The sequence below is a fragment of the Bifidobacterium sp. VU/mBH4 (B4) genome, assembly GCF_058199535.1.
In genome coordinates, this window is the sequence record NZ_JBVPQJ010000003.1 from 173014 (window position 1) to 288356 (window position 115343).

Below are 115343 nucleotides of genomic sequence, written 5' to 3' on the forward strand. Positions count from 1 at the left end.
CCTCGGGGGGTCTGGGGATGACGGATTCCAGGATGGCTGTTTCGATGAAGCAGAAGACTGCCTCAGACTGGACGCCCTTGGTGACCACTCCGGCCAACACTTTCCAGAGGGGTGCGGCGGTCAACACCGCGTCTTCCGCCACGGATCCCACGACGGGCCTCACGCTTAGCCTGTCCAAGACGGCGGCGTCCACATGGTCTTGGAAGCTGAACATACCCGCCGGCAGATTCACTGGCTATAACGGGGGCGACGAGACACAGACGTTTGATTTCCGCGTTGAGATGGTTAATCCGATGAACATCCGATCGGGTCCGGCATCCATTGAGCGGAAGGTCGACATTACGCCCACCACACTGTCCCTGGAGCGGTACGATGTCTTCCAGGTGGCGGGCAGGGCCTACAAGTATGTGGACGGGGATACGAAGGTTCCTGAGACCAAGGGGACTGTGGTGCATGTGACCTGGCCTGACGGTGGCGGCACGGATGCTACTGTGGGGGACCAAGGCCTATGGCAGGCGGCTCCTCCTGAGGGGATCAACCAGGGTGAGTTCTCCGCTCAGGTGCTTTCCGATGATGCTGAGGGTGCTGACGCACAGGGCAGGTTCCAGGGAGGGAACCAGTCGGCTTCGGTGTCGCATGCGTTGGAGTTCCGGCCTTCCAATTCGGCTTTGCCTTTGACCGGCGGATGGCCGCTTTCGGTGCTCAGGATCCTACTGCTGTCGTCATTGGGGCTGGTCGGCTTCGTGGCATGTCTGAGGAACAAGCAGGAAAGCGGGCACTGACCTCGGAAGCATAAGCCGGGGTCCGTTCTCATCCTTCCAATTCCATGGAGATGAGGGCGGGCCCTGTTTTTTAATCCCCTGCCGCTGCCGCTGTCAAAGCAACATTTGCTCCTAATTCAAACCGGTCGGAAGAAGAAAATATTTTACTTCTCGCCAGCCGTGTGCCGGGCCTACCAGGGGCAAGACTTGAACAGCCGCAAAACACCCTATCTGAATCCCGGATCACGCCTCTTATCTCAGTACGCTTTTGAGTCGTAATGACAAATGAAGGTGCATTGTTGTGCTCTACATTCAATTGGCTTAATTGGGGATGAGTCAAAAGCAGAGTTGATCTGTTCTGGAGCATGATTTCATTGTGGTTTGGGGGGTATTGTATTGAGGCGTTTGCAAGAACAGAACAACAAGGGTTCACAGCACGTGAGCCGTCCGATCATCGTCGTTCTGGTAACCCTTCTGGCGACACTGGCCATGGTTGTTCCGCTGGGGCTGAGCGCGTTGTCGGCTGGTCAGGCCAATGCCATCGATGGACAGGACGAGACGGCCAGCAGGAAGCCGCTGCTCTATAGGATGTTGGGCTACAACAACAAGATTGATGCCTACCAGGATGAGCTGCGCATGGACTTCATCCTGCGGGTAAAACACAACGAGTTTGACCCTTCCTGCGCCAATAGCACCGGTGGTGCCGATACCAGGGGCAGTTGCAATCTGGCCTTTGCCTATCAGTACAAGGGCTCAGAATATCCAGCATATTATCGCAGGATAAAGTATCTGAACACCATAGCTTCAGCGTCATCCTCGGATCAGCCCTGGTCCGGAGCCTACAAGTGGGCACAAAACCGAGATGAGTACTTCACTGTGCACACGATAATCAATTCCGGTTTGTATGATTATCTGACTGTTTCCATTGAGGGTGATCTGGCGCTTAAGAATTCTGCCGATGCGTCATATTATCAGCCTGGTGGGGCCAACGAGCCGGTGAATATCTACGCGGTTGTTGGACAGCAGAAAGGGGCACTATCCTGCCTTGTTCCTGGTAGTTCATGGAATTGGGTCGCAGGAATCAATGACTGTGCCACTTTTAACCCTGACACCATGATCAATGCGCCGGACAGGGTATCCAACATTACCTCAACTTTAACGGCAGATGGCAAGAACTTCACCCTGTATATGCAGACATGCCAGGGCACGGGTGCTGATCTTCAGTGCAGCGGCCCGGATTCTTGGGTTGGCTGGGATGGCAATCCCTTACTCTATGGAGGCAGTCAGTCCAACTGGGGCATGGTGACCGACTATGGTTTTCCTGACTACAATAGCTTTACTCTTGGGAAAATGCCGGGTTCTGATCCGGGCGTAGCTCCGCCCCGCTCTTTCTTCGCGTACTGGCTGAATGTGCGTGGCAGCACTATCTATAACCCTGATGGCATCTGTTCTGAGACCAATTCCTACTATTACCAGTGGGTGGCTCTGAAGGATGGCCAGTGGGTGCCTGTCGATGAGCTGACCCCTGAGCCGGTCCTGGTGACAGGCCAGCAGCCGTCTCCCAATTCGTTGACTACCACGGTAGGCGCGGAAGTCCAAGCTAGTAGGTATTCGGCTTTCAACTTGCCCAAACAGCCGGATAATCCCAATGAGATGTTTGCCACTGATAAGGATGGCAATCCCATGCCTGCCCAGAAGGCTGATGGCTCCATTAATTTCAAAGAGGCCAAGGCAAAGCAGGGTCTTGACGGCTATTTCAAGATGGTCACCTGGCCTGTCACCACGAACCGGGATGGCAGCGCTTGTACCGTCAGTCCTGAAGTGTACAACCCTGAGCGGAAAGGCCTCGTCGGAATACGTGACGGCATGAACAGCTCGGATATAGAACGAAACCTTTCTGCTGGTTGGACGATTAATAGTGCTTTTTACAAGTATGATGTGCCTCGCCCTAAGGATCCGACGATCACCAACATCCAGAATGATGCAGATGGCAGCTTGGATGCTTCGGGGAGCGTGTATACATCGAAGCTTGATCCGGTGGTCAGTGGCGAGTGCACGCCTTCCAAGGATGCCGCGCATCCCAACAAGGTTGTTCTCTACGGGGAGGATCCCGCCAATCCCATCAGTGACGAGCAGAGCCAGAACGGCGGGGACTTGGTGAAGACCGCGGACACGTGGGGGTTCAAGCTTGGTGAAGTTGAGTGCAAGGTCGATCCCAAGAGCAAGCAGGGAGGGTCCTGGCAGATACAGGACACCAACAAGCAATACCCATCGCCGGACCCAGGCAACAAGTATGACGGGTACAGGCGCTATCACGCCTGGGAGATCGAGTCCACGTCCGGTTTCGGCTTGACCTCGTTCTTCTCGAATATCGGCACGGCTTATTTCGTCTCGGGGGAGAACGTGCCGGATGCTAGCAAGTTCTCGGTGACGGTGCCCCATACGGTCAACGGGAGTCTGCCTGAAGGTTCGGTTGTCGTGTTCAAAGGTGAAGTGTCTCCTGTATATACGGCCTGGTCCTCGGGAAAGCTGGGGATGACGGATTCCAAGATGGCCATTTCCGTAAAGCAGAAGACCGCCTCGGACTGGACCAGTCTGGTGACTACTCCGGCCAACACCTTCCAGAGGAATGCGGCAGCCGGCACCACGTCTTCCGTCTCGGATTCCACGACGGGCCTCACGCTTAGCTTGACCAAGACGGCGGATTCCAATTGGTCGTGGTCGCTGAATATCCCCGCTGACAAGTTCAGCGGCTACAACGGCGGCGATGAGACTCAGATGTATGACTTTCAGGTTGAGATGATCAACCCGATGAACATCCGTTCGGCCCCGGCATCCATCGAGCGGAAAGTTGACATCACACCGACCACGCTGACCTTGGAGCGGTACGATGTCTTCCAAGTAGCGGGCAAGGCCTATAAGTATGTCAATGGCAACACGAGAGTTCCAGAGACCAAGGGGACCGTGGTGCATGTGACTTGGCCTGACAATACTGGCACGGATGTGACTGTTGGGGACCAGGGCTTGTGGCAGGCGACCCCTCCTGAGGGCGTCAACCAGGGGCGGTTCACTGCTCAGGTGCTTTCCGATGATGCCGAGAGCGCTGACCCCAAGGGCGGGTTCCGGGGGCGGTAATCAGTCGGCTCCAGTGTCGCATGCGTTGGAGTTCCGTCCTTCCAACTCGGCTTTGCCCTTGACCGGCGGCTGGCCGCTTTCCGTGCTCAAAATTCTGCTGCTGGTGGTGTTGGGCCTGGTTGGCTTCGTGGCCTGCCTGAGGAACAGGCAGGAAAGCCGGCACTGACCCCGGCAGCATAAGACAGGGCCCGTCCCCACCTGCAAGCAATTTGGCAGATGGGGGCAGGCCCTGTCTTTCATTCCTGTGCCGCTGCTGCTGCCAAGGCAGTATTCGCCCCCAATCCAGACGGCCTGAAAGAAGGCAACATATTGCTTCTCTCCAGCTGGGTGCTGGTCCTGTCGGGTCAAGAACTTGAACGGCCGCAAAACACCCGATTTGAATCCCAGATTTTGCCCTTCATTTCTGTAGCCTTGAAAAGGCAAAGAACAATTTATATGCATTGTTGTGCTCTATGTGCAGTTGCCTTAATTGGGGGTAGGTCAAAAGCAGACTTGATTTGTTCTGGAGCATGATTTCATTGTGGTTTGGGGGGTATTGTATTGAAGCGTTTGCAAGAACGGGGCGCTAAGGGTTCACAAGGTGTGAGCCGTCCGATCATCGCCGTTCTGGTAACCCTTTTGGCGACGCTGGCCATGGTTGTTCCGTTGGGGCTGAGCGCACTTTCGGCCAATCAGGCCAACGCCATTGATGGGCAGGACGAAACGGCCAGCAGAAAGCCCAAACTCTATAGGATGTTGGGCTACAACAACAAGCTTGATTCCTATCAGGATGAGCTGCGCATGGACTTCATCCTGCGGGTAAAACACAACGAGTTTGACCCTTCTTGTGCCGACGCCACTTCTGGTGCCGATACCAAGGGCAATTGCAATCTGGCCTTTGTCTATCAGTACAAGGGGTCAGATGACACTTCCTTTTATCGCAGAATAAAGTATCTGAACACCATAGCCTCAGCGTCATCCTCGGATCAGCCCTGGTCCGGAGCCTACAAGTGGGCGCAAAATAAAGATGAGTATTTCACCGTGCACACGATAATCAATTCTGGTTTATATGATTATCTGACCGTTTCCATTGAAGGTGATCTGGCGCTTAAGAATTCTGCCGATGCGTCATATTATCAGCCTGGTGGGGCCAGCGAGCCGGTGAATATCTACGCGGTTGTTGGCAAACAGGACGACGCACTATCCTGCCTTCGTCCCGGTAGTCCATGGAGCTGGAGCACCGGAATCGATAATTGTCGCAATTTTAACCCTGACACCATGATCAATGCGCCGGACAGGGTATCCAACATTACCTCAGCCTTAACGGCCAACGGCAAGAACTTCACCCTGTATATGCAAGAATGCCTGGGCACGGGTGCTGATCTTCAGTGCAGCGGCCCGTATTCTTGGGTTGGCTGGAACAGCAACCCAAATCTCTACGGAGGCAATCAGGCTAACTGGGGCATGGTAACCGATTACGGTTTTCCTGACTATAAGAGCAATGCTACTGGGCCAATCGCCGGTACTGCTCCGGGCACAGCTCCGGCACGGTCGTTCTTCGTGTACTGGCTCAATGTGCGTGGCAGTACCAAAGCTAACCCTGATGGCATATGTTCTGAGACCAATTCCTACTATTACCAGTGGGTGGCTCTGAAGGATAGCGAGTGGGTGCCTGTCGATGAGCTGACCCCTGAGCCGGTCCTGGTGACAGGCCAGCAGCCGTCCCCCAATACGGCGACTACCACGACCAGCAAGGCGGCCCAAGTCAGTAAGTATTCGGCTTTCAACTTGCCTAAACAGCCGGATAATCCCAATGAGATGTTTGCCACTGACAAGAGCGGCCAGCCTATGCCTGCCCAGAAGGATGATGGCGGGATTGACTTCAAGGAGGCCAAGGAGAAGCAGGATCTTGACGGCTATTTCAAGATGGTCACCTGGCCTGTCACCACGAACCGGGATGGCAGCGCTTGTACCGTCAGCCCTGAAGTGTACAACCCTGATCAGAAGGGCCTCGTCGGAATACGTGACGGCATGAACAGCTCGGATATAGAACGAAATATTTCAGCGGGCTGGACGATCAACAGTGCCTTCTATAAGTATGATGTGCCTCGCCCCGATGATCCAACGATTACGAAGATCGAAAATGACGCCGACAGCGCTTTGGATGCTTCGGGCAGTGTGTATACGTCGAAGCTTGATCCGGTGATCAGTGGTGAGTGCACGCCTTCCAAGGATCCTGCGCGTCCCAACAAGGTTGTTCTCTACGGGGAGGATCCTGCCAATCCGATTGCGGAGGGGCAGGGCACGAATGGCGATGACCTGGTGAAAACCGCGGACACGTGGGGGTTCAGGCTGGGCGAAGTTGAATGCCAGGTCGATCCCAAGAGCAAGCAGGGAGGGTCCTGGCAGATACAGGACACCAACAAGCTGTATTCGTCGCCGGGCCAAGGCAACAAGTACAGCGGCTACAGGCGTTACCATGCCTGGGTGATCGAGTCTATCTCCGGATTCGGTTTGACCTCCTACTTCTCGAACATCGGGACGGCCTATTTCGTTTCGAATGAGAATGTGCCGGATGCGAGCAAACTCTCGGTAACTGTGCCTCATACGGTCAACGGGAGCCTGCCGGCGGATTCCGTCGTTGTGTTCAAGGGTGAAGTGTCTCCTGTATATACTGCCTGGTCCTCAGGAGGGCTGGGGATGACGGATTCGAGCATGGCTGTTTCGATGAAGCAGAAGACCGTCTCGGACTGGACGCCCCTGCTGACCACTCCGGCCAACACCTTCCAGAGGGATGCGGCAGCCGGCACCACGTCTTCCGTCGCGGATTCCACAACGGGCCTTACGCTGGGATTGACCAAGACGGCGGCTTCCACCTGGTCTTGGACGCTGAACATCCCTGCTGACAGGTTCAGCGGCTACGACGGCAGCGACAAGACGCAACTGTATGATTTCCGCATTGAAATGGTCAACCCGACGAACATCCGTTCGGACCCGGCATCCATCGAGCGGAAGGTCGACATGACTCCGACTACGCTGACCATTGACCGCCATGACGTCTTCCAGGTGGCAGGCAAAGCCTATAAGTATGTGGACGGGGACAGGAAGGTTCCCGAGACCAAAGGCACCCTGGTCCATATAACCTGGCCCGGCGGCAGTGGTACGGATGTCGTTGTGGGGGATCAGGGTTCGTGGCAGGCGACCCCGCCTGAGGGCGTCAATCAGGGGCGGTTCTCTGCTCAGGTGCTTTCGGATGATGCCGAGGGCCCTGATGCGCAGGGCCGGTTCCAGGGCGGGAACCAGTCGGCCTCGGTGTCGCACGCGTTGGAGTTCCGTCCTTCCAACTCGGCTTTGCCGCTTACCGGGGGATGGCCGCTTTCCGTGCTCAGGATCCTGCTGCTGATAGCCCTCGGCCTGGTGGGGTTCGTGGCTTGCCTGAGGAACAGGCAGGAAAGCCGGCACTGACCCCGGTCGTATAAGACAGGGACCGCCCCCGCCCCATGAAGTTGAGAGGATGAGTGGGGGCCCTGCCGCTGCCAGTAACCCCTACCCCTAATTCAGACTGTCCTTAGTCAAGATGGTGGACGGTCGCGAAACACCCTATCTGAATCCCAGATCATGCTTTCAGTCTCGGTACTCTTAAAGCATGTAAAGGGGACAAGAAGATGCCATAAGTGAGGATACGGTACTTGTGCTCCAGGGTTTCGTGGCCTGCACCGGGGACCAATCAAGCGTGCAGTCCATCTGATTCTGGAGATGGTTGCATTGAGGTGTGGGGGGTAGCGTGTTGAACCGATTGCAAGAACGGGGCAATAAGGGTCCACGGCATGTGGATCGCCCTATAGTGGCTGTTTTGATAACCCTTTTGGCGACGCTGGCCATGGTTGTTCCGCTAGGGCTGAGCGCCCTGTCGGCCAATCAGGCCAATGCCATCGATGGGCAGGGCGGGACGGCCAGCAGGAAGCCTCTGCTCTATAAGATGTTGGCCTACAATGACAAGATTGATTCATACCAGGATGAGCTGCGCATGGACTTCATACTGCGCGTGAGACATAACGATTTCAATCCGCAATGCGTTCCGATGCGTGATACTTCTCCCTATGATTCAGTAAAGTGCAATCTGTCTTTCGCATATCAATATGAAGGAGCGCAAAGTCCGTCCCACTATACCCGGATTCGGTACCTGAATACTATTTCAACAAATCCCAACGACCCCACTGGCGGTGCTGAGCAATGGGCGGAAAATGAGGAGCAGTTCTTTACGGTTCATAAAGTGATCAACTCTGGTTTATATGATTTCCTGGCTGTATCCATAGAGGGTGATTTGTCCTACATGGATACCTCCTTGGATCCGAAATATTATGTGACTGGCGGTTATCCGGAGCCTTTGAACGTCTTCGCAATTGTTGGTCAACAAAACAATACGCTCTCGTGTGGAGGTTCTCCATGGGACTACACTACGAATGACTGCACATCCTTCGATCCGAGCTCTATCGGCAGCAACGTCCAAGACAGGGTCGCCAATATCACTGCAGACCAGGGTAAGGGCATCAAGCTTTACATGGGCAACTGCCTAGGTAACAGTCCCCACCCTCAGTGCAGCGGACCTGCTTCTTGGGTTGGCTGGAATGGTAATCCCCCTCTTTATGGTGGTCACCAGGCCAATTGGGGCATGGTAACGGATTATGGATTTCCTATAGGAGCCAATCCGGTTCCAGGAGTAGCGCCCCCCAAGTCCTTCTTTGTATACTGGTTCAATTTGCGTGGAAATAACAGCGCTGGTGGAATATGTTCCACGACCAACTCCTATTACTACCAATGGGTGGCGCAGAAGAATAGCCAATGGGTGCCTGTCGATGCGCTGACGCCTAAACCGGTGCTCGTAACTGGTCAGAAGCCAGCAGTAAACGGCTTGACCAATTCCTGGGGTCTTCAATATCAGGTCAATGACAATACGGCTTACAACGTCGATCCGACTGACCCCAAGTATGCGAATACCACCAACGTGCTTTTTGCGACTGATAAGGATGGCCAGCCTATGCCTGCCCAGAAGGCTGATGGCGGGATTGATTTCAAAGAGGCCAAGGAGAAGCAGGATCTTGACGGTTATTTCAAACTAGTTACTTGGCCTGTCACTACTAATGCCGATGGCACCCAGTGCAAGCCGACGGCAAGCACTCCTGAAGTCACCACTAAGATATATGACCCTCAACAGGATAGCCTTGTTGGGATAACAGACGATATGTCTACAGCCCAGAAAAACACGAATCTGGATGCAGGATGGGCTATCGATACTGCCTTCTATAAGTATGATGTGCCTCGTCCCGATGATCCGACCATCACCAACATTCAGAATGACACCGATGGCTCCTTGAATGCCTCAGGAAGCGTCTATACCGGCAAGCTTGATCCGGTGGTCAGCGGTGAGTGCACTCCCTCCAAAGACGACACGCATCCCAACACGGTTACTCTGTTCGGCGAGGATCCCGGCAATCCTTTCAAGGAGGAGCAGGGCAAGAGCAGTGACGACCTGGTGAAAAGCTCGGACTCCTGGGGGTTCAAGCTGGGAGAAACGGTGTGCAAGGTCGATCCTAAGAGCAAGCAGGGAGGGTCCTGGCAGATACAGGACACCAATAAGCAGTATCCATCGCCGGATCCCGGCAACAAGTACAATGGGTACAGGCGCTATCATGCCTGGGTGACCGAGTCCGCCTCCGGGTTCGGCCTGACCTCCTTCTTCTCGAACATAGGAACAGCCTATTTCGTCTCCAACGAGAATGCTCCGGATGGCAAGCTCTCCGTCACAGTGCCCCACACGAAAAACGGGATTCTGCCGGCGAATTCGGTCGTCACCGTCAAAGGCACTGTTTCACCTATATATACAGCCTGGTCCTCGGGAGGGCTGGGGATGACTGATTCCAGGATGGCCATTTCCATGAAACAGAACACTGCCTCGGACTGGACCAGTCTGGTGACCACTCCGGCCAACACCTTCCAGAGGGATGCGGCGGTCAATACCACGTCGCCTTCCGTCGCTGACCCCACATCGGGCTCTGTGCTCAAGGTCGTCAAGACGGCGGCTTCCACCTGGTCCTGGAGCTTGACCATACCTGCTGGCAGATTCACCGGCTACAACGGTGACGATGAGACAGAGAAGTATACTTTCCAGGTTAAGATGATCAACCCTCTGAATGTCCCTTCGGATCCGGTTTCCACCAACCGGACGGTTGATATGACGCCGACCACGCTGAGCTTGGAACGGTACGACGTCTTCCAGGTGGCGGGCAAGGCATATAAGTACGTCAATGGCAACACGAGGGTTCCTGAGACCAAAGGAACAGTGGTTCATGTAACCTGGCCCGGCAACAGCAGTACGGATGTTGTTGTGGGGAACCAGGGTTCATGGCAGGCGACTCCACCTGAGGGCATCAACCAGGGGAAATTCACCGCTCAGGTTGCTTCCGATGACGCTGAAAGCACTGATCCTCAAAGTGGCAACTTCCAGGGAGGAAACGAGTCAGCCGCGGTGTCGCATGCGCTGGAATTCCGGCCCTCCACCTCATCCCTGCCCTTCGCTGGAGGATGGCCGCTTTCCGTGCTCAGGATCCTGCTGATGCTGATACTGGGTCTGGCTGGCTTTGTGGCCTGCCTGAGGAATAGGCAGGAGAGCCGATACTGATTCTCCGGCGGGCATAAGGTAGGGTCTGCTCTCACCTCCATGGAATGAGGAGGATGGGAGCAGGCCCTGCTTGTGTTTCCTGTGCGTGAGATGGGACTCGAGCCCAGACATCTGAAGGGCAGCTGGCGGAAGAGCCGCTTGACAGCGTCGAACTGTCTGCCTTTCCTTGCCAAGGTGACCTCCACCTCCAACCCGGACCAGCCAGATGAAGACCGTAAACGGTTGTGAAATGCCGTTCGTGAAACACCCTATGGGAATCCTGGATAATGCTTGCAATTCCAGTGCTCCTGGAGCATGTATGGAAAAGGCGAAGATGCTATTTATTTATCTCTATGATAGAGTCGAAGCAACTGGGGATAAATTAAAGGCAAAGTAGAGCCGCTCTAGAGCATAATTGTATCTTGATTTGGGGGGATTGTATTGAAGCGACTGCAAGAACGGGGCGCCAAAGGTTCACAGCATGTGAGCCGTCAGATTATCGCCGTTCTGGTAACCCTTCTGGCGACGCTGGCCATGGTTGTCCCGTTGGGGCTGAGCGCGCTTTCGGCCAATCGGGCCAATGCCGTTGATGGACAGGACGAAACAGCCAGTAGAACACCGAAGCTCTATAGGATGATGGCCTTCAACGACAGGATCGATGCCTACCAGGATGAGCTGCGCATGGACTTCATCCTGCGCGTGAAGCACAATGAATTTAAGCCGGATTGTGTCGGTGTTGGTGGGACTGACACCAAAAATCCGTCACAATGCAATTTATCTTTCATATATCAGTTTGTTGGTTCCGAAAACCCTGACTATTACAGGCGCGTGCGGTATATGAACACTATCACCCCGGATGATTATGTAGACAGCAATAAAAATGCCAACGCTTATGATGGTGCCTTAACCTGGGCCAAGAACCAGGATGAGTTCTTCACCGTTCATAAGATCATCAATTCTGGTTTGTACGACTACCTGACCATATCCATTGAGGGTGATATGAACATCAAGGATACGTCTACAGATCCCGCAAAATTCGCGGTCGGCGGTCACCCCGAGCCCTTGAATGTCTTTGCCATCGTTGGTGACCAGAACAAGGCCCTGTCCTGCGGCAATTCTTCCTGGTCCTGGACTACCAATAACTGCACAAGCTTTGATCCGGCTTCCATGAGTGATTTACAGGCTCAGGATAGATATTCAAATATCACAGCGAGCTTGTCCCATGACAAACAGATGAAAGTGTATATGGGTTACTGCTTGGACAGCAAAGAGGATATGAAGTGCAGTGGCCCTTATTCTTGGGTCGGTTGGGACTACAATCCAAATCTCTACCAAAACAATCAGGCTAATTGGGGCATGGTGACGGATTACGGTTTTCCTGATTATAAGAGCAATGTTACTGGGCCAATCGCCGGTACTGCTCCGGGAACAGCTCCGGCACGGTCGTTCTTCGTGTACTGGTTGAATCCGCGTGGCAGTACCAATGATAATCCTGATGGCATATGTTCTGAGACCAATTCGTATTATTACCAGTGGGTGGCTCTGAAGGATAGCGAGTGGGTGCCTGTTGATGAGCTGACCCCTGAGCCGGTTCTGGTGACAGGCCAGCAGCCGTCCCCCAATACGGCGACCACCACGACCAGCAAGGCAGCCCAAGTCAGCAAGTATTCCGCTTTCAACGTGAGTCCAAAGGATCCTCAATATCTCGACAACCCCAACGTGCTTTTTGCCACTGATAAGGATGGCAATCCCATGCCTGCCCAGAAGGCTGATGGCGGGATTGATTTCAAGGAGGCCAAGGAGAAGCAGGATCTTGACGGCTATTTCAAGATGGTCACCTGGCCTGTCACCACGAACCGGGACGGCAGCGCTTGTACCGTCAGCCCTGAAGTATACAACCCCAAGAGCGCTGGTCTTGTAGGGATAAACGACGGTATGTCCACCGTGGAGAAGGATACGAATATCTCTGCGGGGTGGACTATCAATACCGCTTTCTATAAGTATGATGTGCCTCGTCCTGATGATCCTACGATCACCAAGATCGAAAACGATGCTGATGCCGGTTTGGATGCTTCTGGAAGCGTGTATACGACCAAGCTTGAGCCGGTAATCAGTGGTGAGTGCATGCCCTCCAAGGATCCTGCGCGTCCCAACAAGGTCGTTCTCTACGGCGAGGATCCCAATAATCCCATTGTGGAGGGGCAGGGCACGAATGGCGATGACCTGGTGAAAGGGACGGACACGTGGGGGTTCAGGCTTGGCGAGGCTGAGTGCCAGGTCGACACCGGCAGCAAACAAGGGGGTTCCTGGCGGATACAGGACACCAACAAGCTGTATCCGTCGCCGGATTCTGGCAACAAGTACAGCGGCTACAGGCGTTACCATGCCTGGGTGACTGAGTCTGTCTCCGGGTTCGGCCTGACCTCCTACTTCTCGAATATCGGCACGGCCTATTTCGTCTCGGGCGAGGATGTCCCGGATGCCAGCAAGTTCTCGGTCACGGTGCCCCATACCGTCAACGGAAGCCTGCCGGCGGATTCGGTCGTCGAGTTCAAGGGTGAGGCGTCGCCTGTGTATACGGCCTGGTCCTCGGCAGGATTGGGAATGACTGATTCGAGGATGGTCGTTTCGATGAAGCAGAATGCTGCCTCGGGCTGGACCAGTCTGCTGACCACTCCGGCCAACACCTTCCAGAGGGATGCGGCGGTCGGCGCTGTTCCTTCCGTCGCTGACCCCACATCAGGCCTCACGCTGAACCTGACCAAGACGGCGGCTTCCACCTGGTCCTGGTCGCTGAATATCCCTGCTGACAAGTTCACTGGCTATAACGGTGACGATGAAACGCAGACCTATACTTTCCAGGTTGAAATGGTCAACCCGATGAACCTCCGTTCGGGCCCGGCATCCATCGAGCGGAAAATCGACATGACGCCCACAACGCTGACCATTGACCGCCATGACGTCTTCCAGGTGGCCGGCAGGGCCTACAAGTATGTGGACGGGGACAGGAAGATTCCTGAGACCAAGGGGACCATGGTGCATGTGACCTGGCCTGACAACACTGGCACGGATGTGGCTGTGGGGGACCAGGGCATATGGCAGGCGGTTCCTCCTGAGGGGATGAAGCAGGGGGATGTCGCCGTCCAGGTGCTTTCGGATGATGCCGAGGGCCCTGACGCGCAGGGTCGGTTCCAGGGCGGGAACCAGTCGGCCTCGGTGTCGCAGGAGCTGGAGTTCCGGCCTTCGACCTCCTCCCTGCCGCTTACCGGCGGATGGCCGCTTTCCGTGCTCAGGATCCTGTTGCTGATAGCCCTAGGCCTGGTGGGCTTCGTGGCCTGCCTGAGGAACAAGCAGGAAAGCCGACGCTGATCCCCGCAACGTAAGACAGGGCCTGTTCTTGCGGGCCCTGTTCTTAATACCTGTGCGCGAGATGGGACTCGAACCCACACGTCCGAAGACACAGGAACCTAAATCCTGCGCGGCTACCATTACGCCACTCGCGCGTACGACATGCCCTGCCATTGAAAGGGCAGCTGGTGAAAGAGCCACTTGACAGAATCGAACTGTCGACCTTCTCATTACGAGTGAGACGCTCTGCCAACTGAGCTAAAGTGGCCTTCGCCTCCCGTCCGGACCTGCCGGAAGAAGACAACATGTCACATCATACTGGATGCGCACGATAAAAACGCCTTGCACTTCGGGCTGAGGGTGTACAAGCTTCTTGACACAATGGAGGGCATGGATCTCAATGATTTCTATGCCGTCATTCCGGCCGGTGGTGTGGGCACCCGGCTCTGGCCATTGAGCCGCCAGGACCGGCCCAAGTTCCTCTATGATCTGTTGGGATCAGGCAGAACAATGATCCAGGGTACCTTTGACCGGCTGGCCGGCATCTGCGGGGCTGACCATGTGGTCGTCTCCACTGGCCAGCGGCATGTGGATCAGGTGCGTCAGCAGCTTCCTGATCTGGCTGAGGATGCGCTCTTCGCCGAGCCGGTTCCTCGCGATTCCACGGCGGCCATTGCCTTGGCGACTGCTGTGCTGGCTCAGCGGCACGGCGGGGAAATCATCGTGGGCTCCTTCGCCGCCGACCACGTCATCCGAGACGACAAGGCGTTTGCGGCCTCAGTGGGGCAGGCGGTGGCAGCGGCCCGAGCCGGGTATGTGACCACCATCGGCATCGCCGCCTCCCGTCCCTCCACCGCCTTCGGCTACATCCACCAAGGCCCTTCCCTGGCCGATCGCATTCCCGGGGCCCCTGATGCCCGCCTGGTCAGCGAATTCGTCGAGAAACCGGATGCCTCTACGGCACAGGCTTACCTGTCAACAGGAGAGTATCGATGGAATGCCGGCATGTTCGTCATGCAAGCGCAGGTGCTTCTGGACTGCCTGCGTCGTTACAAGCCGGAGCTCCACGCCGCGGTCATGGCCATCGCCCAGGTCTGGGACCAGGGCGAGCAGGCCCGCGGCCAGGCCATGGAGGAGCACTGGCCGGGCATTGAGAAGATTGCCTTTGACTATGCCGTGGCCGAGCCCCTATCGGCGGCTGGCGGCGTGGCGGTTGTTCCCGGGGGTTTCGATTGGGATGACATCGGCGACTTCAATTCGGTGGCGGGCCTGCTGCCATCGTCCAACAGGCGCAACATCAAGATTCTGGGTGATGCAGACCGGGTCATGTATCTGGATTCAGCAGGAGACATGGTCGTGCCAGGCTCGGAACGCACGGTCGCCCTTCTGGGTGTGGATGACATGATCGTCGTCGACACTCCCGACGCGCTCCTGGTGGCCCCCCGGGCCCGCAGTCAGGAAGTCAAGGACATGGTGGCCAAGCTGGCCCAGTACGGCTGTGACGACATACTCTGAGAGTGATTCGGCTGTGCTCAGAAGATTGACTGATTTTGTTGTCTTCTGTCTGCTTTTGTGAGTAGTTTGGGGTACAGAACCGGGTGCTCGGTAGACCGGGCATCACCTCATGAAAGGACCCGAACAACCATGGCCATCAATCCTCCAGTGGACGCTACCAGCACCAAGGCCTGGGCGGCCTTGCACCAGCACTTCGACGACATGCAGCGCCAAGGGATCGATCTGCGCGCATGGTTCGCCAAGGACCCGCAGCGCACCGAAAAGCTCAGCTTCGAGCTGGGTGATCTCTATATTGATCTGTCCAAGAACCTGATTCAGCCCGAGACCCTGTCACTGCTGGCCCAGCTGGGCCGCGAGGTCGGCCTTGAGGAGCGGATCGAGGCCATGTTCAACGGCGAGCACATCAACAACACCGAGGACAGGGCCGTCCTGCACACAGCCCTGCGCCGTCCCGAGGAGGATCGCGGCCGGCTGATCGTGGACGGCCAGGATGTTGTCGGTGACGTCCGCGACACCCTCAAGCGCATCTACGCCTTTGCCGACCAGGTTCGCTCGGGCAGCTGGACCGGTCTGACCGGCAAGCGGATCACCACCGTGGTCAACATCGGCATCGGCGGCTCCGACCTTGGTCCGGTCATGGCCTACGAGGCCTTGAAGCCCTATGCGGATGCCGGCATCAGTGCCCGCTACATCTCCAACATCGACCCCAACGACCTGGCTGAGAAGACGCGCGATCTGGATCCGGAGACCACGCTCTTCATCATCGTCTCCAAGACCTTCACCACCCTGGAGACCCTGACTAACGCCCGCCAGGCCCGCGCCTGGCTCCTGAAGAGCCTGGGGGAGCGTGGCCTGCTGTCCAAGGACGGCGAGGACCTCTCGGCCGAGGCCATCCGTCGGCACTTCATCGCCGTTTCGACTGCCCTGGACAAGGTGCGCGACTTCGGTATCGATCCGGACAACGTCTTCGGCTTCTGGAACTGGGTCGGCGGCCGGTACTCGGTGGATTCCGCCGTGGGCACCTCCCTGGCCATCACCATCGGCCCCGAGCGCTTCGAGGAGTTCCTCAAGGGCTTCAACACTGTCGACCGCTACTTCCGCGCCACCCCCCTGGATCGAAACGTAGTTGCTCTGATGGGCCTGCTCAACGTCTGGTATGTCAACTTCTTCGGCGCCCACTCGCACGCCGTGCTGCCCTATGACCAGTATCTGCACCGCTTCCCGGCCTATCTGCAGCAGCTGACCATGGAGTCCAACGGCAAGTCCGTGCGCTGGGACGGCACGCCGGTGACCAGCCTGACCGGCGAAATCTTCTGGGGGGAGCCCGGCACCAACGGCCAGCACGCCTTCTACCAGTTGATCCACCAGGGCACCCGTCTGATACCCGCCGACTTCATCGCCTTCGCCAACACCCCCAACCCGGCCAAGGACGGCGACCAGGACGTGCACGAGCTCTTCCTGGCCAACTTCCTGGCCCAGACCAAGGCATTGGCCTTCGGCAAGACCGCCGACGAGGTCCGCGCCGAGGGCACTCCGGAGGCCATCGTTCCGGCCCGGGTCTTCACCGGCAACCGGCCCACCACCTCCATCTTCGGCGATGCGCTGACTCCGGCCGCCCTGGGTGAACTGATCGCCCTCTACGAGCACATCACGCTGACCGAGGGCACGGTCTGGGGCATTGATTCCTTCGACCAGTGGGGCGTTGAGCTGGGCAAGAAGCTGGCCCGCGAGATCACCCCGGCCATCTCCCGGGATGACCAGGCGCTGGCCGAGCAGGACCAGTCCACCAAGTCCCTGATCGCCTTCTACAGGGCCCACCGCCGCTGATGTCATGCCGGGCCCCAGTGGGTCCGGTTGGTGGTATATTATTGGACAGTTGTTTGCCGGAAGGGCAGCTGCCGCATGGGCTCCCTTCCTTTCAGGTCCAGCCGGATGCTCCGGCGGATCGGCACCCCCGACGGCAGACCGTCGGGTTCCGTCAGGATCGCCTCCTTTGGTGGTTGCGGTCCATGTCATGGGTCGATGTGCGGCGGCCATGGAGGAACAGCATGAACGCGATTCAGGAATTTGACGCCAGCCACATGAAGCCTGCGGAGCAGATCCCAGACTTCCGCCCCGGCGATACCGTCGAGGTCAACGTCAACATCACTGAGGGCAACAACTCTCGTATCCAGGCTTTCACGGGCGTGGTGATCGCTCGTCAGGGTTCTGGCGTGCGCGAGACCATCCTGGTGCGCAAGGTCAGCTTCGGCGTGGGCGTCGAGCGTCGCTTCCCTCTGCACTCCCCGCAGATTGATTCCATCAAGGTGCTGCGCCACGGCCGTGTCCGCCGTGCCAAGCTCTACTACCTGCGTGGTCTGCACGGCAAGGCCGCCCGCATTGTCGAGCGTCGCGACAACAAGGCCGAGTCCAACAAGTAGGATTCAGCCAGGGCGACCCAGTCCAGGCCTGGCCGCTAACACCCGGGATGTAATGCTCCCGGGTTTTTCCATGCTTGGGTGTGTACGCTATGAGTCATGCGGAATCTGTTTGCGGGCGGGTGCCGGTGGATGACAAGGAGTGGATATGGCCTTTCGGGATGAGGAAGCGTCCTCGTCGGGACTTTGGTATCCGGACGGCAGACAGGCCACCTCAGCCCCGGTGCCGCCCCGCCATGCCTTTGACCGCCCTGGCGGACGCGGCTCTACCAAGGGCAGCCACCCGCGTCTGGGCGAACGCGGTTTCCTGCCCGAGTTTCTGTTCGAGCTGGTTGCCCTCTTGGCTGTCGTCGCCGTCCTGCGCATATTTTTGTTCAGCATCTACGTCATCCCCTCCGGCTCCATGGAGAACACCCTTGGTGTCGGAGACAGAATCCTGACCACCCACCGGCTGACCAGGTCCATGATGGCCCCCCGTCGAGGGGATGTGGTGGTCTTTACTGACCCTGCTAACTGGCTAGGCGAAGAGTCCACTCCGAGCTTCCGCGGCAGTCACCTGGTAAAGCGCCTGATCGGCATGCCCGGCGACACAGTGGCCTGCAAGGGTCATGGCGCCCCAGTCACCGTCAACGGCGTCGCCTTGGATGAGAGCTCCTACCTGCGTCCAGGAGTGGAGCCCAGCTCCTTTGCCTTCAAGATCAAGGTGGACCCTGGGTACGTCTTCGTCATGGGCGACAACCGTTCCAACTCCGCCGATTCCCGTCTGCACAAGGACGACGGCCACAATGGCCTGGTCCCCATGGACAACATCAAGGGCACTGCACTGCTGACCTACTACCCGGTGGGCAGCTGGAAGCTGCTCAACAACCAGCACAAGGTCTTCGACGCTGTGCCCGAGCCGACGCAGGACTGAACCGGCTGTGAGGCGGATTCTGCCGACGCTGACCACCGAGGCTGCCTTGGCTGACCAGGGAGCCGAGTATGTGCTGGGGCTGGATGAGGTCGGCCGCGGAGCCCTGGCGGGTCCGGCCATGGTCGGCGTGGTGGCGGTCTGTTCCGCTGACCTGCCCCATTTGAAGGTTCCTGCCGGGGTGGCGGATTCCAAGATGCTGACCCCTGCGCGTCGACTGGCCATGTACCGTGACCTGGAGGACTGGGCTGCCGGCTGGGCGGTGGGGGCCTGCTCCAATCATGAGATCGATCAGTGGGGCATCGTCCATGCCCTGGGCATCGCCGCCCTGCGTGCACTGGCCGAATTGGAGCATGGGATGGATCTGGGGCCTGACCGTCGCCTGGCTGCCATCCTCGACGGTCCCCATGACTACATCACCCCGGCCGCCGACAGCTTCGATGCCCCCGACCTCCCGATTCTGCCCAAGGTTTCCACCCAGGTCAAGGGTGACGCCCACTGTGCCAGTGTGGCCTGTGCAGCGGTCATCGCCAAGGTCACCCGTGACCAGCTCATGGTTCGCCTGGCCGCCTCCGATCCTGCCCTGGCCCCATACCAGTGGGAGCACAACAAGGGCTATGGGTCGCCTGCGCATCTGGAGGCCATTCGCCGTCTGGGGCCCAGCCGTCTGCACCGGGTCAGCTGGCATTTGCCTTCATCCGATCCCGGCAGGGGCTAATATCGGAACGGTTGACACGGCTATCGTACGGCTATTGGAAGAAGGTCACATGCCCGCAGGCAGCGGGGGCAGGTCACGGTCCAAGCGCCCCTCCATGTTCGAGGTTGCCCGGCTGGCCGGGGTTTCCCACCAGACCGTGTCCAGGGTCATCAATAATTCCAAGGACGTCTCGCCGGCAACGCGGATCAAGGTCCAGCAGGCCATCAGGAAGCTGGGCTACCGACCCAGCAACTCTGCGCGGGCTCTGGCATCCAGCCGTAGCCGGACCATCGGACTGGTGGCCGGCGGTGTCAGTCTCTTCGGGCCTGTTTCGTCAATCACGGCCATCGAGACCGTGGCTCGTTCCCATGGGCTGTTCATGTCGGTCATGATGGTGGACGAGTCAGCCTGCACCCTTGCCGGATTCCAGGAACTCTGCGGCACCTTCCTGGAGCAGAATGTGGATGCCTTCATCTTTTTGACGCCCACTGACACCATGTTCCAGGCCGCCTGCCAGGTTGAAGTGAGCCAGCCTCGGGTCATCGTCACTTCCACTCATGGCATCACCAGCGTCGAAGAGGCTTTGAGCCGCCGACGCGGCGACGGTCAGATAGCCCTGACCGGAATCGACCAGTGGGGTGCCGTGCAGCGCCTGGCCCGGCTGCTGGTCTCTCGGGGCCACAGGCGAGTGCTCTATATGGCCGGACCTGCGCAGTGGCGGGATGCAGCCACCCGACTGGCCTCCTGGAAGGTGGCCTGCGCCCGCTGCCGCATACGAACGGCCGTGGTCCACGCCCGCAGCTGGGAGGCGGGGGAGTCCTACACGCTGATGAACCACCTGATCGATCAGCGGGGCATGAGCGGCACCTCCCTGCCCTCGGCCGTGGTCACCGCCAACGACAACCAGGCCGTGGGCGTGGCCCGGTCCCTGAAGGAGCATGGCATCCGCATTCCCAGTGACATCAGTCTGGTGGGCTTCGACGACGTGCCTACGGTAGACAACATGTTTCCGCCGCTGGCCACGGTCCGTCCCCGCTTTGAGGATCTGGGGGTGGCCACCATGCGGCAGGTCCTGGCCCTGCTTCACCAAGGGCAGCCGGTGGATTTCCCGGTCACCCATCACGGCGTGGGACTGATCCAGGCGGACGTGATTCAGCGTCGGTCCCTGGGCTACGCAATCAAGCGCCTCTGACCACTGTCGGCCCGCATCCCGTGAGCTTGCCTGATGCTCTGGACTCAGTTACAATCGGAACCAGACTATGTGAGCGTTAACATATCAGGCAAAGGAGCAGACATGGTTGTTGGCGAACAAGGCGTCATCGTGAGCGAATTACAAGAGGGCGCGACCAGTCTGGGCATCGAATTCGGCTCCACCCGCATCAAGGCTGTGCTGATCGACCATGACTACCGGACGCTGGCCACCGGGGATGTCGAGTGGGAGAACCGGCTGGAGGACGGCCTCTGGACCTACTCCATGGACCAGATTCATCAGGGTCTGCAGGCGGCCTATGCGGCCATGGCCGAGGATGTCCGTCGTCAGTACGGGGTGACGCTGACCAAGATCGGCGCCATGGGGATCTCGGCCATGATGCACGGCTACCTGGCCTTCGACAAGGATGGTCAGCTGTTGGTGCCTTTCCGCACTTGGCGCAACACCAACACCCGCCAGGCCCATGAGGAGCTGTCGCAGGTCTTCAGGATCAATATTCCCGAGCGCTGGTCCATCGCCCACCTCTACCAGGCCATTCTGAACGGCGAAGAGCATGTGCCCAGGGTGGCCTACATCACCACGCTGGCCGGCTACATGCACTGGAGACTCTCAGGTCGCAAGGTCATCGGCATCGGCGATGCTTCGGGCATGTTCCCCATCGACTCCTCCCGCAAGGAGTTCGACCAGGGCCTGCTGGACATCTTCTCCCGACTGCCCCAGGTCAAGGCCCAGCCCTGGGACATTCACGACCTGCTGCCTGAGCCGTTGACCGCCGGCAGCGATGCGGGCACACTGACTGCAGAAGGCGCCGCCCTGTTGGATCCCAGTGGCCAGCTGCAGCCCGGCGTGCCCATGGCCCCGCCCGAGGGCGACGCGGGAACCGGCATGGTGGCGACCAACGCGGTTCGTCCCCGCACTGGCAACGTGTCTGCGGGCACTTCCATCTTCGCCATGGTGGTGCTGGAGCATCCCCTGCGTGACTTCCACCCCGAGGTGGATCCGGTCACCACACCGGCTGGGGATCCGGCCGGCATGAGCCATGCCAACAACTTCACCTCGGACCTGAATGCCTGGGTGGGGCTGTTCGGGGAATTCGCCAAGGCCGCCGGTCTGGACCTGAAAGGGGATGCGCTCTATGCCACCCTGTTCAACCAGGCCCTTCTGGGAGATAAGGACGCCGGCGGGCTGATCAACTACTGCTTCTATTCCGGGGAGTTCCTGGCTGGCCTGGAGGAGGGCCGTCCCGTCTTTGCCCGTGGCCCCGAGGGGCGGATGACCCTGGCCAACTTCATGCGGGCCCAGCTCTTCTCGGCCTTCTCGCCGGTCACCATCGGCATGGATGTGATGACCCGCCAGGAGCATGTCCAAGTGGACACCATGGTCGGCCACGGCGGCATCTTTGCCACCCCCAAGGTGGCTCAGCGGATCCTGGCCGCCGCCTTCAATGCCCCCATCAAGGTCATGTCCACTGCTGTGGAAGGGGGCGCCTGGGGCATGGCCGTCCTGGCCGACTATCTGGGCCATGCCGACCAGACCCTGGCCGACTACCTGGATGCCAATGTCTTTGCGGGTGTCCAGTCCACGACCGAGCAGCCGGATCCGGCCGATGTGAAGGGCTTCAGAACCTTCTTCGACCGCTTCACCAAGGGCCTGCCCATCGAGCAGGCGGCTGTGAAGACCATCCCCCTGCAGGGATGAGGCCTGGAGCCGAAAAAACGTCAAGCGGCCGGATCAGCGGGATCGGGCCGGGAAAAGGAGTTGCTGATGGTGTCCTTGGCTGATTATTCGCCCGAGGTACGCGACGAGGTGAAACTGGTGCGCGAGCAGGTGGCCACTCTGCATGCGCAGCTGACCAGGTGGAATCTGGTGGTCTGGACGGCGGGCAACGTCTCGCAGCGGCTGCGCTCTGCCGATCTGATGGTCATCAAGCCCTCGGGGGTGCGCTATGAGCACCTGACCCCGGGATCCATGGTGGTCACCGATCTGGATGGCAATGTGGTTGACGGTGCCGAGGCTCCCTCTTCGGACACGCTATCCCACGCCTATATCTACCGGCACATGCCCGAGGTCTACGGCGTGGTCCACACCCATTCCACCTATGCCACCGCCTGGGCGGCCACCGGCAGGGACATTCCCTGCGTGCTGACCATGATGGGCGACGAGTTCGGCGGCCCCGTGCCGGTGGGTCCCTTCGAGCTGATCGGCTCCGAGGCCATCGGCAAGGGCGTGGTTGATACTTTAAAGGATCACCCGGGCTGCCCGGCCGTGCTCATGCGCAACCATGGGCCCTTCACCGTGGGAGCCGATGCCGAGGCTGCCGTCAAGGCGGCGGCCATGACCGAGGAGGTGGCCCACACGGTCTGGGCAGCCGAGCAGATCGGTACGCCCAAGCCCATCGATCCGGCCGACATAGCCAAGCTCAACGATAGGTACCAGCACGTCTACGGCCAGCACTGAGCTGGAAAGCATAAGCAAAGGAGCAAGAAGTATGAGCATGAAAAATCCCTTCGAGGGCAAGGAGCTTTGGTTCGCCGTTGGTTCGCAGGACCTCTACGGCGAGGAGACCCTGCGCCAGGTGGGCGTTCAGGCGGCGGACATCGCCAAGTCCCTCAATGACTCGGGTCGGATTCCGGTCAAGCTGGTTCTGAAGCCCACGCTGAAGGATTCGGATTCCATCCTGAACTTCATGGTCGATGCCTCGTCGAACCCGGCCTGCATCGGCGTGGTGGCCTGGATGCACACCTTCAGCCCGGCCAAGATGTGGATCAGGGGCCTGGAGAAGCTGCGCAAGCCGCTCCTGCAGCTGAACACGCAACACCATGTGGAGATCCCCTGGGACACCATCGACATGGACTTCATGAACCTGAACCAGTCGGCCCATGGCGACCGTGAGTTCGGCTACATCCTGACCAGACTGGGAATCCCGCGCAAGATCGTGGTCGGCCACTACACCGACCCCGAGGTTGCCGACAAGATCGGCGTCTGGGCGCGTGCATGCGCCGGCTGGGATGCCGCCAACAACATGAAGGTCTGCCGCTGGGGCGACAACATGCGCGATGTCGCCGTTACCGAGGGCGACAAGACCGAGGCTGAGCGGGTCTTCGGCGTCTCCGTCAACACCTGGCCGGTCAACGAGCTGGTGGAGCATGTGAACGCCGTCACCGACGACCAGGTCAAGGATCTGATCGAGGACTACAAGCGCAGCTATGAGGTGGCTTCCGAACTTCTGGACTCCCGGTACGATTCCCTGGTGGTGGCCGCACGCGAGGAGCTCGGCATGCGGGCCATGATGGAAGAGGTGGGCGCTACCGCCGCCGTGGACAACTTCCAGGATCTGGGCGGACTGCGTCAGCTACCCGGCGTGGGAGCCCAGCGGCTGATGGCTGACGGATACGGATTCTCGGCAGAGGGCGACTGGAAGACCTCCGTTCTGATCCGGATCGGCAACGTCATGGGCTACGGCCTCAAGGGCGGCTGCTCGCTCATGGAGGACTATTCCTACAACTTCGTGCCCGGCCATGAGGAGATCATGGGCGCCCACATGCTGGAGGTCTCGCCCACGCTGCTGACCGAGGGGCGGCCCCGCCTGGAAATCCACCCCCTGTCCATCGGCGACAGGGAGGATCCGGTTCGTCTGGTCTTCACGGCCACCCCCTGCACCGATGCTGTGGTTGTCTCCCTGGCGGATGTACGCGAACGCTTCCGCCTGGTCATGAATGTGGTGGACGTGGTTGAGCCCGGCGGGTCCCTGGCCAAGCTGCCTGTGGCACGTGCCCTCTGGAAGCCCCGGCCCTCCCTCAAGGTATCGGCTGAGTGCTGGCTGCGCGCCGGCGCAGCCCACCATACCTGCATGACCACCACCGTTGGTCGCGAGGCCTGGGAGGACTTTGCCCGGATGGCCGGCGTGGAGCTCGCCGTCATCGACGAGAACACCGAACCGCGCCGTTTTGAGGCCGATCTGCGTGCAGCCGAGCTCTACCACCGGCTGGACAACCGGCACTGATCGCCTGTCTTAGGACAGATTGCAAGGCCCTGCCACAACACATGTGGTGGGGCTTTTTATATTCGGCTTGTCGGTTTGCGTTGTCCCAATTTTGTCGGTACAGTGATGATTAGGCAATGGGAACAGTGGCATGTCCCAAAGTTGACATATTGCCCACCCCCCTGAGTCGGGGAAGTGATCGGTTGGGGAGGCGAAGATGTGCCTGGCCATCCTGTGCCTATTAACAAAGAAGGGAATGCGTGCATGCACATGCAACGAGATAATGAAGGGATAAGGCTCCCTAAGCTTTTAGGCTTGGCGGTTGCCGGAGCGACGCTCCTGGCGGGCATGGTCGTTTTGCCAGCCACCCAGGCTTCGGCCGCTACTGACTATGGATATAATGCCGAAGATGACTTCAGGCCGGGTCCGCTGCAATCAACAGTGAGTCCTAAGCTGACAGTTACCAAGTACCTGTCGCTGGATCAGGGGTACAGCCCCACGGGTTCTTCTAAGGATGTGGAAAAGTTGAACGCCAATGCCGACTTGGTTCCTGCCAAAGGCATTGCTTTCAATGTAAGGCAAGTCACTCCCAAGGAAGGTAAAACTTTAGCTGACATTGATGCCAAGGATGATGCAACATATACTGTCGAGAAGAACTATATCGGTGTCACTGACGGCCAAGGTGTGATTAACACCTGGTATCCGGCTGACACTGCAACCAACGCTCCAACGGCTGGTATTTCGGATCCATCGAAAGCTGTCAGCTTCCCCGCGGGTGCCAACTATTGGTACGTGCTGGTTGAGAATCGTGAGGAGTCGCCGGCTTTCAAGGCTGACAATCCGAACAAGCTTGATAGCCACAAGTATCAAGATGCAGCACCATCGTTCTTTGGTCTGCCTTATGCGGCTACTTCACTCGATGCAACCGATACTGCAAGCCAGGTTCAAGGATACATTTACCATCTGCACCTGTATCCGAAGAACATGAACATCACGCAGTTCTCCAAGACCGTCCAGTCGGTCAAGGATTCGCAGAATAATGTGAAGCCTCAGCGGACGGCTGTTGCTGGCGATACGATTAGCTATAAGCTGACTCAGAAGCTCTACAACACTGGTGCTAAGACACCAAAAGACGGCAAGCTTGATGTCAGTGAGCTGACTGAAGGCAACACTGATTTGCGTATTGTTGATCGCATGTCCAGCTCCCTGAAGCTGAAGGGCGAATTCAAGGTTGTGCTTCATGCAGATGGAGTTGATGATTTGCCATTGGCTGTAAATACGGATTATACGGAGTCACAGCCAACATCAAATCCGGACGCTTTGTTTGAAGGTAAGAAGATGTTCGCCAATGAAGTCCCGAGCGATAATGTGTCTTATTACCAGTTCGATTTCTTCAAGAGTCTAACCACTATAAAGAAGTTCACTCCAAAGGCTTTCCTGCTTGTCATAACTTATGATGCCACGGTCACTGGAGATGGTGATTCGACTGGCACCGATGGTGTAGCCAACGACGCAGCTTCTGATTTCACCGATAACTTTGACGCAGGTGGTAACCACCAAGATCCAATTCGTGAGCATACGAATGTGATCAATGCTGTTATTGCTTTCGGTGCTGTGCAGAATGAAAAGACAAAGTTTGCAGCTCTGCCCGACACTGAGTTCCGTCTGATCAAGTCTGAAGCTCAGCCGGATGAGTACCTCGCATCTGATGGGAACTTCTATGCCGAAGGTAAGGTGCCAGCTGGTGTTCAGCTCTACAAGGCCACGGCCAACAAGAATGGTTTGGTAGCGTTCGCTGCTTTGCCTGTCTTCGGCTCGGCAGCTCCAACTAAAGACGCCGGCAAGACAGTGCAGGCCGGTGATTGGTTGCTGAAAGAGACCAAGACCCCCAAGGATTGGCGTAACCCTGGCATTCCCTTCCACACAGTAACATTTGGGGATGCCGGTAAGACTGAGGAGCAAGTCGCTCAGGAGTATGGACCTCATGCCACAATTCAGCCTGATTATACAAAGCTTGGGTTTGGAAGGTTCGGAAGGACACCTAAGCAGATCACTGACGGTGGTGGCACAGCGATACAGTTCAATAATGTGCCAGTACAAACTTACTTGGCACATTATGCGACTTCTGATGCTGATGCGCCTCTGGCCCTGCCTCTGACTGGTGGTCGTGGCATCCTGCTGCTGCTGGTTGTCGGTGCCCTGATCATGGGTGGTGCCCTCTACGCCCGCAATCGGCGCAATAACGCCGCCCGGGCCTGATGATCACGGTCACATCAAGAATCATGTGAGGTGACCCGATGGCGGACGGTTCCTCCGTGAATCGTCCGCCATTTTAATACGGAACGTTGAACTTCTGCGGTCCGCACATGTCGGGAAGCTGGTCTGGTTTCTCTGGATCAGCAGAACTGACGCAACCACGTCGTCGAAAGGCGGCCTTGGAAGGGAAGGTTTATGAAGGGAATTGCCTTGCCGAAATGCCTCACCCACCGGGTCCTGCCCTGTCTGATCGCGGCCTTGGCCTGCTTAGGCCTCACCGCTTTCGATATGACGCCGGCGGCAGAGGCGGAGACGGTCAACCCGACCCTGACGGTGCAACTCAAGAGAGGACATTCAGGTCAAGGAGGTCAAAATGACATCCTGCCGAGTGCTCCTGTATCGGCTGGAGCAGGATATGTCTTTCGTGCCCTGAGGCTGGATGCCGGTACTCTAAAGAGCCGGGTAGAGGCACTAGACCATAATCCTGGCGCTGATAAGGCACAAGCGGCCATCAGCAACGAGGTGGCAGCCAACCCGGATGCTTTCAAGGACAAGACGCAACCTGCGGAATACTATGGTGTCTCCGATCAGGAAGGCACCATAACTAACGCATCAGAAGCGAAATCGCAAGGTGTTTGGCTTACAGGAGCACAGCTCGATTCAGATGCACCCAGCCTGACAGGCGGAAGTCCTGCTGTTTTCGACGGCGATTACTTCCATGCCTCGTACTGGCTAGTTACTCTGGTGGCCACACCCAAGAATGCAAAGGTAAAAGCCGACCCTGTGGTCGTGCAGTTGCCGCTTTACCGAGAACAGGGTGAAGTCCACCCGCTTTATGATGTGACCATCAGCCCCAAGCTTGTGGACGTGCCTCAGGTCGTGCCAGTAGTGCGACCAGGACCAGGCAAGCTTGCCGCTACCGGTGTATCCATGGTAGCGCCGGGCGTTCTGCTTATGATCTTGGCCATGATGGGCTTGTACTTGGCGATAGTCGCACGTTCCTGGAACAGGAATGAACGCTAGGTTTTCGCGTGCCCATGTCGGTGTTATGCCATCAAAAGGCATTGTAGGCATCTGTGAGGATGCGTAAGGACCGGCGGTATCATATAGGTGCCGCCGGTCCTTGTATGTCAAAAGCTATCAACTGGACTATTTGAAGTGCAGCACGAGGAAGGCTATAGATGGACCAGAATACTGACTCCGCTACTATGAGCCCAGTTCATGCCATCGGCAACGGTGATGTTGCCTATGAGTCCATTCCGACTGAATCGTCCTCGTCTGACGAGCATGCTGAGCAAGTGAACATGCCGCCTACCTATGCTCCTAGTTCCGATCTGCCGCCTTCCTATCCGCCTTCGGCAACCCCTAAGGATCGCGGAGCTTCGAAATCGGATGATGCAGATGCTATTGCAGCTCCTGTGTCTGTCCCAGGTCAAGCTACAACGTCGGCTCCAATAATTGTCGTTTCAGGCAATCATGCTCAGGACGCAGGCCAACAAGGCGACGTTGGTCAGGCAGCTGCGACTGCATCCAAACAGGCCAAGAACGCTGGCAAGGCTGGCAAGTCAGGGCGGGGGTTCGGCCTTCTGGAGACCTTGGCCTTCCTGATTGGTCTGGCAATCTTCCTCTATCCGCTGTTGGCGGCCTATGTAAACTATTCCAAGGATTCCTCAGCAGTCGACAACTACGATCAAATCGTGGATGCACTCTCGCCCGCGCAGCGCAGAGCCATGTGGCGTGATGCCAAGAAATACGACGAGGAATTAGGCAAGCCGACGCTGAGGGACCCCTTCAAGTACAAGGAAGTCAAGGAACCACTGGGTCGCTACTACAAAATCCTCAATGTAGACGGCAAAGGCATGATGGCCTATGTGGAGATCCCCAAGATCAATGTCAAGCTGCCCGTGCGGCACGGCACCAGTGATGCGGTGCTCAAGGACGGCACGGGACACATCGCTACCACTCACGTGCCTACAGATAACCGAACTATCCACTCCGTTATCACTGGACACACCGGCGAAGTCGGCTACATGTTGTTCGATAACCTGACGCAGCTGCGCAAGGGGGACGTCTTCCAGATACGAGTGCTCAAGCGGCATATGAGCTACAAGGTGGACCAGATTAAGATCATCTTGCCTACCGATGTCAGCGCACTGCAGCCTATCCAGAATTCCAACTATGTGACCCTGCTGACCTGCTATCCCTATGGCGTCAATTCCCACCGGCTGATCGTGCGTGGGCATTATATCGGCGACGACGTGCCTCCCACCCAACCTGAAGGGGCGCCCATTTATATGGTCTGGGTACTTCTGGCCCTGTTCCTGGCCTGCCTGGTGGGTTGGTATCTGCTTTCACGTCGCCGGCGCAACTGCCGTCATGAGCTGGAGCAGATGGAGCATCTGGAATCTCGAGCGACGGGACCGGGGGGCATGGGGGAGCCGCTGGCCACGATCATGGTCAGCCATGAGCAGGAGACCCGTTCAGAAGCCACCCGTCGTCGCCGGCTGATCAAAACCCGACGAATCTGCAGCGCCTTCATGTGGCTGTTGGCTGTGCTCGGCCTGTTCTTCGCCTGGGGCACGGTCGGCATGATGATGAAGATCAGCCTGCTGCCCGTATTCGACCTTGGCTACCACTGGTTCGATACCCACGTGCTGTACTTCTTCAGCATCAGCAAAATATAAGCCGGTGCATGAGCGGGCAGGTTTGACCACATAGGTCTGTTCCGTTGTAACCGGGCTTTTGCCTGGCTCTAAAATGGAGCGAGCACGGCCCGGCAGACGGCTGGGCTACATCCTGGGAAGGTGTGGACCATGACAGCAGTTCCTGACATCCAATTGTCTGACGGCAATCGCATTCCGCAGGTGGGTCTGGGCGTGCTCAGGATCGACGATGATCAAACCGCTGGAGTAGTTCGCTCTGCCTTGGAACTGGGCTATCGCCACATCGATACAGCAGCGGGCTACCGCAACGAAGGAGGCGTCGGTCGTGGCCTTAAAGCCTTCGGCTACCAGAGCGGACCTGAGCGTGCCAACCTGTGGCTGACCACCAAGCTGCGTGATTCTGAACAAGGTTATGACAGTGCCCTGCGGGCCTTCGACCGCCAGCTGGCTCTGTTGGGCACCGACTATGTCGACATGTATATGATCCATTGGCCCACGCCGTTTGATTGGCGGGCCGACCAGGTTTGGCGTGCATTCCATCGGCTGCGCGATGAGGGGCGGGTGCGGACCCTGGGGGTCTGCAACTTCCTGCCAGAGCATCTGGAGAGGTTACACAGGGAGACGGGGGAGTACCCTGCCGTGGATCAGATCGAGCTGCACCCCAGCTGGCAGCAGCGCACGGTAACGGCCTTCTGCAAGGAGCATGGCATCGCCGTCCAAGCATACTCGCCATTGGCACGTGGCGCAGATCTGACAGCCGGAGGCGGAAGGCTGGAGCAAATCGCCCAGGCCCACGGGGTCACGCCGGCCCAGGTGGTGCTGCGCTGGCACATCGAGAACGGGACCATCATCATCCCCAAATCTGTTCACCGGGAAAGGCAGGCGGAGAACCTGGATCTGTTCGGCTTCAGCCTGACCCCTGAGGAGCATGCCGCCATCGATGCCATGGACTCCCCGGTGCGTGCAGGACACGACCCGATGACCTACGCCTACGCTTGACCGCTATGATGGATGATTCATGCAAGCAGTCGACATAGGAGGTATCGGCGGCAGATGAGCGGCCCGAGACGCAGAAGATATCGGTATCGAGGACGCAGCCGGTACGGTTCGGCATGGAGGAATCCCGCACCGGCCCGCTTCCGTCGCGAATCGCTCACGGAACGGGTGCTGATCCTTCTGGTGGTAGCTGTGGTCCTGGGCATCACCATCGGTCTGATATTGCCAAGGGTCAATGGTGGAGTCGGACGGCTGACCGGCCGATATACGGCAACCGGCGATGCGGCCCAGACCCTGCAGAGTCTGACAGTGGACGATCATTCCCGCCCTGGCCGCCAGTACCGGCGTGAGTCCTTCGGCTTCAAGGAGACCGATGAGGACGGCAACGGCTGCAATGTGCGCGAGGATGTGTTGACCCGCGACCTGACTGACCTGCGCACCACTACTCCCGGCGGGTGCAAGGTGGCCAGCGGTCGTCTGCAGGATCCCTATACCGGGCGAACCATCGAATTCGTCAGAGGGCCGAAAACCAGCTCGGCCGTGCAGATCGACCACGTGGTCGCTCTGGAGAATGCCTGGCGGTCAGGAGCCAGCAAGTGGGACACGGCCCGCCGCTATCGGTTTGGCAACGACCCCTACAATCTGCTTGCTGTGGACGGCCCGGCCAACCAGGCCAAGGGGAGCGCCTCGGCCGACTACTGGCTGCCCGAGAACAAGGACTATCAGTGCTCGTATGTGGCCCGTCAGATAGGAGTCAAGGACAAGTACTCCCTGAGTGTCACCAGCTCGGAAAAACAGGTCATGCTGGCCGTTCTGCACACCTGTCCGGGCCAGCCCCTCCCGCAGGATCGCTGATCGCTGGCCTTGGCTGACAGACGGAATTGATTGCCATGTAAGGGTCTATTCGCGTAGGTGCTTGATAGCCTGACTTTCTGCACTGAACTGGACCTCTTAAGGTGTGATAGCATTGTTGCAGTTTGATACACAGTTGTATCAACAGCATAGATTTCGATTTGATCAGGGTCTATGACCGCAACAATCAGCAACAGAGAGGTTGACTATGAATGAGAATATCGGCTCGGATATACCCGGAACCGGAAACCGTATTCGGGATCATACGCTGGCAAAGCACAGATTGACCATTCTGTTTGTCGCCCTAGCGATGATTGTGGGCTTGTCCTTTGGAGCGCCAAAGGCGGTTGCCGCTCAGGGAGCAGGGCAAAAGTCCGATTCTGCAGGCGGAAGCGGGCTGATCGTCAATGACCGTTTTTGGAATGACGTCGATGGTAATCCAATGTATATGCAGGGCGGAGGGATTTTCGATTTCCCGGATCCTGCTACGGGGAAGGTTTCTCATTTTTGGTATGGTGTTCACTTTTCCCAGGCCGAAACTTATCGCCAGGACCCAACCCATGCGCTCACTGGCAATGATTTCATCTCTGTGGATGTCTACAAATCCGCGAATCTGACCGATTGGCAGTATCAAGGCGTGGCGTTGGACAAGGCGCAGGCTGATGCATTCTCCAGTGACTTTGGTGGCCGTCGTGCGGGTTGGGTATGCAGAATGGGAGTTGCTTATGTCCCCGAGTTGCACACTTATGCCATGCTTATCCAGCATGAAATGCCAACGGATGCAACGGGTCGCAATTTCGACAAAAAGGTGATGATCGCTACAGCCGATTCGCCTGCTGGACCGTTCAAAGCCCAGAGGCGTATTGACATGCGCGATTACGGGCTGGGCACCAGCAATACCGGTGATCAGAGTGTCTTCCAGGATGAGGACGGCACAGGTTATCTGATTTATTCCTATGGCCGTGGCCGTGGCAGTGTCTGGGCGGCCAGAATAGGGGCCAAGGGGGGTAAGGTGGATTTGCTTGAACCTACCAAGCTCTACCAGGGCTTCGGGCGTGAAGGCAATGCGCTTTTCAAGTATGCTGGCCGGTATTATCTGGCTGGTTCCGATCTATTCGGGTGGGATGCATCCCGAATTCATTTTCAGGTAGCAGATCATCTGTTTGGTCCCTATCAGCCCGTCAATCAGACGGTGATCATGGATGGCAGCCGAGCGGATTTCGGCCACATCACTCAGACCGGTTTTTACTACACCTTGCACGGCAGCCGAGCAGAGACCGTCATTCACTGCGGCGATCGATGGGCTGACTTTGCGGGTAATGGGCTTGGATACAACCAGTGGAATCCGCTGAGTTTTGATGATTCCGGCACGCCTCGCTTCAATTCCATGAGTCGGTGGAAGCTAGATGCCGATACCGGCCTTTGGTCGGTTGACGATGCCAATGACTATGTGCTCAATGGTTCCTTCGAAGCGGACAGGGTTTCGGTGGGTGAACAGGGGTATCGGGACAAGGACGGCAACGTGATTGCCGATATCGCCGGATGGCGGCGGGTCAATCCAGATGCCGTGAACAATGTAGCCGATGCCTATGGGCGAGTGGGCGACTATGATCTGCGATTCGCCCCTGGACGATCCCGGAGCGCCTCCATTGTCCAGGATTTGGATGAACCAGGGCATGTTCCCCTGCACGCCGGCCGTTTCCTTTTGAAACTCTCCTATGCGAACCCCAAAGGCATGGATCAGGCCAGGATAGCGATTGAATCCGGCGGGAAGACCTCGGAGATTAACCTGGCTGCCTCTACCGGCACAGACTGGAAGCAAGCCTCCTTGCTGGTCGATCTGCCCGGCGGGCAGACCAAGATCACTATTGATGCCTCCGGCAGTTCAGGCCAGACCCTGCATGTTGATGACGTGTCCCTGACAGGTGTGCCTGAAAAGGGAAATGAGACCAATGACCTGGTCGATCATGACGGAAATGGTACGCCGGCAGGCCCTGGAGGGTCCGCGTCCGGTTCTGTGGAGCCAGACAAATCCCTGCCTGTCCGTCCTGTCGCTGGCAGCGGCGGTCTATCCCCCACTCTGGCTGCAACAGGCAGCGCTATCGGCCGCGCTCCAACTCTCGTAGCGAGCTGCCTGGCGGCGGGCATTCCGTTCATGGTCGTGGCCGTCTACGGTCGGCGGCGTCTCATTGAACAGAATTGACAATTCAAAGCTACGGCTTATACTGAATAACACGTTGGTACACAGTTGTATCAACCGTTGGAAGGAGTAGGGCGTCAAAACCTTATCAAGGACGTGGTTTTTACAATTATCGAAAGGTTCATCATGAATTCTGCAAGGAAAATCCTGACCATGGGCGTCACCATGGTCGCCTTGGCCTCGTTCGCTGCCTGTGGAAGCAGTGGGTCTGGATCAACATCGAAGCCAGCGGACACCAGCAAGGCCTCGGGGCGCATAGTCTTTTGGGGCTGGGGCAATGGTATCAAGGAGACCATTGCTGCTTTTGAAAAGGCCAACCCCGGCATCACTGTGAAGTACAACAACACGGGCACTGCCGGTGACACGCAGGTGGCCTTGTCCAATGCAGTCGCTGCAGGCAAGGGCATCCCTGATGTCACCATGCTGGAGGATCCTACCGTCCAGCAGTTTGCGATTGAAGATAACTTGGAAAACCTGTCGGATTACGGGGCTGACAAGTTTGCTGACGACTTCACCCCAGGGCCTTGGAACAAGGTCCAGTACGACGGCAAGCCCTATGCTCTGCCCATTGATGCCGGTCCCGAGGTTTTCTTCTACAACAAGGCGGTCTTCGACAAGGCTGGTATTCCCGAGCCCCCAAAGACCTGGGATGAGTACTACCAGGATGCCAAGAAGATCCGAGCTGTGGGTTCCTACATCACCAACAACGCCGGCGACAAGAACGCCTATCAGCCATTCACCGCACAGGCCTGGCAGGCTGGGGCCCACCCATGGAAGGTCGATGGTGACAAGATCACCATCAACATGACCAAGGATGCCGGCATGAAGCGGTATATCGACTTTCAGCAGAAGCTGATCGACGAAGACCTGCTCGATACCAAGACCGCCAACTGGTCCGATGACTGGAACAGGGCGCTTAACGATGGATCGGTGGCCTCGCTGACCATCGGTGCCTGGATGCCCACCAATTTGGAGTCCGGCGCACCCGACCAGAAGGGCAACTGGAGGGTCGCGCCTCTGCCTCAGTGGAAAGAGGGAGACAGCGTGTCCGCAGAGGACGGCGGTTCGGCTCTTGTTGTGCCCAAGAAAGCCAAGAACAAGGCGGCCGCCTGGAAGTTCGCAGAATACCTGACGCACGGCAAGGGAGCTCAGGTCATGGCCGACCAGGGCAGCTTCCCCTCGCTGAAACGCATCCTGAGCTCTACTGAATTCACCAGCAAGAAGAACGAGTACTTCGGAGGCCAGGAAGTCAACAAGGTTCTGACCGAGGCAGCCAACCTCAAGGTCTCCAAGTTCCAGTATCTGCCCTACAACCCCTTCGCCCAGTCGACCTATGGAGATTCCATCGGCAAGGCCTACATGAAGCAGACCACACTGGAGAAGGCTTTTGAGGACTATCAGCAGAAGCTGGTGGATCATGGCAATCAGCAGGGGTACCAGGTCAATAAGTGAGTGATTGCGGAGGCGGCTGACCATGGCCGTCTCCGGGCAGCGACAGGAAAGAAGGAGAGGCATCATGAGTGAAGTCGAAGGTTCGACTGTGCGGGTTCCGGCCCCCGCGCGGGCTCAAGGCCCTGGCGGAACCAGCGAGAGTCGCACTGGGGAGCGGCCTCACAGGCCCGACTGGCGTGGATGGAAGTTCATGGGACCCTTTGTCCTGGTCTTCGTATTCGTTTTCGTCCTGCCGGTGCTCTATGCCATCTACCTGAGTCTGTATGAGAAGCGCATGATCGGAGGGAACGTCTTTGTGGGTCTGGCCAATTACGCCAGGCTGATCAAGGACGGGCAGTTCTGGTCATCAGTTGGCCGTGTGGCGCTCTTCACTGTGGTTCAGGTGCCGATCATGCTCCTTCTGGCGGCATTGATGGCGCTGGCCCTGGACTCGCTCAAGCTGCACGGCACGCGCTTCTTCAGAATCACCACCTTCTTGCCCTATGCGGTGCCTGCTGTGGTGGCGGCTCTGATGTGGGGGTTCATCTACGGCACCAAGTACGGAATGGTGGGTTCCTTGAATCAATGGCTGGGCACGCATATCGATGTTCTGCAGCCCAGCGTGCTTCTGGCCGCCATCGGCAACATCAATACCTGGGAGTTCACGGGCTACAACATGCTGATTTTCTATTCCTCGCTGTCGACTGTGCCGCACTCGCTCTATGAGGCAGCGGCCATCGACGGGGCCTCGGAGTGGCAGATCGTGCGCAGCATCAAGGTTCCTGAACTCAAGAGCTCCTTGGTCATCACGGTCATCTTCAGCATCATCGGCAGTTTCCAGCTCTTCAATGAGCCCTCGGTGTTGCAGACCATGGTTCCAGGCAATGCGATCACCACCTATTACACCCCCAATATGTATGCCTACAACCTGAGCTTCATGGGCGGTCAGAGCAATTACGCGGCGGCCCTGGCCATCGTCATGGCCATCATTACCATGGTCGCTGCCTACGCCGTCCAGCTCAGGGGAATGAAGGAGCAGATGCAATGAGCACGGTTGATTCGAGGACTGTCGACGGGGCCAAGGCTGAGCGTATGCGTGCTCGGCGCGTCGCACGTGATGAGCGCGCGGAACGTCGAAGGGCAGCTCGAACAGGATTCTCCAATCCGGACAATCCGCGGCGCAGCTGGCTGTTGACCCTGGTTGCGGGAATCTTCGCGCTCTATTGCCTGTTTCCCCTGATCTGGCTGGTCATCAATGCCACAAAGACCCAGTCGGACTTCATTGGCACCTTCGGCTTGGCCTTTGGGCACAAGTTCGCCCTCTGGGACAACCTGCGCGAAGTGTTCACCTATGAGGGCGGGATCTTCGGGCGCTGGCTGCTCAACACCCTGCTTTACGTGGTTGTGGGAGCCGGTGGCGCCACCTTGCTGGCAGTACTGGGTGGATATGCCCTGGCCAAGTTCCGCTTTCCTGGCCGTCGCCTGGTCTTCGCAGTAGTCATCGGAGCCATCAGCGTGCCGGGCATCGCTCTGGCTGTGCCTCAGTTCCTGCTCTTCGCCAAGATCGGACTGACCGATACGCCTTGGGCCATGATCATCCCCAGTCTGATCTCGCCCTTCGGCCTGTACCTGATGTGGATCTTTTCCGACCAGGCAGTGCCTACTGAGCTGCTGGAGGCAGCCCGAGTCGACGGGGCTGGGGAGTTCCGTACTTTCTGGCAGGTCAGCCTGCCTCTGCTGGCCCCCGGCATCGTAACCACGGCGCTTTTCACTATTGTGGCCACTTGGAACAATTACTTCCTGCCCTTGATCATGCTCAAGGATTCCAATTGGTATCCGCTGACAATCGGGCTCAACAATTGGAAGGATCAGGCATCGACAGCTGGTGCCCATGCCATTCAGAACCTGGTGGTGACGGGCAGCCTGGTCACCATCATTCCCATCATCGTCGCCTTCCTGCTGCTGCAGAAATACTGGCAATCCGGCTTGGCTGCTGGTGCTGTCAAGGAATAGCAGAAACACGCAGACGGGATTAGGCATGAGCAAAACGGACCATCATGACCGTCGGCAGCCCCAACCATATAGACCTTACCGATGGCCGAAGGAGCCCAACGGTCATTCGGGAGGAATCTGGTTCGGCGGGGATTACAACCCGGACCAATGGCCAGAGCAGGTATGGACCGAAGATGTTGCGCTGATGAAACGGGCCGGCGTCACCATGGTGACACTGGGCATTTTCTCGTGGGCACGTCTGGAGCCCAGTGACGGAGTCTGGGATTTCGGATGGCTGGATCGGGTGGTGACCTTGCTAGGAGAAGCCGGTATCGCCGTGGACATGGCTTCGGCTACGGCTACGGCCCCATACTGGCTTTACCAGGCACATCCTGAGGTGTTGCCCGTGGAGGCGGATGGAACCCTGGTCCATCCGGGGGCTCGACAATCCTGGAGGCCCACCTCGCCTGTTTTTCGACGCTATGCCCTTCGCCTTTGCAGGGTCATGGGAGAGCACTTCCGCGACAATCCGACTGTGGTTGCCTGGCATGTAGGCAATGAATATGGATGGAACAACGCTGCTGACTACTCGCAGGATGCCTTAAAGGCCTTCCAAGGCTGGTGTCGCCGGCGCTATGGCAGCATCGAGGAGCTGAACCGGGCCTGGGGCAACGATTTCTGGTCCCAGCGTCTGCAGAACTTCGATCAGGTTCCCCTGCCTGAACATGCTGGCGTGCGTGATGCCTTCATCAATCCGGCGCTGCGTCTGGATTTCCGTAGATTCTGCTCAGATGCGCTGATGGATTTTTTCTGTGCAGAACGTGATCAGCTGCAGGAGCTCACCCCTGATAAACCGCTGACTACCAACTTCATGGTCTCGACAGACCAATGCGTCCTTGATTATGAGCGTTGGTCCCGCCAGGTCGATTTCGTGGCAAACGACCACTATTTCGCCCATGGACCTGGACACCTGGATGAGCTGCTCTGCTCGGATTCACTGGTGGATGCCTATGCCCAAGGTCATCCTTGGTGCCTGATGGAGCATTCCACATCAGCCGTCAACTGGCGCAATTTCAACGCCTCCAAGCGTCAAGGCGAACTGATCCGGGACGCTCTGGCCCACGTAGCTATGGGGGCGGATGCAATCAACTTCTTCCAATGGCGGCAGTCCGCCTTCGGTGCAGAGGCCTTCCACTCGGCCATGATCCCCCACGCAGGGCCGGATTCGGCGATTTATGCACAGGTTGCCGATTTGGGAGGCATTTTGCGCGGACTTTCCCGGAGCGGACTGGCCGGGACCCAATTGGAACCCTCGTCCATTGCCCTGCTTTTTGATGCCGACTGCCAGTGGTCTATGGCTGATTCGACTCTGCCCGATTGTTCTGTAGATCATTGGCAGCAGGTTTATACCTGGTATCAGGCTCTGCTTGATGCCGGATACAGGGCGGACGTAATGCCACTGAGAGGGCAATGGGAGCGCTATGACGTGGTGGTGTTGCCGGCTCTGATTCTGCTGGATCAGGAGCAAGCCGACCGTCTGCGCGATTATGTGAGCAGGGGTGGCCGGCTGGTGGTGGACTTCGCCAGTGGCATTATGGACGACCATATGCATGTTGGCTTGGGCGGATATCCTGCGGTTTTGCGTGATTTGACAGGTATCGCTTCCCAGGAGATGATCGCCTTGGGCACGAGTGACCAAGGCGGTGGATCCATCCTGGTATCAGAGGGCATTGAGGGCAATATATGGGTCAACGAGCCCTTGAGCATAGAGGATTCGGTAAGGGTGCTGGCTCGTTACCAAGGACGTCGTTCCTATGACCTCGACATGGCTGGGAAGCCTGCGGTGACCATCCATGGTTACGGTCAGGGCAGCGTTCTCTATCTGGGGACGGGCTTCACCAAGGAATCGCTGGTCTCGGTGATCAATCGGATTGTTCCTCCTGATTTCCTCACTGGCGCAGCAGGGGCAGGGTTGCACAACGGACGTGACGGCGACCCGCGGTTGGTGCACCTGATCAGATCCGGGCCACAGGGCCGTTATCATTTCTATTTCAACCGGGGGTCGACAGTTGTCAGAGATGTGTCCACCATGGGTGAGGCTTTAGTGGTTCAACGAGCAGCCCGGTGCAGTGGGGGTGGTTTATCCGGCAATCGGTACACTATAGGAGTGCATGGTGTGGTGGTCACCCGTCAGTAGATGTGATCGCCATAGTGCCTTGGAGGTTGTCGCATTCTAGGGGGTGTCTATGGCTACGGATGAAGGACGTCCAGGTAAACGGATCACCCTGCGCGAGGTGGCCAGCAAGGCGGGTGTCTCGCTGAAGACCGCATCCAACGTGATCAACGGCAATGGTCGTATGTCCAATGCGACCCGTGCGCGAGTGCAGCAGGTGATCGACGAATCGGGATACAAGGTCAATGCTGCGGCCCGTAATTTGCATCGGAACAAAACCGGTATCATTACGCTGGCTGTGCCTTCGCTGACACCTCCCTATCTGGCCGAATTGGCTAATAGGGTCATCGACAGCGCTCGCCTGCGGGACTATGCAGTGTATGTCAGCACCTATGCCGAGGGGTCTGCCAAGGGAGCGCATGAGATTCTGGCCTCCTTTAACAGCACTATCAGCGACGGCATAATCCTGTCCATGTCGGAGCTTGAGCGGTTCGCCGTGGACGATCTGGATGTGCGCTACCCCCTGGTGTGCGTAGGCGCGCGGACTACCCATGGGGTGGCGGATCATGTCATGGTCGATGATGCCGAGGCAGCTCGGATGGCCGCAGAGTATCTATTTGATCGGTCGGTGCGTTCACTGGCGGTCATCGGCCTGCATGCGCCGCTTGACCAGAATCAATTGGAGGCTGCAATCGAAGGCAATGCCGAGTTAAGGATGAAAGGCGTGCTTAAGGCGGTCCATGCCAGGGGACTGCAGCTGGATGATCGGCTTCTGGGGGTTACCGGTTATGACTGGACCTTGGGCAGTGGGTACCTGACCATGCAGAGGATATTAGAGACAGGGGTGCCCTTCGATGGGGTGGTTGCTCTCAATGATCAGCTGGCTATCGGCGCACTCTCGGCTCTGACTGCTTACGGCAGAGCCGTACCCGACCAGGTTCAGATTATCGGGTTTGACAATATCGAAGAGTCGGCTTATCTGCAGACTCCGCTTACTACCATGGATTCCTGCTTGGGATGGATCTCGCGAACCTGTGTCGACCGCGTCCTGGGACGTATCGGAGGCAGAGCTACGGCTCCCCAGGATCTTGTCATAGGATCGCAGGTCATAGCCCGCAAAACAACTCGGTGATCAGTCCTGGGCCTTGGATTCGGCGGGGGAGGCAGTGACGGCAGGTGTGTCGGTGTGGATGATGTGCATGTGGCGCAAAAGCATGCGGGTCATCTGACGGCCGGAGCCGGCGCCGTTTCCGCGAACGCCGAAGTAGACCAGCAGGACCATGCCCAGGCAGATCAGTGCCGAGATGCGCAGGGCCCACTGCACGCCAAAGATGTTGGCTGCGATCTGCGTGGAGTGACCGCCGCCCATGGCGTTGTGGCGCAGGGTGGTGATGGTCTCCATGAGGATGACCAGGATGGGTGCGCCGACAGCGCCGGCGATCTGCCGGGCCGTGTTGGTGACGGCCGAACCGGCTGAAACGTCCTTGGGAGCCAGGTTGTTCAGGGACCAGGTGGTCAAGGGCATCAGAGTGAAGCCCATGCCGATCTGGCGGATGAACTGGCAGATGGAGACCAGACCGATCCAGGTATTGGCGCCGATCAGGCTCATGGCGATAGTGCCCAGTAGCAGGACCGAGCAGCCTGTCATAGCCACGGGCCGTGCGCCCCAGCGGTCCAGCAGCCGCCCGCCGAAGAACTGGGCGATAGCGGTGCCGATGGCTCCAGGCAGCATGACCAGGCCGCTCATGGTGGCTGAGAAGCCACGATCCGTCTGGATGTACATGGGCAGGATGACGGTGACCGAGCTGAAGGCGAAGAAGGACATGGAGGCGATGATGGTGCCCACGGTGAAGTTCTTGATCCGCAGCACATGCAGGTCCAGCAGGGGCTTGTCGTGGTGGAGCTGGCGCAGAACGAACCAGATGATTCCAATCAGGCCGACCAGCATGAAGGGCCAGGTCATGAAGGAGGTGATGGGGAAGTTCTCGATGTTGGTGAAGCCGAACATAAGGCCGCCGAATCCGAAGATGGACAGAGCCACCGAGAAGAAGTCCGCCTTGACGCTGGTGTCGCGCTGGCCGAAGTTGCGCAGGCCGAAGATGGACAGGAGCAGCGCCACGGCCCCGCAGATGCTCAGTGTCAGGAAGATGGAACGCCAGCCGTTGGCGTCGGTCTGCCAGCCGCCCAGGGTTGGGCCGATGGCCGGGGCCACGCTCATGGCCAGTCCCACAGTGCCCATGGCCATGCCGCGCTTGGACAACGGATAGATGGAGAAGACGGTGATCTGCAGAACGGGCCACATGGTTCCCGTGCCTATGGCTTCCAGGATGCGGCCCAGCAGGACCAGGGCGAAGGTCTGCGACTGCCAGCTCAACAGGGATCCCAGGGTGAAGACGGCCATGGAGGTGATGACGATCTGCCTGGTGGAGAAGCGTTTGGTCAGAAAACCGGTCAACGGCACCATGACGCCCATGACCAGCTGGAATACCGAGGTCAGCCACTGGCCGGTGGTCAGGGTGATGTGGAACTCGTCCACAATGGTGGGCAGGGCCGAAGCCAGCTGCAGCTGGGTGAAGTTGCCCAGGAAGGTGATGACGGTCAGGATGGCCAGCGACAGGAAGGCCTCATGGGTGAGCTTTCCGTTGACGAAGGCTCCATCCTTGCTGAGGGTCCGCCCTTGCTTGGCGAGCTCCTGCTTCCTCATGCACCACCACTTCCTTTGGGTTAGTCCTCACTGCGCATACCGCTCCCTGCGGTGCCGTCCTAGAAAGCAAATCAGGGCATACCGATACCGGTGACACTAAGAAAAGAACAAGAGAGCTAAGCGTCTGACAATGAACTTATGATATACCAGTCTGCGGATTGCGATTGGGTTTTTCCACATGGCTGACGCGGATGTCGCGACCTTTTTCGGCGGTCAGCGTTTCCAGTATGCTGTGTGAGGCGAGCTTCGGTAATGTGAGTACGGGAGGATCCGACACGGGCTGATGAGGACGGACGTTTGAAATGCAACGGCGGTCGAGGTAGGTAGCATGCATGCACATGGTCATGGTCGTGGCAGAGTCCCGGCCCTCCTCATGTCCCTGGCAATGATGATTCCCTTGGCGGCCTGCGGTGACAACGTCCCTGCCGCAAGCAGCGGATCAGGCAATACTGCAGATCAAGCCCTCTTCCAAGGCGAGTTCGCCGGATCTGGTGCATCCTCCCAGCAGAGTGCTGACGAGGCATGGATAGCCGGCTTCCGCAAGCAGCATCCGGGGGCGCGCATCTCCTATGATCCGGCAGGCTCCGGTGCTGGTGTCAACGCCTTCCTGTCAGGTTCGACCATCTGGGCCGGCACCGATGCGCCGTTGACCGCCGATCAGCTTGAGCACTCGCGTCAGGTCTGCGGTTCCGGTACGGCCATTGACCTGCCCGTTTACGCCACTCCAATCGCCGTAGCCTACAATCTTCCTGACCTGTGGCCCAAGGGCTCAGGCGGCCATCTGCGGATGGACCCGGCTCTGATCGCCATGATCTTCTCCGGAAAGGTCACCAATTGGCGGGATCCGCGCATCGCAGCCCTCAACCCGGGGGCTAACCTGCCCGACTTGGACATCACGGTGATTCATCGTTCGGACAAGTCCGGCACCACGAAAAGCTTCCTGTCCTACCTGCACGACACAGCCGGGTCTGCTTGGCCTTATCCAGCGGGCGAGAATTGGCCCAACGACCTGGGGCAGGGTGCCAAGGGCACTGCCGGCGTGGTCATGACCATGAACCAGGCGGAGGGCACCTTTGGCTATGCGGACGCGGCCCAGACCACCGGGCTGGGCACGGTGGCCGTCCAAGTGGGGAAGACCTGGCAGCCGCCTACAGCCAAGACCACAGCCAACCTGCTTGATCTGGCCCAGCGGGATCCCCAGGCCAGCCAGCCCGGACGGGTGGTCCTGGCTGTGGATCATCGCACCAGCCGGGAGCATACCTATCCCATCGTCCTGGTCTCCTACGATGTGGTCTGCACCGCCTATCGACATGATCCGGACGGATCCAAGGCCCGGTTCGCCAAGGCTTGGCTGACCTATCTGCTGAGCGAGCAGGGCCAGCGCATGGCTGCGGCCAATGCGGGCAGCGCCGAGCTGGGGCAGGGGCTGCGCAGCCAGGCCATGGCCTCGGTGAAGACCATCGGGGGGAAGGCATGAGCGAGAAACCGGACGAGACCGCAACCCTGCACCAGGCCAAACGGGTGGATCGAATCTTCAAGGCCTGCGCCATCGGGGCGGGCGTTCTGATCCTGCTGGCTCTGGCTGCGGTCACCCTCTTTCTGATCCTGCGGGCCTTTCCGGCCTTCACCGGGGACCCGGATTCCCGCACCCAGGCCATACGCTCCCTGAGCGGTGGACGGGCAAGCAGCTTTCTGGGCTATGTGGGCCCGCTGGTCTTCGGCACCATTCTGATTGCCGGCCTGGCCCTGCTCTTGGCCTTCCCAGTCTCCCTGGGCATCGCCCTTTTCATCGGCTACTACGCCCCCGCCCGCCTGTCTACGCTGCTCAGCACGGTGATCGACCTGCTGGCCGCTGTGCCCTCGGTGATCTACGGGCTCTGGGGGGCTCTGGTCCTGGTTCCCAATATCACCGGCTTCTGGCGTTGGTTGTCCGTTCATTTGGGATGGATTCCGCTTTTTTCCGGACCCGTTGCAGCCCCGGCCCGGTCCGTGGCCACCGTGGCCCTGGTGTTGGCGGTCATGATCCTGCCCATCATCACCTCGGTCACCCGGGACATTCTGATCCAGGCTCCCCGACTGCAGCAGGAAGCTGCCTTGGCCCTGGGCGCCACCAAGTGGGAGATGATCCGGCTCGCAGTGCTGCCCTTCGGTCGCTCGGGCATCATTTCTGCTTCCATGCTGGGGCTGGGACGCGCCTTGGGCGAGACCATGGCGGTGCTGATGATCCTTTCGCCAGGTTTCAGCTACTCTCTTCGGCTGCTGCAGGCTTCCACCAGCCAGACCATCGCCGCCAACATCGCCGCCCAGTTCCCTGAGGCGGACTCCCAGGGCGTGGCCCTCCTGGTGGCCACCGGTCTGGTCCTCTTCATCATCACCTTTATCGTCAATTATCTGGCGCGCAGGATCACAGCAAAGGCGGGTGCATGATGGCAAGCCGAACTGATCGCGGTCCAGTTATCGATTTTGACCGCTTCAGGCCAACCAGGTCCTCCATCCGGGCGCGCAAGCGCAAGGACCGGCTGATGACCGTCCTGATCGGGGTCTCCTTCCTGGTGGCCCTGATTCCGCTGGTTTCGGTGCTCTGGGTCAGCCTGTCCAAGGGGGTGCGACGGCTGACACCGGACTTTCTCACCCACAACATGAGCGGTGTGGTAGGGGGCAACCCCACGCCGACCGGAGGCTATGGCGGCATCCTGCACGCGGTAATCGGGACCCTGGAGATCACCTTTGGCTCCATGGTCATCTCCATTCCAGTGGGTGTCATGTGCGCGGTCTACCTGGTCGAGTACGCCCACGGAGGCCGCCTGGCCAAGGCCATCAGTCTCATGGTGGACGTGATGAGTGGGATTCCCTCCATCGTGGCCGGCCTCTTCGCCTTCTCCATGTTCGCCTTGGTGGTCGGACCGGGCACAGTCAACGGCCTGGCTGGTTCGGTGGCCCTCTCCCTGCTCATGCTGCCCACGGTGGTCAAGACCTCCGAGGACATGCTGGCCGTGGTACCCAATGACCTGCGTGAGGCGGCCTATGCTCTGGGGGTGACCAAGCAACGGACCATCACCAGCATTGTTCTGCGCACGGCCCTGCCTGGCATCGTCTCGGGCACCATTCTGGCTGTGGCGCGGGTCATCGGTGAGACAGCGCCGCTGCTGATCGCTTCGGGCTTCATCGCTACCACCAACCCCAACCTCTTCTCCGGGAGGATGACCACCCTGCCGGTCTTCGTCTACAACGAGTATTCCCAGGGGCTGGCCGTCTGTGGACCGGGCGCCGACCCGGGATGTCTGACCGATATCCACATGCAGCGGGCTTGGGCTGCGGCCCTGGTGCTGATCCTTATCGTCCTGTTGCTCAACCTGCTGGGGCGGCTGGTCTCGCGCATCTTTGCTGTTGGGCGGACCCGTTGAGCGCCGCCATGAGAGAAACGGAGGCCGGAACATGGGCCAACGCATAGACATCAGCCATCTCAACGTCTACTACGGCGACTTCCTGGCCGTTCAGGACGTGAATATGCAGATCCAGGCCAACAAGGTCACCGCCTTCATCGGTCCCTCCGGCTGTGGCAAGTCCACGGTTCTGCGCACCCTGGACCGCATGCACGAGATCACTCCGGGGGCTCATGTGAGCGGACAGGTGCTGCTGGAGGGTCGAGACCTTTACGGACCGGACATGGACCCGGTCGAGGTGCGGCGGGATGTGGGCATGGTCTTCCAGAGGGCCAACCCCTTCCCGACCATGTCCATCCGGGAGAACGTCCTGGCCGGCATACGGCTCAATAAGAAGCACATTGCCAAGTCGGACGCCGACGACCTGGTGGAGTGGGCCCTGCGTGGGGCCAACCTTTGGAATGAGGTCAAGGACCGCCTGGACAAGCCGGGCATCGGGCTCTCGGGCGGTCAGCAGCAGCGGCTCTGCATCGCCCGTGCCGTGGCCGTCCACCCACAGGTCCTGCTCATGGACGAACCCTGCTCGGCTCTGGACCCCATCTCCACCCTGGCTGTGGAGGATCTGATCAACGAGCTCAAGCGGGACTACACCATCGTCATCGTCACCCATAACATGCAGCAGGCCGCCAGGGTCTCGGACTATACAGCCTTCTTCAATCTCAAGGCCGTGGGTCAGCCCGGCCATCTGGTGGAGATGGACGACACCACCACCATCTTCTCCAACCCGCACGAGCCGGACACCGAGCGCTACATCTCCGGTCGCTTCGGCTGAGACAGAACCGGTCTGCGCCTCCGCCCGTCAGGTATCATGGTTCCGGCATCCACGGAAGGAGCGAGGGCATGGGAGTACTGCTGGAACCGGCCACCCTCTTGGGCATCATCCTGGTGGGCTACCTGTTCAAGCGTTTTGGGCTCTTTCGTCCGCTGGACTACCGGGTGCTGCAGACCGTGGTGTTCGACCTGGTCCTGCCGGGGGCTATCATCTACTCCTTCGCTACCAACCCTCACGATCCTAGCCTGCTGCTGGTCTCGGCCTTCGCCTTTGTGGCCTCGCTGATTCCGCCCCTGGCCATCTTCCTGACCAGCAAGCATCGGCCTACGGCTCAGCGGGCTTTTCTTATGCTCAACGGATCGGGTTTCAACATCGGATGCTTCTGCTTCCCCATGCTTCAGTCACTGCTTGGCACGGCGGCCCTGGTTCCCGCCGCCATGTTCGACATCGGCAACTCGGTCATGGTTTCCGCTGGAACCAATGTCATGACCCAGGGGCTTCTGCATATTCGCCCCGGCCAGTCCCTGGATCCCGATGCAGGAGAGCCGGTCAAGCTGGATGACCCGGATGCACGCAAACTCCATCGCAAGGCGGCAGCCATCTCCATAGCCAAGGGTTTCCTGAGCTCGCCATCCTTCGACACCTACATGGTCATGGTGGGCTTTACGCTGGCCGGGATCTCGCTGCCAGACTGGTCGGCCCAGATCACCCGTCCACTCTCGGCAGCCAACGCCTTCTGCTCCATGCTTATGGTGGGCATGCTCATGGACTTGCCTGGCGGACGGGATGATGTCAAGTCCGTATTGCAGATTCTGGCCTGGCGACTGCCCTTCGGCATCCTGTTCGCGACGGCCGCATGGTATCTGCTGCCCTTCGAACCCTTGATCCGTCAGGCGGTGGCCCTGTGCTGCCTGGCTCCTACAGCGGTTTTCGCCACCATGTTCACCGACAAGGTCCTGGGCAACGCCCGTCTGGCCGGATTCACCCTGGCCCTGACTGCGGTGATCGGTGCGGTACTCATGGTCTTGGCGCATCTGCTGATGGGCGCCCTCTGAGGATTCAGTCCTTCTTCTCGTCCTTCTTGACGTCTGTGCCCTGGTCGCGGCGCGCCTGCTCCTGGCGCAGGGTGCGGCCCTCGCGGGTGCGTTGTTTGTTGACTGTGGCGGCTGCGATCCGCTCAGCGGCGCGTTCATCCTGTCCACGATCGACTTCGCTGTCATGCACGTGCTGATACTGCTTCTGATCGTCCTGGTCCCAGTGATTGTTCCTGGCCATATGCCCCTCCTAAAAAGTGCCGTGCTCGTTAACGCATACCCATGTGGGACGTCTTCAGGGCCGTGCCGGTATGCCGATTATAGGTGGGCGGACAGCTCTGCGGCGGTATTGGAACTCGGGCTATACGCCAAAATGCGTGCGTTTCTCATCCTCTAAGCCCTTATCGGGGTAGGGCTAGAAGCGTCCAGTAGATGCCTGTTCTCCTTAGAAAGCATGAAGGCACCGAATTGCCTGGCCTGGGCGCTACCGGCGCAGGTCGCACCCGGTGGCGGTGTAAGCGGTGCGGGGCCCGATTCCCACGACTAACAATCTGCTCGAATTCTGAAACTCACAACTGCGCGCCTTGTCCAGGAACCACAATGGGCTGAGCCTGGAACACGAAATCAGAGCCATCTGCCAGCGGGGTCATCAACACACCGTCGACCCCCCGAGTGATGCCTGGCTGTCCGCCTACGCTTGCAGTGATCAGAATCTCGAACAGTTGAACGACCTCGCTTGGCAACACAGCCAACAAGATCTGCACCAGGCCACCGCTATCGACTGGAACGAACTGCAAACCCCATCAGCACCGACTAATTTGTAAACATTTTGGCATATGACCCAACAATACGACGCCCCTATATCTTACGATACAGGGGCGAAGAACTTATTGCTTTTATAAATTATCATAGACTTATGGAAGATGCAACTCACTCGATTATGGATCTGGCGATATCAGAGAAGCGCTTGGAACCCTATAAGAAAGAGGCCCGGAAACACCCGGGAGTGGAAGCCGCTGACTTATACCGTTGGAATACCTTATTCTCCGGAGTGGCAGTCACGCAGATCTCCTTTGTCGAGATGAGTGTGCGCAATGCGATGGACAAGGAGCTGATACTTTGGGCTCGTGCTAATGGATATGACGACTGGCTTGGGAAAACGCCGCAGCCCGAATGGTTCGAAGGTCATGAGACTGCCCCTCTGAGCCAGGCGCCACCTCTTATTGAGGAACTACTGGGCGCAGACCAAATAGGGAAGCTGTGGTACTCATGCCGCAGGGTATACCGGATATGGGAAAAGAATTCTAATCACCACAAGCATGGCCAATACCCGAACAGGCATGATGCATTCTCGCATTTGATGTTCGGAGGTTGGCAACGGTTACTTGGACCTACGGATTTCAAGAGCAAAGACCCAACAGTCCTCAAGAGGGCGGCGGCTGCACGGCAGCTCTGGAAAGAGGCTTTGTATAAGGCCTTTCCGGAGATGACCCATAGCAAGGTCAATGATCAGCAACGGGTGAAACTCCTGCTTGATATCGACAGAATTCGCCGCCTGCGCAACAGGGTCTCCCATGGCGAGAACGTCCTAAGTATTCAAACGGACCTGTACCTGGATAAGATGCTCACAGTCCTGTCGGCCATCGACCCCTACATTAGCGACTGGGTCATGGACCAAACAGGCCGCACTTATCGGACAGTGGCCAAACTCAAATATTACCCGGAGCTGCTGCAGTCCTACCAGCAAAACGATCCGCTCCCCTCTAGCCAGGAAATCGTGGCCTACGAGCTGACCTCCAGTGGTTCCAACAGCGGGGAAGAGATTATTGAAGCCCAACTGAAGAACTCACAGAGTCATGGAGGACGCACCTTTATGACCGTCGGGAAACCACCGCTAGAAAAGAACAGGTCCCAGCTCAGGGAAATCCTCCTGGTTGATGCTGGAGGCAAGAAAGCGGCCGTAGGTGAAATCGTCGCCTACGGCTATGGGAACAACGCACAGCCGCCGAAAGGATACGAGCCTCCGGCATACGAGAAGCGGTATCAAAAGCGAAAGGCTTGGTTCGCTGTCAGGAATCTATATGAAGTCGACTGCCAAGGCGGACGGGTCATCGGTTACCAAACCAAAGACGGCCAGAAGGTGCCCGGCTGTTTCACAGGGCAGGTAACAATGAGATATGTCTGCCATGACTAAGAGTCCTAACACTCCTATTCCCAAATCAGACTAACCTCATAGCCTCATATGTTTTATGTATGACTTGATGGAACTACAAGAACGCTGCAGGCACTTTCCCAGAAGGCTCCATAAGTCATCACCCCTTATCTCAGATTTTCAGCCAACTCTAGGATTTCGGCCTTCCAGACTCAACACATCGAAGCCCCCATGCTTCCTCACCCACGGCAACCCCTATTAATTTCCAGTCTCAGATCATGCAAGCTGCTGGTAGTACGGAGATTCCGTTCAGAACGTGAAAGAATCCGTAGGCTTCACGACCACGGGATTCAACTGGAGCAAAGTGCTGTGAATTGTTGGGTCATACCTTGAAGCATGACGATAAAGCACACTCTGCTTAGGTGTTGGCCTTTCGTATATTGCACGATTAGTCCGGGCCATACTGGGTATGGCTTGTGGTCATATATTAAAGGAGTCTGTGAATCACAGATCAGGATACGAGTTAGAACTTCCTGGTTTCGTTGGAAGGATCCGAAGCCGATTTAGATCAAATCATGTACCCGGCAACACGGTCCTTCATCAGCAGCATCATTTCACGAGCCAAGCTGCAACAGTCTGGACAGGCATCGCACAAACTCTGTATTTCATGGAAACAAGGTTGCGCACCATTGAAAACAGAGATGAAAGCTAGAACACTTCTGTCGGGGAAGCTTTTGACATCCCAATAGCTTTCTGATTTCACTAGCACAACACCTAGGCACCACCAGTGACTGGGACGAGTTCCACATATCAGTCAAATACTCTGAAATCGCAGACTAACGGGCACGAGTCTTGGCGTATAACTCTAGAGCTCAATAGGGGGGAGGGACTTGTAACAGAAAAAGCCGAGTGCTCGTGATATTCTTTCCTTGTCTCATCGCCAAATAAGACAATAAGGAATCGAATATGCATAAGCTATTTCGGCTTTCGGATAATAATACCACAGTCTCTACGGAAGTGGTAGCAGGCATCACCACTTTCTTCGCCATGGCTTACATCATCGTGGTGAATCCCTCAGTGCTCTCTACAGCGGGCATGCCTTGGGGAGCCGTTTTTCTCGCCACTCTGATCGCTGCCATCATCGGCACCCTGATCATGGGGCTGGTGGCCAATGTGCCCTACGGCGTGGCGCCAGGAGTCGGGTTGGATGCCTTCTTCACCTTCACCGTGGTCAAGGGGCTGGGCTTCACCTGGCAGCAGACCATGTGCATGGTCTTCCTGTGCGGCCTGATCAACATCCTGGTCACGGCCACCAAGCTGCGCAAAATGATCATCCAGGCCATTCCGCCCCTGCTCCAGCACGCCATCGGCGGCGGCATCGGCGTCTTCATCGCCTATGTGGGTCTGCTCAATGTGGGCATCATCAAGTTCACGCCTGACAAGACCTCGGCGGCCGGCGCCAACCCAGGGCTGACCACCTTCAACACCCCCGGGGTCATCCTCTTCGTCATCGGCTTGTTGCTGACCGTCTTCCTGCTGATCTTCAAGTTCAAGGGCCATCTGGCCTTCATCAACAAGGGCGCCTTCGTCATCGCCATCATCGCGGTCACGCTCCTGGGCATCCCCATGGGGGTCACCAGCATGGCCAAGTCGGTCGATCTGGGCCAGGCCTGGTCGCAGCTGCCGCAGACTTTCCTGGCCATTTTCAGTCCGGAGGGCTTCCCTGCGCTCTTCTCCGACCCGGCCAAGCTGCCAGTGGTTCTGGTGACCATCTTCGCCTTCTCCCTGTCGGACACCTTCGACACCATCGGCACCTTTGTGGGCACCGGCCGGCGCTCAGGCATCTTCTCAGCCGAGGACGAGCAGGCTCTGGAAAACGGCCGCGGCTTCAGCTCCAAGATGGATAAGGCCCTGTTCGCCGATGCTACGGCAACCTCCATCGGCGCTCTCTTCGGCACCTCCAACACCACCACCTACGTGGAGTCCGCAGCGGGCATCGCAGCTGGCGGCCGGACGGGACTGACCTCGGTGGTCATCGCTGCCTGCTTCGCGCTCAGTGCCGTCTTCGCTCCCTTGATCTCGGCTGTGCCTTCGGCGGCCACTGCGCCCGTCCTGGTCATTGTGGGCTGCATGATGATGAGCTCCTTCGCCGAGATTGAGTGGGGCGAGCTGTCTGAGGCCATACCGGCCTTCTTCACGGCCATCTTCATGGGCTTTGCCTACTCCATCTCCTATGGTGTGGCCGCCGGCTTCATCACCTATTGCCTGACCATGGTCTGCAAGCGCAAGGGCAAGGAGGTCCACCCCATCATCTGGGCGGTCTCTGCCCTCTTCATCCTGGACTTTGTGCTCCAGGCTGTGCTCTGAGCTAGTTTTAGAATTACGAGCTCTCCACAAGCAGCATTCTTCAGAACCATTGTTCAGCAGTGCGGTTCGTCGTCATGCTGTTGTCAGGTTGACCTGACTGTTTGAGGGTGCGCAGAGAGCAACAAGGCCCCGCCATGCATCAGTGGCTGGGCCTTATTCGCGTTTGCGGACTGACGATGTAGTCTCTTCGGATCACCGCCTGTTCCGATCGGCTGACTCTCAGCCTTGTACGTCTTGCGGTTTGGCGGCCAGGTCACTGATTGGGATCAGCGATCCGGCCAACATAGCCACTATGATGCTTGTCTCTCCAGTCAAGGGGAGTAAACCTTCTGCGTCGCATCGGCACCCAGCGATCCCTGGCTGTAGTTTGTTATGGCAAGCGAGTGGGTTCTGATCCCAGGATCGTGGTGTTGAAGCACCTCTGGGCAAGAGGCTACGACTGTGACTGATCAGTATCGGCCGAATATGCAAGAATCCCCGACAGGCTAAGGGAGCCCACCGGGGATTGCTTGTTCGGTCCGGAAGAAAAGGGATCAGTACCAGTTGGATGACTGGGATTGGGCCCACGCGCCACAGGGATTCCCGTAACGGCCCTGGATGTAGCCCAGTCCCCAGACGATCTGGGTGTGGGCATCGGTCTGCCAGTTGGGGCCAGCCGAGGCCATCTTGCTGCCGGGCAATGCCTGGGGAATGCCATAGGCGCCTGAGGGATTTGCAGCATTGGTCCGCCAACCGGACTCCTTGTTCCACAGCTGTACCAGGCAGGTGAATTGGTCTTCGCCCCAGCCGCGGGAGGTGACCAGATCATGCGCGATGCTCTGGGCTTCGCCCACAGGGGTCGTGGTGGTAGTCGAACCGGACTGCGCAGGGGCGCCACCGCCAGTGCCCACCAGGATCACCTTGTCCACGGGGACAGTCTTGACGAAGGATGCGAAGATGTTGCTGGTCAGGTGCTTGTTGCCGGCTGCGGTGACCAGGCTGGTGGTCTCCATGACGCCGTTCTGTCCCTCGGTCTTGACCTTGGTGGTGCCTGCAGGCAGGGAGTCGGTCTTCTCCTCGATGGTGTTGAAGGGGATGGGCGATTCATCCGTCTTGACCTGGGCGTTGGCCCGGTCGATGCGGATGACGGTCTTCTCGCTGACCCGGCTGGTCAGTGAGGGGGTGATTTGGTCGCCCGGCTGCAGGGTGATGTCTCCGGCCTCCAGGACCGATTTGACATTGGTGAAGCCGTTGCCCAGCACCACCTTGTTCTTTCCGTTGATCTGCACATTCACGTAGGAGGTATCGGAATTGGCACCGCCCGCACCATTGCGGATAGCCTGTCTGGTGCTCCCACGGGACACTGTGCCCAGATTCTGGGTAGCGGAATAGGAAGTTACGCCTGACTTGGCCGAGCTCTCAGTGGATGTATAGAAGTCGCGCGAGACGAAGCCCGCGCCAATAACCATGCCGAGAACGGTGACACCGGCAGCCAATCGCAGCCACTGACGCTTGGTCAGAGCCTTGACCGCACTCATCCGTCCTCTACGGTGGTTCGCCATTGCTCTCCTCTGTTGAACCGACAGATCCTCAGTGATCAGTCGACTGGTCAGTTCCTATCGACCGCACGCTTCCGGCAGTGCCGAAAGGGTCACTGGACACACACAGCTCTACTTTAGTGCAAACCTGTTGTGGAACCAACTCGACTGACTCAGACCTGTGCCGGGGTTGACAAATCGGCCTTGCGTGCTTGGTCGATCAGGTCATCCAGATCCGAAGACCTGAGCGCGCCGGCCTGCTTGAAGATGATCTGCCCCTGCTTGGTGATCATCAGGGTGGGCACCGCCTGGATGTCGGCGGCCGCGGCCAGATCCTGGTTCTGGTCGATGTCCACCTTGCCGAAGACGATGTCGGTGTTGGCCTGCGAAGCCTTCTCGAAGATGGGGCCGAAGGCCTTGCAGGGTCCGCACCAGGTGGCCCAGAAGTCAATCAGCACCAGATCGTTGTCCTTGATGGTCTGCTCGAAGTTTTCCGAGGTAATAGTCGTGGTGGCCATGATAACGCTCCTTAAAGTAGTTTGACTGTCGCGCGGGAAGCTCCCGTGCTTAGCAACCGCTTTCAATCATCAGCATTCCATCAAGGCTGGAGAAAGCGCCCGAATATGCTCTGGGTGGAGATGTCCGACGGGGTCCCGTGGGCAGTCAAGCCTGGTACGGATAATGGAACCATGCCAGTGCTGAACGACGAGATTCCCGATGATGACGACTTCGATGCCGATCGCGACCGTGGCGCCTTCTCCCACATCACCCCAGAGGACTTCAACCGAGGCTTTTCGGGTTCGAATCCCCCTGGATGGCTGGATCGAGACGCCATCGACCGTGCGCGGCGCTGTCTGCCCATGCCCTATGTGGAGGTAGTGCCGGTTCGCGTGGACGAGATGAGCGCCGTCACCCAGGTGGGTACCCTTCTGCGCGTGGATGATCAGGGCAACATCGAGCGCACTCTGATCACCGGGCGGATTCTCTACCACGAGACCATCAGGGAGGCTCTGGCCAGAAACATCGCCAAGGATCTGGGCCAGCTGGCCCTGCCTGTGCTTCCTGCCAGCCCCCAGCCCTTCACCGTGGCTGAGTTCTTCCCCACGCCGGGGGTCTCGGAGTACTACGATCCGCGCCAGCATGCCATTGCTCTGTGCTATCTGGTGCCGGTGGCCGGGGACTGCAAGCCCCAGGATGAGACCCTGGATGTGGAGTGGATCGATCCCAAGAGCGACATGCTGGAGTCCTTCATAAGCCAGATGCCCGGCGGGCACGGCAGGGTGCTGATGAGCGCCTTGACCTGGGCCGGTGCGCTGTGAATCGCGAATCCTTGGAGGCGAGCATGACCATTGCCAATACCGTATATCGCCATGGGAAGGGATTGCCGCTGGTGCTGGTCCATGCTTTTCCCGTGGACCACCGCATGTGGGATCGCTGTGCGGCCTCGCTGATCGCCCAAGCGGATCGTGCGGGTATGGCCCCCTTCCCCGTCTATGCTCCGGATATGCCCGGGGCAGGCGATTGCCCCCTGCCTGAGCCGGCGTCCTCTGGTCCGGCTGACTCTGATGGCGCCCTGCCTGGCGCCCTGGATGCCATGGCTCAGGCCTTTGTGGACATGATCGCCGCTACGGGGGCGCAGAAGGCCATCTGGGTCGGACTTTCCATGGGAGGCTACCTGGTAGAGGCCGTGGCCAGGCTTTACCCGCAGACGGTGGCCGGGCTGGCCCTGTGCGATACCACCATGATGGCTGACCGTCCGGCCTCCCGGGCCAACCGCCTGCAGATCGCCAGAACCTGCGAGGTGGAGGGGACGCTGGATCCGGTCATGCACTTCGCCAGGCCCCAGGAGGGCGATTCCACGGTCAAGCGCTCGCCCGCCTTCGTGCAGACCATGACCGAATGGATACAGTCCCAGGACCCCCAGGGCATCGCCTGGCGGGAGCGCATGGCTGCAGGCCGCCCGGATCAGAGCGACCTGGCTGGCCGCATCAGAGTGCCCGTGGCCCTGGTGAGCGGTCGCTGCGATCCCTCCAGCCCGCCACGCGCCATGGAGCCTCTGGCTCAGGCCATGCGCCGGGCCGGAACAGACGTGACTTTCACCGCCATCGATGACTGTGGCCACTTCAGCGCCGTCGAGCATCCAGATCAGGTGGCCGCTGCCCTGCTGGACCTGGTTGATCGTGTAAGGAGGCAGGCATGAGTGATCCTGAAACGGTCTTTTCCCCGCTGGCCCTTACCGGGCCCTTGCCCTTCCTGCCCCTGGTTCAGGGGGACGTGGACTATGACACGGCATCGCGGCAACAGCCCGGGCTGCTTGACCGCCTGCTGGACCAGGAGGGCACTGGGGTCATCCTGGTGCGGGGGGAGAAGGTGGCCGTGCCTAGGGGCAAGGGGGCCTTGGCTGGTCGCACCGGTGCCAGCATCCGTCTGGCCACCCTGCCTGCTGCGTACTTGCGGGGTCCGCTGGCAGGCTCGACGGGCCAGTCTGAGCCGCCCTGCTACTACCTGGGGACGGCCGACCATCAGGCCTGGCTGGCTCTGGATCTGGATCTTGCCTGCGCTGGTCGGGCTGTCCAGGACCCCCTTCGTGACCTGGCCCAGGCCGCGGACCAGCGCTTCGATTGGCTCGCCCTGCGCGAGTACGCCCCTCATGGCCGTCCGCGGCAGGTGGGCCTGGCAACCTGCGCAGTCGCTCTGTCCGTGTGGCATGGACGCCAGGCCTTCTGCCCACGCTGCGGCGCTCCGGTCCATCCTTGCCAGGCCGGGTGGGCTCAGATCTGCCAGGGGAGTGCATCAGGAGACAGGCACACGCTCTTTCCCCGCATCGAACCCGCGGTGATCATGGCTGTGGTGGACAGCCGCGATCGGCTTCTGCTCCAGCACAATCGGCAGTGGGCTCCCGATTTTCGTTCAGTCACTGCAGGATTCGTCGAGGCGGGGGAAAATCTGGAGCATGCAGTCCGGCGGGAGACCCTGGAGGAGGTGGGCCTGAACCTGGGGGAGATGCGGTACCTGGGCTCCCAGCCCTGGCCCTTCCCATCCTCCCTGATGGTGGCCTTCAGAGCCAGATCCTTGAATACGGATATCCGGGTGGATGGTCAGGAGACCGATGACGCCAACTGGTTTACGCGGGAGGAATTTGGCGCGGCCCTGGCCTCAGGCCGGTTGCGCATACCCCAGGCAGCCAGCGTAGCCAGGTACATGATTGCACAGTGGTACGGCAGCGAGCTCTGACCCATTTGGCAAGTCCCGTGCTTTCGGACCCGGTCCTGTCGTAAGATATTGCAGGGAACTGTATGCAGCGAAAGGTGTGCTATGGCCATGGAGGGGCAAGAAGAGCCTCGTATCTCGGACGTCGACCAGGCCGAAACTGTGACCATGCCGCCGACGACCGGCGACGGGCCCGACCCTGTGGACCTGTCCGCTGATCAGCAAGCAAATCGGGCACTGGGCTCAGGTCCTGCCCACGAGGCCTCGTCGGGCCGTCATCGGGGGCGTACCATCCTGGCCCTGCTGCTTCTGGCTGTGTTGCTTCTGGTAGGGTGCTGGTTCGGCGCCCGTGCCTTCTTCCGTGATCGGGTGGCCCCCGGCGTCACCTTGGGCGGAAAGATGATGATGGGCCGGACCAGCGACCAAGTCCGTCAGATCGTCGATCAGCAGGTGCGTGACTCCCAGGTGGAACTCAAAGGCGAAGGGGCTTCCGCGCGGGCTGGGCTCAAGGATTTGGGTGTGAGCGTGGATCAGGATGCCACGGTCACAAGGGTCATGACTGCCAAGGGCTCCGCAGGTATTTCCCGGCTCAACCCTTTCCATAGCGAATCTGTACACTTGGTGGCCGAGCAGGACCAACTGGCCATGAATAAGTATCTGACCGAGCACTTCATCGACCGCCAGGACCGTTCCGTTCCCTCTACTATCGTCTTTGATTCCGGCGCCCACGCTTTCAGGGCCCAGGAGGGGCGTGGCGGCAAGGGGCCCGAGCTGGGCCGTGTGCAAAATGCTGTCTCCTCCCTGATAGACAAGCCCGGCAGGCGGCTGGCCGTAGGGTTGGTCTACAAGGACGTGGGCATGCCCATCAGCCTGGATACGGCCAATCAGGTGGCTTCTCAAGCCAATCAACGGCTGGCCAAGGACCTGGTCATCAAGGGGACCGATGACGATGTCATGACTGTTCCGGCAGCCACCGTGGCCACCTGGGTCAAGCCGGTGACAGACCTCGGCAAGGGGACCATGGAGCTGGGCTTCGATCGGCAGGCCATCCAGCAGTATCTGGACCAGGAGCTGGCCCGGCATCTGGATCGGGATATGGTCACCGCCGTCAACGTCAAGAACACCAAGGGCGAAGTGGTAGCCGAGACCACCAAGGGTGTGGACGGGGTTCGGGTTTCGGATGTACCCGCCACAGCTGATCTGGTCGTCAAGGCCCTGGTCCAGGGTGACACGAACCCGGTCCAGGCGCGTGCCGAGGTCACCCCGCATAAAGAGCAGACGCGTGTGGCCCGCTACGACGTGCCTGACGGCGACATCTGGATCCGGGTCAACCTGAGCGATCAGACCGCCACAGCCTACCATGGCACCACCGAGGTCAAAACCTTCCCCATCTGCTCGGGCAGCCCCTACGACGGCGACTGGTCAGATACCGGCACCTTCTTCATCAACGTGCGTTACACAGTCCAGACCATGCGCGGGCCAGGTTACGTCTCGCCCAATGTCCGATGGGTCTCCTACTACAACGGCAGCGAGGGCTTCCACACGGCCGACTGGAACTACGGGGGCATCGCCAAGGGCGACCCCACCCACTACGGTTCCCACGGCTGCATCAATATGTACGAGCAGGATGCCAAGTGGATCTACGACAACGCCCCGGCCGGGACCATGGTCAAGGTGGAGGGTCAGGTTCCGCCGGGTCCGGCCCGGTAGATGCACCTGTCGCGGCAGACGGTCGAGTAGGCTGGAACCATGAGCGATGAACACAGTGATGGAACCTCCCGTTTGGATGTGCCCGACCACCTGCGGTATTCCCAGGATCATGTCTGGATTGATCCCAGTCAGTCTCCTGCGCCCATGGGCGTGACCGAGTATGCGGCAAACCAGTTGGGAGACCTGGTATTTTTGGATCTGCCTGAGACCGGCACCCACGTCGATGCTGGCGACGAGGTCATCGAGCTCGAGTCCTCCAAGGCGGTGGAGCCGGTGGTTTGCCCAGTGGCGGGCACCATCGCCTATGTCAACAGGGCGGCCTCGGACGATCCGGAGGTCATCAATGCCGACCCTTATGGGGAGGGCTGGATAGCCAAGATCGATCTGGAGGACGATGAGCCCGATCTGATGAGCGCCGAGGAGTACGGTCAGCTGCTGAAGAGCCTGAACTGACGGTTCGGATATGACCAGGCGATCCGGCCGTGACGGAGGGCCCCTGCGGGTCCGATCTGTCAGCACCACCTTCGATTCAGCCGCGCCTGGGGAGGACATCGAGAGCAGACCTGCTCCGGTGCGTCTGCTGAGGCATCTGGTAACGGGCGCCTTCGACCTCTGGGTGGGGCTGTCCATCAATATGACCGGCCGCATGGGCTGGTCGGCCGACGTTCAACCCTATGTGGGTTATGGTACCGAGTCATACTCCCGGCTGATTTGTCGCACTATTCTGACCGACGGCCGCAGACGCGAGGATCCGGCCATCCGGGGCATTCGCGGTCTGCTGACCGTACCCGCGCCCCGGACCAGGGTCAGGCTGGCCATCGACAGCACCGCCATCGGGAGGGTCCAGGTGGGCGATTCCTCGGTCTACGATGCCGTCGATCCCAGCCGCAGCCTGAGCGCGGATGCGGTCTTCTCCGACCGATCGGGCTACCTGGATCTGGTGGCCGAGCATCGGCTGACCCCAGGCGTGCACCGGGTCTCCTACCAGGTGCGGGGCCGCAGGCCTGTCGACGCGCCGCTGTACATCGTGCCCAGCCAAACGCCGGTTGGCGTCATATCCGATGTAGATGACACCATCATGATCAGCCAGGTGCCCAATCATTGGAAGGCTGCTTGGAACCTGCTTCTGTCGAATCCGCACCGCAGATCCTCGGTGCCGGGCATGGCCGTGCTCTACAACCGCATCCGCGACCTGGACCCCCGGATGCCCTTTTTCTATCTGTCGGCCTCGCCCTGGAATGTAGAGGGGTCCATACGCGGCTTCATTCGCGACCACGGCTTTCCGGCCGGCCCCCTGCTACTGCGGGACCTGGATCCCAGGCCCAAGACCTTCGTGCCCTCCATCGTGCAGCATAAGATGGAGTTCATCCGCCAGCTCATGGCCGACTTCCCACAGATGCGCTTCGTGCTCATGGGCGATGACGGGCAGAGCGACCCTGCCACCTTCGCCCAGGTGGTGCGTCAATATCCGGACCGGGTCCTGGCCATCGGCATCCGCCAGCTGAGCCCCTCGGAGACCGGGTTGGGGTCCTTGTTCAAGCGCACTGCCACCCAGCCGATGCCGGTGACGCAGGTGCCGGTCTTCTACGGGACCACGGGCGCCAACCTGATGCGAACCCTGCTGCCCTATCTGCGTCGTCGCGCCAGAATATAATCGCCCCATGAGTTTTTCGGCCGTCAATCCCGCGCCTCCTCGTGCACAACGCCGTCCCACTGATCGATGCTTCCATGGGGATCACTTCGAAGATCCCTACGAGTGGATGCGCAACCGGGAGGATCCTGCCACCAAGGCCTATGTGCGCGACCAGAACAGCTACTGCCAGGAACGGCTGGCCGGCCAGAAGGGTCTGCGGGCCACCCTGCTCAAGGAGTTCACCGACCGGGTGCAGCAGACCGACATGTCGGTGCCAACACGGATGCACGGCTACTGGTACTTCTCCCGGACGCTCAAGGGCCAGGAGTACGGGGTGCAGTGCCGTCTGCCGGTGCGCGGCCAGGATGACTGGGATCCTCCAACAGTTCAGGCCTCATCGGCGCCTGGATCCATGCCGGGCGAGGAGGTCATCTTTGATGCCAACGCCGAGGCTGAAGGCCACGACTTTTTCTCCCTGGGTTGTCTGGATCTGAGCGCCGACGGTCGATGGATGCTCTACGGACTGGACACCAGGGGCAACGAGCGCTACGACCTGCGCATCCGGGATCTTTCCCAAGGCCGAGATCTGTCTGATCGGATCGACCAGGTCTCCTCCGGGGCAGTGCTGACCCCCGACGGCCGATGGGTCTTCTACACCGGCCTGGACAAGGCCTGGCGTCCGGACACGGTCTGGCGGCATGAGGTGGGCACTTCGGCCGACCAGGATGTCATGGTCTACCAGGAGGACGATGAGCGCTTCTGGGTGGGGCTGGGCCTGAGCTACGACGAATCCGCCATGCTGATTGCCACCGGGTCCAAGACCACCAGCGAGGTGCTCATGCTGGATCTGAAGGAGCCTCAGGGGGAGTTTGTGCCCTTGATCCCTCGCAAGGAGGGGGTCGAGTACGACATCAGCTTGGCCAGGTTCGAAGATGCCGGTCCGGCAGGGGAGGACCTGCCGGTGGCTGTGGTCTACCACAATGTCAACAACCCCAACTTCGAGGTGGATCTGATCGATCTGCGCAGCCACCGTCCGCCTTTCCGTCTGGGAGAAGGGGTGCGGCTGGCCCAGGGCAGCCCCTACGGCTGCGAGCGCTCCGGAGTCCTGGCCTCCCAGCCGCCCGAAAAGCCCTATCGGGATCCAGGCAATCCCGACATTCTTCAAGGCGCTCGCGGGCTGGGCATCGAGGGGCTGGGCATCCACCGCAGCTTCGTGGTCCTGACCTACCGGGCTGACAGCCTGCCTCATATGGCTGTCATCGCCAAGGATCAGGCACTTGAAGATCTGCGGGCTGGTCGGCCCTGGCGCTTCCATGAGGTCCTGCCCGGCCAGGCCAGGGACGGCATTGACCGCCTTTACAGCATCGGCCCCGCGGACAACCCCTCCTACCAGGCCCCCGGGCTGCGCTACATCCGGGGCAGCTATGGGACCCCGGCCGAGCTGCGCGAGCTGGACCCGGTCCGGGGCGTGGACCGGTTGCTCAAGCGGGCCCGGGTGCTGGGTGATTTCCGGCCTGAGCGCTATGCCGAGCGTCGGGTTCTGGTCCGTGTCAGGGATGGCGCTCTGGTGCCGGTCTCCCTGGTCTGGCGGCGGGGGATGCATCCGGGGCTGGATGCCTGCGGGAGGACCGGGCCCGATGACACGGTCATCCAGGCCCCCGACCATCCCGAGCGCCGTCCCTGGCCAGACCATGATCCGGACAGGTCTGCACCCATGTTCATCACCGGATATGGAGCTTACGAGATCAGCCAGGACCCGGGCTTCTCCACCGGCAGGCTCAGCCTGCTGGACCGAGGCGTGCTCTACGCCGTCCCCCATGTGCGCGGCGGCGGGGAGATGGGCCGCGCCTGGTACGAGCAGGGCCGCCGGCTGCACAAGGTCAACACCTTCCTGGACTTCATCGACGTGACTGCCGCCCTGCAGGCCCAGGGCTGGGCGGATCCACGTCATACGGTGGCCAACGGCGGGTCGGCCGGCGGGCTGTTGATGGGGGCCGTGGCCAACATGGCCCCTCAGCTCTATGCCGGCATCGAGGCGGATGTGCCCTTCGTGGATGCGCTGACCAGCATCCTGGACCCGGACCTGCCGCTGACCGTGACCGAATGGGATGAGTGGGGAGACCCCCTGCATGATCAGCAGGTCTACCGGTATATGCGCTCCTACTCGCCCTACGAGAACGTGCCTGACGCTGATAGCAGGCGCCGGCTCTTCGGCAGCGACCACTTCCCTGCCATCCTGGTGACCACATCCATGAACGACACCCGGGTGCTCTACGTGGAGCCGCTCAAGTGGGTGGCCAGGCTGCAGGAGCCGCAGGTGGGGGCCGATGCGCTGATCAGGATCGAGGTCCAGGCAGGCCACGGAGGCATCAGCGGACGTTACCGGCAGTGGGAGGAGCTGGCCTTCGAGAACGCCTGGTGCCTGTCCATCATGGTCCCTCAAAGCTGCTGAACCTGGCCTGTCCGGGATTCGGTCGGGGTCGGGAAAGGGCCCTGGCAGGCTCGTTATGCTCGGGGTATGACAAATAGCAAGCAGAAAACATATCACATTGCGGTCATTGCCGGTGACGGCATCGGCAAGGAGATCGTTCCCCAGGCTCAGGCTGTTTTGGAGAAGGTGACCCGGGGCAAGGCTGATATCCGCTATGAGGACTTCGACCTGGGCGCTGAGCGCTACCTGCGTGATGGAGCCGTTCTGCCCGACGAGGATCTGGACCGGCTCAAGCAGCAGGATGCCATCCTCCTAGGGGCCATCGGCGACCCCCGGATCAAGGCCGGCATTCTGGAGCGGGGACTGCTGCTGAAAATGCGTTTCGAGCTGGATCAGTATGTCAACCTCCGTCCATCCAAGCTCTACAAGGGCGTAGTGTCGCCCCTGGCCAATCCGGGTGACATCGACTTCGTGGTCGTGCGTGAGGGCACTGAGGGGCTCTACGCCGGGGCCGGCGGCTCCATTCGCCGGGGCACCCCCCAGGAGGTGGCCACCGAGGTCTCCATCAACACGGCCTACGGGGCGGAACGGGTCATCCGCTACGCCTTCCAGCTGGCCATGAAGCGTCGCCGTCGCCTGACTCTGGTTCATAAGAAGAACGTGCTGACCAACGCGGGAGACATGTGGCAGCGGCTGGTTGACCAGGTGGGTCAGGAGTACCCCGATGTGGAGCGCGAGTACCTGCACATCGACGCCTCCACCATATTCCTGGTGACCGAACCCAGCCGCTTCGACGTGATCGTGACCGACAACCTCTTCGGCGACATCCTCACGGACGAAGCGGGGGCTGTGGTAGGAGGCGTGGGCTACTTGGCCTCCGGCTGCATCAACGCCTCAGGCACCTACCCATCCATGTTCGAGCCCATCCACGGGTCCGCCCCCGACATCGCCGGCAAGGGGATCGCCAACCCCACGGCGGCCATCCTCTCGGCCGGGATGCTCCTGGATCATCTGGGCTTCGAGGATGAGGCGGCCAGCATCGAACGGGCCGTGGAGGATGACATCGAACGCTCCGGCTCCACCCAGCGGAGCACGGAGCAGATCGGCAGGGATATCCTAAGCCGTCTGTGATCGGGCCGGATGGCGGCTAGACTGGAGGGCATGACTATGGATGATGCCCCCCAGCCGGACGACCGGCAGTCCAGCGATATGCCGACAGGGAATCCCGGCTTCGGTCCCTCCCCGTTCCCGCAGGTTCCGCCCGAGCATCAGGAACCTGCCGGGGAAGATGCCGCTGCCAGCGCAGCGCAGCCGGGCCAGTCAGGTCCAGATGCAGCCGACGGGCAGCAGCAGGCTTCGGGCTATCCAGCTGGCCATGATGTCGGCGGGGGGAACCAGAGCCCCTATCAGACCGGGCAGTTTCCCGCCAGTCAGTATCCCCATGATGGGTATCCGACAGGGCAGAGGGGCAATGCCGGATACCCGTTTGCCCCTCAGGAGGGCGAACAATATCCTGGGGCGTATCAGGCAGGGCCCTATCGGCCCAGTCAGTATCCGACGGCCGGGTATCCAGCTGGTCAGCAGTATCCGACCGGTCAGCAGTATCCTGCTGGGCAGTATTCCGGTGGCCAGTATCCTGGGGGCCAGAATCCTCCAAGTCCCTATCAACCGGGACCGGGCTATCCCGGCCAGTACCCGTCTGGCCAGTACCCACTGAGTGGATACCCGGGCAATCGATACCCAACAGGACAGTATCCAGGCAATCAGTATCCTGGCGGGCAGTATCCACCGCAGGCTCCTATGCCTTGGCCCTACCCGGGCATGTCCCAGGGCGGGTATCCCGGGGCTATGCCCAGCGGCAGGAGTCCCTATCCAATATCACCCACTCCACACAGCAAGCTGGCTGCCGGACTGCTCAGCATCTTTCTGGGCTGCTTCGGCGTGGGCAACTTCTACCTGGGCAGAACCGGCCGCGGTGTGGCTCAGCTCATGCTCACCCTGATCGGGTTCCTCTTCTTCTTCATTGGGCCGACCATCGCCATAATCTGGGGGCTGATCGAAGGTATCCTGATTCTGTCATCCTCAACCGGCTCCTTCTGGCATCGCGACGCTCGCGGATGGGAGTTGACGGATTGAATCCGGCCCTTCTGCGCGGCGTCGGCAAGCAGATGGGCGGTAAACTTGCGGCCGTAACCCTGGCCTTGGGCCAGGGGCCAGACTCCCATCCAGTCATCACTTCCTGCAGGATTGACGGCGACTTCTTTACGGAGCCGGCCCCGACCGCCTCCCGTGAAGACGAGGAGGATCATAGGCCGGTGTCCCGGCTGGAATCCGCAATTTGTGGTATCCCGCTGCCCTTGGATCCTGGTCTGGCGCTGAAGAGGCTGGACAAGGTCATGGCAGAGGGGGATGGTCAACGGGTAGTCGGCGTGTCCCCATGGACCCTGGTGACCGCACTGGAGCGCGCCCTGCCGGATGGCCTGGTCAGCCACAGGCACGAGGAGCCCGAGCAGACGTCTTTTCAACAGTCGCAGCTGGACGAGGTCGAATGCCGCCGCCGTTGGTCCGGCCTAAAGCTGAATCTGATCAGGGACCGCCCACGGGAGCCCGTCATGCAGATGGCCATGGATCAGGCCCTCAATGATGCCGTGGCCCAAGGCCGGCTGCTGCCCACCCTGCGCATTTGGAATTGGTCGGCGCCGGCAGTGATCCTGGGGCGCTTCCAGTCCCTGAGCCAGGAGGTCCACGCGGATCGGGCGCGCAGTCTGGGCTTTACCCTGGTTCGCCGATGCACCGGCGGTGGCACCATGGTCATTCAGCCCGACCGGGCCATCACCTATTCGCTCTATCTGCCCCTGGACTTCGTCAAGGGGACCGATCTGATCGACTCCTACCGGATCTGCGACTACTGGCTGGTTCGCGGTCTGCGCATGCAGGGGATTCAGGCCGGATGGCAGGGCATGAATGACATCGCCTCCCCGCGGGGCAAGATGGGGGGCGCCGCCCAGCGCAGGCTGCCGGCAGGCTCCCGCGGACCGGGCGGACTGCTCCACCACACCACGCTTTCCTACTCAGTGGATCCTGATCTGATGGCCCAGGTGCTCAAGGTGGATCCGGCGAAATTCCACGACAAGGCCGTGACCTCGGTCAGAAGCCGGGTGGATCCCATCGACAGGCAGACCAGTCTGTCCCGTCGATCCCTGATCGATGCCCTTCTGGACACCCTGCCCTCCCTGGTGTCGGATCTACGCATATCAAGTCCTGCGCCCGAGGTTGAGCAACGGGCCCGCACTCTGGCCCGGCAGCGCTACGGCCGTGGGGAGTGGACCGCCCAGATCGCCTGACCGGCAAGGGGGTTGATGTGTGTGGGTATAATCGTGCTCAGTCGTGTCGAACCCGGCGCGAGGTCATCAACTATGCGTGAGTCGGTGCAGACCCGCCAGACATGGCGAAAAGGAGTGCGGAGTATGGCGGTTCACAAGCCCAACGAGATTCCCGATGACGGGAACGCCCTCAGGCAGACCGCCCTATTCAAACAGGTGCCCAGGCAGGACGCCGACCAGCTTTTGGACACCATGCACGAGTCCACTTATGCCAAGGGGTCCACGGTCTTCCGACAGGGGGACACCGACCATCGGATGTATCTGCTGGAGGAGGGCAGGGTCAAGCTGGTCCGCCAGTCGCCCGACCGCCGCATCCAGCTGCTCAGCATCCATGGGCGCGGGGAGATCCTGGGCGAAATTCCCGTCTTTGACCCCTCCGGCGGGCCGCGTACCGCCTCGGCTGTGGTCATGGTCAACAAGACCAAGGTGGCTGCCTTGGATCACGATGCCCTCTTCGATTGGCTCAACCAGCATCCCAAGGTGGCTGTGGACATGCTTCAGGTGCTGGCCCATCGCCTGCGGACCGACAACGAGCGCATCTCCGACCTGGTCTTCCTGGACGTGCCGGCCCGTCTGGCCAAGACCCTGCTGGATCTGGCCACACGCTTCGGCGAGCCCTTCGAGCAGGGGCTGATGGTTCCCTACGATCTGACCCAGGAGGAGCTGGCCCAGCTGGTCGGAGCCTCACGGGAGACCGTCAACAAGGCCCTGATGGACTTCTCCAACCGGGGATGGATCTCTCGCAAGGGCCGCACCATCATCATTTTCCAGCCCGGACCTTTGATTCGACGCTCACGCATGTGAACGCCGCTGCCCGGTAGAGCCAACGGCCTAGGATGGAGACCATGCCCGAACAAAAGAAATCCATGTCGGTCAGGCGCTTCTTCACGCTGCTGCTGGCTTACCTCATCTTCTGCGTCGCAGGTGGCGTGGTCGTCTCTGGTTTTCTGTTCCCCGCAGTCTTCGGCATCAACGCCGTCTCCAGGAATCTGATGCCTGCCCTGAAGACGGAGAACATCGACTTCAACGTCAACGATCTGCCCCAGCAGTCCCGCCTTTACGCCTCCGACGGGCATACCGTCATCGCCACCTTCTATGCACAAAACCGGATCGTAGTGCCCATCAAGGATGTCTCCGACTACATGCAGAAGGCCGTGGTGGCCCGTGAGGATCGTCGTTTCTTCGAGCATGCAGGCGTGGATACCCAGGGCGTGCTCAGGGCCTTCATCCAGACCTACATCAAGCAGGGCGACACCCAGGGCGGTTCCTCCCTGACCCAGCAGTACGTCAAGAACGTGCTCATGAACCAGGCCGAGGAAAACAACGACCCCATCGCCGAGTACCACGCCCAGGAGGAGACCATAGCCCGCAAGATGCGGGAGATGCTGATAGCGGTGCAGATGGAGAAGAAGTACTCCAAGGCCGAGATTCTTCAAGGGTACTTGAATATCGCCCAGTTCGGAACCAACGTCTACGGGGTTGAGTCGGCGGCCAGGCGCTATTTCAGCAAGTCGGCCAAGGAGCTGGATCCGGGCGAGTCGGCCACCATCGCCGCCGTGACCAAGAATCCCGCACGCTTCGACCCAACTGTCAATATCAAAGCCGCTCAGGAGCAGCGGAACATCGTCCTGGATCTGATGCGGCAGGAGAACTACATCAGCCAGCGCCAGTATGAGGAGAACAAGGCCAAGCCGCTGGATCAGATGCTGCATGTGCAGTCTGCGGACGCCGGCTGCCAGGCGGCCGGGGATGCGGCCTTCTTCTGTGACTACGTGACCAAGCAGATCCTCAACTCCAAGGAGTTCGGCAAGAGCCAGGAGGATCGCAACAAACTCCTCAAGGAGGGCGGCCTGGACATCTACACCACCATGGACGTCAATGCCAACGCCGCAGCCATGAAGGCGGCCCGGGACACCATCCCCGTGGATGACCCGACCGGCTTCGAGGTCACGATGGCGGCCATTCGCCCGGGCACCGGCGAGGTTTTGGGCTTCGGCATCAACCGCATTTACGACGCCACCCAGAACTCCGGCGGCGGCACCCGCACGGCCATCAACTATGCAGTGGATCAGCAGGACGGCGGCGGATGGGGCTTCCCCGTGGGCTCCACTTGGAAACCCATCAATCTGGTGGCCTGGATGAAGGCCGGCAAGTCCATCAATCAGCCTCTGCGCACCTCCACCAGCTATCCGCAGACCGCTTTCGCCTGCAAGACGGCTGACGGCACCCCCTATGGATTCGGCACGGGCAGCTGGCACGTTGAGAACTCGGGCGGCGGCACCACTTCGCCGGAGAGCCCCTTGCAGGGCCTGATTCGCTCGCACAACACCACCCAGGCCTCCATGGCCCAGCAGATCGGCCTGTGCACCATAGCGGATACAGCCAAGGACATGGGCTACCACAATTCGCCCAAGGACCAGATGGACATCCACTCAGACAACAGCTTCCAGCCGCCCATGACCATCGGATCGGTCCAGGCCTCCCCGCTGACCATGGCCAACGTCTACGCCACCATCGCCGCCAAGGGCGTGGCCTGCAGCCCTATCGCCATGACCAAGGTGATCGATAAGAACAAACGGTCCATCAAGGTGCCCAAGGCCAACTGCCATCAGGCCATCGACCCGGGCATCGCCGAGACCACCGCCTATGCCCTCAACCAGGGCGTGGTCCAGCCCGGAGGCGAGGCGGCCGTGACCCAGCTGGACGGGGGCCGCAAGACCTTCGCCAAGACGGGCACCCATGAGGACAAGTACATGCTGACCGGCGGATTCGTGCCCCAGGTGGCCTCCTTCGTCACTGTGGGCAATGCCGAGGGCCAGGTCTCCTTCAATGGCAAGGTCATCAACGGACGGTCCATGGGTACCTGGTACGGCATGTACATCGCCACCCCGGCATGGAAGGAGTTCATGAACACCTACCTGGCAGCTGCCAATATTCAACCGGACAACTCCTATGGCAATCCCGATGCACGCTTCACTGGCGGGGTCCAGCCTCAGCAGCCGGCTCCGATGCAGCAGCGGCAGATGATCCGTGGCGTGGAAGCGCAGGAGCCGGAGGTCGGGGAACTCGCCTCGGAAGCGGCTCAAACGGCGCCCGCGGCTGACTAGCACCTGGCCAGATGACTGCCTAGCGGGCCGCGGCTGGGACCCGAGCGAGGCTGTGCCTACAATGGAGATCATTAGGGATTCGTCGACGGGCGGGACCACGAGGGGTACGGCCGTCCGCCGGGAGAGGCAGGAACAGATGGTCCAGGAATATTCAGAGCTGGATGACAAGGCCCCTCGGGCCGACGGCCGGGTTCATGAGGATCAGGCCATTCCGGGGCCGGTGAGCGGCTCTGGCAGGTTGGATGTGTCCAAACCGATCTGGTCCTTTGAGTCGGATGCCGCCGACGGCAAGAAGAAGACTGGCAAGGCTGCCAAGGGGATCAAATCGTCCAAAAAGGACAAGAAGGCCAAGAAGGCGAAAAGAGTCAACAAGGCCAGGAAACCAAAATCGGGAAGAAGACGGGAGAAGGCCCTGCCTGCGCTCTTCCAGCCCATGGAACTGCGCGACCAGCACATCCGCAATAGGATCTGGATGCCGCCCATGGACACCTATTCGTCCCTGCGGCATGACGGGGTTCCTACCAACTTCCACTATCAGCACTATGTGTCCAGGGCCCTTGGCGGCTTCGGGGTCGTCATCGGGGAGGCCACGGCCGTAAATCCCCAAGGGCGGATCTCTCCCTGCGACGTGGGGCTATGGGACGACGAGCAGACCAGGGCCTGGCAGGGCATAGTCCGGGATGTCAAGGCTGCTGGAGCCGTCCCCATCGTCCAGCTCAACCATTCCGGGCGCAAGGGCTCCTCCGGGTGCTCCTCCATGGGCTATATCAACGCCACCGTGCCTGTGGCCGAAGGAGGCTGGCAGCCCGTAGGCCCCAGCCCCATCGCCTTCGGGAGGATGGCGGTCCCGGTGCAGCTCTCGCGGGCGCAGATAGCCTCCATCGTGGCTGACTTCCGTTCCGCTGCCGTGCGAGCCGTTCAAGCCGGCTTCCTGGGAGTGGAGCTGCATGCTGCCCACGGTTACCTGCTCTCCCAGTTCCTGGATCCCCTGGTCAACCGACGCAGCGACGAGTACGGGGGTGACCTGTCCGGCAGAATGCGTCTGCTGATCCAGGTGACCGATGCCGTGCGCGAGGTCATTCCCTCGGGCATGCCCCTGCTGGTGCGCATGTCCGCCACCGACTGGGCCACTGGCGGTTGGGGTCTGGACGAGACCATCCGCACCGCCAAGGTGCTCAAGCTGCACGGGGTGGATCTGATTGACGTTTCCACCGGGGGGCTGGTGCCAGGCGTGAAGATCCCGGCTGCTCCCAACTACCAGGTGCCCTTCTCCTACCAGGTGCGCAGCCAGGTGCTGATTCCCACCACAGCGGTGGGGCTGATCACCAAGCCCAGGCAGGCTGACCGGATCGTACGCAAGGGTCTGGCCGATGCGGTTGAGATCGGTCGAGCCAGCCTGCGCGACCCCTACTGGCCGCTCAGGGCCGCCTACAAACTGGGGCTGTCCGCTCAGCAGGCACCCTACCCTGAGCCTTACCGGCGCGGGGCCTACGGCATCGCACGCTGAGAGCGGCCATGGACGCTGTTGGTGGCAGAGCAGGAACCATTGTGGTCATGCCCACCTATCAGGAGGCCGACAATATCGGGGTGATCCTTCCGCAGCTGCTGGCCTGTTGTCCGGAAGTCGATGTTCTGGTTGTCGATGACAACTCGCCGGACGGCACCGGTGCCAAGGCCGAGGACATGGCCAAGCGCGACCCTCGCGTGCACGTCATCCATCGGCAGGACCGCCGCGGGTTGGGCCCAGCTTACGTGCAGGGTTTCCGCTGGTCGTTGGGGCATGGCTATGACTTGATCTGCGAGATGGACATGGATGGCTCCCATCGGCCCCAGGATCTGGCCAGGATGCTGGCGGTGGCCCGAGGCAAGGCGCATCCGGATCTGGTCATCGGCTCGCGCCGGGTGCGCGGAGGCCGCACTCAACATTGGCCCTGGTATCGGGACCTGATCTCGCGTCTGGGATCCTGGTATGCTCGCACCGCCCTGGGGTCCTCCGTGCGGGATATGACCGCCGGCCTGCGGGTCTATCGAGCGGACGTGCTGAGGCGGATCGATCTGGGAAGGGTTCGCTCCAGCGGCTACGTCTTTCAGGTGGATATGCTGCGTCGGGTCCAGGCCATGGGCCTGAGCGTCGTCGAAGTGCCTATAGTCTTCGTGGAGCGGGTCCGCGGCAGTTCAAAGATGGATGCCGGGATCGTTCTGGAGGCCATGGTCCAGGTGACCCTGTGGGGACTTGAACGGTTGACCCATCGAAACTGACATTGCATCGCCATCGTGTTCGCTTTCTCGGGCGACCCCGCAGGCCCTTGTGGGCGACTTGAAGACAGAATGTGCCTTGGTTGACAGATTGCCGCAATAGCCGCGGCAGGCCTCTGGCGTATGGAAGAATGGTCGGGGTATCGAAGAAACATCGATTGTTCGCCCCTGTTTTTGGACCGCGACCACAGTCCAATGGCCGGCTTGCCAATTTGGGCGAATGTGTGCGATAATGTTCGAATGATATCGTCACAACGCCAACACCTGATATTGAACCGGTTGCGTACTCGTGGCGCAGTCCGTATCACCGCCCTCTCCAAGGAGTTGGGCGTTTCCGCCATGACCATCCGTCGGGACATTGCCGACCTGGCGGACAAGGGCCTGCTTAAGAGGGTCCACGGAGGGGCCGTCACCACCAGCTCGCTGCTGGCTGAGCCGCTCTTCTCGGTCAAGTCGCAGATGGACATGGGCCTCAAGGACACCATCGCCCGTCACGCCATCGACTATGTCTCCCCGGGCGATGTCATCGCCATCGGCGGCGGGACCACGGCCTATGTCTTCGCCCAGCACCTCCTGGAGAGCCGTCAGTGCGCCGGCGTGACCCTGCTGACCAATTCCATCCCCGTGGCCGAACTGGTGCAGGCCATGGAGAGCAAGGACGTCGAGGTCATCGTCACTGGCGGCGTCATCACCCGGTCCAACTCCCTGGTAGGCCCCATTGCAGACAAGGTCATCGCCTCCCTGCGGGTCAACACGGTCTTTCTGGGGACCCACTCGGTCTCCATACCCCGCGGCTTCCTGATGCCCAACTCCCTGGAGGCGGCCACCGATATGGCGCTCATGGACATCGCCGACCGGACCATCATCCTGACCGATCACACCAAGTGGAGCTGCACCTCCCTGTCCCTGTTCGCCTCCTTCGACCAGGTGGACACCGTCATCACCGACGACCAGCTGGACCAGGAGTCGGCCGAGGCCACCCGCTCCCTGGTCAAGCGGCTGGTGTTGGTGCCGGTCAACCCCGAGGAAGGCCAGGCTCAACCCACCGATGGGTCTGAGGATCAGACTCAATGAACGATCGGTCACACTGGGGTGCGTGGGTTGCCATAGCTGGTTGCCATGGATTGTCAATCATCACGGACGATGAAGGAGCAGCATGAAGTCAGAGCAGTATGTCCCTCAGCGGTATGTTCCCGGCGACTACGCCAGGGAGCACATCCGCATCACCCCCACCAGGCTGGCCGACGGGCGCCGGTTCTTCTACCTGGACGACGATCCTGAGTACGTCTCCGGCCGCAGGACCAGGCGTCTGGACGATCCCCGTCCGCTGACCGACCGGTTCGCCCCCCATCAGGATCAGGAGGGCAGGACGGTGCCCTTCCAGCCGCCGCAGATGCGCCGGGACCCTCTGACCGGCGACTGGATTCCCATGGCCACGGCCCGGATGAACCGGCCCATCACCGCCGGACCGCAGGCCACCGCCAAGGGCAACCCCCTGGCCGCCAGAAAGCCGGGAGACCCCTACCAGGATGGGGAGATCCCCGATGTGGACTACAACGTGGCGGTCTTCGAGAACCGTTTCCCCTCCATGATGCAGGTGCCCAGTACGCAGGCGGCCAACCAGCCCTCCTTGGTGGACGGCAACCCCCTCTGGCCGGTGCGCGAAGCCAATGGGCGCTGCGAGGTGGTCTGCTTCGACCCTGACGAGCACGCGTTGCCTGCCGATCTGCCGGTCTCCCGTCTGCGGACGGTGGTGGAGGCCTGGGCCTTCCGGACTGCTGAGATCTCGGCCATGGAGGGCATCGAACAGATCTTCCCCTTCGAGAACCACGGCCAGGAGATCGGCGTCTCCCTGGCTCACCCCCACGGACAGATCTACTGCTACCCCTTCATCGCCCCCCGGCTGGAGCAGGAGTTGCGGCAGTGCGCCGACTACCGGGAGCGCACCGGCGGCAACCTCCTGGCGGACATCCTCAAGGCCGAGCTGGACTCCGGCCGGCGGGTGGTCTTCCGCAACGCCACTTGGGTGGCCTATGTGCCCGCCGCCGCCCGCTGGCCCCTGGAGGTCCACGTGGCACCCGTCCGCGACGGGATTCTGAGCCTGGACCAGCTGAACGACCAGGAGCGCTGGGACCTGGCCGTCATGTATTCCACCCTGCTCAAGCGGGGCAATGCCTTCTTCGACAAGGGCGACGGCAGGGGGATGGATCTGCCCTACATCGCTGCCTGGCACCAGGCCCCGCTGCACGATCCGCGGCGGGAGGACTACAGACTCAACCTGCAGTTCTTCTCCTTCCGTCGGGCCGTGGACAAAATCAAGTATCTTGCCGGATCCGAGTCAGGCATGGCTGCCTGGGTGTCGGACACCACCCCCGAGCGGATCGCCGACCGTTTCCGCCAACTGGGGCCCCTGGACCTGGAGAATGGAGAGAATCAATGACGACGACAGTGGAATTCATGCAGGCCTGGACCCAGGGCGCCGACGGCCAAGGCGCTACCAAGGCCCGGGAGCTCTTCCAAAAGGTCTATGGGGAGGATCCTCAGGGCGTCTGGAGCGCCCCCGGCCGGGTCAACCTGATCGGCGAACACACGGATTACAACGCCGGGCTCTGCCTGCCCATCGCCCTGCCCACTCGTACCTATGTGGCCGTCAGTCCCAGGACGGACAGCCGGGTCCGTCTGGTCTCCACCATGGATCCGGAGCATCCGGTCCAGGCTGATCTGGATGGTCTTCAGGCTCGGGGAGTGAGAGGCTGGGCAGCCTATCCGGTCGGGGTGGCATGGGCCCTGCAGCGGGACGGCTTCCCTCAGGTTCGAGGGTTCGACCTGGCTCTGGCCTCCTGCGTGCCCGTGGGGTCCGGGTTGAGCTCTTCGGCGGCCATGACCTGTGCTGTGGCACTGGCCCTGGATGACCTGTTCGATCTGGGACTGGGCGGCGACGAGGCTGGCCGGGTCAGGCTGGTCCAGGCTGCCATTGCGTCGGAGAACGATATGGCCGGAGCCTCCACTGGTGGCATGGATCAGAGCGCCTCCATGCGGTGTCGATCCGGTTGCGCCCTGCGGCTGGACTGCCGGCCAGAACTGGATGCCATGAGCAATGTTCGCCAGGTCCCCTTCGACCTGGAGGCTGCGGGGCTAGAGCTGCTGGTCGTCGACACCAGGGCCCAGCACCAGCTCAACGACGGCCAATACGATCAGCGACGGTCCACCTGTGAGCAGGCTGCGCATCTGCTGGGAGTGGCCAACCTGCGCCAGGCGGCAGACCAGGTCAACGGCGCTGCTGATCCCCCATCCGCCCTGGCTGCCCTGCTGGAGCAGCTGCCCGATGAGACCATGCGTCGGCGGGTACGCCACGTGGTCAGCGAGATAGGACGGGTGGACCGCTTTATCGAGGCCTTTGGCAGGCGCGATTACGTCCTGGCCGGCCGCCTGTTCAACGCCTCCCATGACTCCCTGAGGGACGACTACGAGGTCACCTGCCCGGAGCTGGATGAGGCCGTGGATGCGGCACGTCAGGGCGGGGCCTATGGGGCTCGCATGACCGGCGGCGGGTTCGGCGGATCCATCATCGCCCTGGCTGATGCCGGCAAGGGCTCCGATCTTGCCCGTGAGATAGCCGAACGATTCGCCTCCAAGGGATTCAAGGCTCCCAGAGCCCTGATCGCCCTGCCCTCATCGGCGGCCGTGCGCGAAGCCTGAATCGGACTGCAGACTCTTACGACCCCGCTTCTCCCGGCGCTCCTCTAAGCTGGGGGAGCGGGGCCCCGGTTTTCAAGGGGCCGGTCAAGGGTGAGGTGGATGAGGAGGACGGCCATGGACAAGGCGATCATCACGGTGGTGGGCAAGGATGCCATCGGCATCATCGGCAAGGTCTGCACAGACCTCTCCCAGCAGGGTGTCAATGTACTGGACATTTCGCAGACCATTCTGGATGGCTTCTTCACCATGATGATGATCGTGGACTGCACCTCCTGCCGGGATGATTTCGACGCGCTGAGCCAGCGGATGGATTCTTTGGGAGAAGAGATCGGGGTCTCCATCCGTTGCCAGCGCGAGGAGATCTTCACCAGGATGCACCGGGTCTGAGGAGGCGGCCATGATCACACGCGACGAGGTCCTTGAGACCAACGACATGATCGACCGGGAGCGCCTGGACGTGCGCACCATCACCATGGGCATCAGCCTGTTGGACTGCGCCAGCCAGGATGTGGACATGCTCTGCCGGAACATTCATCGCCGGATCGTCTCCCTGGCAGGCGACCTGGTGTCCACAGGGGACGCCATCGCCCGTGAGTACGGCATTCCCATCGTCAACAAGCGCATCACCGTCACCCCCATCTCCCTAGTGGCCGCCGGAGCCTGCCATAGCGTGGAAGACTATGTGGCCGTGGCCAAGGCCCTGGACCGCTCGGCCCAGGAGGTCGGGGTCAACCTGATCGGCGGCTACTCGGCTCTGGTAGGCAAGGGCATGACCCCGGCCGAGCGGCTGCTGATCAAGTCCCTGCCCAGGGCGCTGAGCCAGACGGAACGGGTCTGCGCCAGCGTCAACGTGGGCTCCACCAAAACGGGCATCGATATGGATGCCGTCGCCCTGATGGGTAGGGTCGTCAAGGCCACTGCCGAGAGCACCGCCGACTCGGACAGCTCCGGCTGCACCAAGCTGGTGGTCTTCTGCAACGCTCCGGACGACAACCCCTTCATGGCGGGCGGCTTCCATGGGGTCAGCCAGGGATCGGCCGTCATCAACGTGGGGGTCTCCGGGCCCGGCGTGGTCAAGACCGCCCTGGAATCAGCCAAGGGTGCGGACTTCGGGCAGCTCTGCGAGACCATCAAGCGCACGGCCTTCAAGATCACCCGGGTGGGTCAGCTGGTGGCCCAGGAGGCCAGCCGTCGCCTGGACGTGCCCTTCGGCATCATCGACCTGTCCCTGGCGCCCACCCCGGCTGTCGGAGACTCAGTGGGGGAGGTTCTGCAGACCATGGGTCTGGAGCAGGTAGGCGCCCCCGGTACCACTGCGGCCCTGGCCATCCTCAACGATCAGGTCAAGAAGGGCGGCATCATGGCGTCCAGCTCGGTGGGCGGGCTGTCCGGGGCCTTCATCCCCGTGTCCGAGGACGCCGCCATGATCCAGGCTGCGCAAGAGGGGAGCCTGACCCTGGAGAAGCTTGAGGCCATGACCTGCGTCTGCTCGGTGGGGCTGGACATGATCCCCATCCCAGGGGACACTTCTGCGGAGTCCATCTCCGGCCTGATCGCCGACGAGGCGGCCATCGGCATGATCAATCAGAAGACCACCGCAGTCAGGGTCATTCCTGTCATCGGCAAGCAGGTAGGCGAGTGGGCCGAGTTCGGCGGGCTCATGGGCGGCGGGCCGGTCGTGCCGGTCAATACCCGTTCCTGCGCGGACTTCGTCAATCGAGGCGGACACATCCCAGCGCCCATTCACAGCTTCAAGAACTGAGTGCGCTCGCGGAGTTCAGCGGCCGCCTTGGAATCCCAGCTGCCGCCAGGCCTCGTAGATGGCGATGGAGGCGCAGTTGGTCAGGTTCAGGCTGCGCAGGCTGGGCCGCATGGGCAGCCTGACCTGTTCGGCCACGTGAGGGCCGGCCATGATCTCCATGGGGTCGGGAATGTCGCCCGGTTCGGGGCCGAACAGGAGGATGTCGTCCGGCCGGTAGCTGACCTCGGTGTAGAGCTTGTCGGCGTGGGCGGTAAAGGCGATGATACGGCTGTCGGGCATGGAGCGGACCAGGTCGTCGAAGTCCGGGTGCAGAACCACGTGGGCCATGTCGTGGTAGTCCAAGCCGGCCCGGCGCAGCTTGGTGTCTTTGAGGTTGAAGCCCAAGGGCTCTATCAGGTGCAGGATGGTGCCGGTCACGGCGCACAGGCGGATGGCCGAGCCGGTGTTGCCGGGGATCCGCGGCGAGTAGTAGCACAGGTGGGGCGTGGAGGTCTTGACCCGGCTGGCCTGATCGGCCTTCATCATGGCATCCACCACGGAGATGGGGTTGCCGTGGGCGTCGGTGACCAGCTCATCAGGGCCATAATTCGATTTGCGGTATCCGTACTCGTACATGCTTTCGACGGCCTTTGATTGGTTGCCGGACCGCTCCTGCTCCTGCCTGTTCATGAGGCCAACCTACCGTCGCCAAACGACAGGCCAGGCAGTGACGGTCGGCACCGTCGGGCAGAATACGGCGGTTGAATGAGGCAGGATCCAATGGCGAAGGGCGGTGTGACCATGGAGAAGACGGAAACGGCCTTGGCGGAGACTGAGCCCATCCGCCTGCGGCTGTTCGACTGGTGGAGCCGGTATGCCCGCGACCTGCCCTGGCGCTTTGGACGAACCACGCCTTGGGGGGTCCTGGTCTCCGAGGTCATGAGCCAGCAGACCCAGATGAGTCGGGTGGTGCCCTACTGGACGGCCTGGATGAACGCCTGGCCGGATGCGGCCTCACTGGCCGCCGCCCCCAAGGCTGAAGTCATTACGGCCTGGGGCCGGCTGGGCTACCCGCGCCGAGCCCTGCGCCTGCAGGAGTGCGCGCGGCAGGTGGCGGGCCAATATGCAGACCGGCTGCCTCGGGATTACGACCAGCTGGTGGCCCTGCCCGGCATCGGCGACTATACGGCCAGCGCTGTCATGAGCTTTGCCTACGGCGAGAGAATTGCCGTCATTGATACCAATATCCGCAGGGTGCTCTCCAGGGTCTTTCTGGGGCGTGAATCCACCGGGGGTGCTGCCAACCGAGAAGAGCGCCAGCTGGCCTGGCATGTCCTGCCCGAAGACGAAGATCCAGGGGCTTCCGGTCATCGCGTGACCGGTGATGACCGCTTGGGAACGGCTGATCCGCAGATCCGGTCGGTAGCCTGGCGGGAGCCGCCTTCGGCCCGTTGGAACCAGGCCGTCATGGAGCTGGGCGCCACGGTCTGTGTCGCCCGCAAGCCGGCCTGTGACATCTGCCCTCTGGCCGGTCACTGCCGTTTCCTCAAGGCTGGGCTGCCCGGTCTGGGCGCAGGCAGGACCAGGCCCCGGCAGCGCTTCGCAGGCACCGACCGGCAGATTCGCGGATCCATCCTCCAGGCACTGCGGCAGGCTTCGGGCGCGCCCGTCTTCAGGAAGGATCTGAAATCCCTGTGCGACGACGAAATCCGACTTGATCGGTGCATCGCCTCCCTGGACGAGGACGGCCTTCTGGAGATCGGCCAGGATGGCCGCCTGAGTCTGCCGCAGTGAATGCCGCCCTGACGATTAGACTGGAGAAGTATGGCCAAGCGACGTATGAGCGAGAAGAAGCGGCGGATGTACCGTCGCCGGAGGATTGCGGCCGCCCTGCTGGCGGTGCTCTTCCTGCTGGTCTGCGCTGGCCTGGTCTGGGGCGTGGGGGCCGGCATCCGAGCACTGCGTGGAGGCAGCGGGGCCCAGGGAGCCTCGACCAGTGTCCAGCAGAGCTCAAAGACCAAATCCAAGGACAAAGACAAGCAGAAGAAGGAGTCCGGCAAAAAGCGTTCCACAGGAGCTCCTGACTGCGGCAAGGGGGACCTGGCTCTGGAGCTGGCCGCGCCCGATCCCAGCACTGGGGTCGGCGGATCCATCGACTTTACGGCTACCATTCGTCACAAGGGAACGGGGTCCTGTCTGGTGGACGGCTCCGACGGCGGACGGGTGCTGATCATCACCAGCGGCCAGGAGACCATCTGGCGTTCCGATGCCTGCCCGGTTGGGGCGCGCACTCTGCTCATGGCCACCGGCGACAAGGACGTGCAGACCATCACCTGGAATGCCGACAGCAGCCAGGATAGCTGCCTGCCCGACGATCAGCTGCCTCGGGTCAATGCCGGCTCCTACCAGGCCAAGCTGGTCCTCAAGGCCAATCCCCGGGTGGCTTCCCAGCCTGTGCCGGTCATGGTCCAATAGCAGCTTTCCAAAGACGACACGCCGATTGCATCCATGGTTCTTGTCTGCTATAGTTTTGTTTTTGCATGAGGTGTGTCATATAGCGGGCATGCATCATCGAGGAGGTGCCCGCGAATAGGCATATGGCGGCCATTCGGCATCTCCCTGGGGTAACAGGAATGATCGAGTACGGCGAGCGATAAGGAACGTCCATTTTGGCTGCCAATAAAGCTGTAAGAAGTACCACCACTACGCAGGCACGCGCTGACGAACACGACATCAAACTGCACAAGGCCACTGACCGTGTCAACTTCGGATCCATCCGCGAACCCATCGAGGTGCCCTACCTCCTGGGTGTGCAGACCGACAGCTTCGACTGGCTGGTCGGAAACGACCGCTGGAAGAAGCGGGTCGAGGAGGATCAGGTCAACGGAACCCATACCGTGGCCCCCGTCTCCGGCCTGGATGAGGTTTTCCAGGAGATTTCTCCCATTGAGAACTTTGCCCAGACCATGAGCCTGACCTTCTCGGATCCTTACTTCGAGGAGCCCCGGCACACGGTCCAGGAGTGCAAGGAGAAGGACTACACGTATTCCGCTCCTCTGTACGTGAACGCCGAGTTCGAGAACGGGGACACCGGCGAGATCAAGTCGCAGACCGTCTTCATGGGCGACTTCCCGCTGCAGACCCCCCACGGCACCTTCATCATCGGCGGCTCGGAGCGCGTCATCGTCTCCCAGCTGGTCCGTTCCCCGGGCGTCTACTTCGACCGGACCCAGGACCGCAACTCCGACAAGGAGATCTTCGGGGCCAAGATCATCCCCAGCCGGGGCGCCTGGCTGGAGTTCGAGATCGACAAGCGTGATGTGCTGGGCGTGCGCGTGGACCGCAAGCGCAAGCAGTCCGCCATCGTCTTCCTCATGGCCATCGGCATGACCAAGCCGCAGATCCGCAAGGCCTTCAAGGGCTACCCGCTGGTGCTGGACGCCCTGGAGAAGGAGACCATCGAGACCCAGGACGAGGCCCTGACCGACCTCTACCGCAAGATCCGGCCCGCGGACACCGCCTCGCCCGAGGCCGGCCGCAACCTGCTGGACTCCTTCTACTTCAATACCAAGCGCTACGACCTGGCCCGGGTCGGCCGTTACAAGATCAACCGCAAGCTGGGTCTTGAGGCCGACTTCAACGATCGCAGCCTGCATCCCGAGGACATCATCGCCACCCTGAAGTACCTGGTGACCCTGCATGCCGGCGGGCAGACCTTCCCCGGCCGCCGCAACGGCCAGGACATCGAGCTGCGGGTGGACGTGGACGACATCGACCACTTCGGCAACCGCCGCATCCGCCAGGTGGGCGAGCTGATCCAGAACCAGCTGCGCACCGGCCTGAGCCGTATGGAGCGCGTGGTCCGCGAGAGGATGACCACCCAGGATGCGGAGGCCATCACCCCGCAGTCCCTGATCAACATCCGCCCGGTCAACGCCACCATCAAGGAGTTCTTCGGAACCTCCCAGCTGAGCCAGTTCATGGATCAGAACAACCCGCTGGCCGGCGTGACCAACAAGCGTCGTCTCTCGGCCCTGGGCCCCGGCGGCCTCTCCCGCGACCGCGCCTCCATGGAGGTGCGCGATGTGCACCCCTCCCACTATGGACGCATGTGCCCTATCGAGTCCCCTGAAGGCCCCAACATCGGTCTGATCGGCTCCCTGGCCACCTTCGCCCGGGTCAACCCCTTCGGCTTCATCGAGACCCCCTACCGCAAGGTCATTGATGGCCAGGTGACCGACGACGTGGTCTACATGACCGCCGACCAGGAGTCCGAGCACACCATCGCCCAGGCCAACCAGGAGATCGACGAGACCGGACACTTCGTCGAGGACGAGGCCCTGGTGCGTGACGCCGAGGCCGAGGCCAAGGATGTGCCCGTCTCCCAGGTGGATCTGATGGATGTCTCCCCCCGGCAGATGGTTTCGGTGGGTGCCTCCCTGATCCCCTTCCTGGAGCACGACGAGGGCCACCGAGCACTGATGGGCACCAACATGCAGCGTCAGGCCGTCCCCCTGGTCAAGTCCGAGCGTCCCCTGGTGGGCACCGGCTCCGAGTGGCGGTCCGCCATCGATTCCGGTGACGTCATCCTGGCCGAGAAGCCGGGCGTGGTCACCTACGTCTCCGCCGACATCATCCGTGTCATGAACGACGACGGCACCCAGTCCTCCTACAAGCTGGCCAAGTTCCAGCGGTCCAACCAGACCACCTGCTACAACCAGGTTCCCCTGATCAAGGATGGGGAGCGGGTCGAGGCCGGCACGGTCCTGGCCGATGGCCCCGCCACCCAGAAGGGCGAGATGGCCCTGGGCAAGAACCTCTTGGTGGCCTTCATGCCCTGGAACGGCTACAACTACGAGGACGCCGTCATCATCTCTCAGCGGCTGGTCCAGGACGACACCCTGAGCTCCATCCACATCGAGGAGTACGAGACCGACGCCCGCGAGACCAAGCTGGGCGCCGAGGAGATCACCCGGGACCTGCCCAACGTGGGCGAGGACGCAGTGGCCAACCTGGACGAGCGCGGCATCATCCGCATCGGCGCCGAGGTCGAGGCCGGAGACATCCTGGTCGGCAAGGTCACCCCCAAGGGCGAGACCGAGCTGACCCCCGAGGAGCGACTCCTGCGTGCCATCTTCGGCGAGAAGAGCCGCGAGGTGCGTGACACCAGCCTGCGGGTTCCCCATGGCGAGACCGGCACGGTCATCGAGGTCAAGGAGATCACCCGTGAGGATGCCGAGGAGGACGGCGACGAGCTGCCCAACGGCGTCAACCGGATGATCCGGGTCTACATCGCCCAGCACCGCAAGATCACCCAGGGCGACAAGCTTTCCGGCCGCCACGGCAACAAGGGCGTCATCTCGAGGATCCTGCCCGAGGAGGATATGCCCTTCATGGCCGATGGCACACCCATCGACATCATGCTCAACCCCCTGGGCGTGCCCTCGCGTATGAACCTGGGCCAGGTCCTGGAGCTCCATCTGGGGTGGATCGCCCACTCCGGATGGGACATCAGCCTGGACCCCAACCTGGAGGCCGAGTGGAAGAAGCACATTCCGGCAGGGGCCGAGAAGGCCGAGCCCGGCACCGCCGTGGCCACCCCGGTCTTCGACGGTGTGCGTCAGGATGCCCTGAACGGTCTGCTCAAGACCACCCTGCCCAACCGTGACGGCGAGCGCCTGGTGGGCGACGACGGCAAGGCCGTGCTCTACGACGGCCGCACCGGCGAGCCCTTCACCAAGCCGATCTCCGTGGGCTACATGTACATGCTCAAGCTCCACCACCTGGTGGACGACAAGATCCACGCCCGGTCCACCGGCCCCTACTCCATGATCACCCAGCAGCCCCTGGGCGGCAAGGCCCAGTTCGGCGGCCAGCGCTTCGGCGAGATGGAGGTCTGGGCCCTGGAGGCCTACGGTGCCGCCTACACCCTGCACGAGATGATGACCACCAAGTCCGACGACGTGGATGGCCGTGTGCGGGCCTACGGAGCCATCGTGCGCGGGGAGAACCTGCCGGCAGCAGGCATCCCGGAGTCCTTCAAGGTGCTCCTCAAGGAGATGCAGTCGCTCTCCCTGAACGTGGAGGTGCTCAACGCCGAAGGCAACGTCATCGAGATGAAGGACGAGGACGACGACCCCAGCGCCGCCTCCGACGACCTGGGCTTCAACATCGGCGCCCGCCCGGACGCCGCCGCCAAGGCCGACCAGTCAGCTCCCGAGCCGGAGTACCGCTGAACCACCAGTCACAGGGATGCCCGCCTGACGGGCATCCCGCTAAAAGGCAAACTTCAGAGCAGTTACAAGATCAGAGACAGGACATAGAGTGCTGGACGTCAATGCATTTGACAAACTGAGAATCGGACTGGCCACGGCCGACGACATCCGCGGCTGGAGCTATGGCGAGGTTAAGAAGCCCGAGACCATCAACTACCGTACCTTGAAGCCCGAGAAGGACGGCCTGTTCGGCGAGCAGATCTTCGGACCCACCCGCGACTGGGAGTGCGCCTGCGGCAAGTACAAGCGCGTCCGGTTCAAGGGCATCGTCTGCGAGCGCTGCGGCGTGGAGGTCACCCGCTCCCGCGTCCGCCGCGAGCGCATGGGCCACATCGAGCTGGCCGCCCCCGTCACCCATATCTGGTTCTTCAAGGGTGTGCCCTCCCGGCTGGGATACCTGCTGGACATCGCGCCCAAGGACCTGGAGAAGGTCATCTACTTCGCGGCCTACATGGTCACCAAGGTGGACGAGGAGCAGCGCCACAAGGATCTGCCCGACCTGCAGGACGAGTTCGACAACGAAATCAACCAGCTGGAGAAGAAGCGCGACCTGGAGATCGACAAGCGCGCCAAGAAGCTGGAGGAGGACCTGGCCGAGCTGGAGAAGACCGACGAGGTCAAGGGTTCCATGAAGGCTCGTCTGCGCAACGGGGCCGAGCGGGACATGACCGCCATCCGTAAGCGCTATGACGACCAGATCCAGAGGATCACCGCCGTCTTCGACCGTTTCAAGACCCTGAAGCCCGGCGACATGGAGGGCGACGTGGATCTGTGGCGGGAGATGCAGGACCGCTACGGTGACTACTTCGAGGGCTGCATGGGCGCCGAGGCCATCAAGAAGCGCCTGCAGGACTTCGACCTGGAGGGTGCCGCCAAGGAGCTCCGTCACGAGATCGACACTGGCTCCGGCCAGCGCAAGGCCCGTGCCTTGAAGCGGCTCAAGGTGGTCTCCGCCTTCCTGAACACCGGCAACAAGCCCGAGGCTATGGTCCTGGATGTCGTCCCGGTCATCCCGCCCGACCTGCGCCCCATGGTGCAGCTGGACGGCGGTCGCTTCGCTACCTCCGACCTGAACGACCTCTACCGGCGCGTCATCAACCGCAACAACAGGCTCAAGCGCCTGATCGAGCTGGGTGCCCCCGAGATCATGCTCAACAATGAGAAGCGCATGCTCCAGGAGGCTGTGGACTCCCTCTTCGACAACGGCCGCCGTGGCCGTCCCGTCACCGGAGCCTCCAACCGTCCGCTGAAGTCCCTGGCAGACATGCTCAAGGGCAAGCAGGGCCGCTTCCGTCAGAACCTGCTGGGCAAGCGTGTGGACTACTCCGGCCGTTCCGTGATCGTGGTCGGGCCCTCCCTGCGCATGCACCAGTGCGGCCTGCCCAAGCCCATGGCCCTAGAGCTCTTCAAGCCCTTCGTCATCAAGCGGCTGGTGGACCTCAACTACGCGCAGAACATGAAGAGCGCCAAGCGCCTGGTGGACCGCGGCGATCCCGAGGTCTGGGGCGTGCTGGAGGAGGTCATCTCCGAGCACCCCGTCCTGCTCAACCGTGCGCCTACGCTGCACCGTCTGGGCATCCAGGCCTTCGAGCCCATCCTGGTCGAGGGCAAGGCCATCCATCTGCCCCCGCTGGCCTGCGCAGCCTTCAACGCCGACTTCGACGGCGACCAGATGGCAGTCCACCTGCCCCTGTCGGCCGAGGCCCAGGCTGAGGCCCGTTCGCTCATGCTGGCCTCCGACAACATCCTCAAGCCTGCCGACGGCCACACGGTCACCATGCCCTCCCAGGACATGATTCTGGGTCTGTACTATCTGACCACCGTGGTTGACGGCGCCAAGGGCCAGGGCCGGATCTTCTCCAGCCTGGCCGAGGCACGGATGGCCCTGGACCTGGGCGAGATCGACATGCAGGCCAAGATCCTGCTGCGGGTCCCCGCCGACTTCGTCATGCCCAAGGATTGGGAGCCCGGCGACCTCAAGGTCGTCGACCCCGAGCCCGGCAGCCCCGACGTGGTCAAGGAGGAGGTCTTCAAGGACGGCTCCAGGCTCTTCGCCACCAACTACGGGCGGGTCCTGTTCAACCGGACGCTGCCTGTGGACTACCCCTTCATCAACGAGCAGGTGCCCAAGGGCAAGCTGTCCGGCATCGTGGACGACATCGCCACCCGGTACTCGACCGCCCAGGTCGCGGCCACCCTGGATGCCCTGAAGGATCTGGGCTTCACCCGGGCCCAGTGGTCCGGCGTGACCATGGCCTTCTCCGACATCGTGGTGCCGCCCGAGCGCAGCGAGATCGTCAACGAGTACCAGGGGCAGGCCGCCAAGGTCAACTCCCAGTACGACATGGGTCTGCTGACCGACGAGGAGCGCCGCCAGGAGCTGATCAACCTGTGGACCGAGTGCACCGACAAGGTGGCCGACGCCATGCAGGAGCATTTCACTCCGGACAACAACGTGAACATCATGGTCCAGTCCGGGGCACGAGGCAACTGGATGCAGATCCGCCAGATCGCCGGCATGCGAGGCCTGGTGGCCAACCCCAAGGGCGAGATCATCCCTCGACCCGTCAAGTCCAACTACCACGACGGCCTGTCGGTGCTGGAGTACTTCATCTCCCAGCACGGCGCCCGCAAGGGTCTGGCCGACACCGCACTGCGCACCGCCGAGTCGGGCTACCTGACCCGTCGTCTGGTCGATGTCTCCCAGGACGTGATCGTGCGCGAGGAGGACTGCGGCACCATGCGCGGTCTGACCATGAAGGTGGCCGAGCGCGACGAGCAGGGCAACCTGGTCCTGGTCAAGGCCGCCGACGGCGGACCCTACTCCAGGCTCCTGGCCGCCGACGTGATCGACCCCAAGGACGGCAAGACCGTGCTCTACAAGCGCGGCGACGCCCTGTCCATGGATGTCCTTCGCGACATGGTCGCCCACGGCGTGGAGGAGGTCAAGGCCCGTTCGGTCCTGACCTGCGAGTCCACCCGCGGAGTGTGCGCCAAGTGCTACGGCTGGTCCCTGGCCACCAACAAGCTGGTGGACGTCGGCGAGGCCGTGGGCATTGTGGCCGCCCAGTCCATCGGCGAGCCCGGCACCCAGCTGACGCTGCGTTCCTTCCACTCCGGCGGTGTGGCTTCGGCCTCCGACATCACCCAGGGTCTTCCCCGTGTCACCGAGCTCTTCGAGGCCCGTACCCCCAAGGGCGAGGCTCCCATCGCGGAGTTCCCCGGCACCGTCAAGGTGGAGGACACTGATCGCGGCCGCCAGGTGACCCTGACCCCCGATGACACCTCCGTGGAGGCGCTGACCTACCCGGTCACCCGCCGTGCGCCCATGATGGTCAAGGACGGACAGCACGTCGAGGCCGGCACCCAGCTGATCGAGGGCTCCGTGGATCCCAAGAAGATCCTGCGCATCCTCGGCCCGCGCGCTGCCCAGGTGAACATCGTCAACGAGGTGCATACGGTCTACCGCTCCCAGGGCGTGGACATCCACGACAAGCACATCGAGGTCATCGTCCACCAGATGCTCCGCCGCGTCACGGTCATCGACTCGGGCGACACCGACCTGCTGCCCGGCGAGCTGGTTGACCAGGCCAAGTTCAAGGCCGCCAACATGAAGGCCGTCAAGGCCGGAGGCAAGCCGGCTGCTGGACGCCCCGAGCTCATGGGCATCACCAAGGCCTCCCTGGCCACCGACTCCTGGCTGTCGGCCGCCTCCTTCCAGGAGACGACCCGCGTGCTCACCGAGGCCGCCCTGAACCAGAAGGTCGACGACCTGAAGGGCCTCAAGGAGAACGTGATCATCGGTAAGCTGATCCCTGCCGGCACCGGCCTGGCCAGGTACCGCAACGCCACTGTGGAGCCAGACAAGGCCATCCGCGACACCATCTACCCCAACTTCGGTCTGGGTGGCGGCGACGTGGATCTGAGCGACGCCGACCTGAACGATGTGGACTTCTCCAACATCGACTTCGGGGATCTGAAGCTGGGCGACGACTTCAACCCTGACGACTTCCTCAACGACCAGGGCGGCCAGAGCCATCTGGACACCCCCAACGTGCAGGATCCGCCAGCCGGGGCCGGCGATCAGACGGCTGCCACCACGAACACGGGATCTTCGGATGCCGCCGATGGCAGTGGCTCCGCCCAGAATCCGTCCCAGCAGTCCGGTTCGGCCACCTTCTCCTCCTCGGAGGACCAGCACTCCAACCAGTGAGCGTCTGAACAGCCGGTAGCCGCTGATCCGTCTGGGCCGGGTGACCCGGCCCAGCGGATTCGGCTGCAGGATATGTGAGAACGGATGAGGGCCTGTACGATCTCAGCGATCGCGCAGGCCCTTGTTTTGTTTTTCTTTCGATCCAGGTTGCCGGCAGTCAGTGGCCGATTGGTCAGCGCAGGTGCTTAGGGGAAAGCAGGGTGCGCCAGCGTCGGGTTCGTGGCAGGGATGCCAGGATGGCGGATCGCAGCTTGTCCACCAGCTGCCAGCAGTCTTCGGCCTCCTGCTCATCTGAAGGCTGCCGGTCGAACGAGGCCTGATCGGCCATGTTGCGCAGTCGATCCAGATCCTCGCGCAGTCCGGATGACAAGGACCCCGGGGGGTCGGTCAGCAGGGTCTGGGCGATCAGAGCTGCCTGCTCGCTACGGGTGCCCTCCAGGGGCAGGCCGGCCTGTCTGCCCAGGTTGCCGATCTGTCGCCAGCCGGCGCGGATGCGTGTCTTCGGGTCGCCGGTCGACCGGGCCTGTCTGCGCAGCCGGGCTTTGGCACCCAACAGGAGCAGAACCAGGAGAGCCGGCAGCCAGAGCGGCATGGTCCAGAGCGTCACTCTGGCTATCAGAGGTCCGTACCGCTGCAAGAACGAGGGTGAAGATTGCCGCGATGCTTCCTGTCCGCCGACGGTAGTTCGACCCTGGGTGGTCCGGTCGTCGCGGGGAGGATCGACCAGCGGGGGCGGTGGCTGGCGGACCAGGGTGCGCGGATTGGGTGGCGTAGAGTCCAGGGACCTGTCCGGAGTCTTGGTCTCCGGTGGCGTGGGGTAGAAGGGGACCCATCCTAGACCCTCTAGGTTGACCTCCACCCAGGCCTGGGCATCGCGTCCTGTGAAGTCGATTCTGGTGCTGCCGTCCGCCTGGGTCCTGGTCCGTTCCCTGCTGATGGAGCCGTCACGGTTCTTGGGCATGAATCCCAAGACCACCCGGGATGGCAGACCCATCTGTCGGGCCAGGAGGGCCATGGCTGAGGCGTATTGCTCGCTGTCGCCCACCATGGCCTGGCCCTGCAGGAGTTGATTGATTCGATAGTCGCCGTGGCCGGAGGCCGAGGGGTAATCGCCGGCCAGACCGTGGGAGAACCACCCCTCCCGGTGCAGCCGTTCCTCGATGGCCAGAGCCCTGGCGCCGCCGCGCACCTGCATGGAGGTCATGGAAGCAGCCGCCTTGGGCAGGCTCTCAGGTGCATCCGCCAGGGCAGGCACCTGCGCATCTCCCGGATCGCTGTCAGCTATACGACGGACTGCGGGTCGGCCTTCGGCCAGGCCATGCACCGAATAGCTGGTCCCCTTCTGCAGGGGCTGATCGGTCAGTGCGGTGTCTGTGGCCTTGTTGAAGTAGAGGTCCTTGCGTTGCAGGCTCTGATCCGTATCGATGCCGTCGACTTGTCCGGCGGAGGGCAACCAGGCATGGTCGAACCCCTCCCGGATCAGGAAGGTCGCGGTAAAAGGCTGTCCGGCCTGTCCGCTGTCTTGGGCCTGCTCCTGCTGCCTTTCCGTGCGGATCTTGGCGCCGATGCGCCGGTAGTCGGCTGCTCCTGCGCCCGAGGAGTCGGACAGATTCCAGACCTTGCCGTCATAACGGTCCATGACGGCCATACGGACCGGGGTGCCAGCGGGCAGGTTGCGGACCGTGACCAGGGTATCGTCGCGGTGGCGTTTGATGTACGCCCGGTAGTCGCTCAAGGGGCTGGTGAACTGGTAGGGGTCCATGGGCGGCTGATAGTGGTCACGAATGACCAGCCGGGTCGGGGCGGGCAGCAGTCCAGCGGAGAAAATCAGTCCAGCTGTCAATGTCAAGGCCAGAAGAGTGGATGCGAGCCCTTGCAGACGGAGCAGCCCCAGCCCGCTGGCGCACCAGATCAGCAGGAGCAGCCAGAGGATGCCACCCGTCAATGCCGGGTAGAGGCCCCTGCTGGTGCCTAGGGCTGCTGACACAGCCATGGCGGCCAGGATGGGCAGCGTGGCTGTCAGGACGGCCACGGGGTGCGCGGGCCGTCCCAGGTTGCGACCCAGGCCATGGCGGGCCAGCAGCACGGCCAGATAGCAGGTCCAGAGCATCAGCGTCCACAGGGCCATCAGTCCGCCTGCTTCCTGGCCGAGTGGGGGATCAATGGCTGCCAGGGTCTTGAAAGCGCCGAAGGTGGCGGACCAACCTTGTGCCAGGGTTGCCCAGGTGGGCAGGACATGGGCCAGGGTGGTCCCGTTCAGAGCGAGGATGGGGCCCAGCAGGAACTGGGCTGTGATCAGCAGCAGAGGCTGCAGGAGGGCTGTGGCAATGCCACGGCGGGGGAGCATGGCGATCAACAGTCCGGCCAGACATGCTGCGGCTCCCACTGTCAGCCAGAAGGGCAGGCTGCCATAGACCGGCAGCAGCTGCAGTCCGGCCAGCAGATCGAGTGGAGCCAATGCGGCGACCAGAATCATGGGGGAGCGGCGCCTGGTCGGGTCGACAGTGGACTGCAGACCAGCCCGGTCGATCAGGCGGATAGGCTCCCTCTGGGCTTGGTCCATCCACGATGCTGATGTGCTCATGGCTGGGTCTCCAAGAGGATGGGAAGGTCCTTCCTGTTGCCCAAAACAGCGTTGACCAACCCCGGCTGCGTCTGCAGGCTTGGATTGGCGCCCAAGTCAGCAGCCAGCAGCATGACCGGGGATGCGCTTTGGGCCGATCCGTCCATCAGGGCTGAGGGCTGGCGGTCGCCCAGCGAACCGGTCACCAGGATGGTCAGACTGGTCCGCTCGGGAGCCTCAGCCAGGTCGGGCTTGTCGTAGCTGTCCTGACGGGGGCGGATGGCGCTGCAGGCATCCAGAAAGCTTCGGGGATCCTCCGTAGGCAGGGTGGTTCCATGGGCATCAGGATCGTCCGGTTCTGGGGCCAGCGCTTGCAGCCGACGGCCGTCAAGCAGGCATCGGCAGCCCAGAGAGGCATAGATTTCGACTGCCAGCTCGAACTCATCCGCGCTCCTGTAGGAGGTGGCCTGGCCGTCCAGGATCAGTTTGATTCTGGTGCGCAGGGTGGGCTCGTACTGGCGGACCATCAGGGTGCCGGCCCGGGCAGTGGATAACCAGTGAACCCGTTTGATGTCGTCGCCTGGAACGTAGGGGCGTAGGGCATGGAATTCCAGATCGTCGTCGACAATGCCGGGGCCAGGGTCCCCCTCCAGGTCGCGCTTCAGCCCGGCTTTGAGGGGCGGCAGTGCCACCGTGCGGGGGTGGATATAGAGTTTGCGGGCGCCGGTCAGAATTCGGCGGCGACGGATGAGCCCCAGCGGATCCCCAGCCTCCATGGTCACCGGGCCTAGGTTAATCACGCCACGGGATCTGGCCTCCAGTTTCAAGCGGATCCGGTGACTCTGACCGGGTGCCAGGGCTGGCAGCGGTGCCATGACGGTTCCTTGGCCTAGGGCCAGGCCGATTCGGCCGCGGCGGGTGGAGCGGCTGCCTGGGTTGGTCAGCACCAGGATCAGCTCGGCCTGGCCACCCACCTCCAGATGGCCTTGATCCAGGCTCGTTTCAGCGCTACAGGACAGGTTGCCCAGGCTCATCAACAACCCCAGTAGGAGCATGCCCACGCCCAGCAGAGCGCCCGCCAGCAGTTCACGCCAGCCTGTAGGGACGAAGGTCAGAGCGCACAGAAGCGCGGCCAGAGCCATAGCCCGGCCTAGGGCAGTGATCGACTGCCATAGGCCGGCGGCCCGGGATCGCAGGCTCTGTTCGGATCCTGTCGAGGATGCCGGTCTAGCTTTCGGGGCAGTTCGGCTGGCGAAGGCGGTCATGGCTCACTGCTCTCCTGTGGGGACGGGGACCTTGGCCAGGGCTTCGGCCAGCGCCTGGTGTTCATCCATGTCCGCCAACCTGCTCTGGGAGGTCAGGATCAGCCGGTGGGCCAGGATGGGGTCGACCAGTTTCTTGACATCATCGGGGATCACGTAGTCGCGGCCCTGGGCGCAGGCCCGGATCCTGGCACAACGGACCAGAGCCAGCCCGCCTCTGATGGAGGAGCCGACCCGGATGGCGGGACTGTGCCGTGTGGCTTCGATGATGTGGATGACGTATTCCATGATGGAGGAATCGCAGAAGACCTTGGAGGCGCAGGCGGCCATGGCCTCCACCTGGGCGGCGTCGACCACCGGTTTCACCAGGCCTGCCCGGTCGCGAATGTCGGCCTCTTGAAGGATGCGCATGCTGGCATCGTGCCCAGGCGCCCCAAGCGAGGTGCGGATCAGAAAGCGGTCCATCTGCGCCTCGGGCAGGGCATAGGTGCCCAGCTGCTCGATGGGATTCTGAGTGGCCATAACCATGAAGGGCCGAGGGAGGCGGTAGGTGCGGCCATCCACGGTCACCTGGCCCTCCTCCATGACCTCCAGCAGGGCCGACTGGGTCTTGGGGGAGGCCCTGTTGATCTCGTCGGCCAGAACCAGAGAGGCGAAGACTGGACCGGGCCGGAAGGAGAATCGTCCTTGAGCCTGGTCATAGAAGGTCACGCCCAGCAGATCGGAGGGGAGCAGGTCCGGGGTGAACTGGATCCGCTTGCAGTCCACGGCGATGGAGGCGGCCAGGGCGCGCGACAGCTGGGTCTTGCCAGTGCCTGGGTTGTCTTCCAGGAGCACATGGCCTCCTGCGATCAGGGCGGTGACGCACAGGGCGATGGTTTCCTCCTTGCCCAGCACCGCCTGGCCGACGTTGTCGACGATGGAGCGGAAGAGGTTGGCGAAGGTCGACACATCCACTGCGGCCTGGCCGGATCGTCCTGGCTGCCTTGTCCCTGCTGCCTGATCGCCTGCTTCGGTGGAAGGCCGCCTGTTCTGTCCTGTCTTTTCTACCTCCCCTGGTTCGTCGGTCCTGACTGCGTAAGCGGGGGCCGAGGTACTCTCCAGCGGGGGGCGACGGGACTGATTGGTGACATCGACAAGGTCAGGCCTTGCAGGAGCTGATGAGGGCCGGTTGAACAGGTCACGGACCGGCTGGCGGCCGGGGATGGTCCCGTCTTCCACCATGGTGCGGTCCGAGGGGATGGGTTCCGCCCCGGACAGCTGAGTCCTTTCCTGCCTGGCAGCTACAGGGATGCGACCGGGCCGGGTCCGGTCATCGCTCACCGCCGGAGTGGATTCCTGCTGGCTCAGACCGGCCATGAGGGCCTGGCGCTGTCGCTTGAGTACATCCAGTCGGTCGGCAGGGATCCGTCGGCTCTCGCTGCTCTCCTCGCGGGCGGCTTTGGGGGTACTCCTCCTGGTCGCGTCATCCGGGATGGTGCCGTCCTGCTGGATGGGTTCCTGCGCGTTTCGATCATCCATGGTCATTCATCCTTGTCTGCTGAGGGGACCCCTGACGGGTAAGGGACTTGTCGCTTGGCTTGTCGACATCCTTAGGCAGGGTCAGCTCCTTGGTGGCGGCGGGCGAATGGCCTTCGGATCCCACTCCACGGATGCGAGCGACCGCACGGAAGCTCAGCGTGGCGCCCGGCTTGGCAGATCCAGCGGGCAGGGAGACGACTTCACTGACCTCCGGCTGGTTGCAGGGCAGGGTCCAGGAAGCCTTGTCGGGGTCGAGGCCATCGACGCTCACCTGGATGTCTGCGCAGGGTCGGCCGTGTTCGGCACCTGGGTTCAGGACCAGCTTGACCTGGTCCTTGCCCTGGTACTCCAGAGTCTGGAATGCAGGCGGATCCGGATGTGACCAGGTGGCTCCAGAGGCTGAGGCCACAGGTCCTGATCCGGCCATATTGGACGGGGTCACGCTCACTGTGCAAGTGCCGCCTGCCTCGTCATGGCCCACATCGAAGACCGCCTTGGTGGCGGTGGCCGACCGCCATCGTGGCGAACCGCAGCCTGAACCCTCGCCGTGGACCGTATAGCCCTGGATGGGTGAGCCGTGATTCTCCGGTGGGCGCCAGGTGACGGTCAGGGTTTCCTTGCTGCCGCCGTCCACGGTCAGTGCCTGCACGCCTCCTGGGATCGCGTCCGGCCTTGCTGCTGCCGGCGAGGAGGCGGGGGACCAGCCCACCTGGTTGTGGGCTTGGACAGTAAAGGAGTAGTCATGGCCGTTGGCCAGCCCGTCGATTCGGCAGGTGACGGCATTGCCGCAGGAGCGTTGTCCTGAGCCTGCCGATGAGTTGTAGGAGACTCGATACTCGTCCACCGGACTGCCGTTGGCTGCACCCGGCTCCCAGGCCAGGAGAACCGTTCCGTCGCCTGCCTGGGCCGCGCCCGCCAGCATTCTGGGGGCCTGCGGGCGGTCGATGATGCCCACGGTGATGGTGGCGCTGACCCGGCGTCCCGGGTCACGGCTGCCATCCTCGACCGTGGCCAGAATGGTGTTGGTAGAGGCGCCGATGTCACGATCGGCTTTGATGGCGATCCTCCCGTCGCCCAGGTTGCTGGCTGTCAGACGTGAGGTGTCGTCGCTGACCAGGCCCACCAAGCGCAGCGGAGTGTCGGGGAAGGGGTTGAGGGCATCGTCGAATAGTTTCAGTTCCAGGCTCTGCCCGGCCTTGAGCCCCACATGACGTGAGGGGACCGAAGCCAGGGGCCGAGTGGTGGCGATGATGCGGAAGGCCAGGACCGTATGCGCCTCGCCGGATGAACTGGCGATGGTTACCGGCAGGGTGGCCTTGGTGCCAGGTGTTGCGGTCTTGTCGGCGGCCACGTTCAGTTGGCCCCGAGGACTCAGCTTGGCATGGATCGGCCCCTGGGGGTCCCCGGAGGAGAAGGTGCTGTCAGCCGGGTCGCTTCCCTGCGGCCAGCGGGTCATGGCGGGCAGGGAGATGGTCTGTGCCGGCTCCCCGGCCACCAGATCGATGACCGGTGCCGAAAGGACCGGCGGTGATGCTCTGCCGCCTATCACGGTGATGGGCAGGGTCAGCACCGACTCGTTGACGATGGCCTGGCCGCCTGGATCCCCATCACGGACGGCAAAGGTCAGTGAGGCTGGACCAGCATAGTCCTTGGCCGCGGTGAACCTCAGGGTGTGCTCGTCCACGTAGGGGTCGGATCCGTCGGACTTGGTGGCCGAAACGGACTGGCGGGAGGCGATCCGTGCGGTCTTGCCTGCGCCCACCCTGACCTGATCGGCGATGTCGATGGTGATGCTCTGCCCCGCGCGCACCTTGAGGGCCGGAGCGCGGGGTCTTAGGACCGGAGGGAACACCCCATAGGCGGGGACCTTCACAAAGGCCATTGAGGTGATCTTGTACCGGGTGTTGGTGACGGTGTAGGGCACGGCCCTGGCCTGGTCGGTCAGGTCGATGACCAGCTTGGTGGAGCCGGCTTCACCTACGGTCCTGGCGTGGGCCTTGGCCCCAGGATGAATCCCCAAGCGCAGGTCATCGAGGGTGCCGGATGGATTGCTGATGGAGTCGGCCAGATTGACTTCCACGCTGCGTTTGTCCACCGTATCCTCGGGAGCCACTTGGTAATCCTGGGCTATGGGCGGCTGGATGGGGGCCTGGGGATCCGTGACCACGGTCAGGGTGGCCTGGTCGCTCAGCCCTGCCCGGTTGTGAGCCCGGTAGACCAGATAGGAGGTGCCTGGCTGTGAGGGGGCGGTCAGCCGAATCATGTCGTCCTTTACGCTGGCTTGGTCCAGGCCCTGGCGCTCCAGGTGGGGGTCCAGACTCAAGGAGTCGTCATCCCCAGAGATGTCGTTGAGCAGGACCGGAACGTCGGCCACGGTCCCGGGCCGCAGCCTGACCTTGTCGTCCCGGGCGAAGACCCCGGTCACCGAGGAGTCGGGGAAGACGCCGATGCGCACGTGTGCCTGGGCGCGCTGCCCCACCCAATCCTCCACGGCGTAGGTGAACTCGTCAGTGCCATGCGAGTCGGGATAGGCCTCATAGATCAGGTAGTCGGCACCGGCTTTGACGATCCTGCCCAGCCTGGGTGCCTGGTTGCCCAAGCCGGACAGGGTGTCGCAGTCTCCGTCGGGGTCGATGCCGGTCAGGGGGACGGGGATGCGTACCTTGGTTCCGGCAGCCACCTGGGCCCGCAGATCCTTGGGTGTAGGCGCGGGCTTGCTGGCCGGGTCGGAGGCATGCACCCGGAAGGTGATGGTGCCTGAGGCCGCGTTGCCCAGATCGTCCCTGACCGTATAGGTGGCCGGGAAGTCCCCGGTGCGCTCGCTGGCCTGATATCTGACCGTGTCCCCGGATACGAAGGCCAAGCCTGCAAAGGTCCGCTGATCCGTAGTCAGCTGCTGGTCCAGGGTGACGCTGGTCCCGTCAGCGTGAGCGACCTTGTCCATGACCGAAACCGTGACCAGGCCCGATGAGCGGACCCCAACCGTCAGATTCGGGGCCTTGGGCGCCGAGGCCGCCCTGCTCAGGGAGGGGGGCTGCAGGACGATGGTCCCCTGGGCGCTGCCGCTGGCGTTGGCGACTGTGTAGGCGATGCTCAGCGGTCGTGCGGGGATTTTTCTGGCGGACAGATAGACCCGGCGGTGGTCCACGATGCCGGCCTTGATGCCGGAGTCCGGATCCACGCGCACATCGGTCAGGGCCAGCACGCCGCCCATGGGATCCAGGTCGTTGTCAAGCGGATCGACGATGGCGGTCTGATCGGCACCCAGCAGGGCTACGTCGTTGACAGGCACCGGCAGCGCGGATCCGCCATGGTCGTGTTCTGCCTCCAGCCTGACCAGCCCTTGGGTCTCCCGTTCACCCTGGGCCACCCGGTAGGGGACATAATAGGTGCCCGGGTTGGCGGCGGTGGCGGTGAAGGAAAGGCTTTCGGCGTTGACCTCCACCTGGATTCCATCGGGTTTGTCGACCCGGACCAGGCGGAGGGGCTGAGCGGCATTGGCGTGTACGCTCCTGCTCAGATCCACGGTGGCCTCTCGGCCGGCAGTGGCCTGGCGAATGACCGGATCGACCAGTGGGGCCAAGGTATTGACAGGTTTGACGGTGAAGTAGATCAGTCCCTGACCGCTCATGACTCCGTCTGAAACAGTGACTTTGACAGCCAGCCGACCGGAGGTGGCCGACCCGGCGCTCATGGTCAGCTGTCCGTCAGCCCTGGTGGACAGGGATATCCGATCCGAATTGACGGACTCGGCGCCGGCCAGGGTCAGCGGGTCCCCATCAGGATCCTCGAAGCCGGCCAGGGCGTTGACGGTGGTCGTGGCGCCCTGCTCCACTTCGTATTCGGCAGGGGTGTCGTTCTGTACCGGTGCCTGGTCGCCTCGGTCCATCTTGGCCGGGGCGATGTTGAGGTCGATGCCAGCCGAGGAGACCTGGCCGCGTCCGTCGGTGATGGAGTAGTTGATACGGGCCCGGCCTGCAGGTGCGTCGCTGGCATCCACCTGCAGGTAGCGGCCGTTCATGACCGGAGTCAGGCGCAGATTCCCTTGCGAGCTGCGCGCATCCTCGATTCGCAGAACCGAGCAGTCCGTCTGGCGATCGTTGCGCAGGGGGTCCAGCAGGGCTCTGGAACCGGCCCGGATGCCCAGACTGTCGTCCTCGGCCTGGATAGGTTGGGATCCTGATCGACAGGTGGCTGCGAACCGCTGGCGATTGTCGGCCGAGTCCTGACGCTGATCGGTCCTGTCCGCGTGCTTGACCTCCATGGTCTGCCACTGTGGCCGAATCACCTTGGTGGAGGTTCGGGGATTCCAGACATCGCCGGTCAGTACGTCGTTGAGGATGACCCTCCGGTGGTTGGCCCGGAAGACCAGATCCGAGGTGGGACCGATGGCCTCCAGAGTGGAGGGACGCGGCTGCGGTGACCGAACCTGTGGCATGGCTGTCCCTGTTGCGCACAGTCGCAGGAAATTGTTCCCCGAAGAGGCCCAGGCCGTCCACAGGCATCCGCCAGAGGAGACCGGTTGGGCGGGTTGGCCGCTGCCGCCGGTGTCTACAGTCTCAACCTTATTTCTGGGGTGATCCAGATCAACCAGGTGGACGCTTTCCTGATCGGTCAGGCCCACCCAGGGCCCCTGGCGGTCCATATCCACTGGAGTGGACTGGAGTTGCAGGTCTCCCCGGTGCGGAATCCGGATGGATCCTTGGGGCCAGTAAAGCCGGTCGCCAGCCAAGAGGACGGGCCTTCCGTCGATGACGCTGAAGGCAGTGGCCCGGACGGGGGTGTGGTTTGTCAGGGAGTCCAGTTCACGGTGGGCCCGGGAGTCAGGTCCGTCGATCCTTAACACGACCCCGTCCGAGGGCCGGTAGGCGTAGACAGCTCCGGAGGCATCCACAGTGACGGCGGCCCCGGAACCCAGGGTCAGCACAGGGTCTCGGCGCTGCGGGTCCAGATCTCCCGGCGAAGCGGCCCGGCCCAGCCAGATTTTGCCGGTCCGTGCCTGGAAGAGAGTCAGGGTGGGCCCGTTGATCATCCGCTGGACCCTGGCATCCGAACGGGTGGTGTCCCCAAGGGTGGCGGTGGAGGCCGCTATGGGAGCCATGCCTCCCTCCCGGCCCAGGATGACTGCATATCCGCTCTGGGCCAGGTCGAAGTGGTCGGTACCCGTCGACAGGGCCACGTCCGCCTCTCCGATGTCGGGCTTGAACCGGGCTACCTTGCGCTCGTTCTGGGAGGTGATCCAGATGCTGCCGTCATCCACCTGAACGGCACGGCGGTCCACCCCATGCATGAACAGGGCTCCGAGGATGAGCAGGACCAAAGCCGTCAGCGTGACGGCCAGGATGACGGCAGGATTCTTGGTGCGGACGGCCAGAGCATGCCGCAGACGCAGCCCAGCCCGGCGCATCCGCAGGAATCGTCCCTGCAAGTCCATAATCCCCTGGGTTCCTTTCCTGTCCTGCCACACAGGCTTAGCCTATTAAACTCGTCCCAGACCGCCGTCAATGCCCTCTCTGACGACTGATTTTAGCTGGTTTGCAAGGTCATGGCGGTCTGTGAAAGTCGGGGTGGTCGAATGTGAAAATTCATCCACCGAGGGTTTATTGAACGGCGCAGATGATGGTCGGTTCCTGGGACATGCTCCGGTCGGCCCGCACCAGGGTGACGCTGATGCAGGTCTGGCCTCCCTGCGGATTGTCGATGCTGGCTGTCGGCTGTCGGGTCTGCACGCTGCGGCCACGGTCGCCGCTGCCACCCTGGTCCAGGGGATGCCAAACATAACTGTCTCCCGGTTTGGGGTCAGGATTGGCCCAAGCGAAAACTGCCGTGGTGCCCTGGTAGCGGCCCTGACCCTGGATGGGCGAGGGAACTGAGCCCTCCTGCAGGTCATGAGGGTCGCTCGAATCCGTCGGGTCCGGGGACTGCGCCTGCTGGGATTGGACCTGGGAGGAACCTGCAGTCGGCTGTGAACCTCGGTCGGACCCGTTCGGCAGGCCGACAGCCAAGGCCCAGACCAAGGCAACGGCCAGGACGGCAGCGAGGATCAGCGCCAGAAGAATCACACGGCGGCGGCCGCCGGGAAACCGCCTAGCCTGGCTGCCTTCATGGTCAGTGACGGCCTCCCTGTCTTGTTGCAGGCGCGATTCGGAGCTGACCCCAGTCCCGGTCCAGGAGTGACCGGACTCCTTGCTTTTTGTCCGGCCTGCCATGGCTTCGTTATGGGCGTGCGAGCGTGCATCTCCCTGCGGATAGGGGGCGATTCCCTCGCCGATGAAGGGCGTCGCATGGCCGTAGAGCTGCTGCTGGACCTCCTGCAGGGCGCGGCCGAACTCCAGCGCCGAGTAGTAGCGGTCGTCTCGGTCATGGGCCATGGCCTTCTCCAGAACCGCAGCCAGCATAGGGGAGGCCTCACCCATGTGCAGAACCGGGGTCTGCGCTGTCAGGATCAGCTGTGCCAGGTGATCCTCATCCCGGGCCCGGTAGGCGTACTCGTAGGGGGAGCGGCCGGCCAGCATGCCGAAGAGCGAGGCGCCCAGGGAGTAGATGTCGCTGGCCTCGGACCCTCCCGAGCGGTTGGCCAGGATCTCCGGGGCCGCCCAGGGTATGGAAAGCCCGCCCGCCCGTTCGCCTCCGTAGATGCCCGAAGAGATGCCGAAGTCGGCCAGGACGGGCAGGCCCTGGTCGGTGATCAGAAAGTTGCTGGGTTTGACGTCCCGGTGCAGGATCCCCCGCTCATGGGCGCAGTAGAGGGCCGAGGCCATGCGCACTCCCAGGTCCAGCACGCCCTCCTGGTCCATGCCTCCCTTGAGCATGATGGTCTTGCAGCTGCCTCCCGGAGCGTATTCGAGCACCAGGCAATCCCGTCCGTCATCGCTGACCAGGGCCTGGTGAATGCTCAGGATGCAGGGATGGGTGGAGAGCTTGGCCAGGGTCTTGGCCTCGCGCAGAAAGAGCTGATGGGTCTGCTGGTCCATGCTGCCTTGGAGGGCTGCCTTGACCGCCACAGGTCGGTTGAGCCCCTCCTGCTCGTACAGGTAGACGGCGGCGGTGCCTCCCAGGTCCAGGGGTCGCAGGAGCCGCAGCCCGGGCAGCGCCGGCGCCTGGTCCATGGCTGGAACCGCACTCGGGCGCCGGGCCTGGGAAGCATTCTGCTGCAAGGGACATCACCTCCTGGGGACTGCCTGAGAACTGTAATCCACGATAACAGCACGCCGCTCCCGAGCATGCATCCTGTGAGCCTCCTGCAGGCGGTTCCGGACCAGTGGGTTCCGGGGCCTGTAGATGGACCATGCCGACCCCTATTCTTGTAGCTATGAGCAAGCAGCCACCGGTGGATCCGCAAGAGGCCATGGAACCGGTCCGCGCCTTTATCGGCGATCGGCTCCAGAACGAGGAGGGTCGGCCCACCCGGGTCCTAGTGGTGGCTGGTCCTCCCCGCAGCGGCAAGACCAGGTTGGCCACCCAGGCCCTGCTGGCAGGCATGGAACGGTTCGGTGACGGTGCCAGCATGGCCGTATCAGGTCGGACTGCGGCCGACCAGGTCAGCCGCCAGGTCATTCTGGAGCGGGGCAGTGCCGACCGCACCCGACCTGTGGGCACCCTGCAGGCTCTGGCCTTCCGTCTGCTGACACGGTCCAGGCTGGCCCAGGGAGGCCACGATCCAATCCTGCCCAGACTGCTGAACGGCGCCGAGGAGGATGCCCTGCTCAGGCAGGTCATGACCGTCCATCTGGAGCATGTCCAAGCCGGGGACGATTGTGCGGTCTGCCGACTTCTGGAGCGCTACTTCCGCAACGGGGCTGGCTGGTCCTCCGTCCTGGTCGGCGACGGTCAAGGACGAGTCGTAGGGGTCGCCGACAGGTTCATCGCCCAGCTGCGGGACATGTTCGCCCGCATGACGGAATTGGGCCTGGACAGGGGTGACCGGGACCAGCTCCTGGACGCCTTGGCCCTCCAACCCATGGGCCCTGACCGCCGCGACCGGCTGGGCCTGCAGTGGCGGCTGGCCTTCGCCCTGGAGGACGAATACCGCCAGAGCATCACTGAGAGCTACCCGGACGAATTCCGTCTGGATCCTTCCATGCTCATGGTCAAAGCCTCCCGCAGCCTAGGCGGGCTGCCTGATGGCGATCTGCCTGACCTGCTGGTCGTAGATGACTGGCAGGACATCACCCTGGCCGGGATGGGCCTCTTGCAGGGCTTGAACCAGGCTGGCTGCCGGCTCCTTCTGGTAGGCAACCCCGACCAGTCGGTCCAGTCCTTCCGTGGTTCCTATCCTGAATTTCTGGCCACTCGCCTGACGGCCCTGTCCAAGCCCATGCCAGGCGTCGCCGCCCCCCTTCTGGCCCAGGACTTCGCCTGCCTGGGCGCTGCCACCGTGACCCTGAAACCCCGGAGGATGGTGGTTCCTGAAGCGGCCGCAGAGCATGCCGAAAGCGTCCAGGGCTCTTACGCCGATCTAGTGGCTGCCAGGGTCAGCCTGGGCATCGCCGGTGTTGAGGAGAACGACACCCCTCTGCCCGACAGACCTGGCAAGCTGCCCGCCTGGCCCGGCGCCGGCCCGGTGGCGCCCCTGACCGCCGGCGACAGTCTTATTCACGACGGCAGCGTACAGACCAGGCTCTTCCACACCCCTGACCAGGAGGACGATGACCTGGTTTGGCAGATCAAACATGAGTTTCTGGCCAACGAGCGTGACTGGAACGACATGGCCGTCATCGCCCACGACAACATGACCCTGCGCACCCTGGGCCGCAAGCTGCGCGTCCAGGGCGTGCCGGTGCGCTTCTCCTCGGTGACCCGTCCACTCAGCCAGGAGCCCGCCATCCAGGGTCTTTTCGCCCTGGTCGAGCTGGCCCAATCGGTGCTGGACCCTGGCACCGCCGGAAGCGACCCGGACGATCCTGACCAGGTGGCCGCCTGGATCCGTTCGCGCCTGCGCACCCTGATGGCTGGCCCCCTCTTCCGGGTTCCCGCCACCGCCACTCGTGCAGAGCGTCCCGTCAGGATGGAACGCCTGGAGTCCATCATGGAGACTATGGCCGCCTTGGCCCCCTTGTCCGGCCAGCAGGGGAGCGATCCGGACTCATCAGGCTCCTTGGACGACCTGCCGCTCCTGGGACAGGCCTGGCAGACCTGGGTCGAGGATCTGGCCGAGCGGCAGGCTCAACGGGAGCGTTCATCCGGCATCAGCGTCGACGATTCCCTGTTGACCAGGCACGATTCCGTAGAACCAGGGGTCGGGCCTGACCCCTTCTCCACTGCCTCGGCCCCCGACCAACCGGTGGATCTGGGCGACAGGGATGCTCAACGGCCGGCCATTCTGTCTGTTCAGGCCTTGGAGACCCTGCTGGTTCTGGATCCGGATGACCGATCCTCGGGAATCATTCTGGAGGCCATGACCGCCATCGCCGGAGGCCGCCGTGAGGATCCTGACGTACAAGCCTTGGACAAGGCCCTGCAGGTTCTGCGCCTGACGGCCACCCGCATCAGCGCCCTGGAGGACCGCCAGCCCCAATACGTGCTCTGGGAGGCCTGGCGGAGCCTGAACCTGGCCGACGACTGGCAGCGGCGGGCCCTGATGGCCACCCAGGAGGGGGAGGAGGCCAACGACCGTCTGGACGCGCTCATGCGGCTCTTCCAGTACGCGGCTGGCTCCCGTCGTTTCCCCACGGTCGAGGCTTTCATGGATCAGGTGCGCACCATGCAGATCGAGGCCGATTCCCTGGCGCGGATCGGGCCCATCGAGCACGCCGTCACCCTGACCACACCCGCCGGTGCCGCCGCCCTGGCCACGGACTGGCCCCTGGTCTGGCTGCCCGCCGTCCAGGACGGGGTCTGGCCCAATCTGATTCCCCGCGACACCATGTTCGGAGCCGAGGAGCTGGCCGATCTGGTCCTGCACGACCGCATCGGCGACCCCCTGGCGGACACGCTCAGCCACGATCCGGCCCTGCGCTCCATCCTCTACGCCGAGAAGAAGGGTTTCCTGGAGGCGCTGACCCGAGCCCAGACCCAGGTGCGCATCAGCGCGGTCTGGAACGATGACCTGGTCCCCTCGGACTTCCTCTATGGCTATCTGCCTGAACGTTATCCGCGCACCGCCGATATGAGTCAGGCCGAGTTCAGCATGGTCGGCGCTGGCTCAGGCGGCAGTGAGCGCTACGGGGGGCTGGAGGTGTCTCCCAGGGGCCTGACGGCGGCCGCCCGATCCATCCTGGCTGTTCAAGCGCTGCTCCCGGAAGATCAGGTCGACCGTGAGCGAGTGGACGATGCCGTGCAAGCCCTGCGGCTGCTGGCCGGCCAAGGCCAGGATTCAGCTGATCCCAGGCATTGGCCCTTCCTCTATGACCATGATCAGGAGGGCGCTGCTGAACCGGCCTCGGGGGAAGAAGTTCATACTGCACAGGCCGCCGAGTCAAGGGCCGTGGGCGCTGCTACAGGTGTCGCATCGGTTACTGAAAGGGACCATGCCCCTCATTCTGGACATGTTTCCGTCCATCAAACCGGGCAGACAGATCGAGCACAAAACCGTGACCAGGGTCGTGAGCACCGCCATGAACACCAGTCCGACCGCCAGGTGGTCCTCCTTTCGCCCTCGGCGGTCGATGCCATCTGGAACTGCCCCCTGGAGTGGGCCCTAGGAGACCAGTTCTCCGGCCCCTCCCCGTCAAGAGTGCCCACGGAGTTCGGTTCCCTGATTCACAAGGTGGCCAGCGAGGGCACAGCCCAGGGTCTGGACCGTCCTGGCCAGGGCGATCCGGATGCCCGCCAGCAGCAGGTGCGGGATGCGCTCCTGGACATCTACCAGGAACTGGCTCCCCAGGAACAGCGCCTGCGGGATCCCGACGAGCTCTATGACCAGCGCGGCCGCAGCAGCCGGGTGGAGTCCATCCTGGACAACCTGGCCTCTTATTTCGTCCGCTCCTCGGATTCCAAATACGGTGTGGAGGGCAGGAGCCCGGTCCCGGTCGGCGATCTGCTGGGGGTCCAGAGCGAGCGGTCCTTCGACGTCAGCCTGTCCGTGGAGGACCTGGTCCCACTTTGGAAGGCCACCTTCCCTGACAGGCCTTTGGATGCCGACGGGCTCTTCGCCCTGATGTCCGGCCTGGTCGACGGCTTCCCCGCAGCCCTGGATGCCAGGACGACGGTCAGGCTGACCGGCCGCATCGACCGTCTGGAGGTCAGGTCCCTGCCCGAGGGCATCCGTCTGCGGCTGGTGGACTACAAGACCGGCAGAGTCCCCTATACCCAGGGGCAGCTCTTCAACGACCTGCAGCTGGTCTGCTATCAGCTGGGACTGGCCTTCCCGCCCACGCCCGGCAGCAGTCCGGAGGTGGGGGCGGCCTGGAGCCTGTCGCAGGCCCCCGACCTGGAGAGGACCGAGCGGATGAAGCTGAGCCAGTCCCTGCTCCTGCAGCTGCAGGCACCGCCCAAGGATGCGCAAACGGGGCTGCGCCGGGAGGAGATGGCCTACCAGCCGCCCCTGTTCGAGCGTGACAGGCTGGTCACCATCGCTCAACCGAGAACCGGCATGCCCTCCCCGCTCAAGTCCAAGGCCGAACCCACGGACCTGCCTGATCAGGTGCCGCCCGGGGTGGATGCGGACCTGTGGGCCATGGTTCGAGCAGCCAGGGTCTCCTCCCAGGCTGTATGGGGGCTGACCATGATAGCCAGGGTCTTTTTCGCTGCCGGGGTCAAGCTGACGGCTGGCCGGGATGACGCGGTCTTCGATCCGGCCCGCTGTCATCGAGCCGGCAATGGTCAGGAATGTCAGGCATGGCAACTGGTGGCGCCCAATCTACTGGAGGATCAGGAATGAAGCAGACTGCCGAACAGTCCGCCATCGTCGATGCGGATGTCAATGAGGATCTTCTGGTAGTGGCTGGGGCCGGCTCGGGCAAGACCATGACCATGACCAGCCGGATCATTGCCCTGATCCGTCGGGGCGTGCCCTCCGAGCAGATTCTGGGGCTGACCTTCACCCGCAAGGCCGCCTCCGAACTTCAATCCAGGGTGGGGGCGGCGGTCATTCGACGCGACCAGGGCAGAGGCGCCTCGGCCGTGGATCCCGAACGCAACTTCCTCAAGCCGACCGTGTCCACCTATGATGCCTTCTTCCAGTCCATCGTGCGCCAGTACGGCCTGCTGGTGGGCATGGACCAGGACACCCGTCCCCTGAGTTCGGCAGGGGCCTACCAGCTGGCCTCCCAGGTGGTCGCCGACCATCTGGATCTGATCTTTCCCGCTGGTTCCTCGGCGCAGGATGGCCAATCCGACGACCTGGGCTCTGCGACCTTCTCGACCACCGTCAACCGGGTCCTGGGGCTGACCGGGGCGGTGACCACCTCCATGATCAGCAGCGACTGCCCTGATTTCGACCAGGCCGTGGGGCGGATCCGCGCCTGGGACCGCGCCTTTGTGGATCGGGCGGACCAGCTGATCGGCGACCAGCCCGTGCCGGCCGCCGAGACCAAACCCAGCGGGACGCCGCCCAAGCGCAGCAAGAAGGAGACCGACGAGCACTATCAAGGCAAAATCAAGGCCTTCCAAGACAAGCGGCAGAGCATTCGCCTCTACCGGGTGGATGCCATGCGACGGGCCGTTCTGACACGAGAGAAGCTGCTGACCCTGGTCCAGGACTACCAGCGTGCCAAGCGTCAGGCCAATATGGCCGAGTTCGGAGACTTCACCCTGGCCGCCTTCCAGCTGGTCGAGCGTTTCCCCTCCATCAGCGCCCAGCTGCGACGCCGCTACAGCCACGTCTTTTTGGACGAATACCAGGACACCTCCACCACCCAGGCCCTGCTGCTGGCGGCTATCTTCCATCCACAGAATCGGCAGGAGGATCAGGGGAGTGCGGACCAGGCTCCCGGCAGGTCGGCCGTGACCGCCGTGGGCGACCCCTTCCAGTCCATCTATGCCTGGCGCGGGGCCAGTCCCGGGGCCTTCCGCACCTTCCAGGCCCAGTTCGGCATGCTGGCCGACCGGCCCGCATCCGGCAGCGGTCCCTTGTCTGGAGTGACCGCCTTTGGGCGCTCGCAGGACCAGGACCCGCTGACCCTGTCGCGCACCTTCCGCAACTCCAGCTGGGTGCTCAAGGCCGCCAATCAGCTGACCGTTCCCCTGCGCCACCGGGACCAGGGGAGCCGGTCCGAAGCGGAACTGCGCGAGGTGGACGTGGCCAGGCTCCGTCCCCGTGAGGACGCCGATCCGGGCACCGTGGGCCTCCTGGGCTACAGCACCGGCGGACAGGAGATCGACGGCGTGGTCAGGTTCGCCCTCAAGGCACGCGAGCTCTATGGCAATCAGGGCGATGCGCCGCACGTGGCTGTGCTCTTCCGTTCCAAGGCCGCCCTGCCCAGGTACCGCCAGGCCCTGGAGGCTGCAGGGCTGAGCTGCCAGGTCGTCGGGTACTCCTCCCTCTTCGACCGGCCCGAGGTCATGGATCTTAGAGCCCTGCTCTCCCTGGTCTGCGACCACACCGACAGCGATTCCCTGATGCGTCTGCTGGCCTCGGCCCGGTTCGGCATGGACGCGGCCGACCTGAGCGCTCTGGCCTCCCTGGCCGCCAAGGTCAATGAGGACAGCCAGTACCGGGCCCTGGTCCGTGCCGGCCTGGTCGAGTCCGACCCCGACCCGCGCCGCCGTCGCGAGGATCTGCATCGTTACCGTGACCAGGTTCCCAACGATGTCTTCCTGGTGGACCTGCTCCTGCGCGACGATCTGCCAGACCTCTTGAAGGGCTCGGGTCTGTCCGCCAGGGGGCGGGTTCTGGCCGCCGAGGCCGCCCGGGTCATCTGCCAGGTCCAGGCCGAGTCATCGGCCCCCCTGCGCCAGGTGGTCATCGCCGCCATCCGTGCCTTGGATCTGGACGCGGACCTGGTGCTGGCCCGCTCCCTGGCCAATCCTGAACGGCCTCTGGAGCCCAGTCAGGCCAAGGCGGGCATCCAGGCCCTGCTGGACCAAGTGGATGTCTACCTGTCCGAGCTGCCACAGGGTCTGGGGCCCAGCCTGCGCGGGTTCGTTTCCTGGCTGTCGTCCCTGGACCAGAGCCCCGAAATGCCCGCTGATGGGGACGACCGGCAGGCTGACGTGGTCCTGATGACCGTCCACCAGGCCAAGGGACTGGAGTGGGATGCCGTGGCGGTTGTCGGGCTGAAGCGTGGAGCCTTCCCCAGCAGCCAGGGCGACCGGCTCGCGGTCAAGCCCGCCTTGGACAAGCCGGTGGTTCAATCTCCGGACGGCCCGGTCTACCAGTACAGCTGCACGGCCCGTACCTGGCTGGTCGATCCCGAGTCTGTGCCGGTGCCGGTGCGGGCTGATGCCATGATCCTGCCTCGCTTTCCTCATGACGCTCCCTTGGGGGCTGACCCTGAGGATCTGCTGGGTCGTCTGGATCTGGCGGACCTGGAGGAGGAGGCCATGGGCCTGACTCGGGAGAGCGGGCTGGACGACCAGGCCCGCCCGGTCAGGGCCGATGCCATCGCCCCCTCTCAGCGCGAACAGTACGGCCGTCGGCTGCTGGACGACGAGCGACGGCTGATCTATGTGGCGGCGACCAGGGCCCGGCATGATCTGCTGCTGACCTTCAGCCAGGATTCCCAGGCAGAGTCGGCGGCCCTGAATACCCCGGCTCCGGACCCGGATAAGGCCTCCAACTTTTGGAGCGAGCTGGTGGAGCTCTTCCAGGAAGAGCCTGATGCGGTCAAGCTGGAGCAGGCAGAGGATGCCCAGGAGGGACAGCCAGCGCCGCCCTTGGGGCTCTTTGTCGGCGAGCATGCCCAGTCCTACCGTCAGGCCATCGTCGACCGTGCGCTGGATCAGGTGGATCAGGTCGCTGCTCGAGACGGTCAGCGTGACCAGGCGCTTTGGCCGCCGGTGCTGAGTGTGCGCACTCGTGAAGCCCTGAATCGTTCGGCCGCCTGGGTGCGCGCCGGGCAACCCGACGATCCCGCAATTGATGAGGAGGGCGATGACGGGCTCTACGCCAATGCGGTCCGCGTCCTGCAGGTCAGCACCGGCCGCCTGGGGGTAGCTGACGACCAGCTGCTCACGGACCTGGATCTGCTGCGGCGCACCGGCCGTCGGATCCTGGGGCATGGGGCTCGCAGCGTCACCGCCATCCAGGCCGGCTCGGCAGGGGGTGATCCCAAGATGGAGAGGGATTACTGGCAGGGGCTGGTCAGACCCATACCCCAGGTGGCCTCCCCGCAGGCTGAGGCGGGCACCCGCTTCCACGACTGGGCCAGGCGCTTCATCCTGCCCGATATCTCCGCCCCTGAAGGACTGGTGGACCTGCCCGATCAGGCGGAAGCACCGAATCTGCTCGATGGTCCGTTGGGTCCCGGAGCCATGGCCGAACGGGCCCGCATGCTGGCCGAGCTTGATCAGGAGCGGGAGTCCATGGACTCCCAGGCCGACCCCGTGCAGGCCCGTCTGCTGACTTGGGAACAGCGGCTGGCCGAGTCTGACTGGGCCCATCGCACTCCTGTCTGGGTGGAACGGCCCATCGTGGCGGTGTTGGCCGGCTCCATCGTCAAGGGCAAGCTGGACGCGGTCTTTGCCGGCGGACTGGACCCTGAACGCACGGATCTGCGCTACACCATCGTGGACTGGAAGACCGGAGCCCGACCGCGCGGAGAGGAGTCGACCAAGCGCCGTCTGGTCCAGCTGGACTTTTACCGGCTGCTCCTGTCACGCTTGGAGGGTATCGGCCTGTCGACCATCGACGCCTGCCTTTATTATGTAAGCGAAGACCAGCCCCAGGATCGACTCATCAGGGCTCGTGCCAGGACCGAAGAAGAAATTCTCGCTTCCCTTGCCGAGGGCATACCCGAGCAGTCGGACGAGGACTGAGTCTGCGGCAGACCCCGCCAGACAAAGGCGATGGGTGCCGCGCATCAGCAATCATGAACAGCAGGCGATCGGCGGACGGCCAAGGGCCGTCATGGGGCCGGGCACGCCCGAATGGAGCAATGAGACAGATGACTACGTCCAGTAATCACGACCAGGCCTCCCGGCGGAGGGGGAGCGTGGCGATACGACCTATGGTCTGGGCGGATATGCCCGACCTGGTGGGAACCTTTGACGCCACCTGGAAGGTTCAGGAGGATCCTGAAGGAACTGTGTCCCGACTGAGTGCCGCCCACTTCATCCTGCACTACCTGGTGGGCGCCACCAGGGCCCGGATAGCTGTCGATGGGCAGGATTTTCTGGGGGTGACTCTGCTTGCTGAGGGGCGTGGCGAACTGTGCTTCCCTCAGGCCGAAGAGGAGCTGGAGCAGGTTGATCAGCAGCTGTCTGCCACGACCTTGGGCGCTCAGACCCTGGACCGGGCGCGCCAGTGGCAGCAAACCGAAGTCAAGCTGGAGGAGCAGTGTGGTCTGGCTGTTCCGCCCCAGGCAGAGCTGAGGCTCTTCCTGGTCTCCAGCCGTGCCCGGGGACGCGGCGTGGGCGGCGCCCTATGGCGGGACACCCTGGAGCATCTGGACCAAGCGGGGATCGAGCGCTTCTACCTGCACACGGACTCCTCCTGCGACGTGGGCTTCTACGACCACCAGGGCATGGAGCGGCTGGCCGAGCTCAGGGGGAGGGACCATGCGGCTTTCGCCGGGCGCGACCCCTCTGACGATCCGCAGTTCTTCGAGGGTATTGACGACATCTTCATCTACGGAGGCCGTGTGAGCGACCAGCTGGGCAAGGACGGTGATCATGGCGGTCGCTAAATCCCCCTTCCTGCGCCTGTTCACCTACCCGGGTGCCGCCGGCTTCTGCCTGTCGGCCGTCCTGGCCCGCCTGCCCCTGGGCATGATGGGTCTGGGCATTGTACTGGCCTTGAACAACATCTATGACAACTGGACCTCAGCCGGGTTGATGAGCGCCGTTTACACGCTCTGCGCGGCCCTGGTCACCCCCTTCTACGCCCGTCTGTTCGACCGGTTCGGCCAGCGTCGAGTCGGAGTGACCGCCCTGCTCGTGCAGGCCCTGGCCATCCTGGGATTTGCGGTGGGTGCCATGCGCCGGGTTCCTCTGGGAGTGCTCTTTGTACTGGCGGCTCTGATGGGCCTGACCCAGTTCGCCTTCGGAGCCCTGGTGCGCACCCGCTGGGCCTGGGTGCTGCGCGAAGACAAGACCAATCTGCTCAACACCGCCTACGCCCTGGAGTCGGGCCTGGACGAGTGCGTCTTCATTCTGGGGCCCATCCTCTCCGCCTACCTGGCCACCTCGGTCAGCCCGGTCTCCCAGCTTTACCTGCCTGCCCTGGCTCTGCTGGTCGGCGGGCTGACCTTCTTCGCCATGCGTTCCACCGAGCCTCCGGCCGTCGTTCGCATGGAGGCCGTCAGCCAGTCTGCAGCGGATCATTCCCCGGTGGACGCCCATGGGGACGTCCTGCCAAGCGACACTGACGGTCACCAGGGTTCTCGTTCGGCTCTGGTCTACCCGGGCATCCTTCTGCTGGTCGTGATCTTCGTCGTCTTCAACATGAGCTTCTCGGCGGTGGACGTCTCGGTGACCGCCCTGACCAAGTCCATGGGACGAGAGGGTGCGGTAGGCCTGCAGCTGGCCCTGTTCGCCCTGGGCTCCCTGTGCGGGGCGCTGATCTTCGGCTCGGTCAAGCTCAAAGGATCCCGCTGGCGCTATCTGACGACCTTCCTGGTGCTGCTGACCCTGGGCTACGTGGTCTTCCGCCTGGTCATGGACAACCTGGTCCTGCTGGGTCTGGCCGAAGTGCTGACCGGCCTGTGCGTCTCGCCCATCTTCGCCACCGGCAACCTGATCGTGCGCGAGAACGTGGATGCCCGGGCCCTGACCGAGGGGCTCTCCTGGCTGTCCACAGGCGGATCCATCGGCACCTCCCTGGGATCAACCCTGGCCGGAGTCGCCCTGGATCAGTTCGGGCCTCACGGCGGCATGACCATTCCGGCGGTGGTCACCTGCTGCGCTGTCCCCTTGGCGCTGCTGGGCTGGGCCAGGAGCCGCAGGAGGGGTATGGTCGTGGAAAAGACCGAAAATACACAGTGAATGAACAGTGAAGAAGGAGGCAGCCGATGATCCGCGTATCGGTGCTGGGTGCAGGCGGACGCATGGGAACCGAGGTGGTGCGCGCTCTCAAGGACGCACAGGATATGCAGACGGCCCTGCTGCTGGGTCCGGATGACGATCCAGCTGCCATCAATCCGAGCAATACGGACGTGGCGGTCGACTTCACCAGCCCTGATGCCGTCCTGGGCAACACCCTGACCCTGATAGGGCAGGGGGTCCACGCCGTCATCGGCACCACCGGCTGGACCAAGGAGCGCTTGGACCAGGTCGGGCAGGCCCTGGACGGGCATCCCGGACTCAGCGTCTTCATCGCTCCCAACTTCGCCATCTCCGCAGTGCTGGCCGACCGGTTCGCAGCCATGGCTGCCCGCTACTTCGAGTCGGCCGAGGTGGTCGAGCTGCACCATCCCGACAAGGTTGATGCCCCCTCCGGCACGGCTCTGGGGACCGCTTCTGCCATCGCTGAAGCCCGCCGTCAGGCTGGGATGGGTCCCATGCCCGACGCGACCCAACAACCTGATCCCTCCAGAGGCCGGGTGGTTGACGGTGTCCATGTCCATGCCGTCCGGCTGCGGGGACTCAATGCGCATGAGGAGGTGCTCATGGGCAACCCCGGCGAGCAGCTGACCATCCGCGCAGACAGCTTCGAGCGTGTCTCCTTCATGCCCGGAGTTCTCCTGGCCGTGCGCCGTGCTGGAAGCATCCCCGGGCTGACCGTGGGCTTGGACCACTACCTGTTCTGATATTCGCAAGAGCGTCCCCATCTGCAAGTAGCGTGAAGATATGACTGAGACCGTTACCCATCTGCTTCCTTCTGCACCCTTCGGACGGGTGATCCCCGCCATGATCACGCCTATGAATAAGGACGGATCCGTGGATTACGAGGCTGCCGCCAATCTGGCCCGCACCTTGGTGGCCGATGGGGCCGACGGCATTCTGGTCAACGGCACCACAGGCGAGTCTCCCGTCACCCATATGGAGGAAAAGGTCAACCTGGTCAGGGCCGTCAAGGATGCTGTCGATGTGCCCGTCATCTCCGGAGCTGGCTCCAATGACACAGCGCACACGGTACGCATGGTGGAGATGACCCAGGAGGCCGGGGCCGATGCCCTGCTGGTGGTCATGCCCTACTACTCGCGGCCCTCCCAGGACGGGGTGGTGGCCCACTTCCGCTCGGTCTGCCAGTCGGCTCAGCGACCGATCATTCTCTACGATGTGCCCGGACGGACCGGACTGCACGTCGAGCTGGACACTTACCGGCGGCTGGCTGAGCTGGATGGGATCGCAGCCGTCAAGGATGCCACGGGCGACCTGGTCTCCATGACCCGCAAGCGCCAGGAGACCGGCCTGACCTGGTATTCAGGCGACGACGGGCTCTATCTGCCTTTCCTTGCCCTGGGCGCGGTCGGCGTCATCTCGGTCATCGCTCATGTGGCATCCGGGCCCATGAAGCGTCTGGCCGACGACTTCGATGCCGGCGATTTGAATGGCGCAAGGGAACTGGCCGCACGTCTGGATCCGCTGGTCCAGGCTCTGAACGGTCAGGGTCAGCAGGCCGTCATGGCCAAGGCCGCTCTGAAGGTGGCAGGCAGACTGGATCAGACGGCCATGAGGCTGCCCAATCTGGGTCCCGATGAGGACCAGGTGGCTCTCGCCCGCAAGGGAATGAAGGCCGCGGGGCTGATCTGAATCAGTCCTGAAAGCAACGTCGCCCCTGTATAGGCAGGGGCACAGATGATAGAAACACAAGTGACAATGGCAAGAAAACAAGAAGAATCAAACACGACCGGCAAGAGCAGAAATCGTCGGTCCTCCTCCAAGAACGGCAAGCAGGGGTCAGGCAGGTCCCGGGGCGAATCCCGCAGCCGTCGCAATGGCGCCATCGCCCGCGGCAAGGGCACTCAGACTGAGCAGCGTCTGGTGGCACCCCCCAAGTACCGCAAGGGCTCCATGCGCATCGTCCCCCTGGGTGGCCTGGGCGAGATCGGCCGCAATATGAATGTGATCGAGTATAACGGTCACATTCTGCTGATCGACTGCGGCGTGCTCTTCCCCGAGGAGGAGCAGCCGGGCGTGGACCTGATTTTGCCCGACTTCAGCTACATCAAGGACAAGTTGGATCAGGTGGACGCCCTGGTGCTGACCCACGGGCATGAGGATCATATCGGCGGCGTGCCCTACCTGCTCAAGCTGCGTCCGGATATCCCTCTGATTGGCTCCAAGCTGACCCTAGGGTTCGTTGATGCCAAGTGCGAGGAGCACCATCTCAAGCCCACCGAGGTGGAGGTCAAGGGCCGCGACAAGCTCAAGGTCGGCCCCTTCAACTTGGAGTTCGTGGCGGTCACCCACTCCATTCCTGACGCTCTGGCCGTCTCCGTGCGCACCCCGGCAGGCCACATCATCGACACCGGCGACATGAAGATCGACCCGCTGCCTCTGGATCACAGGCTGACCGATCTGCGCGAGTTCGCCAAGCTGGGCGAGTCCGGCGTGGATCTGCTCATGGTCGATTCAACCAACGCCGAGGTCCCCGGCTTCGTCAAGCCCGAGATCTCCATCGCCCCCGCCTTGGACAAGGCCTTCGCCGAGGCGCAGCGCAAGATCATCGTGGCCTCCTTCTCCAGCCACGTCCACCGTGTGCAGCAGGTGGTCGACGCCGCCCACAAGTTCGGCCGCAAGGTGGTCTTCGCCGGCCGGTCCATGGTCCGCAACATGTCCATCGCCTCCGACCTGGGCTACCTGCACCTGCCCGAGGACACCGTGGTCGACCTCAAGGATGCCCACAGCATCCCGGACGAGAAGATCGTCTACATGTGCACCGGATCCCAGGGCGAGCCCATGGCGGCTCTGGGCCGCATCGCCGACGGGACCCACCGTGACATCACCATCAATGAATTCGACACGGTCATTCTGGCCAGTTCGCTGATCCCCGGCAACGAGCATGAGGTCTACAAGGTCATCAACAAGCTGGTGCGCCTGGGAGCCAAGGTGGTCAACCGCGACAACGCGGCCATCCACGTCTCCGGCCACTCCGACGAGGGCGAGCTGCTCCACTTCTACAACATCGTGCAGCCCAAGTGCGCCATGCCCATCCACGGCGAGAACCGGCACCTGGTGGCCAACGGTCTGATCGCGGTCAAGACCGGCGTGGATCCGCAGAACGTGGTGCTGGCCGAGGACGGCGACGTGGTGGACCTCTACCATGGCCAGGCCGCTGTGGTCGGATCAGTGCCCTGCGGGTACGTCTATGTGGACGGCGACTCCGTGGGCCAGCTGACCGACGACGAGCTGGAGCAGCGCCGGATTCTGGGCACCGAGGGCTTCGTCTCCGCCTTCGCCGTGGTCGACACCGAGACCAGCAAGGTTGTCTCCGGCCCCAAGCTTTACCTGAACGCCGTGGCCGAGGACGAGAGCGAGTTCAAGTCCATCAACGCCCAGATTGTCGATCAGCTTGAGGATGCCATGGCCAAGGGCACCACCGGCACCTACCAGCTCCAGCAGATGATGCGCCGCACCCTGGGCGGCTGGATCTCTCGCAAGCTGCACCGCCGGCCCATGATCGTGCCCGTGGTGGCCGACATCGCCACCGACGTGCAGCCGCAGGACTGACGCCACTGCCTGCATACTGATACCGAAGGCTCCGGTCGCCCAGATGGACGGCCGGAGCCTTCAGTGTTATCAGTAAAAGGGAGCGTCTACATGCTCACGATGATCTTGACGTGGTTTTCCGCGTCCTCACGCAGCTGACGGAAGCCCTTGTCCACGATGTCCTCGACCTTGATCCGGTCGGTGATGAAAGTGGACAGATCGATGTTCCGGTCATGGATGAGCTTGATGGCGTCAGGATGGTCGTTGGCGTATCCCATGGTACCGCGGATGAACTTCTCGCCGAAGCCCAACTCCTTGGTCAGGTTCAGCGTAATGGGCTTGCCATGCAGGGCTACGACCATGAGCCCGCCAGTGGCCTTCAAGGCCTCCAAAAGCTGGTGGTCGACCGGTTCGGCTCCAGCTGCATCGAAGGCCAGATCAGCCCCGGCTCCGTCGGTCTCGTGGCGGACCCGCTCCGCCAGGTCTTCCTTGCTGGGATCGACCACAATGTCGGCCGAATGCGACTGCAGGGCCTTCTCCTTACGAGCAGAGGAGAGCTCGGACATGATCACCCGGACTCCCTTCGCCCGCAGGATGGTGCCGATGAGCAATCCTACGGGCCCGGCGCCGCCGACCACTGCGGTCTGTCCTTCGTGGGGATCCATGGCGCGGATGGCGTGGTGGGCCACAGCGAAGGGCTCGATCATGGCAGCCTGATCCAGAGGGATGTCGCCCACGGGGAAGACGTGCTCTGCCGGAACCACGATGTGCTCGCTGAGTCCGCCGCCGCCTCCATTGATGCCGATGCCGGCCAGCTTGTCGCAGTCATTGTAGTTGCCGGCCTTGCAGGCTGGGCATTCGCCGCAGGCGATTTCGGCCTCGACCACCACCGAGTCGCCCACTTTCATGTCAGTGTGCACGTCGTCGGCGATGGCCTCGACGGTACCAGAGATCTCATGGCCGAAAACCACCGGCAGGGTCTCTCCCGTCAGGGGATGGGGATGGTCGGGCGAATTGCCTCCGCCGTTGACTGCTCCGTCGTAGTACAGATGGACATCGGAACCGCAAATGCCGGTGAAGGCGGGGTGGATCTTGATGGTCCCGGGTTTGAGCTCAGGCTCAGGCACGTCCTCCAGACGCACATCTTCCTTGCCGTAGTACATCAATGCTTTCATATCGTATATCCTCTCTGATATGCGTAAAGGTCCTGCATGGACGAAGTTGAATACCTAACATGACATCCTTGCGGGTGGGTGACGCTCCCTCGTTGGAGACCGCCCGATTCTCATATTACCGCTGATATGCAGCCGCAGTAAGGGGAGTTTCGGCAAGGACCTCGCCACTCTGGTCGAAATCGAAGTCACCCAGCCAGTGTCCGAACCTGCTGGGTCCCTTGCCGCACCAGACCACACAGGCGCTGCGGTCGGCCTGTCCGCTCAGCAGACGGTTGGCGGCTCCGGTCACCCGGTCGTTGCCGAGACGATAGTCTACGAACTGGCCGTCCCCGTAGTGATGGACCACCCGCTGACGCTGCTCCTGGTT

76 protein-coding genes and 2 tRNA genes (2 of these 78 only partly in view) are annotated in these 115343 nt (G+C 61.8%); 63 read left to right on the top strand and 15 right to left on the bottom strand.

The features are described from left to right. From AC0AII_RS05360 to AC0AII_RS05385, 6 genes are all read left to right on the top strand, one after another. Positions 1-782 carry the end of a hypothetical protein gene (locus AC0AII_RS05360; RefSeq protein ID WP_490446385.1) on the top strand. The gene continues 2197 nt to the left of window position 1, outside the view, so the window shows 782 of its 2979 coding nt (coding positions 2198-2979); its start codon lies off the left edge, out of view; it ends in the stop codon at positions 780-782. 417 nt (positions 783-1199) lie between these two features. Continuing rightward, positions 1200-3896, top strand: a complete 2697-nt coding sequence (locus AC0AII_RS05365; RefSeq protein WP_490446386.1) for a hypothetical protein — start codon at positions 1200-1202, stop codon at positions 3894-3896. A gap of 13 nt (positions 3897-3909) precedes the next feature. Further along, entirely contained in the window at positions 3910-4062 is a 153-nt protein-coding gene (locus AC0AII_RS05370; protein WP_490446387.1) for a hypothetical protein, read from the top strand. A gap of 416 nt (positions 4063-4478) precedes the next feature. After that, positions 4479-7340 carry a hypothetical protein gene (locus AC0AII_RS05375; RefSeq protein WP_490446388.1) on the top strand — a complete coding sequence of 954 codons (2862 nt, stop codon included), beginning with the start codon at positions 4479-4481 and terminating at the stop codon, positions 7338-7340. 1447 nt (positions 7341-8787) lie between these two features. Then, positions 8788-10554 carry a hypothetical protein gene (locus AC0AII_RS05380; protein WP_045923969.1) on the top strand — a complete coding sequence of 589 codons (1767 nt, stop codon included), beginning with the start codon at positions 8788-8790 and terminating at the stop codon, positions 10552-10554. Between the two features lie 462 nt (positions 10555-11016). Further along, positions 11017-13902: a hypothetical protein gene (locus AC0AII_RS05385; RefSeq protein ID WP_490446389.1), complete on the top strand. Its 2886-nt coding sequence runs from the start codon at positions 11017-11019 to the stop codon at positions 13900-13902. A gap of 53 nt (positions 13903-13955) precedes the next feature. On the opposite strand, the gene AC0AII_RS05390 is transcribed toward AC0AII_RS05385, so the two are convergent. Together AC0AII_RS05390 and AC0AII_RS05395 are read right to left on the bottom strand one after the other, a co-directional pair. Then, positions 13956-14036 (bottom strand) — tRNA-Leu (locus tag AC0AII_RS05390). A 40-nt stretch (positions 14037-14076) separates the two neighbouring features. Continuing rightward, positions 14077-14149 (bottom strand) — tRNA-Thr (locus AC0AII_RS05395). A 122-nt stretch (positions 14150-14271) separates the two neighbouring features. On the opposite strand from AC0AII_RS05395, the gene AC0AII_RS05400 reads away from it, so the two are divergent. The 20 genes from AC0AII_RS05400 (at position 14272) to AC0AII_RS05495 (ending at position 40307) form a co-directional block, all read left to right on the top strand. Then, complete coding sequence (locus AC0AII_RS05400; protein WP_490446390.1) at positions 14272-15396, top strand: mannose-1-phosphate guanylyltransferase; 1125 nt, start codon at positions 14272-14274, stop codon at positions 15394-15396. A gap of 129 nt (positions 15397-15525) precedes the next feature. Further along, entirely contained in the window at positions 15526-17223 is a 1698-nt protein-coding gene (pgi, locus tag AC0AII_RS05405) for a glucose-6-phosphate isomerase (RefSeq protein WP_024627418.1), read from the top strand. Between the two features lie 221 nt (positions 17224-17444). Continuing rightward, positions 17445-17816: a 50S ribosomal protein L19 gene (gene rplS / locus AC0AII_RS05410; protein ID WP_024627419.1), complete on the top strand. Its 372-nt coding sequence runs from the start codon at positions 17445-17447 to the stop codon at positions 17814-17816. Positions 17817-17961: 145 nt separating this feature from the next. After that, the gene (gene lepB, locus AC0AII_RS05415) at positions 17962-18726 is read left to right on the top strand and encodes a signal peptidase I (RefSeq protein WP_490446391.1); all 765 of its coding nucleotides are present in this window, start codon (positions 17962-17964) and stop codon (positions 18724-18726) included. A gap of 7 nt (positions 18727-18733) precedes the next feature. Next, positions 18734-19441 carry a ribonuclease HII gene (rnhB, locus tag AC0AII_RS05420; RefSeq protein ID WP_490446392.1) on the top strand — a complete coding sequence of 236 codons (708 nt, stop codon included), beginning with the start codon at positions 18734-18736 and terminating at the stop codon, positions 19439-19441. A 49-nt stretch (positions 19442-19490) separates the two neighbouring features. Next, the gene (locus AC0AII_RS05425; protein ID WP_232341919.1) at positions 19491-20612 is read left to right on the top strand and encodes a LacI family DNA-binding transcriptional regulator; all 1122 of its coding nucleotides are present in this window, start codon (positions 19491-19493) and stop codon (positions 20610-20612) included. A gap of 102 nt (positions 20613-20714) precedes the next feature. Then, entirely contained in the window at positions 20715-22328 is a 1614-nt protein-coding gene (locus AC0AII_RS05430; RefSeq protein ID WP_490446393.1) for a xylulokinase, read from the top strand. Positions 22329-22394: 66 nt separating this feature from the next. Next, entirely contained in the window at positions 22395-23087 is a 693-nt protein-coding gene (locus AC0AII_RS05435; protein ID WP_045923976.1) for an L-ribulose-5-phosphate 4-epimerase, read from the top strand. Between the two features lie 31 nt (positions 23088-23118). Beyond that, positions 23119-24633 (top strand): L-arabinose isomerase, encoded by a 1515-nt coding sequence (gene araA, locus AC0AII_RS05440; protein ID WP_490446394.1) that lies wholly within the window; start codon positions 23119-23121, stop codon positions 24631-24633. A 243-nt stretch (positions 24634-24876) separates the two neighbouring features. Continuing rightward, positions 24877-26871, top strand: coding sequence for an LPXTG cell wall anchor domain-containing protein (locus tag AC0AII_RS05445; RefSeq protein ID WP_490446395.1), 1995 nt, complete (start codon positions 24877-24879; stop codon positions 26869-26871). A 192-nt stretch (positions 26872-27063) separates the two neighbouring features. Next, positions 27064-27891, top strand: a complete 828-nt coding sequence (locus tag AC0AII_RS05450) for a hypothetical protein (RefSeq protein WP_490446396.1) — start codon at positions 27064-27066, stop codon at positions 27889-27891. Positions 27892-28049: 158 nt separating this feature from the next. Then, complete coding sequence (locus tag AC0AII_RS05455; protein WP_490446397.1) at positions 28050-29552, top strand: class C sortase; 1503 nt, start codon at positions 28050-28052, stop codon at positions 29550-29552. A 129-nt stretch (positions 29553-29681) separates the two neighbouring features. Next, positions 29682-30530 carry an aldo/keto reductase gene (locus tag AC0AII_RS05460; protein WP_490446398.1) on the top strand — a complete coding sequence of 283 codons (849 nt, stop codon included), beginning with the start codon at positions 29682-29684 and terminating at the stop codon, positions 30528-30530. A gap of 54 nt (positions 30531-30584) precedes the next feature. After that, on the top strand, positions 30585-31382 hold the full coding sequence (locus tag AC0AII_RS05465) for an HNH endonuclease family protein (protein WP_313841553.1): 798 nt from the start codon (positions 30585-30587) through the stop codon (positions 31380-31382). Positions 31383-31587: 205 nt separating this feature from the next. Beyond that, positions 31588-33582 carry a family 43 glycosylhydrolase gene (locus AC0AII_RS05470; RefSeq protein ID WP_490446399.1) on the top strand — a complete coding sequence of 665 codons (1995 nt, stop codon included), beginning with the start codon at positions 31588-31590 and terminating at the stop codon, positions 33580-33582. Positions 33583-33705: 123 nt separating this feature from the next. Next, positions 33706-35031: an ABC transporter substrate-binding protein gene (locus tag AC0AII_RS05475; RefSeq protein ID WP_463316530.1), complete on the top strand. Its 1326-nt coding sequence runs from the start codon at positions 33706-33708 to the stop codon at positions 35029-35031. 64 nt (positions 35032-35095) lie between these two features. Then, positions 35096-36058, top strand: coding sequence for a carbohydrate ABC transporter permease (locus tag AC0AII_RS05480; RefSeq protein ID WP_156147894.1), 963 nt, complete (start codon positions 35096-35098; stop codon positions 36056-36058). Beyond that, positions 36055-37023, top strand: coding sequence for a carbohydrate ABC transporter permease (locus tag AC0AII_RS05485; protein WP_045923981.1), 969 nt, complete (start codon positions 36055-36057; stop codon positions 37021-37023). The genes AC0AII_RS05480 and AC0AII_RS05485 overlap by 4 nt, the downstream gene beginning before the upstream one ends. A gap of 25 nt (positions 37024-37048) precedes the next feature. Continuing rightward, positions 37049-39199 carry a beta-galactosidase gene (locus AC0AII_RS05490; protein ID WP_490446400.1) on the top strand — a complete coding sequence of 717 codons (2151 nt, stop codon included), beginning with the start codon at positions 37049-37051 and terminating at the stop codon, positions 39197-39199. Positions 39200-39248: 49 nt separating this feature from the next. Then, positions 39249-40307, top strand: coding sequence for a LacI family DNA-binding transcriptional regulator (locus tag AC0AII_RS05495; RefSeq protein ID WP_490446401.1), 1059 nt, complete (start codon positions 39249-39251; stop codon positions 40305-40307). On the opposite strand, the gene AC0AII_RS05500 is transcribed toward AC0AII_RS05495, so the two are convergent. Continuing rightward, positions 40308-41879, bottom strand: a complete 1572-nt coding sequence (locus tag AC0AII_RS05500) for an MDR family MFS transporter (protein ID WP_144085360.1) — start codon at positions 41877-41879, stop codon at positions 40308-40310. 328 nt (positions 41880-42207) lie between these two features. Here AC0AII_RS05500 and AC0AII_RS05505 point away from each other — a divergent pair, with 328 nt between their 5' ends. From AC0AII_RS05505 to AC0AII_RS05525, 5 genes are all read left to right on the top strand, one after another. Continuing rightward, entirely contained in the window at positions 42208-43356 is a 1149-nt protein-coding gene (locus AC0AII_RS05505; RefSeq protein WP_490446402.1) for a phosphate ABC transporter substrate-binding protein PstS, read from the top strand. Continuing rightward, positions 43353-44306, top strand: coding sequence for a phosphate ABC transporter permease subunit PstC (gene pstC / locus AC0AII_RS05510; RefSeq protein WP_490446403.1), 954 nt, complete (start codon positions 43353-43355; stop codon positions 44304-44306). The genes AC0AII_RS05505 and pstC overlap by 4 nt, the downstream gene beginning before the upstream one ends. After that, on the top strand, positions 44303-45283 hold the full coding sequence (pstA, locus tag AC0AII_RS05515; protein WP_490446404.1) for a phosphate ABC transporter permease PstA: 981 nt from the start codon (positions 44303-44305) through the stop codon (positions 45281-45283). The genes pstC and pstA overlap by 4 nt, the downstream gene beginning before the upstream one ends. A gap of 31 nt (positions 45284-45314) precedes the next feature. Further along, positions 45315-46094 carry a phosphate ABC transporter ATP-binding protein PstB gene (gene pstB / locus AC0AII_RS05520; RefSeq protein ID WP_490446405.1) on the top strand — a complete coding sequence of 260 codons (780 nt, stop codon included), beginning with the start codon at positions 45315-45317 and terminating at the stop codon, positions 46092-46094. A 68-nt stretch (positions 46095-46162) separates the two neighbouring features. Continuing rightward, positions 46163-47149 (top strand): AEC family transporter, encoded by a 987-nt coding sequence (locus tag AC0AII_RS05525; RefSeq protein ID WP_144085366.1) that lies wholly within the window; start codon positions 46163-46165, stop codon positions 47147-47149. Between the two features lie 4 nt (positions 47150-47153). On the opposite strand, the gene AC0AII_RS05530 is transcribed toward AC0AII_RS05525, so the two are convergent. After that, positions 47154-47369, bottom strand: coding sequence for a hypothetical protein (locus AC0AII_RS05530; RefSeq protein ID WP_144085367.1), 216 nt, complete (start codon positions 47367-47369; stop codon positions 47154-47156). A 328-nt stretch (positions 47370-47697) separates the two neighbouring features. Then, positions 47698-47892 (bottom strand): hypothetical protein, encoded by a 195-nt coding sequence (locus AC0AII_RS05535; RefSeq protein WP_490446406.1) that lies wholly within the window; start codon positions 47890-47892, stop codon positions 47698-47700. A 152-nt stretch (positions 47893-48044) separates the two neighbouring features. Between AC0AII_RS05535 and AC0AII_RS05540 the strand changes: the two genes are divergently transcribed. Together AC0AII_RS05540 and AC0AII_RS05545 are read left to right on the top strand one after the other, a co-directional pair. Continuing rightward, positions 48045-49322, top strand: a complete 1278-nt coding sequence (locus tag AC0AII_RS05540) for a hypothetical protein (protein WP_490446407.1) — start codon at positions 48045-48047, stop codon at positions 49320-49322. A 924-nt stretch (positions 49323-50246) separates the two neighbouring features. Beyond that, complete coding sequence (locus AC0AII_RS05545) at positions 50247-51647, top strand: NCS2 family permease (RefSeq protein WP_490446408.1); 1401 nt, start codon at positions 50247-50249, stop codon at positions 51645-51647. Between the two features lie 533 nt (positions 51648-52180). Here the strand turns inward: AC0AII_RS05545 and AC0AII_RS05550 are convergent. Then, a complete protein-coding gene (locus AC0AII_RS05550; protein WP_490446409.1) occupies positions 52181-53188 on the bottom strand; it encodes a resuscitation-promoting factor in 1008 nt (335 codons plus the stop codon). Between the two features lie 149 nt (positions 53189-53337). Beyond that, entirely contained in the window at positions 53338-53682 is a 345-nt protein-coding gene (gene trxA, locus AC0AII_RS05555; RefSeq protein ID WP_144085372.1) for a thioredoxin, read from the bottom strand. Positions 53683-53853: 171 nt separating this feature from the next. Here trxA and AC0AII_RS05560 point away from each other — a divergent pair, with 171 nt between their 5' ends. The 19 genes from AC0AII_RS05560 to AC0AII_RS05650 all read left to right on the top strand — a co-directional run bounded on the left by AC0AII_RS05560 (position 53854) and on the right by AC0AII_RS05650 (position 76355). Then, a complete protein-coding gene (locus AC0AII_RS05560; protein ID WP_490446410.1) occupies positions 53854-54483 on the top strand; it encodes an NUDIX hydrolase family protein in 630 nt (209 codons plus the stop codon). A gap of 23 nt (positions 54484-54506) precedes the next feature. Then, positions 54507-55364, top strand: coding sequence for an alpha/beta fold hydrolase (locus tag AC0AII_RS05565; protein ID WP_490446411.1), 858 nt, complete (start codon positions 54507-54509; stop codon positions 55362-55364). Next, positions 55361-56398 carry an NAD(+) diphosphatase gene (nudC, locus tag AC0AII_RS05570; RefSeq protein WP_490446412.1) on the top strand — a complete coding sequence of 346 codons (1038 nt, stop codon included), beginning with the start codon at positions 55361-55363 and terminating at the stop codon, positions 56396-56398. Before AC0AII_RS05565 ends, nudC begins: the two co-directional genes overlap by 4 nt. 87 nt (positions 56399-56485) lie before the next feature. Further along, positions 56486-58084: a L,D-transpeptidase family protein gene (locus AC0AII_RS05575; protein ID WP_490446413.1), complete on the top strand. Its 1599-nt coding sequence runs from the start codon at positions 56486-56488 to the stop codon at positions 58082-58084. Between the two features lie 39 nt (positions 58085-58123). Further along, positions 58124-58537, top strand: coding sequence for a glycine cleavage system protein GcvH (gcvH, locus tag AC0AII_RS05580; RefSeq protein ID WP_101431993.1), 414 nt, complete (start codon positions 58124-58126; stop codon positions 58535-58537). Positions 58538-58547: 10 nt separating this feature from the next. Beyond that, positions 58548-59738 (top strand): App1 family protein phosphatidate phosphatase, encoded by a 1191-nt coding sequence (locus AC0AII_RS05585; RefSeq protein ID WP_490446414.1) that lies wholly within the window; start codon positions 58548-58550, stop codon positions 59736-59738. Between the two features lie 7 nt (positions 59739-59745). After that, positions 59746-62169 carry a S9 family peptidase gene (locus AC0AII_RS05590; RefSeq protein WP_490446415.1) on the top strand — a complete coding sequence of 808 codons (2424 nt, stop codon included), beginning with the start codon at positions 59746-59748 and terminating at the stop codon, positions 62167-62169. Positions 62170-62235: 66 nt separating this feature from the next. Further along, entirely contained in the window at positions 62236-63279 is a 1044-nt protein-coding gene (locus tag AC0AII_RS05595) for a 3-isopropylmalate dehydrogenase (protein ID WP_490446416.1), read from the top strand. 30 nt (positions 63280-63309) lie between these two features. After that, positions 63310-64284, top strand: a complete 975-nt coding sequence (locus AC0AII_RS05600; protein ID WP_490446417.1) for a TM2 domain-containing protein — start codon at positions 63310-63312, stop codon at positions 64282-64284. Beyond that, the gene (locus AC0AII_RS05605) at positions 64266-65492 is read left to right on the top strand and encodes a lipoate--protein ligase family protein (protein ID WP_490446418.1); all 1227 of its coding nucleotides are present in this window, start codon (positions 64266-64268) and stop codon (positions 65490-65492) included. The genes AC0AII_RS05600 and AC0AII_RS05605 overlap by 19 nt, the downstream gene beginning before the upstream one ends. Positions 65493-65615: 123 nt before the next feature. Continuing rightward, positions 65616-66335, top strand: a complete 720-nt coding sequence (locus AC0AII_RS05610; protein WP_024627458.1) for a Crp/Fnr family transcriptional regulator — start codon at positions 65616-65618, stop codon at positions 66333-66335. A 41-nt stretch (positions 66336-66376) separates the two neighbouring features. After that, positions 66377-68638 carry a transglycosylase domain-containing protein gene (locus tag AC0AII_RS05615; RefSeq protein ID WP_490446419.1) on the top strand — a complete coding sequence of 754 codons (2262 nt, stop codon included), beginning with the start codon at positions 66377-66379 and terminating at the stop codon, positions 68636-68638. Positions 68639-68774: 136 nt separating this feature from the next. Further along, positions 68775-70145 (top strand): NADH:flavin oxidoreductase/NADH oxidase, encoded by a 1371-nt coding sequence (locus AC0AII_RS05620; protein ID WP_490446420.1) that lies wholly within the window; start codon positions 68775-68777, stop codon positions 70143-70145. 8 nt (positions 70146-70153) lie between these two features. Further along, entirely contained in the window at positions 70154-70897 is a 744-nt protein-coding gene (locus AC0AII_RS05625; RefSeq protein WP_463427921.1) for a polyprenol monophosphomannose synthase, read from the top strand. A gap of 219 nt (positions 70898-71116) precedes the next feature. After that, complete coding sequence (locus AC0AII_RS05630) at positions 71117-71968, top strand: DeoR/GlpR family DNA-binding transcription regulator (protein WP_082067561.1); 852 nt, start codon at positions 71117-71119, stop codon at positions 71966-71968. A gap of 82 nt (positions 71969-72050) precedes the next feature. After that, positions 72051-73334 carry a galactose-1-phosphate uridylyltransferase gene (galT, locus tag AC0AII_RS05635; RefSeq protein WP_490446421.1) on the top strand — a complete coding sequence of 428 codons (1284 nt, stop codon included), beginning with the start codon at positions 72051-72053 and terminating at the stop codon, positions 73332-73334. Further along, the gene (galK, locus tag AC0AII_RS05640) at positions 73331-74593 is read left to right on the top strand and encodes a galactokinase (protein WP_490446422.1); all 1263 of its coding nucleotides are present in this window, start codon (positions 73331-73333) and stop codon (positions 74591-74593) included. The genes galT and galK overlap by 4 nt, the downstream gene beginning before the upstream one ends. Before the next feature lie 114 nt (positions 74594-74707). After that, on the top strand, positions 74708-74980 hold the full coding sequence (locus tag AC0AII_RS05645) for an ACT domain-containing protein (RefSeq protein ID WP_490446423.1): 273 nt from the start codon (positions 74708-74710) through the stop codon (positions 74978-74980). Between the two features lie 10 nt (positions 74981-74990). Continuing rightward, on the top strand, positions 74991-76355 hold the full coding sequence (locus tag AC0AII_RS05650) for a PFL family protein (RefSeq protein ID WP_198201051.1): 1365 nt from the start codon (positions 74991-74993) through the stop codon (positions 76353-76355). Positions 76356-76370: 15 nt separating this feature from the next. On the opposite strand, the gene AC0AII_RS05655 is transcribed toward AC0AII_RS05650, so the two are convergent. After that, positions 76371-77024: a tRNA (cytidine(34)-2'-O)-methyltransferase gene (locus AC0AII_RS05655; protein ID WP_490446424.1), complete on the bottom strand. Its 654-nt coding sequence runs from the start codon at positions 77022-77024 to the stop codon at positions 76371-76373. Positions 77025-77114: 90 nt separating this feature from the next. Here AC0AII_RS05655 and AC0AII_RS05660 point away from each other — a divergent pair, with 90 nt between their 5' ends. The 4 genes from AC0AII_RS05660 (at position 77115) to AC0AII_RS05675 (ending at position 86822) form a co-directional block, all read left to right on the top strand. Next, entirely contained in the window at positions 77115-78128 is a 1014-nt protein-coding gene (locus AC0AII_RS05660; RefSeq protein WP_490446425.1) for an HhH-GPD family protein, read from the top strand. 30 nt (positions 78129-78158) lie between these two features. Further along, complete coding sequence (locus AC0AII_RS05665) at positions 78159-78809, top strand: hypothetical protein (RefSeq protein WP_490446426.1); 651 nt, start codon at positions 78159-78161, stop codon at positions 78807-78809. 194 nt (positions 78810-79003) lie between these two features. After that, on the top strand, positions 79004-82570 hold the full coding sequence (rpoB, locus tag AC0AII_RS05670; protein WP_490446427.1) for a DNA-directed RNA polymerase subunit beta: 3567 nt from the start codon (positions 79004-79006) through the stop codon (positions 82568-82570). An 88-nt stretch (positions 82571-82658) separates the two neighbouring features. Next, a complete protein-coding gene (locus tag AC0AII_RS05675) occupies positions 82659-86822 on the top strand; it encodes a DNA-directed RNA polymerase subunit beta' (RefSeq protein WP_490446428.1) in 4164 nt (1387 codons plus the stop codon). 172 nt (positions 86823-86994) lie between these two features. On the opposite strand, the gene AC0AII_RS05680 is transcribed toward AC0AII_RS05675, so the two are convergent. The 5 genes from AC0AII_RS05680 to AC0AII_RS05700 all read right to left on the bottom strand — a co-directional run bounded on the left by AC0AII_RS05680 (position 86995) and on the right by AC0AII_RS05700 (position 99325). After that, positions 86995-89406, bottom strand: coding sequence for a transglutaminase TgpA family protein (locus AC0AII_RS05680; protein WP_490446429.1), 2412 nt, complete (start codon positions 89404-89406; stop codon positions 86995-86997). Further along, a complete protein-coding gene (locus AC0AII_RS05685; RefSeq protein WP_490446430.1) occupies positions 89403-90650 on the bottom strand; it encodes a DUF58 domain-containing protein in 1248 nt (415 codons plus the stop codon). Before AC0AII_RS05685 ends, AC0AII_RS05680 begins: the two co-directional genes overlap by 4 nt. Before the next feature lie 3 nt (positions 90651-90653). Next, positions 90654-92168 (bottom strand): AAA family ATPase, encoded by a 1515-nt coding sequence (locus AC0AII_RS05690; RefSeq protein ID WP_490446431.1) that lies wholly within the window; start codon positions 92166-92168, stop codon positions 90654-90656. Beyond that, a complete protein-coding gene (locus AC0AII_RS05695; RefSeq protein ID WP_490446432.1) occupies positions 92161-97602 on the bottom strand; it encodes an Ig-like domain-containing protein in 5442 nt (1813 codons plus the stop codon). Before AC0AII_RS05695 ends, AC0AII_RS05690 begins: the two co-directional genes overlap by 8 nt. Before the next feature lie 166 nt (positions 97603-97768). Next, positions 97769-99325, bottom strand: a complete 1557-nt coding sequence (locus AC0AII_RS05700) for a serine/threonine-protein kinase (protein ID WP_490446433.1) — start codon at positions 99323-99325, stop codon at positions 97769-97771. A gap of 155 nt (positions 99326-99480) precedes the next feature. On the opposite strand from AC0AII_RS05700, the gene AC0AII_RS05705 reads away from it, so the two are divergent. From AC0AII_RS05705 to AC0AII_RS05735, 7 genes are all read left to right on the top strand, one after another. Further along, positions 99481-103989, top strand: coding sequence for a PD-(D/E)XK nuclease family protein (locus tag AC0AII_RS05705; protein ID WP_490446434.1), 4509 nt, complete (start codon positions 99481-99483; stop codon positions 103987-103989). Continuing rightward, the gene (locus AC0AII_RS05710) at positions 103986-108026 is read left to right on the top strand and encodes an ATP-dependent DNA helicase (RefSeq protein ID WP_490446435.1); all 4041 of its coding nucleotides are present in this window, start codon (positions 103986-103988) and stop codon (positions 108024-108026) included. Before AC0AII_RS05705 ends, AC0AII_RS05710 begins: the two co-directional genes overlap by 4 nt. A gap of 128 nt (positions 108027-108154) precedes the next feature. Next, positions 108155-108895 (top strand): GNAT family N-acetyltransferase, encoded by a 741-nt coding sequence (locus AC0AII_RS05715; RefSeq protein ID WP_490446436.1) that lies wholly within the window; start codon positions 108155-108157, stop codon positions 108893-108895. Then, positions 108882-110192, top strand: a complete 1311-nt coding sequence (locus AC0AII_RS05720) for an MFS transporter (protein ID WP_490446437.1) — start codon at positions 108882-108884, stop codon at positions 110190-110192. Before AC0AII_RS05715 ends, AC0AII_RS05720 begins: the two co-directional genes overlap by 14 nt. 26 nt (positions 110193-110218) lie before the next feature. Then, on the top strand, positions 110219-110956 hold the full coding sequence (gene dapB, locus AC0AII_RS05725; protein WP_490446438.1) for a 4-hydroxy-tetrahydrodipicolinate reductase: 738 nt from the start codon (positions 110219-110221) through the stop codon (positions 110954-110956). A 40-nt stretch (positions 110957-110996) separates the two neighbouring features. Continuing rightward, positions 110997-111902 (top strand): 4-hydroxy-tetrahydrodipicolinate synthase, encoded by a 906-nt coding sequence (dapA, locus tag AC0AII_RS05730; protein WP_024627480.1) that lies wholly within the window; start codon positions 110997-110999, stop codon positions 111900-111902. A gap of 66 nt (positions 111903-111968) precedes the next feature. Beyond that, a complete protein-coding gene (locus tag AC0AII_RS05735) occupies positions 111969-113822 on the top strand; it encodes a ribonuclease J (protein WP_445339729.1) in 1854 nt (617 codons plus the stop codon). 86 nt (positions 113823-113908) lie between these two features. Here the strand turns inward: AC0AII_RS05735 and AC0AII_RS05740 are convergent, their stop codons facing one another. After that, positions 113909-114976, bottom strand: a complete 1068-nt coding sequence (locus tag AC0AII_RS05740) for a 2,3-butanediol dehydrogenase (RefSeq protein WP_144085401.1) — start codon at positions 114974-114976, stop codon at positions 113909-113911. A gap of 115 nt (positions 114977-115091) precedes the next feature. Then, positions 115092-115343, bottom strand: the 3' portion of a protein-coding gene (locus tag AC0AII_RS05745; RefSeq protein ID WP_490446439.1) for a Tle-like phospholipase domain-containing protein. The gene runs 507 nt beyond the window's last position; the window shows 252 of its 759 coding nt (coding positions 508-759); its start codon lies beyond the right edge, outside the window; its stop codon occupies positions 115092-115094.

Excerpts from the sequence above, each read along its gene's own strand:
- AC0AII_RS05400 (WP_490446390.1), top strand. The coding sequence starts at position 14,272 with ATGGATCTCAATGATTTCTATGCCGTCATTCCGGCCGGTGGTGTGGGC.
- pgi (WP_024627418.1), top strand. The coding sequence starts at position 15,526 with ATGGCCATCAATCCTCCAGTGGACGCTACCAGCACCAAGGCCTGGGCG.
- rplS (WP_024627419.1), top strand. The coding sequence starts at position 17,445 with ATGAACGCGATTCAGGAATTTGACGCCAGCCACATGAAGCCTGCGGAG.
- lepB (WP_490446391.1), top strand. The coding sequence starts at position 17,962 with ATGGCCTTTCGGGATGAGGAAGCGTCCTCGTCGGGACTTTGGTATCCG.
- AC0AII_RS05425 (WP_232341919.1), top strand. The coding sequence starts at position 19,491 with ATGCCCGCAGGCAGCGGGGGCAGGTCACGGTCCAAGCGCCCCTCCATG.
- AC0AII_RS05430 (WP_490446393.1), top strand. The coding sequence starts at position 20,715 with ATGGTTGTTGGCGAACAAGGCGTCATCGTGAGCGAATTACAAGAGGGC.
- AC0AII_RS05435 (WP_045923976.1), top strand. The coding sequence starts at position 22,395 with ATGGTGTCCTTGGCTGATTATTCGCCCGAGGTACGCGACGAGGTGAAA.
- araA (WP_490446394.1), top strand. The coding sequence starts at position 23,119 with ATGAGCATGAAAAATCCCTTCGAGGGCAAGGAGCTTTGGTTCGCCGTT.
- AC0AII_RS05445 (WP_490446395.1), top strand. The coding sequence starts at position 24,877 with ATGCACATGCAACGAGATAATGAAGGGATAAGGCTCCCTAAGCTTTTA.
- AC0AII_RS05450 (WP_490446396.1), top strand. The coding sequence starts at position 27,064 with ATGAAGGGAATTGCCTTGCCGAAATGCCTCACCCACCGGGTCCTGCCC.
- AC0AII_RS05455 (WP_490446397.1), top strand. The coding sequence starts at position 28,050 with ATGGACCAGAATACTGACTCCGCTACTATGAGCCCAGTTCATGCCATC.
- AC0AII_RS05460 (WP_490446398.1), top strand. The coding sequence starts at position 29,682 with ATGACAGCAGTTCCTGACATCCAATTGTCTGACGGCAATCGCATTCCG.
- AC0AII_RS05465 (WP_313841553.1), top strand. The coding sequence starts at position 30,585 with ATGAGCGGCCCGAGACGCAGAAGATATCGGTATCGAGGACGCAGCCGG.
- AC0AII_RS05470 (WP_490446399.1), top strand. The coding sequence starts at position 31,588 with ATGAATGAGAATATCGGCTCGGATATACCCGGAACCGGAAACCGTATT.
- AC0AII_RS05475 (WP_463316530.1), top strand. The coding sequence starts at position 33,706 with ATGAATTCTGCAAGGAAAATCCTGACCATGGGCGTCACCATGGTCGCC.
- AC0AII_RS05480 (WP_156147894.1), top strand. The coding sequence starts at position 35,096 with ATGAGTGAAGTCGAAGGTTCGACTGTGCGGGTTCCGGCCCCCGCGCGG.
- AC0AII_RS05485 (WP_045923981.1), top strand. The coding sequence starts at position 36,055 with ATGAGCACGGTTGATTCGAGGACTGTCGACGGGGCCAAGGCTGAGCGT.
- AC0AII_RS05490 (WP_490446400.1), top strand. The coding sequence starts at position 37,049 with ATGAGCAAAACGGACCATCATGACCGTCGGCAGCCCCAACCATATAGA.
- AC0AII_RS05495 (WP_490446401.1), top strand. The coding sequence starts at position 39,249 with ATGGCTACGGATGAAGGACGTCCAGGTAAACGGATCACCCTGCGCGAG.
- AC0AII_RS05500 (WP_144085360.1), bottom strand. The coding sequence starts at position 41,879 with ATGAGGAAGCAGGAGCTCGCCAAGCAAGGGCGGACCCTCAGCAAGGAT.
- AC0AII_RS05505 (WP_490446402.1), top strand. The coding sequence starts at position 42,208 with ATGCATGCACATGGTCATGGTCGTGGCAGAGTCCCGGCCCTCCTCATG.
- pstC (WP_490446403.1), top strand. The coding sequence starts at position 43,353 with ATGAGCGAGAAACCGGACGAGACCGCAACCCTGCACCAGGCCAAACGG.
- pstA (WP_490446404.1), top strand. The coding sequence starts at position 44,303 with ATGATGGCAAGCCGAACTGATCGCGGTCCAGTTATCGATTTTGACCGC.
- pstB (WP_490446405.1), top strand. The coding sequence starts at position 45,315 with ATGGGCCAACGCATAGACATCAGCCATCTCAACGTCTACTACGGCGAC.
- AC0AII_RS05525 (WP_144085366.1), top strand. The coding sequence starts at position 46,163 with ATGGGAGTACTGCTGGAACCGGCCACCCTCTTGGGCATCATCCTGGTG.
- AC0AII_RS05530 (WP_144085367.1), bottom strand. The coding sequence starts at position 47,369 with ATGGCCAGGAACAATCACTGGGACCAGGACGATCAGAAGCAGTATCAG.
- AC0AII_RS05540 (WP_490446407.1), top strand. The coding sequence starts at position 48,045 with ATGGAAGATGCAACTCACTCGATTATGGATCTGGCGATATCAGAGAAG.
- AC0AII_RS05545 (WP_490446408.1), top strand. The coding sequence starts at position 50,247 with ATGCATAAGCTATTTCGGCTTTCGGATAATAATACCACAGTCTCTACG.
- AC0AII_RS05550 (WP_490446409.1), bottom strand. The coding sequence starts at position 53,188 with ATGGCGAACCACCGTAGAGGACGGATGAGTGCGGTCAAGGCTCTGACC.
- trxA (WP_144085372.1), bottom strand. The coding sequence starts at position 53,682 with ATGGCCACCACGACTATTACCTCGGAAAACTTCGAGCAGACCATCAAG.
- AC0AII_RS05560 (WP_490446410.1), top strand. The coding sequence starts at position 53,854 with ATGCCAGTGCTGAACGACGAGATTCCCGATGATGACGACTTCGATGCC.
- AC0AII_RS05565 (WP_490446411.1), top strand. The coding sequence starts at position 54,507 with ATGACCATTGCCAATACCGTATATCGCCATGGGAAGGGATTGCCGCTG.
- nudC (WP_490446412.1), top strand. The coding sequence starts at position 55,361 with ATGAGTGATCCTGAAACGGTCTTTTCCCCGCTGGCCCTTACCGGGCCC.
- AC0AII_RS05575 (WP_490446413.1), top strand. The coding sequence starts at position 56,486 with ATGGAGGGGCAAGAAGAGCCTCGTATCTCGGACGTCGACCAGGCCGAA.
- gcvH (WP_101431993.1), top strand. The coding sequence starts at position 58,124 with ATGAGCGATGAACACAGTGATGGAACCTCCCGTTTGGATGTGCCCGAC.
- AC0AII_RS05585 (WP_490446414.1), top strand. The coding sequence starts at position 58,548 with ATGACCAGGCGATCCGGCCGTGACGGAGGGCCCCTGCGGGTCCGATCT.
- AC0AII_RS05590 (WP_490446415.1), top strand. The coding sequence starts at position 59,746 with ATGAGTTTTTCGGCCGTCAATCCCGCGCCTCCTCGTGCACAACGCCGT.
- AC0AII_RS05595 (WP_490446416.1), top strand. The coding sequence starts at position 62,236 with ATGACAAATAGCAAGCAGAAAACATATCACATTGCGGTCATTGCCGGT.
- AC0AII_RS05600 (WP_490446417.1), top strand. The coding sequence starts at position 63,310 with ATGACTATGGATGATGCCCCCCAGCCGGACGACCGGCAGTCCAGCGAT.
- AC0AII_RS05605 (WP_490446418.1), top strand. The coding sequence starts at position 64,266 with ATGGGAGTTGACGGATTGAATCCGGCCCTTCTGCGCGGCGTCGGCAAG.
- AC0AII_RS05610 (WP_024627458.1), top strand. The coding sequence starts at position 65,616 with ATGGCGGTTCACAAGCCCAACGAGATTCCCGATGACGGGAACGCCCTC.
- AC0AII_RS05615 (WP_490446419.1), top strand. The coding sequence starts at position 66,377 with ATGCCCGAACAAAAGAAATCCATGTCGGTCAGGCGCTTCTTCACGCTG.
- AC0AII_RS05620 (WP_490446420.1), top strand. The coding sequence starts at position 68,775 with ATGGTCCAGGAATATTCAGAGCTGGATGACAAGGCCCCTCGGGCCGAC.
- AC0AII_RS05625 (WP_463427921.1), top strand. The coding sequence starts at position 70,154 with ATGGACGCTGTTGGTGGCAGAGCAGGAACCATTGTGGTCATGCCCACC.
- galT (WP_490446421.1), top strand. The coding sequence starts at position 72,051 with ATGAAGTCAGAGCAGTATGTCCCTCAGCGGTATGTTCCCGGCGACTAC.
- galK (WP_490446422.1), top strand. The coding sequence starts at position 73,331 with ATGACGACGACAGTGGAATTCATGCAGGCCTGGACCCAGGGCGCCGAC.
- AC0AII_RS05645 (WP_490446423.1), top strand. The coding sequence starts at position 74,708 with ATGGACAAGGCGATCATCACGGTGGTGGGCAAGGATGCCATCGGCATC.
- AC0AII_RS05650 (WP_198201051.1), top strand. The coding sequence starts at position 74,991 with ATGATCACACGCGACGAGGTCCTTGAGACCAACGACATGATCGACCGG.
- AC0AII_RS05655 (WP_490446424.1), bottom strand. The coding sequence starts at position 77,024 with ATGAACAGGCAGGAGCAGGAGCGGTCCGGCAACCAATCAAAGGCCGTC.
- AC0AII_RS05660 (WP_490446425.1), top strand. The coding sequence starts at position 77,115 with ATGGCGAAGGGCGGTGTGACCATGGAGAAGACGGAAACGGCCTTGGCG.
- AC0AII_RS05665 (WP_490446426.1), top strand. The coding sequence starts at position 78,159 with ATGGCCAAGCGACGTATGAGCGAGAAGAAGCGGCGGATGTACCGTCGC.
- AC0AII_RS05680 (WP_490446429.1), bottom strand. The coding sequence starts at position 89,406 with ATGAGCACATCAGCATCGTGGATGGACCAAGCCCAGAGGGAGCCTATC.
- AC0AII_RS05685 (WP_490446430.1), bottom strand. The coding sequence starts at position 90,650 with ATGACCGCCTTCGCCAGCCGAACTGCCCCGAAAGCTAGACCGGCATCC.
- AC0AII_RS05690 (WP_490446431.1), bottom strand. The coding sequence starts at position 92,168 with ATGGATGATCGAAACGCGCAGGAACCCATCCAGCAGGACGGCACCATC.
- AC0AII_RS05695 (WP_490446432.1), bottom strand. The coding sequence starts at position 97,602 with ATGGACTTGCAGGGACGATTCCTGCGGATGCGCCGGGCTGGGCTGCGT.
- AC0AII_RS05705 (WP_490446434.1), top strand. The coding sequence starts at position 99,481 with ATGAGCAAGCAGCCACCGGTGGATCCGCAAGAGGCCATGGAACCGGTC.
- AC0AII_RS05710 (WP_490446435.1), top strand. The coding sequence starts at position 103,986 with ATGAAGCAGACTGCCGAACAGTCCGCCATCGTCGATGCGGATGTCAAT.
- AC0AII_RS05715 (WP_490446436.1), top strand. The coding sequence starts at position 108,155 with ATGACTACGTCCAGTAATCACGACCAGGCCTCCCGGCGGAGGGGGAGC.
- AC0AII_RS05720 (WP_490446437.1), top strand. The coding sequence starts at position 108,882 with ATGGCGGTCGCTAAATCCCCCTTCCTGCGCCTGTTCACCTACCCGGGT.
- dapB (WP_490446438.1), top strand. The coding sequence starts at position 110,219 with ATGATCCGCGTATCGGTGCTGGGTGCAGGCGGACGCATGGGAACCGAG.
- dapA (WP_024627480.1), top strand. The coding sequence starts at position 110,997 with ATGACTGAGACCGTTACCCATCTGCTTCCTTCTGCACCCTTCGGACGG.
- AC0AII_RS05735 (WP_445339729.1), top strand. The coding sequence starts at position 111,969 with ATGGCAAGAAAACAAGAAGAATCAAACACGACCGGCAAGAGCAGAAAT.
- AC0AII_RS05740 (WP_144085401.1), bottom strand. The coding sequence starts at position 114,976 with ATGAAAGCATTGATGTACTACGGCAAGGAAGATGTGCGTCTGGAGGAC.